The sequence below is a fragment of the Xanthomonas sp. BRIP62409 genome (assembly GCF_003992965.1).
Lineage (GTDB): Bacteria > Pseudomonadota > Gammaproteobacteria > Xanthomonadales > Xanthomonadaceae > Xanthomonas > Xanthomonas euroxanthea.
Window position 1 is genome coordinate 55,402 of record NZ_QEZJ01000012.1, and the last position, 113,269, is coordinate 168,670.

The following is a 113,269-nucleotide window of genomic DNA, read 5'->3' on the forward strand; positions in this document are numbered from 1 at the left end:
TTCCGGGCGGCTGATGTTCGTCAACCGGCGCGGCGGGCGGTTGTGCGTGTCCTGGCCGGAGGAGCTGGCGATGATGGCGTGGTTGGACCGGCTGCGCCTGCATCGCGACGACGATGCGTTCTACGGCGCGATGCAGGACGTGGTCGATACGCTGGAGCGGCCGTACAGCCTGGAGGCTTAACCCCCGCAGGCGATGAACGCGCGTGGGCAAGCGCCACCGCAACGATGCAGCTAGGATGTTGGCTTGACACGCAAACCTTGGGCGGTCACGAGTAAAGTGCGAACGGTGTCACACTTAACAAACGAGCGAAACGCCTACCATGCGGTGGCGGAATTTGGGGCCGCGTCTGCTGTTTCTCGTTTGAATATTTTCACGCCTGCAGGGGCGGGGAGCCTTTGCGCATGACTTTTCAGCCCAGTCCGTCGGGACATCCGGGCCGTGACCAACGCTTGCTCGAACAGGCGCACGCCGTGTTCGTGCCCCCACTCGCGCAGGTGTTCGCAGCTGCCGTCGCACACTTTGACGATGTGCTGTTCGATCGCGCCGAGTCCGCCGGCGCATCGCAGCTGCTGTTTCTCGATGGCATGCGCGAGTTGCGCCGCAAGCGCGACGAGGTGACCACGCAGTTCCGCCAGCAGCTGGACGACGGCTGGCAGGCGCTGCTGCTGGGCGAGCCCTTGTCGGCCGAGGTGGTCCTGGCAGGGGACATCGGCACCGGCCCGCTGAGCCTGGTGCCCGAACACGTGCTCGAATCGCGGCTGGCGGTGCGCAATCTGGCCACCGTGCTGCTGCGCGACTTCAAGCAGGTGCTGGCGCGGGTGGACCGCCGCCTGGGCTGGATTGCCGGCGGCCTGGAGCTGGTGGCCGATACCAATCCGCTGGGTCCGGAACATCTGGGCGTGGCGATCCACGAAGCCTTCGCCACCTGCGACCTGGCGCCGGAAGTGCGCCTGGTGCTGATCAAGCTGTGCGAGCGCGACCTGGCCGAGTCGATCGGCAAGTTGTATGCGCGTCTGGACGAGACGCTGGCCAAGGCCGGCGTCATGCCGGAAATCTCCCAGCCCAAGCGCCCGCCGCCGCGCGCGCAGCCCCGGGGCGAGACGCCCGAAGAGCGCGCCCAGGCCGAGGCCCAGGGCGCTGCTGCGCAGATGGGCGGCGACGATCTCAATGACCAGTACGCACCGGCCTGGGCCAACCGTTTTCTGGACCGCTGGGCGCATAGCCGCGGCCGCATGCAGGCTGCCGCCCAGCGTGGCCAGGCCGACGGCGGCGGTGCGGGCGGCATGGACGGTGGCGAGGCCGATCATCCCGGCGGGAGCCAGGGCATGCTGCTGGAGGCGCTGCACGAACTGCTGCAGCAGACCCGCAGCGTGCGCGACAACGCCGCCTCTGCCGCCTCGGTGGCGGTGGGCCAGCAACGCCCGCTGAGCCAGCGCGAAATGATGTCGGTGCTGTCGTTGCTGCAGGCCACGCCGAGCGCGACGCTGCAGGCGGCCATCGGCGACGACACCGAATCGCTGGCCCAACGGCTGAAGAACGAAGTGCTGTCCAGCGCCACCCGGCTGGGCGTGGATCCGGCCACCGCGCGCCTGGACCCGATGGACGAGGATGCGATCGATCTGGTCGGCATGCTGTTCGACGTAATGCTGGACGAACGCGACCTGGAAAACCGCTCGCGCGAAATGATCGGCCGCCTGGTGGTGCCCTTCGTCAAGGTCGCGCTGCTGGACCGCAAGATGTTCGTGCAGAAGACCCATCCCGCGCGGCGCCTGCTCAACTCGCTGGCCGAGGCCTGCGAAGGCAACAACGGCGACAGCGCCGCCGAGCGCGTGCTGATGGGCAAGGTCGAGGAAATCGTCGACCGCCTGGTGGCCGAGTTCAACGAGAACCTGGCGATCTTCATGACCCTGGAAGAGGAATTCCGCGATTTCCTGTCCCAGCACCGGCGCCGGGTGGAGATCGCCGAGCGCCGCGCCACCGAAACTCAGCGTGGCCAGGAAAAGCTCGAGCTGGCGCGCAGCCGCGCGCTGTCGGAACTGGAACAGCGCACCCAGGCCGGCACGCCGCTGCCCAGGGCGGTGGAGGATTTCCTGCGTCAGCCGTGGCTGCACCACCTGACCATGGCGATCCTGCGCGACGGCGACGAAGGTCCCGGCACCCTCGAGGCCCTCGCCCTGGCCGACGGCGTGCTCGAAGAACTGGCCGAGGCACGTCGCCACATCGTCGGCAAGCCGTGGCTGCAGGTCTGGCAGCCGGCCCTGCATCGCGTGTTCGCCAGCATCGGCCTGCACGGTGATGCGGTGGTGGTGGCGATCAGCGCGCTGCACGACACCCTGCAGGCGATCGCCGAAGCGCGTCCGGAGCTGGAAAAGGCCTTGCCGGAGCTGCCGCAGGTCAATCTGCCGCCGCCGGCTGCCGAAAGCGTCAGCGTGGTGCTTGGCGCCGAAGCGGTGGCGCAGAGCATCGACAGCGCCGATGCCGAGCGTTTTCGCGCGATGGATATCGGCACCTGGCTGGATTTCGTCGACAAGGACGGCAAGGTGCAGGCAGGCAAGCTGTCGTGGGTGAGTCCGATCTCGCAGCGGCTGCTGTTCGTCAATCGCCGCGGCGTGCGCTTCTGCGTCGCCTCGCCGGAGGAACTGGCGGTGATGGTGCGCCTGGGCCGGCTACGCGAACACATCAACGATGGCGCGTTCGACAGCGCGATGCAGGGCGTGATCGATCGGCTGGATCCGCTGCATAACAGCACGGTGCACTGAGCGGCAGTCACCGCGTTGCCGCGTCGTGGTTGATCAGCACAGGGCCGTACGATTGCGATGCAGCGCACCGCAACCGGCGCAAGCGAGGCTTCGTCCAGCATGTGTGCCGGGGGCATCGCACCACCGCAGCACGCGCCTGCGGCACAACGCGCGTGCAGTTACCGCGCTGCCGGGCCGATGAACGCCAGCGCCCGCGCCATTACCGAAGCGTGATCGACCAGGCGGTTATGGCCCAGGCCCTCGGTACTGAACAGCTGCGCGCCCGGCCACAATGCGGCAAAGCGTGCGCCTTCCTCCCACGGCGTCTCGCGGTCGCGGCGGTCATGGATGACCAGCGCCGGGCGATCGAACTGTGGCAGGTGCAGGCTCGCGTCGAGATCGGCAAAACGCAGGCCGGTGAGCTGGCACAGCCAGTTTTCGAATGGCGCAAACGCGGCGGGTGCGATCCCCGAGGCACGAAACTGGCGGTGCGCACTGGCACTGGGTTCGACCAGTGGCGCGATCAGCACGTAGCGCTCGGGCCGCCATGCGGGGTCGTTGGCAAACACCGCCGCTGCCGCGCCGATCGAGTGCCCGATGAAGGCGGCAGGGCGGCCGAAACGGCTGCCGATCTGGCGCAGGACCTGCACGAAATGCGGCATGTTGCTGATCTGTCCGCCGCTCAGGCCATGCGCGGCCTGATCGAACGCCAGCACCGCGTAGCCGAGTGCGCGCAGCTGCGGCACCCATGCAGCAAAACGCAGCCCGTAACTGGACCAGCCATGCGACAGCAGCACATACGGCTGCTGGCTCAGCTCGCCCCACTGGTACACCGCAATGTCGAACCCGTCGATGTGCAGCGTCTTGCGTTGCACGTCGGTCAAGGTTGCCGCGAGGGCGGCCGCCTGCTGCCGCCCTGCACGCGCAGGTGTCACGAAACGGCGCGCCAGATAGCGCCCGGTCGGGCCAGGGGCCAGGCGGCTGGCGCCGGCCAGCACACCGCGAAGCAGCCGGAGACGCAGTTTGGCGATGGACGCGCTCATGGGAAGGATCCTTGTGGAGGAGGAAGCGCTGTATCTTGCTGGTGACAAGATGGGCGAGTCTGCAGTTGGATCTTGTCATCGTCAAGATGATCTGCTCCACTGGAATCCCGAAAAACGAAGCCTCCATGTCGCGCACCGATGCGTCTGCTGCCTATCATCACGGCGACCTGCCGGCCACGTTGCGGCGCGCCGGCTGGGAGCTGCTGAGCAAATCCGGCGTGCGTGGGTTGAGCTTGCGCGAATGCGCGCGGCGCGCCGGCGTCTCGCACGCGGCTCCGGCGCATCACTTCGGTTCGCTGGACGGATTGCTCGCGGAGCTGGCGGCCGACGGCTACGAACGCATGCTCGCCTGCATTTGTGCCGCCCAGCAGGAACTGGCCGACCCCTTGCTCGGCTGTGGCCTGGGGTATGTGCGGTTTGCGCTGGACTACCCGCAGCAGTTTCGGCTGATGCTGGGGCTGGAGGTGAGCCCGCGCAGCCTGCCGCGGCTCGTGCAGGCCAGCGATGCGGCGATGGCGAGCCTGCGCGAGACAGTGCGGACGCAGTGGATCGCCCGTCACGGCCATGCCCCGGCCACGGACGTGCTGCAGCAACGCACGCTGCTGGCCTGGAGCGCGGTGCATGGCTATGCCTCGCTTGCGATCGACCGCAAGCACACGGCCTTGCTGGCCTTCGCACCGGAGGTGGTGTTTGCGCCGTTGCTGCACGCCGTGCTCGAACCCTGAAACACGGGCCGGACCTGCGCGGGCATGGCCTGGCTGGCCGCTTGCCGGTCCGCACGCCCGGCGACGGTGCGTGGCTCTGCTAGCATCGCCGCCACTGGAGCGCGAGACCGGAGCAACCCATGGCTGTGCAGGTGCTGGTGCTGAAAGAACGGGCGGCCGGCGAGCGCCGCGTGGCGGCAACGCCGGAAACGATCAGGAAACTGGTCGCGCTTGGCGCCAGCGTGTGGATCGAGCCGGACGCCGGACGCGCCAGCAGCATGGACGATGCGGCCTACCAACAGGCCGGCGCGCAACTGGCCGGGGCACACACACTGGGACAGGCCGACGTGGTGCTGTGCGTGCAGGGACCGCCGATCGATGTCCTGCTGCGGTGCAAGCCGCACACGGTGCTGATCGGCATGCTTTCGCCCGATGCCGACCCTGCCCGCGCGCAGGCCTTTTCAGAGCATGAATTGATCGCATTCCCGCTGGAGCGGCTGCCGCGCACCACGCGTGCGCAATCGATGGACGTCTTGAGTTCGCAGGCCGGCATGGCGGGCTACAAGGCGATGCTGATCGCCGCACAGCTGGCGCCACGCTTCTTTCCGATGCTGACCACGGCCGCCGGCACCATGCGCCCGTGCAAGGTGCTGGTGATCGGTGCGGGCGTGGCCGGGCTGCAGGCGATCGCCACTGCCAAACGGCTGGGCGCGCAGGTCGAAGGCTTCGATGTGCGCCCGGAAACGCGCGAACAGATCGCCTCGCTGGGCGCGCGCTTCCTGGATCTTGGCGTGAGCGCGGCCGGCGAGGGCGGTTATGCGCGCCAGCTCACCGACGACGAACGCGCCGAACAGCAACGCCGTCTTGCCGACCATCTCAAGGGCGTGGACGTGGTGGTCTGCACCGCCGCCGTGCCCGGCCGGCCGGCGCCAAAGATCCTGAGCATGCAGATGCTGCACGGCATGCGGGCCGGTAGCGTGATCGTCGATCTGGCCGCGGAGACCGGTGGCAATTGCGCCGCCACCCGGCCGGGCGAAACGTATGAGCTCGACGGCGTGGTGATCGCCGGCCCGCTCGATCTGGCCAGCCAGGGCGCGGTGCACGCCAGCGAGATGTTCGCGCGCAACGTCTACGCCTTCGCCGCATTGCTGATCAAGGATGGCGCGCTGTCGTTCGATTGGGACGACGAACTGCTGGCCAAGACACGCTGGTCGGCGACAGCGACTGCATAGCTCCGCCGCGTCCATGCGCCTTGCGCATTGGCGTTTCCGGGTAGGAGCGCGCTGGCGCGCGATGGAGCGTTACCGATGAAGCTCCATCGCGCGCCAACGCGCTCCTACAGTGGCCGCACGCACGTCCACCTGGGACCGGGATGCACCCGTGCGATGGCGTGCTGCGCTCGCCGCGGCGACGCTGCCGTCAATCGTCGGTTGGCGGATGCTCGCGCAACCAGGTGCTGCGCTCGGCCGGGCTCATCTTCTGCCAGCGTTGCTGCAGCTCGTTGCGTTGTTGCTGGTTGAGCGTGCGCATGCGGTCGAACAAGGCCTTGGCCTCGCGACGCTGCTCGGGGCTCATGTTGCGGAAGCGGTCCATGCCGGCCTTGGCCTGCTTGCGCTGCTCCGGGGTCATGTCCAGCCAGCGGCGCGCGTGGCGATACATGCGCGGACGTTCTTCCGGCACATCGTTCCAGCGCTCGCGCAGCGCATCGATCAGCACCTGACGCTGTTGCGGGGTGAGCTTGTCCCACTCGGGCATCGGCGTCTCTGCCGCGCGCGGTTCGGGTCCTCGCGGTCCGGGGCCATCCGGCGGTGGCGGTCCCGGCGGTCCGGGGGAATGGGCCTGGGCCAGCAAGGAGGCGCAGGGCGCCGCGCACAGCAGCAGGGTCAACAACAGGCGGGTGGTGCGGGTCATCATGCTTATTCCATGGCCAGGGCGGTGTCGGATCCCAGCCAGACGTACAGGTCCGGATTCTGGGTCAGCATGTCGTCGGTATCGGTGGTGGTGCCGGCCATTGCCTGGGTCGGGGTGGAGGCAGGCGAGGTGGGCTCGCCCGGACGCAGTTGCAGGCCGATGCCGACCGCCAGCAGCCCCGAACACGCGGTCGCCAGCAACCAGTAACCGCGTCGGGCACGCGTGGGAGCGGCCGCATGACGGGCCTGGCGCAGGCGCGCCAGGGTCTGCGGCGGCAGGCTGGTGAGGGCGGTGGCATGCAGCTGGCGCAATTGCGCATCCAGCTTGGCCGGGTCGTGGGAGCGATTCACAGGAAATCCTCGAACTGTGTTTGCAACGCGTCGCGCGCACGCGACAGGTGGGTTTTGACCGAGCCTTCCGAGCAGCCCATCGCCTTGGCGGTGGTGGCCACGTCCAGGTCTTCCAGCACCCGCAGCGTGAACGCTTCGCGCTGGCGCGCCGGCAGGCTGCGCAAGGCCTCGACCAGCCGTTGGTAGGCCTGTTGATGCTGCTGTTCGTCCACCGGCCCGGTGCCGGGGGCGGCCCAGTCGATGGTGCCTTCGTCGTCGGCGCGCTCGGCCGGTGCCCAGAACTTCAGGCGGAAGCTGCGCCGCCGCTGCAGGTCGATGATGCGGGTGCGCAGGATGCTCCAGAACAGCGGCGTCCATTCGGCGGCCGGGCGCTCGCGGTAGCCTAGCAGCTTCACCATGGCGTCCTGCACCGCGTCCAGCGCATCCTCGCGGTGACGCAGGCCGGCCTCGGCAAAGCGGAACGCACGCGGGCCGATGCCGGCCAGGAAGGCGTCCAGCGAAACCGGCGCGGTGGCGGCCGGTGCGGCAGGTTGCGGATCGAAAGGGGTTCCCACCAGCACAGCGTAGCTTCCGCGGAGACGATACGACGTCAACGGGCGAGTGCCGATTCGGTTGACACGCGCCCAGGCACGCATGGCGTGGGTATGATCGGCGGGCCACACCGGCCAGTGGAGCGAACGACGATGAGCGACGGATTCGTAGCGCTGTACATCTTCATGCTGGCGGCCATCGCCGGCCACGTGATCATCTCGCGGGTGCCGGTGATCCTGCATACCCCGCTGATGTCCGGCTCCAACTTCATCCATGGCATCGTGCTGATCGGCGCGATGGTGGTGCTCGGGCATGCCGACACCACGCTGGAAAAGGCGCTGGGATTTGTCGCGGTGATGCTGGGTGCGGGCAATGCGGCCGGCGGTTACGTGGTGACCGAGCGGATGCTGGACATGTTCAGGTCCAGCAGGAAGCCGCCGGGCGGGGACGCGCCATGAACGTCTCCACCGCCGCGTTGCTGGCGTGGCTGGTGAAGTCCAGCTATCTGGTCGCGGCGACCTTGTTCCTGCTCGGGCTGCAGCGCATGGCCTCGCCGCTGACCGCGCGCAGCGGCATCCGCTGGGCCGGGCTGGGCATGCTGATCGCCACGGTGGCGACGTTCTTCCTGCCCGAACTGCATAACGTGCCGCTGATCCTGGCCGCGCTGGCGATCGGCACCGGGGTGGCGTGGTGGTCGGCCAGGAAGGTCGCCATCACCGACATGCCGCAGATGGTGGCCTTGTACAACGGCATGGGCGGCGGCTCGGCGGCGGCGATCGGGGCAGTGGAGTTGCTGCGCTTTGCCTTCTTCGCCAACCGCGATACCACCCACTGGAGCGCACAGGCCATCGCCGACCTGGCGGCGCGGCGGCCGGATACCACCACCGTGGTGCTGGCGGTGGTGGGCTCGGCGATTGGCGCGGTGTCGCTGTCCGGCTCGATCGTGGCCTGGGCCAAGCTGGATGGCCGGCTCGACCGCCGGGTGACATTTCCGGGCCAGCAGGCGGTCAATCTGCTGGTGGCACTGGCGGTGCTGGTGCTCGGCATCTGGGCGGCCAGCAGTCTGCAGCCACTGGCGATCGTCGCCTTCTTCGTGGTGGCGCTGGCGCTGGGCGTGCTGATGACGCTGCCGATCGGCGGCGCCGACATGCCGGTGGTGATCTCGCTGTACAACGCCTTCACCGGCCTGGCGGTGGCGTTCGAGGGCTACGTGCTGGGCAATGAGGCGCTGATCATCGCCGGCATGATGGTCGGCGCGGCCGGCATCCTGCTGACCCGCTTGATGGCCAAGGCGATGAACCGGCCGATCAGCGGCGTGCTGTTTTCCAACTTCGGTGGCGGCGGCCAGGCGCAGGAGATCGGCGGTGCGCAGAAGCCGATCGAGGCCGGCGACGTGGCGGCGATGATGGCGTTCGCCGAGCGGGTGGTGATCGTGCCCGGCTACGGCATGGCGGTGGCGCAGGCGCAGCACAAGATCTGGGAGCTGGCGCAGCGGTTGATCGCGCGCGGGGTCAAGGTGAAGTTCGCGATCCACCCGGTCGCCGGGCGCATGCCCGGGCACATGAACGTGCTGCTGGCCGAAGCCGGCGTGCCCTACGACCTGATCGCCGACATGGACGATATCAACCCCGAGTTCGCCAGCACCGATGTGTCGCTGGTGATCGGCGCCAACGACGTGGTCAACCCGGTGGCCAGGACCGACCCGGCCAGTCCGATCTATGGCATGCCGATCCTGGACGTGGTCAATTCGAGGAACACGGTGGTGATCAAGCGCGGCAAGGGCACCGGCTTTGCCGGCATCGAAAACGCGCTGTTCTACGCCGACAACACCCGCATGCTGTACGGCGATGGCGCGGAAGCGGCCGGCGCGCTGGTCAGCGAGCTGAAGGCGCTGGACGGGGGCGGGCACTGAGGCCTCATGCGACGGATCAGGTGGATGCGTCTGTGACGTCATGCGTGGAAGCGGCGCCGTCCTCAGCACCTGGGCCCGTGTAGCGGAGCTGCAGGACAGCCGGGCCAAGTCGATCTCTTCGCCGTGTCTAGCCAGTCCCGAGCAGGACGCGGAGCTTTCAGAAAAACACCGGGCTTTCGAGTCGCAGCGGTGTTTTTTGCAGATAGTCAAAAGCCTGGCTAGTCGAGGGCGCGGCGCCCTCACCGCTTGCGGGACACGCCGTGAACACATCCATGGGGGGCTCGGTGGCGGCATCCATGCCGTCATACGGGTCCCGCAACCGGCAAGAGCACACCGCACCAGACAGTTGGCCGGCCCTTGTTTGAAAGCTGTCTGTAGTGCGGTGTGCACTAGACGTGCAACCGATGCTTCACGATCGAACTGGACGCATCCAGCACCGCTCTTGCCATGCACGCCGACCATCTCGACTGGTCCTTGCCCGCTCACCGTCGCGGGACCCTGAGCGGCATGGATGCCGCGCCGGAGCCTACAAGGACGTACTTGCGGCGTGTCCCGCGATGGTGGGCGGGCAAGGGCCCTGCAGCCAAGCTAAAGCGCCCTGCAGCCAAGTCGCACAGTTCTCCAGGCATCGCTGCGTCAGCGCAACAAAGCGCATAGCACCCAGTAGCAGTAGCGTTACCCGAAGCTGGGCGGCCGCCGCTTCAACGCATCTGTGCGCCGGCGATTGCAATAAACGCGCTTGGCTCAGCGCGCCGTCCACCACGCCAGGACCAGTGCGGCGGCATAGCACAGCAGGTCGAAACCGTTGTTGGCCAGCTGCAGCAGGGTCCAGGCCAGCCCGGTGCCCATCTTCTGCGCCGAGGTCCACGGGTCCAGGCCCAGTGCGCCACCCAGGTGCGCCGAGGCGATACCCCAGTTGGCACCGACGATGATCAGCGCGGTCGCCGCGACCGCAACGCCGGTGCGCAGCGGGCCGGCGCCCAGCGTGCCCAGGCGCAGCATCCAGACGATTTCCAGGGCCGTCAGTACCGCCATCCAGCCTGCCTGGTTGCCGGCGGCAAGCGCGATCAGCATCCAGGCGATCAGGGCGGTGACGCATCCCAGCAGCAGGAGCGGGGGCCAGAGCCAGTGGGCGGTTCTGGCGGACGCGGTGGTGGGCGGCATTGGAGCTCCTGACAGTGCGCACATGATAAGGCGCGCGACGTGCTTTGCGCGGTGATGGACGCGCCGATGGAATGCAGCGTCGTCGCTGGCTCCATCCGGCAACCGGCAGCGGCCTTGCCGTGGTCGGCTAGAATGGCGGACTTGCGCGCACCCGCCGCGGCCCCATATCCAGCCCATGTATTCCCGTAGCAGCGAACCCGTCCAGTTCGAACGCGATTGCGATGCCGTCATGGTGCCGCAGGGCGATTCGGTGACCCTGCCCGCAGGCAGTTACGGCTATATCACCCAGGCGCTGGGTGGCAGCTATACCGTCTTTGTCGAAGGCAACCTGTTCCGCATTGCCGGCAAGGATGGCGATGCGATCGGCAAGGAGGCCCCGCCGGGGCTGGAACTGCCCGCCGATGCCAGCGACGAAGAGGTGGAGGCGCTGGTGTGGCAGCAGCTGCGCACCTGCTTCGACCCGGAGATCCCGTTCAACATCGTCGACCTGGGCCTGGTCTACGAGGCGGTGGTCAGCCATCGCGAGGAAGACGATCAGCGCCGGGTGGACGTCAAGATGACCCTCACCGCCCCCGGTTGCGGCATGGGCGAGATCCTGGTCGACGACGTGCGCAGCAAGGTGGAAATGATCCCGACCATTGCCGAAGCCGACGTCGAGCTGGTCTTCGACCCGCCGTGGGGCCGGCATATGATGTCCGAAGCAGCCCGTCTCGAGACCGGCATGCTCTGATCATCAGGCGCCATGTCCAAGAGGTGGCGCCGCGTCCTTTCGCCCGCCATACAGGAATCTTCCGGTGTCCGTGTCCTTCGCTTCCACCCGTTCCCCGTCGCCGCGCAGTGCCGACGAGCTGTCCGTGATCCTGGCCGCGCCCGGCTTCGGGCTGCATTTCACCGACCATATGGTCGCCATTTCCTGGACCAACGAGCTCGGTTGGCATGACGCGCAGGTGCGCGCCTATGGCCCGCTGCAGCTGGATCCGGCCGCCTCGGTGCTGCATTACGGCCAGGAGATCTTCGAAGGCATCAAGGCCTACCGGCATGCCGACGGTTCGATCTGGACCTTCCGCCCGCAGGCCAATGGCGAGCGCCTGCAGCGCTCGGCGCGCCGGCTGGCGTTGCCGGAACTGCCGGTCGACCTGTTTGTCGAATCGCTGCGCCAGCTGGTGGCGGTGGATGCCGGTTGGGTCCCGTCGGCCCCGGAAACCAGCCTGTATTTCCGTCCGTTCATGATCGCCGACGAGGCGTTCCTGGGCGTGCGTGCCGCCCACAAGGCCTCTTACTACGTCATCGCAAGCCCCGCCGGTCCGTATTTCGCCAAGGGCGTGGCGCCGGTGTCGATCTGGTTGTCCACCGAATACGCACGTGCGGCCAAGGGCGGCACCGGTGCGGCCAAGTGCGGGGGCAACTACGCCGCCTCGCTGCTGCCGCAGCAGAAGGCCTATGCACAGGGCTGCTCGCAGGTGCTGTTCCTGGACCCGGTCGAAGGCAGGTACATCGAAGAGCTGGGCGGCATGAACGTGTTCCTGGTCTACAAGGACGGCACGCTGGTGACGCCGGAATTGTCCGGCAGCATCCTGGAAGGCATCACCCGCGACAGCATCCTGCAACTGGCCCGCGACCGCGGCATGCAGGTGATCGAGCGCAAGGTCGCCATCGACGAGTGGAAGCAGGGCGTGGCGTCGGGCGAGATCACCGAGGTGTTCGCCTGCGGCACCGCCGCCGTGGTCACCCCGATCGGCGAGCTGAAGGGCGATGGCTTTGCGGTCGGCGATCTGTCCGCCCCGGCTGGCGAGGTGACCATGTCGCTGCGCCAGGAGCTGACCGATATCCAATATGGGCGCGTCCCGGATCGTCATGGTTGGCTGGTGCGTCTGTCCTGAGCCAACACATCGCGTCAAAAAAGGCCTCTGCGCAGTCGCGCAGGGGCCTTTTTTTTGGGCGCAGCGCAGCAGGGGCGTGGCTATGCATGTCCGAACATGTCTTCAACTGACTGAACGGTGCCGTACGGTGTCACAAATCTGATATTTGATTTGTAGAAAGTGCGAACTTCTTATTGTCCAGTCTGGTTGTAGTGCGGTAGGTTCGCTGAACGGATCGATAACAGGGGGTCGATCCGGGACCTCGGTGCTGACCTATGGAAGGCGGCACCGGCTACCACCGCCACGGCGGTGCTCTTTGATCTAGAAGGGAATTCGATGTCGAACGAGTCTTTCCGCAAGTGCCCCCGCGCACTCACCATCCTGAGCGCGGCTGCGCTGACCTCGTTGTTGCTGGCGACCCCGGCCTTTGCCGGTGAGGTCTATCTGGATGGCCTGGCCACTGCCCAGACCCACCAGAAATTCATCGTGACCTACAAGGACGGCAGCACCGCGCTGGCCAGTGCCACCGCGTTGAGCACGTCGCTGCGCACCGCCGCGCGCGCTGTTCCGGCCAAGGCCGGCAAGGCGCTGGGCCTGAACTCGGTGCGCCGCCTGGCGCTGGGACCGGAGCTGGTCAGGACCGACCGCGCACTCGACCGCGCCGAAGCCGAAACCCTGATGCGCCAGCTGGCATCCGACCCCAACGTGCAGAGCGTGGAAGTGGACCAGATCCTGCACGCCACGCTGACCCCGAACGACACCCGCCTGTCCGAGCAGTGGGCCTTCGGCACCACCAACGCCGGCCTCAATATCCGCCCGGCCTGGGACAAGGCCACCGGCGCCAATGTGGTGGTGGCCGTGATCGATACCGGCATCACCACCCATGCCGATCTCAACGCCAACATCCTGCCGGGCTACGACTTCATCAGCGATGCCACCACCGCGCGCGACGGCAATGGACGCGACAGCAATCCCGCCGACGAAGGCGACTGGTACGCCGCCAACGAGTGCGGCACCGGCATTCCCGCCGCCACTTCCAGCTGGCATGGCACCCATGTGGCCGGCACGGTGGCCGCGGTGACCAACAACACCACCGGCGTGGCGGGCACTGCCTACAACGCCAAGGTGGTGCCGGTGCGCGTGCTCGGCAAGTGCGGCGGTTCGCTGTCGGATATCGCCGACGCCATCGTCTGGTCGTCCGGCGGCAGCGTCAGCGGCGTGCCGGCCAATGCCAACCCGGCCGAAGTGATCAACATGTCGCTGGGCGGCGGCGGCACCTGCTCGGCCACCATGCAGAACGCGATCAGCGGTGCGGTCTCGCGCGGCACTACGGTGGTGGTGGCGGCGGGCAACGATTCCGTCAACGTGTCCGGTTCGCTGCCGGCCAACTGCGCCAACGTGATCGCAGTGGCAGCCACCACCTCGGCCGGCGCCAAGGCCAGCTATTCCAACTTCGGCACCGGGATCGACGTGTCGGCGCCGGGCTCGGCGATCCTGTCCACGCTCAACAGCGGCACCACCACGCCGGGCAGCGCCAGCTACGCCTCCTACAACGGCACCTCGATGGCGGCGCCGCACGTGGCCGGCGTGGTGGCGCTGGTGCAGTCGGTCGCGCCGAGTGCACTCACGCCGGCCGCCGTGGAAACCCTGTTGAAGAACACCGCGCGTGCGCTGCCGGGCGCCTGCTCGGGCGGCTGCGGTGCCGGCATCGTCAATGCCGATGCGGCGGTCACCGCCGCCATCAGTGGCAGCAACGGTGGCGGCGGTGGCGGCACCGGCAACACCCTGACCAACGGCACGCCGGTCACCGGACTGGGTGCGGCCACGGGTGCGGAACTGAACTACACCATCGCGGTGCCGGCCGGTAGCGGCACGCTGACCGTGGCGATCAGCGGCGGCAGCGGCGACGCAGACCTGTACGTGCGTGCCGGCAGTGCGCCGACCGACACCACCTACACCTGCCGCCCGTACCGCAGCGGCAATGCCGAGACCTGCAGCATCAGCGCGCCGTCGGGCACGTACTACGTGCGGGTCAAGGCGTACAGCACGTTCTCCGGCGTGACCTTGCGCGCCAGCTACTGAGGCACGTCGGCACTGCCTGGCCATGGCCAGGCAGTGCCGATTCGCTGCCGCAGAGCGGCTTTACCCCATCAGCGACGTGTCGCCCACGTCTGCCGCATCGGCAGGCGCCGGTGATGTGTTGCCGCTCGACCGGAATGGACATCGGTCAGTCGTCTCGCCGGGCGCACGCGCCCGTGCACTGCCCGACCCGATCCGCAGCACGCGGGGACGGTTCGGCCATCTCGCCGCACCTGCGGCACCCTCTCAAATAAGGAACGATCGATGTCCAATGTGTCGCAACGTCGTGCGCCCACGCGCGCGCTGGTGGTCCTGGGTGTGTCCGCGCTGACCTCGCTGCTGGCGGTGCCGGCGTTTGCCGGTCAGGTCAATCTTTCCGGCCTGGATTCGCAGCCCACCCTGGATCGCTTCATCGTCAAGTACAGGGACGGTTCCAGCGCCGCGGTGAGCCCGACCTCGATGCGTGCATCGCTCAGGTCGGTCGCCACCGCCGTGCCCGCACGCGCCGGCCGTGCGCTGGGCCTGAATCACGTGCGTCGCACCGCGCTGGGCTCGGAAGTGCTCAAGACCGACCGCGGCCTGGACCGCGCCGAGGCCGAGACGCTGATGCGCCGGATCGCCGCCGACCCGAGCGTGGAGTACGTGGAAGTCGACCAGATCATGTACCCGACGCTGACCCCCAACGACACCCGTCTGTCCGAGCAGTGGGGCTTCGGCACCACCGCCTCGAGCATCAACGTGCGTCCGGCCTGGGATACGGCCACTGGCACCGGCGTGGTGGTGGCGGTGATCGACACCGGCATCACCAGCCACCCGGACCTCAATGCCAACGTGCTGCCGGGCTACGACTTCATCAGCGACGCGGCACGCGCGCGCGACAACAACGGTCGCGACAGCAATCCGGCCGACCAGGGCGACTGGCGCGCTGCCAACCAATGCGGCTCCGGCGTGGCAGCGGCCAACTCCAGCTGGCATGGCACCCACGTGGCCGGCACCATCGCCGCGGTCACCAACAACAGCACCGGCGTGGCCGGCACCGCGTTCAATGCGCGCATCGTGCCGGTGCGTGCGCTGGGCCTGTGCGGCGGCACCACCTCCGACATCGCCGATGCGATCGTCTGGGCGTCCGGCGGTACCGTGTCCGGGGTGCCGGCCAACGCCAACCCGGCCGAGGTGATCAACATGTCGCTGGGCGGCAACGGCACCTGCTCCAGCACCTACCAGAACGCCATCAACGGCGCGGTGTCGCGCGGCACCACGGTGGTGGTGGCGGCCGGCAACAGCAATGCCAACGTGGCCAACTTCACCCCGGCCAGCTGCGCCAACGTGATCTCGGTGGCGTCGATCACCTCGGCAGGGGCGCGTTCGAGCTTCTCCAACTTCGGCAGCACCATCGACATCTCCGGCCCCGGCTCGGCGATCCTGTCCACGCTCAACAGCGGCACCACCACCCCGGGCAGCGCCAGCTACGCTTCCTACAACGGCACCTCGATGGCGGCCCCGCACGTGGCCGGCGTGGTGGCGCTGGTGCAGTCGGCGGCGAGCCGTCCGTTGACCCCGGCGGCGGTGGAAACCCTGTTGAAGAACACCGCCCGTCCGCTGCCGGGCGCCTGCTCGGGTGGCTGCGGTGCCGGCATCGTCAACGCGGCCGGTGCCGTCAGCCAGACCCCGTAAGCCACGCGCGGTGCCAGCGGCCGGACCGTTGGCACCGCGTCGGTCTGCGTGATGCAGTGTGGCTGCAGCACGCTTGGTCTCCCCATTGCCCCGCCAAAACGCGGGGCAATGGCGTTTTTGGGGTGTACGGGGAGGGCCGGTCGGCGCAGTTCCGGTCGTCGCCGGCATCTGCCCTTCAAGCGGCCGCCTTAACGAACCCCATGGTTCGCCACGTATGGCCGGCGATCCCGGCTCAGGTCCGCTCGTACCGGGTCGATAGCGTGGGCAGGTGGGCAGCGACGCCAGTCGGCGCGCCTCACCACGATGCGAAGCGGCACACCTGTGCCCGCGTTTGCACCACGACATCTTGGGGAGGGGTCGATCCATGCACCATCTATCATTCAAAGGGTTACGCCATGTCGCGCTGGCCTGTGCACTGCTGTGCGGCACTGCGCCCGCGTTCGCCGGCGATGTCAGCCTGCAGGGGCTGGGGTCGGCGTCGGCCCATCAGCGTTTCATCGTCAGCTACAAGGACAGCAGCGCTGGCAACCGTGGCGGGCGTCTGAGCGGCTCGCTGCGCGAGATCGCCCGCGCAGTGCCGGCGCGGCGCGGGCGCGCGCTCGGCCTGTCGTCGTCGCGCTGGCTGGGCGTCGGGCCGCAACTGCTGGTGGCCGACCGTGCGCTGGACCGGGTGGATGCGGAAACGCTGATGCGGCGTCTGGCGGCCGACCCGTCGGTCAAGCGCGTGGAAGTGGACATGCTGATGCGTCCGATGCTGGTGCCGAATGACACCCGCCTGTCCGAGCAATGGGCGCTGGGCACCACGACCGCCGGCATCAACGTGCGGCCGGCCTGGGACAAGGCGACCGGCAAGGGCGCGGTGGTGGCCGTGATCGATACCGGCGTCACCACGCATCCGGAGCTGTCGGCCAATGTGCTGGCCGGCTACGACTTCATCAGCGACGCCTTCATCGCCCGCGACGGCAACGCACGCGACACCAGCGCCGCCGATGTGGGCGACTGGGCCGCGGCCAACGACTGCGGCAGCGGCGCCAGCGCGTCCAGCTCCAGCTGGCATGGCACCCATGTGGCCGGCATCGTCGCGGCCGCCGCCAACAATGGCGCCGGCACGGCAGGCGTGGCATTCAATGCCAAGGTGCTGCCGGTGCGCGTACTGGGCCGTTGCGGCGGCTATCTGTCCGATATCGCCGATGCGATCGTGTGGGCCTCCGGCGGCACGGTGTCCGGTGTGCCGGCCAATCCGACCCCGGCCAAGGTGATCAACCTGTCGCTGGGTGGCATCGGCACCTGTTCGACCACCTTGAGCAATGCGATCGCCAGCGCGGTATCACGCGGCACCAGCGTGGTGGTGGCCGCCGGCAACAGCAATGTCGATGTCTCCAACAGCGTGCCGGCCAATTGCCCGAACGTGATCGCGGTGGCCGCGACCACGTCGTCCGGGGCCAAGGCCAGTTTTTCCAACTTCGGCAAGGGCGTGGATATCGCCGCTCCCGGCCAGGCGATTCTGTCCACGCTCAACAGCGGCACCACCGCGGCGGGCAATCCCAGTTACGCGGTCTACAGCGGCACCTCGATGGCGGCGCCGCACGTGGCCGGCGTGGTGGCGTTGATGCAGTCGGTGGCGCTCAATCCGCTCAGTGCGGCCAGCGTCGAAGCCATGCTCAAGAGCACTGCGCGTGCATTGCCGGTGGCATGTCCGCAGGGGTGCGGGGCAGGGCTGGTCAATGCCGATGGTGCGGTGGCTGCGGTGATCGCCTCGACCACCCTGACCAGCAATGCAGCGCGCAGCGGCCTGGCCGCGGCGACCGGTGGTTCGCTGTATTACCAGGTCAATGTGCCCGCGGGCACGCGCAGCCTGCGGGTGGCGCTCAGCGGAGGCAGCGGCAATGCCGATCTGTCGCTGCGCGCCGGCGCATTGCCCAGCGATACCGCCTATGGCTGCCGTACCGCGGTGGTGGGCAACGCCGACAGCTGCACGCTGACCGCGCCTGCGGCAGGGGTGTATTACGTGCGGCTCAAGGCCACGCTGGCATTTTCGGCGGTCACGCTGGTGGCCACGTACTGAACGTGCGCGCGGCCCTGCGCCGGTGGGTGCAGGGCTGCGCCCGGCCTATGCGCGTGATCGCGCGTCGGGCACGTGGCACCGGCGCACCACTCACGTTTCCTGGCACGTGCGTGATCGCTGCCGCAAGCAGGAGGCACTTTTTGCATGTCCCAGGTGCTGGCCGGCGCCAGCCGACATACACGCGGCACGGGGATCGCCGCGTCTAGTCGCAGACACTGCAGGGCCGCGCCTGCAATGCGGCGACGATGCCGTCGCCCGGCAATGCCAGCAGCAAACCGCGTTGCCCGGCGTTGATCCACAGCGACGGGGCATCCAGTGCGCTGGCTTCGATCAGCACCGGCGCCTGGCGTTGTTGCCCGAGCGGGCTGATGCCGCCGACCTTGTATCCGGTGCGACGCTCGGCATCGGCCACCTCCATCATGCGCGCGGACTTGCCGTGGCAGGCACTGGCCAGTTTCTTCAACGACACCCGGCGATCGCACGGGATCACCACGCATACGGCCTGGTCGTCGACCCAGGCCATCAGTGTCTTCAGCACCGTGTGGGGCGCCAGCCCCAGGGCGGTTGCCGCCTGCACGCCCTTGGCGTCCGCATCGGCCTGGTATACGTAGGGGTGCAACACATAGGCCACGCCGGCGGCATCCAGGGCACTGGTCGCGCGGGTGGCCTTGCTCATGGCGTCAGAGCGACTCGAAGCGGTTGGCGGCGACGTTCTTGCGCACCGTTTCCGGATTCCAGATGCGCCCGTTCATGGCGATGTACACGCCGGCCGGCAGCGACTGCACCGCGCCGACCGCGCAGCCGATATTGAACTCGGCATCCGAGCCGCGGAAGCGCGCCGGATTGAGCGCGCCGGTCATCACGATGGTCTTGTCGGCGATCGACTGCAGCACCTTGCCGGTTTCCACCATCGAATCGGTGCCGTGGGTGATCAGCACGTGGCGCGTCGGCTGGGCGGCGATGGTGGCGCGCACCAGTTCGCGGTCGGCATCGGTGATGTGCAGCGAATCCTTGCGGATGATCGGGATCACCGAGAAGCGGAAGGTCACGCCCAGTTCCTTGAGGATCTGGCCGATCTGCGGGTCGCCGATCTGGTAGTCCGATTTGTCGTCGAAGTAGATCTTGTCGATCGTGCCACCGGTGGTGACGATCAGGAGGTCTTCCATTGCTGCCGGTCCTTCAAACGGGCGCGGTGCAGGCCGCGCGAGGGCCGTCATGATACGACCCCGGCGCGTGCGCTGCCCAAGCCGGGTCAACGCGGAGGGCGAGGGCGGCCGAAGCGCGCCGCCATCCCGGGGCCACCCACCAGTGCCACCACGAGCAGGGCCAGCAGCACTTCCAGCCACGCCAGTGCACGCGCCTGCGGCTGGCTCCAGGCGGCCATCACGCCGTGACTGAACCAGCCCAGCGCGAACACGCCGGCCCAGAAACGCGCGCGCGCGCTGCGCAGCGCCAGCGCGGCCATCAGCGCCGGCGGCAGTGCAAACACCAGCAGCGCCGCGGCGCGGTGGCGGTCGTCGTGAAACCAGGTCACGAACAACACCGTCAGCGCGATCAGCGCGGCGGTCAGCAACCAGTGCGTGGCGCGCAGGCTCACGGGCTGGCCAGGCGCCGGGCGATGTCGGCCACCCGCCGGCCCAGCGCACGCGCCAGCACGGCTTCGTCCTCGCTCGGTTGCGGGTCGCCGCCGGCGCCGGAGACATGGCTGGCGCCATAGGGCGTGCCGCCGCTGGTGGTGTGGCTGAGTGCCGGCTCGGTGAACGGGATGCCGACGATCAGGCAGCCGTGGTGCAGCAGCGGCAGGTGCATCGACAGCAAGGTGGATTCCTGGCCGCCGTGCATCGCGGCGGTGGAGGTGAACACGCCTGCCGGCTTGCCGGCCAGGGTGCCGCTGGCCCATTCGGCGCCCAGGCTATCGAGGAAATGCTTCATCGGCGCGGCCATGTTGCCGAAGCGGGTCGGGCTGCCCAGCAGCAGCCCGCTGCACTCGGCCAGATCGGCCTTGTCCACATACGGCGCGCCCTCGTCCGGCACCGGCGGGGCGCTGGCCTGGGTCACTGCCGCCACCGGCGGTACCGTGCGCAGCCGCGCGCTCATGCCGGGCACTTCGCCGATGCCGCGCGCGATCTGCCGCGCCAGCCGCGCCACCGAACCGCCACGGCTGTAATACAGCACCAGAATCTCCGCCATCGCGCATCCACCGCCTGTGTAAGTTGCCGCAGTATCGGCCAAGCCACCACCTCGCTGCACGCTGCGGCTGCGGCAAGGCCGCGATGACGGCGCATCGGGTACCCTTGCGCGATGTCGCGTGTGAACAAACTCCACCAATGGAAGGAACGGCTGCGCGACCGCGCGCGGACCGTGAGCTTCGGGCGCTTCCTGTGGCGCCGCTTTCTCGATGACCGCCTGTTCCAGGCCGCCGCCTCGCTCGCCTACACCACGGTGTTCGCGCTGGTGCCGCTGGCGATCGTGGTGTTCGGCGTGTTGTCGGCGTTTCCGGCCTTCAACGAATGGAAGGACGCGCTGACCGACTTCATCTTCAACAACTTCGTGCCCGGCGCGGCGCGTTCGGTGCAGAACTACCTCAACCGTTCGCTGGAAGATCTGGGCAAGTTCACCGTGGCCGGCATGGTCGCGCTGGTGGCCTCGCTGCTGATCACCCTGCACAGCATCGAGCAGACCTTCAACAGCATCTGGCGGGTGGCCGCCGCACGGCCGAAGGTGACCCGCTTCCTGATCTACTGGACGGTGCTGACCCTGGGCACGATGCTGGCGGCGGCTTCGATGGCGATGGCCGCCTATGTGTTCGCATTGCCGCTGTTCCGCACCACCGAAGGCCAGTGGCTGGCCGAATTCGCCTGGCGGCTGGCGCCGATGGCGGTGGAGTTCGTCTGCATCGTGCTGATCTACCGCGTGGTGCCGCAGCATGCGGTGCGCCTGCGGCACGCGCTGCCGGGCGCATTGCTGGCAGTGATCCTGATGGAGATCGTCAAATGGGGCTTCGGCTTCTATCTGGGCAACTTCCAGACCTATCAGCGCATCTACGGCGCACTGTCGGCGCTGCCGATCCTGCTGCTGTGGATCTATCTGAGTTGGGTGTCGGTGCTGCTGGGCGCTTCGCTGGCCTCGTCGATGTCCGCGTTTCGCTACCAGCCCGAAGCGATGCGGTTGCCGCCGGGCTTTGAGATCTATGGCCTGCTGCGTTTGCTTGGTCGTTTCCGCCAGGCACGCATCCATGGCAACGGGCTGGACGAAGACCGCATCCTGGCGCTGGAGCCGATGCTCACCGACACGCTGATGCAGGAGTTGCTGTGCGAACTCAAACGCATCCGCCTGCTGCGCCGCGACGAGCGCGGCCAATGGCTGCTGGCGCGCGACCTGGACGTGGTGCCGCTGGCCGAACTCTACGAAAACTGCCAGCTGCGCGTGCCGATCGAAGACCGCCCCCTGCCGTGCCGCGACGATGCCTACGGCCAGGCTGCGTCCGCTGCGCTGGAACAACTGCGTCAACCCTTGCGCAGCGTGCTGGCGCAACCGGTCGGCGACCTCTACACCCACCTTCCCGGAGACCCCTCATGACCGTGCGCCTCGTGCGCGGCGCCTGTGCGCTGCTGTTGCCGCTGTTGCTGCTGACCGCCTGCAAGCCCGCCAGCGAGGGCGCGCCCGCTGAGGGCGGTGCAGCGCCTGCGCCCACCGCGCAGACGCCGCAAACCCCTGCCGCCCCTGCCGACCCGGCAGGCGCGACCGACTCCTCGGTGGTGCAGCAGACCGCCGAGATGCCCAAGCTGTCGCTGCCGACCGTGACCGGCGAGGCCTACGACCTGGCCGCGCATCGCGGCAAGTGGGTGGTGGTCAATTTCTGGGCCACCTGGTGCGCGCCGTGCCTGAAGGAGATGCCCGAGCTGTCGGCGCTGCACACCATGCGCGACACCATCGAAGTGGTGGGCCTGGCCTATGAAGACATCAGCAGCGCCGACATGCAGGCGTTCCTGAAGGACCACCCGGTGTCGTACCCGATCGCCGTCCTCGACCCCTACCAGCCGCCCCAGGACTTCGCCACGCCACGCGGATTGCCGATGACGTATCTGATCAGTCCGGACGGCAAGGTCGCCAAGCAGTTCCTCGGCCCGGTCACCGCACGCGACATCGAAACGGCGGTCGGCATCACCGGCAAGGCCGGTTGATGCAGGCGGCGCGCTTTATCGTCACCGGCGTGGTGCAGGGTGTGTGGTTCCGTGCGTCTACCCGCGAGCGCGCGGTTGCGCTGGGCCTGCGTGGACACGCGCGCAACCTGCCCGACGGCAGTGTGGAGGTGGTCGCCGCCGGGACCGACGCCGCCCTGGATGCGCTGGAGACCTGGTTATGGCAAGGCCCGCCGGCGGCCCGGGTCGCGGCGGTGACACGCATGCCCTGCGCGCAGCCGCCGACTGAAGAATGTGTAACTGGCTGAGTCGCTGCCGCCGGCGCAGGCCAACAGACTTGCGATGCGTCGCCGATAACCTTGTCAGCGCGATCAGGCGCGCAGGGGAACTATATGGCCGCTCCATCTCAAGATCACACCGACGGGCACGAACCGCCTGCCCACCATCGCAACCGCCGCCTGGCGCAGCTTGCGCCATGGCTGTACCTGGGGGTCGTGGCGGGCAGCGGCTGGTTGTTGTTCCTGCAGCCGCAGACCCGTGTGCTGCAGCCTGGGCAGGCGGCCACCAGCTGGCTGCTGGCCTGGATCTTCGGCGGCATCGCGATCGGTGCGGTGCTGTGGAGCCTGAAACTTGCTCGTCGCGGCCTGGGCCCGTCCGCAGCTGGCTATCCGCTGTCGGCGCGTCTGCCCGATTCCTGGGCAGATGCCTATGCTGCCCTGTTGCGCCCGGCCACCGCCGCGCCGATGACCGCGTCCAGGCCCGATCCTGCCGGCACCCAGCGCGGCGCAGCCTGGCACCGTTTCGGCGGCGGCATGCTCAGCGTGGAAAATTTCGATCCCAATGACGCCACCCGTGCGCCCTGGGACAACCTCGATGCCCAGGCCTGCATCGCGCGTCTGGACGATGTCCGTCCGGCCTGGCAGAACGCCACCGCCAACCGCGCACTGCAACAGGAGCGTCGCTACTGGCTGGATGTGGTGCTGTCGCTGCTCGACCATGGCGTGATGCGGCCGCTGCAGGACGGCTACCTGCCCGACACCGCCACGCTGCGCACCGAACGTTTCCTGCTCGGCGCCGATGCCGGCCCGGTCGTCCTGGCCGAGGTGCCTGCACTGTTCGCCCGCCGCCTGGCGCTGGCGATCGAAAGCCTGCCGGCCCCGCAACGCGAAGCCGCCGGCGTCCAATGGCGTCTGCTGCAGCAATTGCACGGCCTGGTTGCCGAAAGCCGCATGCTGGACGAGCGCTCGCAGGTCATCCAGGTGCTGGCGTGGAATCCGGACGTGGACCTGGATCAGGTCGAAGTGGCCTACATCCTGGCCGCCGAGTACCGCCAGGGCATGCGCGACTGGTTGCGCCGCGCTGCGCTGGTGCGTCTGCCCGACAGCGCGCTGCGCCTGGACGAAGTGCTGCTATCGTCCTGCAGCCCGCTCGGTCCGCAGGCCGACGATGTGGATTACATCGAAGCGATGCGCCCGCTGCACCGCGGGTTCATGCAGCTGTTCAGTCAGCGCCTGAGCCAGCTGGTCTTGCAGGCCGAACAGGCCGAACGCCAGTCCGGCCTGTATCCCCTGCCGCGCGCCACGGCCAGCGACGAGATCTCTCAGGACTGGCCGGCGTAATCGTCGATCGGTTCCAGCACTCCGTAACGTTCCTTGTGCGGCTTGCCATCCAGCGGTGGCAGTTGCAACGTGTCATCGGGCACCGCGATGTCCGGGAGCCGATCCAGCAGGTTGCGGATCAGACTCAGTCGGCCCCGCTTCTGGTCGTTGAAATCCACCAGCGTCCACGGCGCGTCCGGCGTATGTGTCACCTCGAGCATGCGCTCGCGCGCGGCGGTGTAGTCCTCGTACTTGCTGCGTGACTGCAGGTCCACCGGCGACAACTTCCAGCCCTTGAGCGGATCTTCCTGGCGTTCGGCAAAGCGCTGTTCCTGCTCGGCCTGATCCACGCACAGCCAGTACTTGAACAGCAGGATGCCGTCGTCGACCAGCAGTTGTTCAAAACGCGGCGCCTGATCGAGGAACGCTTCGTACTGGGCGTCGGTGCAATAGCCCATCACCCGTTCCACGCCGGCGCGGTTGTACCAGCTGCGATCCATCAGCACCAACTCGCCCGCCGCCGGCAGGTGCGCCACATAGCGCTGGAAATACCATTGCGTGCTTTCGCGGTCGTTGGGTGTCGGCAATGCCACCACCCGGCACTGGCGCGGGTTCAGATGGCTGGCGATGGCCTGGATCACGCCGCCCTTGCCGGCGGTGTCGCGGCCTTCCACCAGCACCAGCGCGCGCTGGTTGGTGTGGCGCAGCCAGCGGGCCATGTTGACCAGTTCCAGCTGCAGCGGTGCCAACAGCTTCTTGTAGGCCTTGCGTTTCAGGTGCGACATGCGCGTTCCGACAGCGATGAAGCGCGCAGGCTATTCGCCCAGGCGTGGACGCAGTGTCGCCAGATTGCAGGGCTTGGTACGTGCATCCAGCTGCGCACGCACGATCTTTTCCCAGGCCGTACGGCAGGCCGAGGTGGAGCCGGGCAGGCAGAACACGAAGCTGTGGTTGGCCAGCCCCGCAAACGCGCGCGACTGCAGCGAAGAGGTGCCGATTTCGTCGACGCTGACCGCGCGGAACAATTCGCCGAAACCGGGCATGGTCTTGTCCAGCAATGGCGTGATTGCCTCCGGCGTGCTGTCACGGCCGGTAAAGCCGGTGCCGCCGGTGATCAGGATGCCGTCGACCTGCGCATCGGCGATCCACGCGGAGACGATCGCGCGCATGCGGTAACGGTCGTCCGGACACAGGGCGCGCTCGTGCAGCACGTGACCATCGTGAGTCAGGGCATCGACCAGATAGTCGCCGGAGCGATCATCGGCCAGCGTGCGGCTGTCGGACACCGTCAGCACGCACAGGTGCAAGGGAATGAAGTCGAGATTGGAAGGCATGCCCCAAGCCTAGCGAGCCGGGACGCGCGGGTACAGCACCACGGCGTGAAGCCGCAAAACCCAGCTGCTGGCTTCGGTCAGGGCGGCAGCGCGGCCGGGGATCGGCTCCTCGGCTCGGCACATCCCTCTGTGCAGCTCTCCGCCAATCCCCGGCCACGCTGCCGCTCTGCACGTTGTTTCCATGACCTGAAAAGGTCTCGAAGAAATTCAATGACGCTTTTAAGCACCTCTCCGCAGGGGCGAGGAGGCACAGCTGGGCGCGCGTGCCTTGGAGCGCCCGCGCCGCAAGCGCGGGCCGGGGCACGGAGCGGGGGCGGGTTGGGGTACAGCAGAAGACAGCCATCTACCTTGGAAAGGCAAGCAGGCCGCTAGTTACCTGGCCAACCATGTTGGCGCGCGAGTGCTTGCATCAGGTCGGCGAACCCGTCGGCAAACCCATCCATATCGAACACGCCCGACGCTCGCCGACGCTCCGCCACCCGCGCACGCAACGCACTCAACGCGGCTGGATCACTCGCCAACGCCACCGCCTTGGCCACAAACGCGGCGTCGTCGGCCACATTCATCTCATCCAGCCCCAGGTGATGATTCAGGCTGCCGGCCACGCGCGCGGCAAACGTCTCGCCGGGCGTCGTCAGCACCGGGCAACCCGCCCATAACGCATCCGAGGCGGTGGTGTGCGCGTTGTACGGATGCGTATCCAGGAACAGGTCGGCATGCCGGTAGCGCGCCAGATACTGCGCATGCGGCAGCTTCGGCATGAACACCAGGCGCTGCGCATCCACGCCTTGCGCCTGCGCCACCGCACGCAGGCGCGCGTCGGCCTCGCCCGGCCCGGACAACAGCCACAGCACGCTTCCCGGCACCGCGCGCAACACCGCCAGCATGCGCGCCATGCTGCGTGGATTGAGCTTGTAGCTATTGTTGAAGCAGCACAGCACCACGCCATGCTCGGGCAAGCCGCACTGCGCCCGCGATGGTGGTTCGGCGACCACGCGCGAGGTATCCGACGGCTGGAACGCACCGTTCAGGCGCAGCACGCGCTCGCGATAGAACGGCTCCAGCGACGGCGGCAGCGCAAATGCATCGCCCAGCACGTAGTCCATCCACGGCGCGCCCGATGTGCCCGGGTAGGCCAACCAGTTCAGCTGCACCGGCGCCGGCCGCAGCGCGAACACTTCCGGGCGCCCGCCGCCACCCCAGCCGCGCAGGTCGAACAGCAGATCGATGCCCTGGTCGCGGATGTGCTGCGCGGTGGCCGGGTGCCCGAGCGTGGTGACATCGTGCAGCGTGGTGGCGTGCGCCAGGCGCGTGCGGATCGCGCTGCGGTCGTCGTGGCTGGTGGCGAACAGATGCAGTTGCAGCGCCGGCTGCCGGCGCTTCAGCGCTTCGAACAACGCCACCGTCAGCAAGCCGGTGGGGTGCGCGCCAAACCCATTGGAAACGAAGCCTAGCCGCAGCGCACCCCGGCTGCGCACGGCAGTCGGCGCCAGCGGGCGCAGCATCGCGGCGACGGCCTGCGCGCGTGTCCGTGCACACGCCAGCTGTTCGGCTGCGCTGGCGTCCTCGCTCAGGAAGGCGAACGGTTCCACCGCCGCAGCGCCCTGCGCCACGGCATTGCGCACCTGCGCAGCAAGTGCATCCAGCGCGCGCCAATCGCACAGGCGGCGTCGCCAGTTGAGCAATTGCGCAGTGATGTACGGCTCGTCGGGCAGCAACTGATGCGCACGCGTGTACGCGGCCGCCGCAGCTTCGGCCTGGCTCGCATCTTCCAACGCATGCCCAAGCCATAACGCGATGCCCGGATGCTGCGGCACCAGGTCCGATGCCTGCTGCAGCAACGCTGCCGCCTCGGCATGCCGTTGCTGCGTCCAGCGCACCCGGCCAAGCCGGGCCACGGCTTCCGGGTGGCCCGGCTGCAGCGCGAGTGCGCGTTGCACCGCGGCCTCGCCCGCAACGATCGCGCCCATGCCGAGTTCGGCATCGGCCAGCATCAGCCAGGCGACGAAATCGCCCGGCTGGCGCCGCACCGCCTCGCGCAGCTGCAGCAGCTCGCGCGGGACCTGCGCACTCACGGGCTGTCGCTCAACCGTGCCAGTTCGTCGGCCTGATGCTCGTGGAGCAGGCGTGCGATCAGCGCATCCAGATCGCCTTCGATGATGTTGGGCAGGTCGTACAGCGTCAGGCCTTCCACGCGGTGGTCGGTGATGCGTCCCTGCGGGAAGCTGTAGGTGCGGATGCGCTGGCTGCGGTCACCACTGCCGACCTGCAACTTGCGCGTCTGCGCTTCGGCGGCGGCCGCCTTGCTGCGTTCGGCTTCCACCAATTGCGCCTTCAGCCGCTTCATCGCCTTGTCGCGGTTGGCGTGCTGGCTGCGCTCGGTCTGGCATTCCACCACCACGCCGCTGGGTACGTGGGTGATGCGGATCGCCGACTCGGTCTTGTTGACGTGCTGGCCGCCGGCCCCGGAGGAGCGGAAGGTGTCCACTTTCAGGTCGGCCGGGTTGATCACGATCTCTTCCACGTCGTCGGCTTCGGGAATGATCGCCACCGTGGCCGCCGAGGTGTGGATGCGGCCCTGTGATTCGGTCGCCGGCACGCGCTGCACACGGTGGGTGCCGGATTCGAACTTCAACCGCGAATACGCGCCGCGTCCGACCACCCGTGCCACCACCTCCTTGTAGCCGCCGTGCTCGCCGGGGCTGTCGGACTCGATCTCCACCTTCCAGCCCTGGCGCTCGGCATAGCGCGCATACATGCGAAACAGGTCGCCAGCAAAGATCGCCGCCTCGTCGCCACCGGTGCCGGCGCGCACTTCCAGGAACAGGTTGCCGTCGTCGCGCGGGTCGCGCGGCACCAGCAGCAACGCCAGTTGCGCATCCAGTTCTTCCAGGCGCGCCTGGGCGGCGGCGATCTCCTCCTCGGCCAGTTCGCGCATTTCCGGATCGTTGCGCATCGCTTCGGCCGCGCTCAGGTCGGCCTTGGCACGCGCCTCGTCTTCCAGGGCCACGGCCACCGGCTCCAGCTGCGACAGTTCGCGCGACAGCGTGCGGAACCTGTCGTTGTTGCTGACCACATCGGGGTCGGAGAGCAGGTGCTGCAGTTCTTCGCGGCGCTCGGCCAGCGCTTCGAGCTTACGGCGCAGGGTCGGCGTCATCGGTCCTCGCGATCGGGGTAGTGACAGGGGGATGTTGGTAACCGGGCTTTTCCGGGAACAGCCGGTCGGCCGCGCTGGTCAATTCCAGGTCGTTGTTGAGCGCAGCATCGCGCAGCGCGGCGGTGGGCGGATGCAGCAGCCGATTGGTCAGCGCGTGCGCCAGCTGTTCCAGCACCTCGTCGGCCGGCTTGCCGTTGTGCAATTGCTGGCGCGCCTTGGCCAGCAGCTCGTCACGGGTGCTGTCGCCGAACGCGCGCAAGCGCTTGAGCGGCGCCTGGCGCGCATTGGCCTGCACCGTTTCGACATAGCGTGCCACCTGCAGGTCGATGATGGCCTCGGCCTGGTCGGCGGCTTCCCGGCGGCCACGGCGGTTGTCTTCCACCGCGCGTTCCAGGTCGTCCACGGTGTACAGGTAGGCATCGCCCAGCTCGGCCACCGAGGCTTCGATATCGCGCGGCACCGCCAGGTCGAACAGCAGCATCGGCTTGCGTTTGCGCGCGCGCAGCGCCTGGTCCACCTGCGCGCGCGTGACGATCGGCTCGCGCGCGGCGGTGGCCGAGAACACCACGTCGGCCTCGGCCAGGTGGCGGTCCAGATCGGTCAGCGGCAGTGCGTAGCCGCCGTGCTGGCTGGCCAGCGCCTGCGCATGGGCGAGCGTGCGATTGGCGATCAACAGGCGGCGCACGCGGCCTTCGCTCAGATGCTTGGCGGCCAGCTCGATGGTTTCGCCTGCGCCGATCAACAGCACGGTGGATTCGTTGAGCCGTGCGAAGGATTCCTGTGCCAGCCGCACCGCGGTGGAGGCCACCGACACCGGGTTGGCGCCAACGCGGGTATCGGTCCGTGCCCGCTTGGCCACCGAGAAGGTCTGCTGGAACAAGCGGTCCAGTCCGCTTCCCAGCGCGCCGTGCGCACGCGCCACTGCCCAGGCATCCTTCACCTGGCCCAGGATCTGCGGCTCGCCCAGCACCATCGAGTCCAGCCCGGTGGCGACGCGGAACAGGTGGCGTACCGCCTGCTCCTCCTGATGCTGATACAGATAGCCGCTCAAGCCAGGGGCGTGGGTTTCCAGCCAGCTCACCAGGCTGTGCGGGTCGTCGGCCATCGCATACAGCTCGGTGCGGTTGCAGGTGGACAGCAACGCGGCCTCGCGCACCTGCGGCAACGCGCGCAGGGATTCGAGCGCGCGCGGCAACGCGTCACCTGCGAACGCCGCGCGTTCGCGCAGGTCCACAGGTGCGGTCTGGTGATTCAGTCCGAGCACCCACAACGTCATTGTTCAGTTGCTTGCGATAAGCTGGCGGCCATTCAGGGCCCCATTTTACGGCCCGGTTGCCCCCGATGCCTGTACCGATTCGCATCCTGTGTGTTCTTCTGCTGGTCGCAGTCTCCACCAGTGCCACCGCAGTACCCAAGAAAGCACCGCCCGCGCCGCCGCCCAAGGGCGTCGGCACCACCTCGCTGGAGCCGGTGCTCGCCGGCGAATTCGCCTTGCAGGCCGGGCAGCTGGACGAGGCCGCCCGCGCCTATCTGGACGCTGCCAAGGCCGAGGCCGGCGACGCCGGGCTGGCCGAGCGCGCTGCCCGCATCGCCATGCTGGCCAACGACGACCCGCGTGCGATCGAGGCCCTGGCGTTGTGGCGTGCCCGCGCACCCTCGTCGATGTCCATGCGCAGTACCGAAGCCTCGCTGGCCTTGCGCCGCAACGACTTGCGGACCGCCCGCCGCGATCTGCTCGGCCTGCTCAAGGAATCCGACCCGCGCGGCTGGCGCTTCGCCCTGATCGCCCTGGCCAATGGCGGACGCGAGCCGGAAGCCTCGGCCGACGTGCTCGAGGACCTGGTCAAGGCCGGCGCCATTCCCAACCAGATCGAAGCCTGGCAGGAGTTCGGCCGGCTCGCCCTGCGCATGGAGCGCCCGGCGCTGGCCAAGCGCATCGTCGACGAAGTGGTGCGCCGTTTCCCCGAGGAGCCGCGCGTGGCCTTGTTGCACGCCACCCAGCTGCAGCAGGAAGGCAAGAACGAGGAGGCGCTGGCGCTGCTGAAGACTGTCGAGCCGCAGGCGGTCAAGGATTCCGAGCTGCGTGGCGCGCTGGCCTTTGCCTACGATGCCATGGGGCAGACCGAAGCCGCCGCGCGGGTGCTGTCGACCGGGCCGCAGGACACCCAGACCTACGGGCTGCGCGCCTCCATGCTGGCCAAGGAAAAGGATCGCACTGCGCTGGAGGCGCTGTACGGCGAGCTCAAGAGCAATGCCGCCAAGCCAGACCCGGACCGCCGCCTGCTGCTCGGCAAGATCGCCGAATTCCTCAAGCGCTACGACGAGGCGGTGGAGTGGTATCGCGGCGTACCCGGCGGCCCGCAGCTGAGCGAAGCGCGTCTGCGCGCCGCCAGTGCGCTGTACGAGTTGGGCCGCAAGCCCGAGGCGCTGGCCGAGGTCCGCGCCTTGCAGAGCGATGCCACTGCCGACGACGACGCACGTCGCGACGCCTATGTGCTCGAGGCCGAGCTGCACCAGCGCGCCGGCGACGCACCGGGCGAACTGGATGCCTTCGAGCGCGGCCTAGCCGCCTATCCGGACGACGGAGCCTTGCTGTACGCCCGCGGCCTGGCCTGGGAGCGCCGCGACGATGTCGCACGTGCCGAGGCGGACCTGCGCAAGATCCTGGTCGCCGAGCCGGAAAACGTGGCGGCGCTGAATGCGTTGGGCTACACCCTGGCCGACCGCACCACCCGCTACAAGGAAGCGCTGGCGTTGATCGACCGCGCCCGCACCGCCGACCCGGACAACCCGGCCATCGTCGACAGCTACGGCTGGGTGCTGTACCGCATGGGCCGCGCCAAGGAGGCCCTGGTGCAGCTGCGCCGTGCCTGGGCCCTGGTCAAGGACCCGGAAATCGCCGCGCATGTGGGCGAGGTGCTGTGGGTCAGCGGCAAGCAGGACGAAGCGCGGCGCTACTTCGATGAAGCGCGGCGTCTGGACCCGGACAACCGCGCGCTGCAACGCGCCGTGGAAAAATTCGGCCTATGAGCAAGGCGATCCGAACACTGGCCCTGAGCGGGCTGGTGCTGGTCGGGCTGTCGGCCTGCGTCAGCGTGCCGCGCGGGCAGGGCAGTGGCGCGGCCGTGGTGGAGCAGGTGTCCGAGCGCGAGCGCCAGGCCGAAGCTGCGCGCCAGGCCTGGCTGCAGGCGCATCCAAATTGGTCGTTCCAGGGCCGGGTGGCGATCAGCAAGGGCAGTCAGGGCGGGAGCGGCCGCATCGACTGGCAGCAGGACGGTGCGCAATACCGCGTGCAGCTCAGCGCGCCGGTGACCAGGCAGAGCTGGGTGCTCACCGGCGACACCACCACTGGTGCCGGACGCCTGGAAGGACTGGAGGGTGGCCCGCGCAGCGGCCCCGATGCCGAGCAGGTACTGCTGAAAGCGACCGGCTGGACCATCCCGGTCAACCAGATGCCGGACTGGGTCCGTGCGCTGCGCATCGCCGACGCGGGCGCCGAACGCGTGGACCTGGATGCAGCCGGTCGGCCGCGGACCGTACAGCAGGATGGCTGGACGATCGATTTCCTCGCCTGGGCGCCGGCCGGCGAAGGCCAGCCCGAGCTGCCGCAGCGCATCGAAGCCCGCAACGGCGAGGCCAAGGTGCGCCTGCTGGTCGACCACTGGGCGGTGTCTCCTTGATGCCTGCGGCGCAAGCGGGCTGGTCGGCGTGGCCTGCGCCGGCCAAGCTCAACCTGTTCCTGCGGATCGTCGGGCGCCGCGCCGATGGTTACCACCTGCTGCAGACCGTGTTCCGGCTGCTGGGCTGGGGGGACACCATTCATCTTCGCCTGCGCGATGACGGGCTGATCCGGCGTCTCGGCGACAGCCTGCCCGGCGTGGCGGAAGACGATGACCTGGTGATCCGTGCCGCGCGCCTGCTGCAGTCCAGCGCGGGCACGCAGGCCGGTGCCGACATCCGGGTCGACAAGCGCATCCCCGCCGGCGGCGGTTTCGGGGGTGGCTCGTCGGATGCCGCCACCGTACTGGTCGCGCTGAACGCCTTGTGGGGCCTGGGTTTGCCGGTCGATACGCTGGCCGGGCTGGGATTGCGGCTGGGCGCCGACGTGCCGGTGTTCGTGCGCGGGCACAATGCCTGGGCCGAGGGCGTCGGTGAGCAACTGACGCCGATCAGCCTCCCGGCAGCGTCCTATGTGCTGGTCGATCCGGGAATCCACGTGCCCACCCCGGCCTTATTTCAGTCACGGGAATTGACGCGGGATGCTGCGCCCGTGAAAATAGCGGACTTCGCTTCGGGTTCTCTGCTCGGCAATGCGTTCGAGCCGGTCCTGCGGCGCCGTGAACCCGCCATCGAGGCAGTGTTCCAGGCGCTGTCCAGGATCGGGACGCCGCGTTTGACCGGGTCAGGGAGCGGGTGTTTCGTCGAATTCGCCACGCGCGCTGCTGCAGAGCAGGCCATGGCGCAGTTGCCGGGCAGCCTGAGGGCGTGGGTCGTGGAAGGTGCAGCGCACTCGCCACTGCTCGACGCACTGGACGCGAGACAAGTTTGATGCAGGGGCGTCGCCAAGAGGCCCAAGGCACCAGGTTTTGATCCTGGCATTCGTAGGTTCGAATCCTACCGCCCCTGCCAATATGCAGATCCCTCTGCAACAGTCGTATATGCAGATCCTTCTGCAACAGCCCGCACCTCCATGTGCGGGGATTCAAGGAAAGCCCGGCATTTGGTCGGTTTGTCCAGCTCAACCATCGCCCGCACGCTCTTCGCCGCCGCCCGAGAGACCTCATGCAAGACCAACGTAATCTGCTGGTGTTCTCCGGCAATGCCAACAAGCCGCTTGCCCTGAGCATCTGCAAGGAGCTCGGTGTTCGCATGGGCAAGGCGCTGGTCACGCGCTTTTCCGATGGCGAGGTGCAGGTCGAAATCGAGGAAAGCGTGCGCCGGCAGGAAGTGTTCGTGATCCAGCCGACCTGCGCGCCAAGTGCGGAAAACCTGATGGAGCTGCTGGTGCTGATCGACGCGCTCAAGCGCGCCAGCGCCGCATCGGTGACTGCGGTCATCCCGTACTTCGGCTACTCGCGTCAGGACCGCCGCATGCGTTCCTCGCGCGTGCCGATCACCGCCAAGGTTGCCGCCAAGATGATCTGCGCGATGGAGGCCGACCGCGTGCTGACGGTCGATCTGCACGCCGACCAGATCCAGGGCTTCTTCGACGTGCCGGTGGACAACGTCTACGCCTCGCCGCTGCTGCTGGCCGACATCTGGCGCGCCTACGGCACCGACAACCTGATCGTGGTGTCGCCGGACGTGGGTGGCGTGGTGCGTGCGCGCGCCGTCGCCAAGCGCCTGGACGATGCGGATCTGGCCATCATCGACAAGCGTCGTCCGCGCGCCAATGTGGCCACGGTGATGAACATCATCGGCGACGTGCAGGGCAAGACCTGCGTGCTGGTCGACGACCTGGTCGATACCGCCGGTACCCTGTGCGCAGCCGCCGCAGCGCTGAAGCAGCGCGGCGCGCTCAAGGTCGTGGCCTACATCACCCACCCGGTGCTGTCCGGCCCGGCGGTGGACAACATCAACAATTCGCAGCTCGACGAGCTGGTGGTCACCGACACGATTCCGCTGACCGAAGCTGCGCGCACCTGCGCCAAGATTCGTCAGCTGAGCGTGGCCGAACTGCTGGCCGAGACCATTCGCCGCATCGCCTTCGGCGAATCGGTGAGTTCGCTCTACGTCGACTGAACCCCATTCGGTGCCCGCAGTGTGCGGGTGCCGGTACCACGTCTCTCCTGGTCGCGGGTGAGACGCTTCATCGCCGCGAGGCGGTATTCCAATCTAGGTAGTGAAACAACATGGCAAAGACTCACGAAATCAAGGTCGAGCGCCGCGCAGACGAGGGGAAGGGTGCGAGCCGCCGCCTGCGTCACGCTGGCGTCATTCCGGCCATCGTCTACGGTGGCGAACTCGAGCCGGTCAGCATCCAGCTCAACCACGAGCAGATCTGGCTTGCCCAGCAGAACGAGTGGTTCTACTCGTCGATCCTGGACCTGAACCTCAATGGCGACGTGCAGCAGGTGCTGCTGCGTGACATGCAGCGCCATCCGTTCAAGCAGCTGATCATGCACATCGACTTCCAGCGCGTCAGCGCCAACGAGAAGCTCAGTGCCGCTGTGCCGCTGCACTTCGTCAACGAGGCAACCTCGCCGGCCGGCAAGTCCAGCGAAGTGGTCGTCACCCACGAGCTCAACGAAGTCCAGGTGGTCTGCCTGCCGAAGGACCTGCCGGAGTTCATCGAGGTCGACCTCGGTGCCCTGGAAGTGGGCAACGTGATCCACTTGTCCGAGATCAAGCTGCCGGCCGGCGTGGAAATTCCGGAGCTGAAGCTGGGCAAGGAGCACGACGTGGCAGTGGTTGCTGCCAAGCACGTGCGGGTCGAGGAAGAAGACGCTGCCGGTGAAGAAGGCAGCGACGGCGCCGAGACCAAGTAAGCCGTTGGCCGATCCTTCGCACTGCGTAGGATCGGCCGCGGTCGCTGGCATGTCTGCACTCCGCCTGATTGTCGGACTCGGAAATCCCGGTCCGGAACACGCGCAAACCCGGCACAACGCCGGGTTTCGTTTCGTCGATGCCCTTGTCCAGCGCCATGGCGCGCGTTGGGGGCTGGATGCCAAGTTGTTCGGCGAGACCGCCAAGGTCGAGATCGCCGGCCAGCCGGTCTGGCTGCTCAAGCCGGCCACCTTCATGAATCTCAGCGGCAAATCGATCACCGCCGCGTTGCGGTTCTGGAAGATCGAGCCGGAGCAGTTGCTCGTTGCACACGACGAACTGGATCTTGCGCCGGGCATCGCACGGCTCAAGTTCGATGGCGGCCACGGTGGCCAGAACGGCCTGCGCGATACCATCCGCCTGCTGGGGCACGGCAAATTCCACCGCCTGCGGGTCGGTATCGGCCATCCCGGCCACAAGGACCGCGTGGTGCCCTGGGTGCTGGGACGGGCAGGGCGCGACGACGACGCGGCAATCGGGACTGCAGTGGACGCCGCCATCGACGTGCTGCCGCTGGCAATGCAAGGTAATTTCAACGAGGCGATGAAGCGCCTGCATACGGAAAAATAGAGAATGGGGAATCGGGAATGGGAGGAGCGCTGCTCTTGCCATTCTCGATTCCCGATTCTCCATTCACTGGAAAACCCATGGGTATCAAATGCGGCATCGTCGGCCTGCCCAACGTCGGCAAGTCGACCCTGTTCAATGCGCTGACCAAGGCGGGCATCGCTGCGGCCAATTTCCCGTTCTGCACCATCGAGCCGAATGTCGGCATCGTGCCGGTGCCGGACCCGCGCCTCAATCAGCTGGCTGAGATCGTCAAGCCGCAGAAGTTGATTCCGACCGCGGTCGAGTTCGTCGACATCGCTGGCCTGGTGGCGGGCGCTGCAAGCGGCGAGGGGCTGGGCAACAAGTTCCTCGCGCACATCCGCGAGGTCGATGCGATCACCCACGTGGTGCGGTGCTTCGAAAACGACGACGTCATCCACGTCAACAACAAGGTCGACCCGATCGCCGATATCGAAACCATCGATACCGAGCTGGCGCTGGCCGACCTGGACAGCGTGGAAAAGGCACTGAACCGTGCCGAGCGCAGCGCCAAGGGCGGCGACAAGGACGCAGCGGCGCGCAAGCCGGTGCTGGCCAAGTTGCAGGCCGCGCTGGCCGACGGCAAGGCCGGGCGTGCAGCCGGTCTGGACGAGGATGAAAAGGCGCTGGTGCGCGACCTGTTCCTGCTGACGCTCAAGCCGGTGATGTACATCGCCAACGTGCTTGAGGACGGCTTCGAGAACAATCCGCACCTGGAGGCAGTGCGCAAGCATGCGTTGACCGAGGGTGCGGAAGTGGTGCCGGTCTCGGCAGCGATCGAAGAAGAGCTGTCGCAGCTCGACGACGAGGACCGCGACACCTTCCTGGCCGACCTGGGGTTGGACGAGCCGGGCCTGAATCGCGTCATCCGCGCCGCCTACAAGCTGCTCGGCCTGCAGACCTACTTCACTGCCGGCGTCAAGGAAGTGCGCGCGTGGACGGTCAAGGCTGGCTCGACCGCGCCGCAGGCCGCGGCGGTGATCCATACCGATTTCGAGAAGGGCTTCATCCGCGCCGAGACGATCGGCTTTGACGACTTCATCAAGCACCGCGGCGAAGCCGGTGCGCGCGATGCCGGGCGTCTGCGCCTGGAAGGCAAGGAATATCGCGTGCAGGAAGGCGACGTATTGCACTTCCGTTTCAACGTCTGATCCCGTGCGCGCGGCGCTGGTCGTCGCGCGCTTTCGGGAGTGGCGAAGAGTTCAAAATTTTTGTTGACACCGGGTGCGTCCCACAACAAAATAACGGGCTGCTTCACCCCGAACCGAATTCGCTTCATCGCGCACCGGTCCGGTAGTAAAAGCTGGAGGGATACCCAAGCGGCCAACGGGGGCAGACTGTAAATCTGCTGGCTTACGCCTTCGGTGGTTCGAATCCACCTCCCTCCACCAGTTTCACGTTGTGGCATGCAGTTCCCGGCGCGGGAGTAGTTCAACGGTAGAACCTCAGCCTTCCAAGCTGATGGTGCGGGTTCGATTCCCGTCTCCCGCTCCATTGAACGCAAATGCATGGCATAATGCAAAACTCGCTCACGTAGCTCAGTCGGTAGAGCACCTCCTTGGTAAGGAGGAGGTCGAAGGTTCGATTCCTTTCGTGAGCACCATTACTCAATCGTCTTCAACTCCAAACGATTACCGAGACACGCACCCATGGCAAAAGCTAAATTTGAGCGCACCAAGCCGCACGTGAACGTCGGCACCATCGGTCACGTCGACCATGGCAAGACCACGTTGACAGCCGCGCTGACCAAGATCGGTGCTGAGCGTTTCGGTGGCGAGTTCAAGGCGTACGACGCGATCGACGCGGCGCCGGAAGAGAAGGCGCGCGGCATCACGATTTCGACCGCACACGTCGAATACGAATCCCCGACCCGTCACTACGCGCACGTCGATTGCCCCGGCCACGCCGACTACGTCAAGAACATGATCACCGGTGCGGCGCAGATGGATGGCGCGATCCTGGTGTGTTCGGCCGCCGACGGCCCGATGCCGCAGACCCGCGAGCACATCCTGCTCTCGCGTCAGGTCGGTGTGCCGCACATCGTCGTGTTCCTGAACAAGGCTGACATGGTCGACGACGCCGAGCTGCTCGAGCTGGTCGAGATGGAAGTGCGCGAGCTGCTCAGCAAGTATGACTTCCCGGGCGATGACACGCCGATCATCCACGGTTCGGCGCGTCTGGCGCTGGACGGCGACCAGAGCGACATCGGTGTGCCGGCGATCCTGAAGCTGGTCGAGGCGCTGGATTCGTTCATTCCGGAGCCGACCCGCGACGTCGACCGTCCGTTCCTGATGCCGGTCGAAGACGTGTTCTCGATCTCCGGCCGCGGCACCGTGGTGACCGGTCGTATCGAACGCGGCATCATCAAGGTTGGCGACGAAATCGAAATCGTCGGTATCCGTGACACCCAGAAGACCACCGTCACCGGCGTGGAAATGTTCCGCAAGCTGCTGGACCAGGGTCAGGCGGGCGACAACGCCGGTCTGCTGCTGCGCGGCACCAAGCGTGACGACGTCGAGCGTGGCCAGGTGCTGTGCAAGCCGGGTTCGATCAAGCCGCATACCGAGTTCGAAGCCGAAGTCTACGTGCTGTCGAAGGACGAGGGTGGCCGTCATACCCCGTTCTTCAAGGGTTACCGTCCGCAGTTCTACTTCCGCACCACCGACATCACTGGCGCCTGCCAGCTGCCGGAAGGCGTGGAGATGGTGATGCCGGGCGACAACGTGAAGATGGTCGTGACCCTGATCAATCCGGTCGCGATGGACGAAGGTCTGCGCTTCGCCATCCGTGAAGGCGGTCGTACCGTCGGCGCCGGCGTGGTTGCCAAGATCGTCAAGTAAGTGCCTGCGTCCAGTCGCCTTGCGGCGGCTGGATTCAAACGAATGGCGGGCCGGCTAAACCGCGGTCCGCCTTCGTTGTCTTAGGGTTTGCGGTAAACGAGTACATACGCCAGTAGCTCAATTGGCAGAGCAGCGGTCTCCAAAACCGCAGGTTGGGGGTTCGAGTCCCTCCTGGCGTGCCACTCCTCTTTCCGGCCCAGCGATTCGGGTCAGATCGGTAACTAGAGCCGGATGAATAGCAAAATCGAGCCTTCCAAAAGCGCGTCTGCTGCCAGCGCCGATATCGTGAAATACGTCATCTCCGCGCTCCTGGTGGTCGCGGGGTTGTTTGTGTGGTTCTGGTTTTCTGCACCTGAGCGTGCCACGCAGTTTGGAGCCTGGACGCCGCAGTTGCGTGCGCTGGCTGTGATCGTGGGGTTGGTGGCCGGTGCGTTTGTGTTTCTGGGGACCGGCAAAGGCCGGGAAGCCCGTGAATTCATGTCCGAATCCAGGTTCGAGTTGCGCAAGGTGGTCTGGCCGACGCGCCAGGAAGCCATCCGCACGACCTGGGTCGTGATTGTTGTTGTGATCATTCTGAGTTTGCTGTTGGGCGGCTTCGACTTCGTCATCCAGAAGCTCACGCAGTGGTTCCTGGCTCGTTGAGGAGAATCAAGCAGTGAAGCGTTGGTATGTCGTTCACGCCTATTCAGGCTTCGAAAAATCCGTTGCGCAGGCATTGCGCGACCGTATCGCGCGCACCGAAATGGAAGATCGCTTCGGCGACGTCCTGGTGCCGACCGAAGAAGTCATCGAAATGCGCGCCGGCCAGAAGCGCCGGTCCGAGCGCAAGTTCTTCCCCGGCTACGTGCTGGTGCAGATCGAGACCCACGAAGAAGCCGGTATTCCGCGCATCGACAATGAAAGCTGGCACCTGGTGAAGGAAACTTCCAAGGTGATGGGCTTCATCGGCGGCACCGCCGACCGTCCGTTGCCGATCCGCGACGAAGAGGCGGATGCGATCCTGCAGCGTGTGCAGGATGGCGTCGAGAAGCCGCGTCCGAAGGTGCTGTTCGAGCCGGGTCAGATGGTGCGCGTCACCGACGGTCCGTTCAACGACTTCAACGGCGTCGTGGAAGAAGTCAATTACGAGAAGAGCCGGTTGCGGGTTGCCGTGCTCATCTTCGGTCGCTCCACGCCGGTCGAGCTCGAGTTCGGTCAGGTCGAGAAGGGCTGAGGCCGGTTGGGCGCTGTCTAGGCGCCCGCCTCGAATGCTGCTATAGTGCGCGGCTCGCTCACCTGGCGAACCGCCGGGAATCAATGGCTGCCGCATGGCAGCCATCTGCGTGTGGTCAGAAACGTGAAGCCGGGACACGTGATTTCCCGGTCCGATGGGGAGCCTGCAGTCAAGGCGCTAGCACCCGGAGAGTATCGAAATGGCAAAGAAGATAACTGCTTACATCAAGTTGCAGGTCAAGGCCGGTCAGGCCAATCCTGCGCCGCCGGTCGGCCCTGCACTGGGTCAGCGCGGTCTGAACATCATGGAGTTCTGCAAGGCGTTCAATGCAGCGACCTCCAAGCTGGAGCCGGGTCTGCCGACGCCGGTGGTGATCACCGCGTATTCCGACCGTACCTTCACCTTCATCACCAAGAGCACCCCGGCCAGCGTGCTGCTCAAGAAGGCCGCAGGCGTGACCTCCGGTTCCAAGCGCCCCAACACCGACAAGGTGGGCAAGGTGACGCGCAAGCAGCTGGAAGAGATCGCCAAGGTCAAGGAAGCCGATTTGACGGCGGCCGAGCTGGAAGCGGCAGTGCGCACGATTGCGGGTTCTGCCCGCAGCATGGGTTTGACGGTGGAGGGCTAAGACATGGCACAGAGCAAGCGCGTTAAGGCCATTGCGGCCGCTGTCGTTCCGGGCAAGACCTATGCCTTCGAAGACGCAATCAAGATCCTGAAGACCGTTGCCAAGGCCAAGTTCGTCGAGTCGATCGACGTTGCCGTGCGCCTGGGCGTGGACGCCAAGAAGTCCGACCAGCAGGTGCGCGGTTCGACCGTGCTGCCGGCCGGTACCGGCAAGAGCGTGCGCGTTGCGGTGTTCGCACCGGCCGGCGCCAAGGCTGACGAAGCCCTGGCCGCTGGTGCCGAGGCGGTGGGCATGGACGACCTGGCCGAGAAGATGCAGGCCGGCGACCTGAGCTACGACGTGGTCATCGCGACCCCGGACGCGATGCGCGTCGTCGGTAAGCTCGGCACCCTGCTGGGCCCGCGTGGCCTGATGCCGAACCCGAAGGTCGGCACCGTGTCGGCCAACCCGGGCGAAGCGGTCAAGAATGCCAAGTCGGGTCAGGTGCGTTACCGCACCGACAAGGCCGGCATCATCCACTGCACCATCGGCAAGGCCAGCTTCGATGACGAAGCGCTGAAGTCGAACCTGCAGGCACTGCTGGTCGATCTGATCAAGGCCAAGCCGGCCACCTCCAAGGGTACCTACCTGCAGAAGGTGTCGGTCAGCTCGACGATGGGTCCTGGCGTGACGGTCGACCAGTCGAGCCTTGCACTGAAGTGAGTTGAGGGGTCGGGCCTGTCATGGGCCTGACCCGTCGATGGAGTACAGCATTGTTTTTCCGGCCCGGGTCACCGTGTGCTGGGAGTCCGTTCCCTCCTTTGGGGTAACGGACATTTTGAAGGCGATCGCCGGCTTGTCCGGCGGTAGCCGTCAAAGACCGCAGGCGCGGTCAGCGCAGATCGACGACGGGCACGGATGCTCGCACTGGCAAGGAGTCGCCGTCGATGCAGCGGGATCGCTTAATCAGGTTCGCAAGAGCCGGCCGGCGTAGATGGTGTCGCCCTTCTGGAGCTTTCTGGTTTACGCGCGTCTGGGACATCCCGGATCGAGCCCACTCCAGGTCTAGAACGGCCACCAAAGGAACATCGGTCGATGTTCCCGGCTTCCAGGAAGGAGGCTGCCCTGGACCGCAACCGGCAGGAGCCGCGAGCGGAGTAGTTTGAAGCGGGGATTAGGGATTCGGCATTGGGGATTTGCAGGAGCGGCTTCATGGCTTTCGACGAATCACCAAGCACCAATCACCCATCCCGGCTTTAACGGAGGAGTGCAATGGCTCTCAATCTGTCTCAGAAGCAAGAAGTAGTCGCCGAGCTGGCAGACATCGCCGCCAAGGCTCACTCCTTGATCGCCGCCGAATACGCTGGCATCACGGTCTCCCAGATGACCGCGATGCGCAAGCAGGCCCGCGAAACCGGTGTGTTCTTGAAAGTTGTCAAGAACACTCTGGCTGCGCGCGCCGTTGAAGGTACCGAGTTCGCTGTCGTCGCTGACAAGCTGGTCGGTCCTTTGCTGTACGCGTTTTCGATGGAGGAGCCCGGCGCTGCCGGTCGCCTGATCAAGGAATTCGCCAAGGGCAACGACAAGTTGCAGGCCAAGGTCGTGTCCATCGGCGGGGAACTGTTCCCGGCTGGCCACGTCGACGTGTTGGCTTCGCTGCCGACCCGCGACCAGGCCCTGGCCATGCTGGCCCGCGTGCTGTCCGAACCGGCTGCCATGTTTGCCCGTGCCGTCAAGGCCGTGGGCGACAAGCAGGGTGGTGGCGACGAAGCCGCCGCGCCGGTCGCCGAGACTGCCGAAGCTTGATGTCCTAGCGTTCGCTAGAACCCCAATCCAGAAAATCATTTAAAGGTAATTACAATGTCCCTTACCAACGAACAGATCGTCGACGCCATCGCCGAGAAGTCCCTGATGGAAGTGATGGAGCTGGTCAAGGCCATCGAAGAGAAGTTCGGCGTCTCCGCCGCCGCTCCGGTCGCTGCTGCTGCAGCTGGCCCGGCCGCCGTGGTCGAAGAGCAGACCGAGTTCAACGTGGTGCTGACCAACTGTGGCGCCAACAAGGTCGGCGTCATCAAGGCCGTCCGCGCCGTGACCGGCCTGGGTCTGAAGGAAGCCAAGGACCTGACCGAAGCCGGTGGCATGCTGAAGGAAGGCGCTTCGAAGGACGAAGCCGAGAAGATCAAGAAGGAACTGACCGAAGCTGGCGCGACTGTCGAAATCAAGTAAGCAGTACCTTGCATCGCCAGCGTTTCATGGTGATGCACTGAAGGCTGGGAGCGTAAAGCTCCCGGCCTTTGGCCGTTGATGGAAGGCCGGGATTTGAGAGTCGGCATTCGGGATTCGAAGGCAATCTTCGCGTATTCCCAATCTCGTCATCCCCAATCCCTGCTTCACCGAGTTGGTAGTTGGAAGTAGCGGGAGAAGGCGTGCTGGTGCCGGCAATACCAGCGACTTCCAACTGACAATTTTGTTATTTCAGGGCCGCCGCGACGCGGCCCCCGCAGCCTAGGGTGAAGACTCATGACGTCTTATTCGTTCACCGAAAAAAAGCGTATCCGCAAGGACTTCGGCAAGCAGCGCTCGATTCTCGAAGTGCCGTTCCTGCTTGCGATCCAGGTGGATTCCTACCGCGAATTCCTGCAGGAAGACGTGGAGCCGACCAAGCGTAAGGACCTCGGTCTGCACGCGGCACTGAAGTCGGTGTTCCCGATTTCCAGCTACAGCGGCAACGCCGCGCTGGAATACGTCGGCTACAAGTTGGGTCAGCCGGTGTTTGACGAGCGTGAATGCCGTCAGCGCGGCATGAGCTATGGCGCGCCGCTGCGCGTGACCGTGCGTCTGGTGATCTACGACCGCGAGTCGTCGACCAAGGCCATCAAGTACGTGAAGGAGCAGGAGGTCTATCTTGGCGAAATCCCGCTGATGACCGACAACGGCACCTTCATCGTCAACGGCACCGAGCGCGTCATCGTCTCGCAGCTGCACCGCTCGCCGGGTGTGTTCTTCGACCACGACCGTGGCAAGACCCACAGCTCTGGCAAGCTGCTGTACAGCGCCCGCATCATTCCGTACCGCGGTTCCTGGCTGGACTTCGAGTTCGACCCGAAGGATGCGCTGTTCACCCGTATCGACCGTCGCCGCAAGCTGCCGGTGTCGATCCTGCTGCGTGCGCTTGGCTACAGCAACGAAGAGATGCTGGCCGAGTTCTTCGAGATCAACACCTTCCACATCAACCCGGACGAAGGCGTGCAGCTGGAGTTGGTGCCGGAGCGTCTGCGTGGTGAAACGCTGAACTTCGACCTGGCCGATGGCGACAAGGTCATCGTGGAAGCGGGCAAGCGCATCACCGCCCGTCACGTCAAGCAGCTCGAAGCCGCCGGCGTTGCCGCGCTGGCCGTGCCGGACGACTATCTGCTCACCCGCATCCTGTCGCACGACGTGGTCGATGGCTCGACCGGCGAACTGCTGGCCAATGCCAACGACGAGATCACCGAAGACCAGCTGGCGGCCTTCCGCAAGGCCGGCGTCGATGCGGTCGGCACCCTGTGGGTGAACGATCTGGACCGCGGTCCGTACCTGTCCAACACCCTTCGCATCGATCCGACCAAGACCCAGCTCGAAGCGCTGGTCGAGATCTACCGCATGATGCGCCCGGGCGAGCCGCCGACCAAGGAAGCCGCTCAGAACCTGTTCCACAACCTGTTCTTCACCTTCGAGCGTTACGACCTGTCCACGGTTGGCCGCATGAAGTTCAACCGTCGCGTCGGCCGCAAGGACGTGCTGGGCGAGTCGGTGCTGTACGACAAGAAGTACTTTGCCGAGCGCAACGACGAAGAATCCAAGCGCCTGGTCGCCGAGCACACCGACACCTCCGACATCCTGGAAGTGATCAAGGTGCTCACCGAGATCCGTAACGGTCGCGGCGTGGTCGATGACATCGATCACCTGGGCAACCGTCGCGTGCGTTCGGTCGGCGAAATGGCCGAGAACGTGTTCCGCGTGGGCCTGGTCCGCGTCGAGCGCGCGGTCAAGGAACGCCTGTCGATGGCTGAGTCCGAGGGTCTGACCCCGCAGGAACTGATCAACGCCAAGCCGGTGGCTGCGGCGATCAAGGAGTTCTTCGGCTCCTCGCAGCTGTCGCAGTTCATGGACCAGAACAACCCGCTGTCGGAAGTGACGCACAAGCGTCGCGTCTCCGCACTGGGCCCGGGCGGTTTGACCCGCGAGCGCGCCGGCTTCGAAGTGCGCGACGTGCATCCGACCCATTACGGCCGCGTCTGCACCATCGAAACTCCGGAAGGCCCGAACATCGGCCTGATCAACTCGCTGGCCGTGTTCGCCCGCACCAACCAGTACGGCTTCCTCGAGACGCCGTACCGCAAGGTGCTGGACGGCAAGGTCTCCGACGACGTCGAATACCTGTCGGCGATCGAAGAGAACGAGTACGTGATCGCCCAGGCGAACGCGCTGACCGATGCCAAGAACATGCTCACCGAGCAGTTCGTGCCGTGCCGGTTCCAGGGCGAGTCGCTGCTGAAGCCGCCGGCCGAAGTGCACTTCATGGACGTCTCGCCGATGCAGACCGTGTCGGTCGCCGCGGCGCTGGTGCCGTTCCTGGAGCACGATGACGCCAACCGCGCACTGATGGGCGCCAACATGCAGCGCCAGGCCGTGCCGACGCTGCGTTCGCAGAAGCCGCTGGTTGGTACCGGCATCGAGCGTGCGGTTGCGCGCGACTCGGGCGTGACCGTCAATGCCTTGCGTGGTGGCGTGATCGAGCAGATCGACGCGGCCCGCATCGTGGTCAAGGTCAACGAGGCGGAAATCGGCGGCGGCACCGATGCCGGCGTGGATATCTACAACCTGATCAAGTACACCCGCTCCAACCAGAACACCTGCATCAACCAGCGTCCGCTGGTGAACGTGGGTGACGTGATCGCGCGCGGCGACGTGCTGGCCGACGGCCCGTCCACCGACATCGGTGAACTGGCGCTGGGCCAGAACATGCTGATCGCGTTCATGCCGTGGAACGGCTACAACTTCGAAGACTCCATCCTGCTCTCCGAGCGCGTGGTGGAAGAGGATCGTTACACCACGATCCACATCGAGGAACTGACCTGCGTTGCACGCGACACCAAGCTGGGGCCGGAGGAAATTTCCGCCGACATCCCGAACGTGTCCGAGCAGGCGCTGAACCGTCTGGACGAGAGCGGCGTGGTGTACATCGGTGCGGAAGTGCGCGCCGGCGACATCATGGTCGGCAAGGTCACGCCGAAGGGCGAGAGCCAGCTGACCCCGGAAGAAAAGCTGCTGCGTGCGATCTTCGGTGAGAAGGCGTCCGACGTGAAGGACAGCTCGCTGCGCGTGCCCCCGGGCATGGACGGCACCGTCATCGACGTGCAGGTCTTCACCCGCGACGGCATCGAGAAGGACAAGCGTGCGCGTCAGATCGAAGAGTCCGAGATCAAGCGCGTCAAGAAGGATTTCGACGACCAGTTCCGCATCCTGGAAGCAGCCATCTACGCACGTCTGCGTTCGCAGATCGTGGGCAAGGTTGCCAACGGCGGTCCGAACCTGAAGAAGGGCGACAACGTCACCGACGCGTATCTGGACGGACTGAAGAAGTCCGATTGGTTCCAGCTGCGCATGAAGGACGAAGACGCCGCCGACGCCATCGAGCGCGCACAGAAACAGATCCAGGCGCACGAGAAGGAATTCGAGGCACGCTTTGCCGACAAGCGCGGCAAGATCACCCAGGGCGATGACCTCGCACCGGGCGTGCTGAAGATGGTCAAAGTGTTCCTGGCAGTGAAGCGCCGCATCCAGCCGGGCGACAAGATGGCAGGCCGCCACGGCAACAAGGGTGTGGTCTCCAATGTCGTGCCGGTCGAGGACATGCCGTACATGGCCACCGGCGAGCCGGTCGACATCGTGCTGAATCCGCTCGGCGTGCCGTCGCGTATGAACATCGGCCAGATTCTGGAAGTGCATCTGGGCTGGGCTGCCAAGGGCCTGGGTCGCAAGATCCAGCGCATGCTGGAAGCCCAGGCGGCGGTCAGCGAGCTGCGCAAGTTCCTGGACGACATCTACAACCACGACAGCGCGATCAATGCACAGCGCGTGGACCTGTCGCAGTTCAGCGATGAGGAATTGCTCAACCTGGGCAAGAACCTGATCGATGGCGTGCCGATGGCCACCCCGGTGTTCGACGGCGCCAGCGAAGCGGAAATCAAGCGCATGCTGGAACTGGCCGAGCTGCCGCAGAGCGGTCAGACCCAGCTGTACGACGGTCGTACCGGCGAAGCGTTCGATCGCAAGACCACGGTCGGCTACATGCACTACCTGAAGTTGAACCACCTGGTCGACGACAAGATGCATGCGCGCTCGACCGGTCCGTACTCGCTCGTCACCCAGCAGCCGCTGGGCGGCAAGGCGCAGTTCGGTGGTCAGCGCTTCGGTGAGATGGAAGTCTGGGCGCTGGAAGCCTACGGCGCGGCCTACACCCTGCAGGAAATGCTGACGGTGAAGTCCGACGACGTGCAGGGCCGCAACCAGATGTACAAGAACATCGTCGATGGTGAGCACGAGATGGTCGCGGGCATGCCGGAATCCTTCAACGTGTTGGTGAAGGAAATCCGCTCGCTGGCGATCAACATGGAACTGGAAGAGTGATCGCGCCGGATCCCGGTGCCGCAACGCGGTGCCGGGATCTGGAACGTAAGTCCCTCGGTTTCATCTCAGATACGAAATTCCTCCGACCCGGAGATATCAAATGAAAGACCTGCTCAACCTCTTCAATCAACAGCGCCAGACGCTGGATTTCGACGCGATCAAGATCGCGCTGGCATCGCCGGACCTGATCCGTTCGTGGTCCTACGGCGAAGTGAAGAAGCCCGAAACCATCAACTACCGGACCTTCAAGCCCGAGCGTGACGGCCTGTTCTGCGCCGCTATCTTCGGACCGATCAAGGACTACGAGTGCCTGTGCGGCAAGTACAAGCGCATGAAGCACCGCGGTGTGGTCTGCGAAAAGTGCGGCACCGAAGTCACCCTGGCCAAGGTGCGTCGCGAGCGCATGGGTCACATCGACCTGGCCTCGCCGGTCGCGCACATCTGGTTCCTCAAGTCGCTGCCCTCGCGCATCGGCCTGATGCTGGACATGACCCTGCGTGACATCGAGCGCGTGCTGTACTTCGAAGCCTACGTGGTCACCGAGCCGGGCCTGACCCCGCTCGAGCGCCGCCAGCTGCTGACCGAAGAGCAGTACCTGACCGCACGCCAGGAGTACAACGACGACTTCGACGCCGCCATGGGCGCCGAGGCCGTGTACGAATTGCTGCGCACGATCGACCTGCAGTCGGAAATGACCCGCCTGCGCGAGGAAATCGCCAGCACCGGTTCGGAAACCAAGCTCAAGCGCCTCACCAAGCGCATCAAGCTGATCGAAGCCTTCCTGGAATCGGGCAACCGTCCGGAGTGGATGGTCATGACCGTGCTGCCGGTGCTGCCGCCGGACTTGCGTCCGCTGGTGCCGCTGGATGGCGGCCGCTTCGCGACCTCGGATCTGAACGATCTGTACCGCCGCGTGATCAACCGCAACAACCGTCTGCGTCGTCTGCTCGAGCTCAATGCGCCGGACATCATCGTGCGCAACGAGAAGCGCATGCTGCAGGAATCGGTCGATGCGCTGCTGGACAACGGCCGTCGCGGCCGTGCCATCACCGGCACCAACAAGCGTCCGCTGAAGTCGCTGGCCGACATGATCAAAGGCAAGCAGGGCCGGTTCCGTCAGAACCTGCTCGGCAAGCGCGTGGACTACTCCGGTCGTTCGGTCATCACCGTCGGTCCGTACCTCAAGCTGCACCAGTGCGGCCTGCCGAAGAAGATGGCGCTGGAGCTGTTCAAGCCGTTCGTGTTCGCCAAGCTGCAGCGTCGCGGCCTGGCCACCACCATCAAGGCCGCCAAGAAGCTGGTCGAGCGCGAAGAAGCCGAAGTCTGGGACATCCTGGAAGAAGTGATCCGCGAGCATCCGGTGCTGCTGAACCGTGCGCCGACCCTGCACCGCCTGGGCATCCAGGCGTTCGAGCCGGTGTTGATCGAAGGCAAGGCCATCCAGCTGCATCCGCTGGTGTGTACTGCGTTCAACGCCGACTTCGACGGTGACCAGATGGCCGTCCACGTGCCGCTCTCGCTGGAAGCCCAGCTGGAAGCGCGTGCGCTGATGATGTCCACCAACAACATCCTGTCGCCGGCCAACGGCGAGCCGATCATCGTGCCGTCGCAGGACGTGGTGTTGGGCCTGTACTACATGAGCCGCGCCCTGGAGAACAAGAAGGGCGAAGGCATGGTGTTCGCCAACACCAGCGAAGTGAAGCGCGCCTACGACAACCGCGTGGTGGAACTGCACGCCAAGGTCAAGGTCCGCATCACCCAGGTGGACGTGGAAGCCGACGGCAAGCGCAGCAGCGGCACCTCGATCGTGGACACCACGGTCGGTCGTGCGCTGCTGAGCGAAATCCTGCCCGAAGGCCTGCCGTTCCAGCTGGCCAACACCGAGATGACCAAGAAGAACATCTCGCGTCTGATCAACTCCAGCTACCGTCTGCTGGGCTTGAAGGACACCGTCGTGTTCGCCGACAAGCTGATGTACACCGGCTATGCCTACGCAACCCGCGCAGGCGTGTCGATCGGCATCGACGACATGCTGATCCCGGACGAGAAGAAGGGCATCCTCACCGAGGCCGAAGCCGAAGTGCTGGAGATCCAGGAACAGTACCAGTCCGGTCTGGTCACCGCCGGCGAGCGCTACAACAAGGTCGTGGACATCTGGTCGCGCACCAGCGAGCGCATCGCCAAGGCGATGATGGACACCATCGGTACCGAGAAGGTCGAAAATGCCAAGGGCGAAACCATCGACCAGAAGTCGATGAACTCGCTGTACATCATGGCCGACTCCGGTGCGCGTGGTAGCCAGGCGCAGATCCGTCAGCTGGCCGGCATGCGCGGCCTGATGGCGCGTCCGGATGGCTCGATCATCGAGACGCCGATCAAGGCGAACTTCCGCGAAGGCCTGAACGTGCAGGAGTACTTCAACTCCACCCACGGTGCCCGTAAGGGTCTGGCCGATACCGCGCTCAAGACCGCGAACTCGGGGTATCTGACCCGTCGTCTGGTCGACGTGGCGCAGGACGTGGTGATCACCGAGGTCGATTGCGGCACCACCGAAGGGTTGATCATGACCCCGATCGTGGAAGGCGGCGACGTGGTGGAACCGTTGCGCGAGCGCGTGCTGGGCCGTGTGGTGGCCGAGGACGTGTACCTGCCGGGCAACGACGAAGAGCCGATCGTCACCCGCAACACGCTGCTGGACGAAGCCTGGGTTGCCAAGCTGGAAGACGCCAGCGTGCAGTCGGTGAAGGTGCGTTCGACCATCAGCTGCGAATCCTCGTTCGGCGTGTGCGCACGCTGCTACGGTCGCGATCTCGCCCGCGGTCACCAGGTCAACATCGGTGAGGCGGTCGGCGTCATTGCGGCGCAGTCGATCGGTGAGCCGGGTACCCAGCTGACCATGCGTACGTTCCACATCGGTGGTGCGGCATCGCGTGCGGCGGCGGTGGACAACATCACCGTCAAGACCACCGGCTCGGTGAAGTTCAACAACCTGAAGTCTGTGGCGCACGCCAGCGGCGCGCTGGTCGCTGTCTCGCGTTCGGGCGAACTGTCCGTGCTCGACGGCCATGGCCGCGAGCGCGAGCGTTACAAGCTGCCGTACGGTGCCACCATCACCGCCAAGGATGGTGATGCGGTCAAGGCCGGGCAGGGCGTGGCGAACTGGGATCCGCATAATCACCCGATCGTGTCGGAAGTGGCCGGTTTCATCCGCTTCATCGACTTCGTCGACGGCGTCACCGTCATCGAGAAGACCGACGAACTGACCGGTCTGGCCTCGCGCGAAATCACCGACCCGAAGCGTCGCGGTGCACATGCCAAGGAGCTGCGCCCGATCGTGCGCATCGTCGACGGCAAGGGCAATGACCTGACGATCCCGAATACGGATCTGCCGGCGCAGTACCTGTTGCCGCCGCGCTCCATCGTCAACCTGCAGGACGGCGCCGCCGTCGGCGTGGGCGACGTGGTCGCCAAGATCCCGCAGGAAGCGTCCAAGACCCGCGACATCACCGGTGGTCTGCCGCGCGTTGCCGACCTGTTCGAAGCGCGCAAGCCGAAGGATCCGGCGATCCTGGCCGAGCGCTCGGGCATCATCAGCTTCGGTAAGGACACCAAGGGCAAGCAGCGCCTGATCATCAAGGACACCGATGGGTCGGAACACGAAGAGCTGATTCCCAAGTACCGCCAGATCATCGTGTTCGAAGGCGAGCATGTGACCAAGGGCGAGACCGTGGTGGACGGCGAGCCGAGCCCGCAGGACATCCTGCGTCTGCTGGGTGTCGAGCCGCTGGCCGCGTATCTGGTCAAGGAAATCCAGGACGTGTATCGCCTGCAGGGCGTGAAGATCAACGACAAGCACATCGAGGTGATCACCCGCCAGATGCTGCGCAAGGTCGAGATCACCGACCAGGGCACCAGCAAGTTCCTCAACGGCGAGCAGGTCGAGCGCCAGCGCGTCATCGAGGAAAATGCCCGCCTGGTCAAGCGCAACGAGCTGCCGGCCAAGTACGATCCGGTGCTGCTGGGTATCACCAAGGCCTCGTTGGCCACCGAGTCGTTCATCTCGGCGGCCTCGTTCCAGGAGACCACCCGCGTGTTGACCGAGGCTGCCGTGCGCGGCACCCGCGACAACCTGCGCGGTCTGAAGGAAAACGTGATCGTGGGTCGTCTGATCCCGGCCGGTACCGGTCTGGCGTATCACGCCGGACGCCGCAAGTCGTCGGGTCTGACCGACTCGGAAATGGAAACGCTGTCGGGCAAGCCGACGGTTGCCGAACCGGTCGCAGCCGTGGCCGACGCTGGCGCGGACGAGGAGTAAGCGCTCCGACGGCGGTCGCAAGATCGCCGTAAGCCAAGCGAAAAGGAGGGCAGGAGGCCCTCCGTTTTCCGGCCTTTGGATGGGCCAGCAGGGTTAGATTTCCGTGAAGTTGACGGAGTTTCGTCCTGCCAGCTATACTTCCCTGTCTCGGCGGGCCGTTTTTCGGCCTGCCTTTGTTTTCGTGCAAGGCCGTCTCGGCCTCTCAATCAGAAGAATCAACTGATGACGACGATCAATCAGCTGGTCCGCAAGCCTCGGCAAGCGACCACCTACAAGAGTGCCTCTCCGGCACTGGACAAGTGTCCGCAGCGCCGTGGCGTCTGCACACGCGTCTATACCACTACCCCGAAGAAGCCGAACTCGGCCCTGCGTAAGGTTGCCAAGGTGCGCCTGACGAACCAGGAAGAGGTCATCAGCTACATCGGTGGTGAAGGCCACAACCTGCAGGAGCACTCCGTGGTCCTGATTCGCGGTGGCCGCGTCAAGGATCTTCCCGGTGTGCGTTATCACACCGTCCGTGGTTCGCTGGACGCCGCCGGCGTCGCAAAGCGCCGTCAAGGTCGTTCCAAGTACGGCGCCAAGCGCCCGAAGAGCTAAGGAAACACTCCAATGTCCCGTAAAGGTTCTACTCCGCAGCGCACCGTCCTGCCTGATCCAAAGCATGGCAGCGAAACCATTGCCCGCTTCATCAATATGGTGATGCAAAGTGGCAAGAAGTCGGTTGCTGAGAAAATTGTCTATGGCGCGATGGACGTCATTGGCGAAAAGAATCCGAATGCCGTCGAGCTGGTGCAGAAAGCACTGGACAACGTGGCCCCGGCTGTCGAAGTTAAATCGCGTCGCGTCGGTGGTGCTACCTATCAGGTGCCCGTCGAAGTGCGCTCCTCCCGTCGCATGGCGCTGGCAATGCGCTGGTTGATCGATTCCGCGCGCAAGCGTGGCGAGAACACCATGCCGCGCAAGCTGGCTGCAGAACTGTTGGACGCCTCGGAAAGCCGTGGCGGCGCGATCAAGAAGCGCGAAGAGACGCACCGTATGGCGGAGGCGAACAAGGCGTTCGCACATTACCGCTGGTGACCTCGTGGGCCTTGGTAACGGGGCCCTTCAGCACCATCTGAGTGCTGTTTGCGACGCCTTTGGCGTCGCATCCAATCCGAAGGCCGCCGAAAGGCGGCGTTCGGCCATCCGAAATCCAAGAAATTGAGAGGCTCCCCGTGGCCCGCACCACCCCTATCGAGCGTTACCGCAACTTCGGCATCATGGCCCACATCGATGCCGGCAAGACCACCACCTCCGAGCGCATCCTGTTCTACACCGGTGTCAGTCACAAGATCGGCGAAGTCCATGACGGCGCTGCAGTGATGGACTGGATGGAGCAGGAGCAGGAGCGTGGTATCACCATCACCTCCGCTGCAACCACTGCATTCTGGTCGGGCATGGACAAGTCCATGCCGCAGCACCGCTTCAACATCATCGATACCCCCGGGCACGTCGACTTCACCATCGAAGTGGAGCGCTCCTTGCGCGTGCTCGACGGTGCGGTGTTCGTGCTGTGCGCCGTTGGTGGCGTGCAGCCGCAGTCCGAGACCGTGTGGCGCCAGGCCAACAAGTATTCCGTGCCGCGCATGGCCTTCGTCAACAAGATGGACCGTACCGGTGCCAACTTCGACAAGGTCGTCGAGCAGTTGAAGGCCCGTCTGGGTGCCTACGCCGTGCCGATGCAGGTGCCGATCGGCGCCGAAGACGGCTTCGAGGGCGTGGTCGACCTGCTCAAGATGAAGGCGATCCATTGGGATACCGCATCGCAGGGCACCACCTTCGAATACCGCGACATCCCGGCCGACCTGGTCGAGATCGCGACCGAGGCGCGTTCGTTCATGGTCGAGGCGGCTGCCGAAGCCAGCGAAGACCTGATGGACAAGTACCTCAACGAGGGCGACCTGAGTGAAGAGGAGATCCTGGTGGGTCTGCGCGAGCGCACCCTGAAGGTCGAAATCGTGCCGGTGTTCTGCGGCTCGGCGTTCAAGAACAAGGGCGTGCAGGCCATGCTCGACGGCGTCGTGCACCTGCTGCCGTCGCCGGCCGACCGTCCGCCGGTCCAGGGTATCGACGAGGACGAGAAGGAAGACACCCGTCCTGCCACCGATACCGCGCCGTTCTCGGCGTTGGCGTTCAAGATCATGACCGACCCGTTCGTGGGCTCGCTGACGTTCTTCCGTGTCTACTCGGGCACGTTGAACTCCGGCGACCAGGTCTACAACCCGGTCAAGTCGAAGAAAGAGCGCGTGGGCCGCATCCTGCAGATGCACTCCAACAATCGCGAAGAGATCAAGGAAGTGCGCGCTGGTGACATCGCCGCTGCCGTGGGTCTGAAGGACGTCACCACCGGCGACACGCTGTGTGCGCAGGACAAGGTCATTACCCTGGAGCGCATGGTGTTCCCGGAGCCGGTGATCTCGATGGCGGTGGAGCCCAAGACCAAGTCGGACCAGGAAAAGATGGGCATGGCCCTGGGCCGTCTGGCGCAGGAAGATCCCTCGTTCCGCGTCAAGACCGACGAAGAATCTGGCCAGACCATCATCTCGGGCATGGGCGAGTTGCACCTGGACATCATCGTCGACCGTATGCGTCGCGAGTTCAATGTCGAGGCCAACGTCGGCAAACCGCAGGTGGCCTACCGCGAAACGATCCGCAAGTCCGACGTCAAGTCCGACTACAAGCACGCCAAGCAGTCCGGTGGTAAGGGTCAGTACGGTCACGTGGTGATCGAGCTGTCGCCGATGACCGAGGAAGATCGCAAGAGCGACAACGTCAAGGATGATTTCCTCTTCATCAACGACATCACCGGCGGCATCATCCCGAAGGAATTCATCCCCTCGGTCGAAAAGGGTCTGCGCGAGACGATCACCAGTGGTCCGATCGCCGGCTTCCCGGTGGTGGGTGTGAAGGTCAAGCTGGTGTTCGGCTCGTACCACGACGTCGACTCCTCGGAAATGGCGTTCAAGCTGGCCGCGTCGATGGCGTTCAAGCAGGGCTTTGCGAAAGCCAGCCCGGTGTTGCTGGAGCCGATCATGAAGGTCGAGATCGTCAGCCCGGAGGATTACCTGGGTGACGTGATGGGCGACGTGAGCCGCCGTCGTGGCGTGCTGCAGGGTCAGGACGACAGCCCGTCGGGCAAGATCATCAACGCGATGATTCCGCTGGGCGAGATGTTCGGTTATGCGACCTCGCTGCGCTCGATGAGCCAGGGCCGTGCGACGTTCTCGATGGAATTCGACCACTACGAAGAGGCACCGGCCAACATCGCCGACGCCGTCACCAAGAAGGGCTGAGTTCGCTCAGCCGCTTCTCACAAATTTTTCAATTAGAGGTAGTTAGTCATGGCAAAAGCTAAATTTGAGCGCACCAAGCCGCACGTGAACGTCGGCACCATCGGTCACGTCGACCATGGCAAGACCACGTTGACAGCCGCGCTGACCAAGATCGGTGCTGAGCGTTTCGGTGGCGAGTTCAAGGCGTACGACGCGATCGACGCGGCGCCGGAAGAGAAGGCGCGCGGCATCACGATTTCGACCGCACACGTCGAATACGAATCCCCGACCCGTCACTACGCGCACGTCGATTGCCCCGGCCACGCCGACTACGTCAAGAACATGATCACCGGTGCGGCGCAGATGGATGGCGCGATCCTGGTGTGTTCGGCCGCCGACGGCCCGATGCCGCAGACCCGCGAGCACATCCTGCTCTCGCGTCAGGTCGGTGTGCCGCACATCGTCGTGTTCCTGAACAAGGCTGACATGGTCGACGACGCCGAGCTGCTCGAGCTGGTCGAGATGGAAGTGCGCGAGCTGCTCAGCAAGTACGACTTCCCGGGCGATGACACGCCGATCATCCACGGTTCGGCGCGTCTGGCGCTGGACGGCGACCAGAGCGACATCGGTGTGCCGGCGATCCTGAAGCTGGTCGAGGCGCTGGATTCGTTCATTCCGGAGCCGACCCGCGACGTCGACCGTCCGTTCCTGATGCCGGTCGAAGACGTGTTCTCGATCTCCGGCCGCGGCACCGTGGTGACCGGTCGTATCGAACGCGGCATCATCAAGGTTGGCGACGAAATCGAAATCGTCGGTATCCGTGACACCCAGAAGACCACCGTCACCGGCGTGGAAATGTTCCGCAAGCTGCTGGACCAGGGTCAGGCGGGCGACAACGCCGGTCTGCTGCTGCGCGGCACCAAGCGTGACGACGTCGAGCGTGGCCAGGTGCTGTGCAAGCCGGGTTCGATCAAGCCGCATACCGAGTTCGAAGCCGAAGTCTACGTGCTGTCGAAGGACGAGGGTGGCCGTCATACCCCGTTCTTCAAGGGTTACCGTCCGCAGTTCTACTTCCGCACCACCGACATCACTGGCGCCTGCCAGCTGCCGGAAGGCGTGGAGATGGTGATGCCGGGCGACAACGTGAAGATGGTCGTGACCCTGATCAATCCGGTCGCGATGGACGAAGGTCTGCGCTTCGCCATCCGTGAAGGCGGTCGTACCGTCGGCGCCGGCGTGGTTGCCAAGATCGTCAAGTAAGTCCTGCAATCCGGCGGCTTCGGTCGCTGGATCCGCGCGAACAAGGGTCGGCGCAAGCTGGCCCTTTTTCGTGGGCCGCGTCGGAGGCGCGCGCGTGGCCGGCGTCTTTATCGGGTAGGGCGCTTGCGCATGTAAAAGTGCCCCGCTATAATGCGCGGCTCGGTGTCCCTGGGTAGGGCGCTGAGTTACAGCGAAAAGAACGGCAGGATGCCGCTCGTGTTCGCCAGACCGGGAAGGTCGCGTTGCATGGAGCACTCAACAACTCACCTGTTGTTGACCGTGCTCTTGTTGCGCATTATACTTTTCCGTCTGGGCGGGCCGGTTTACCGGTCTGCCTCAGTTTTTGGGCGGAGGAAATGCCCTCGTCAGCAGGATGCATGGCGATTTCATCTACGTCAGGAATATCGGGGCAGGTATCCCAGAGGCCTTGCCCGTCGCTCTTTTAACGAAGGAAGCTTCCGTCATGTCGGAACAAAAGATCCGGATTCGGTTGAAGGCGTTCGATCATCGTTTGATCGACCGTTCGGCCAGCGAGATCGTCGAAACGGCTAAGCGGACCGGCGCGCAAGTGCGTGGCCCGATCCCGTTGCCGACCAAGATCGAACGTTACACCATCCTCGTATCCCCGCATGCCGACAAGGATGCGCGTGACCAGTACGAAACCCGCACGCACAAGCGTGTGCTCGATATCGTCGACCCGAACGACAAGACCGTGGACGCGCTGATGAAGCTCGAACTCGCGGCTGGCGTCGACGTTCAGATCAAGTTGACCTGAGGACTACGACCATGACGAAGAAATATTCGTTGGGCTTCGTAGGCCGCAAGGCTGGTATGAGCCGCGTCTTCACCGAAGACGGTCGCTCGGTACCGGTCACGCTGATCGAAGCAACTCCAAACCGCATCGCGCAGATCAAGACCGTCGAAGCTGACGGCTACAGCGCCGTGCAGATTACCGTTGGTGCCCGTCGTGCCGCGCTGGTCAACAAGCCGGCTGCTGGCCACTTCGCCAAGGCGAAGGTGGAAGCGGGTCGCGGCCTGTGGGAATTCCGCGTTGAAGATGCCCAGCTCGGCGATTTCGCCGTCGGCGGCGTAATCAAGGCGGACATCTTCGAGGTCGGCCAGAAGGTCGACGTCCAGGGCGTCACCAAGGGTAAGGGTTTCCAGGGCACCATCAAGCGCTACAACTTCCGTATGGGCGATGCAACTCACGGTAACTCGCTGTCGCATCGCGCGCCGGGTTCGTTGGGTCAGCGCCAGACCCCGGGTCGCGTTTTCCCGGGCAAGAAGATGTCGGGCCACATGGGCGCCGTGCAGCAAAGCACGCAGAACCTGGAAGTGGTCAAGGTCGACGTCGAGCGTGGTCTGATTGCTATCCGCGGCGCCGTGCCTGGCGCAGCTGGTGGCGACGTGATCGTCCGTCCGGCGAGCAAGGCATAAGGAGAGATGACGATGGAACTCGTTATCACGGGTAGCAACAACAAGGTCTCGGTCTCCGATGCCGTGTTCGGTCGCGAATTCAGCGAAGATCTGGTTCACCAGGTCGTCGTCGCTTATCGCAATGCCGGTCGCGCTGGTACCAAGGCACAGAAGACGCGTTCGGAAGTTGCGGGCACGACCAAGAAGTCGAAGAAGCAGAAGGGCGGCGGTGCGCGTCATGGCGCGCTGACGGCTCCGATCTTCGTCGGCGGCGGCGTGACCTTCGCGGCCAAGCCGCGCAGCTTCGAACAGAAAGTCAACCGCAAGATGTACCGTGCGGCCATCTGCGCGATCTTCTCTGAGCTTAATCGCCAGGGTCGCCTGATGATCGTCGATGCGTTCGACGTCGAAACCACCAAGACCCAGGGTCTGATCGAGAAGCTGAAGGGACTGGATGTGGGCAAGCGCCCGCTGATCGTCACCGAGGAAGCCTCCGAGCACCTGTATCTGTCCGCCCGCAATCTGCCGTATGTGCAGGTGCGTGATGTGCAGGGTCTGGATCCGGTCGCTCTGGTCGGGGCCGATACGGTCGTGATCACCGCCGATGCGGTCAAGAAGGTCGAGGAGTGGCTGGCATGAGCAGCAACGAAAAAATCTTCAGCGTGCTGCGTGCTCCGCGAGTCTCCGAAAAGACCGCGCGCCTGCAGGAAATCTCCAACCAGTATGTCTTCGAAGTTTCGAACGAAGCCACCAAGGCCGATGTAAAGGCCGCGGTCGAGCAGCTGTTCGACGTCAAGGTCAAAGCGGTCAACGTGGTCAACGTCAAGGGCAAGAGCAAGTCCTTCCGTAACCGTGCTGGCAGCCGTGGCAATTGGCGCAAGGCGTACGTCCGCCTGGTTGATGGTCAGTCCATCGACGTAACGGCCAAGGCCTGAGGTCCATCCCATGCCATTGATGAAGTTCAAACCCACCTCTCCCGGCCGTCGTTCCGCCGTGCGCGTGGTTACTCCCGATCTGCACAAGGGCGCACCGCACGCGGCGCTGCTCGATTCGCAGAGCAAGTCCGGTGGTCGTAACCACCATGGCCGCATCACCGTGCGTCACGTCGGTGGTGGTCATAAGCAGCACTACCGCATCATCGACTTCAAGCGCAACAAGGAAGGTATTCCGGCGCGTGTGGAGCGGATCGAATACGATCCGAACCGTACCGCTCATATCGCCCTGCTGTGCTATGTCGACGGCGAGCGTCGCTACATCATCGCCCCCAAGGGCTTGAAGGCTGGCGATCAGGTCCTTGCCGGTGCCAACGCACCGATCAAGACCGGCAACACGCTGCCGCTGCGCAACATCCCGGTCGGTACGACGGTCCACGGTATCGAGCTGAAGCCGGGTAAGGGCGCTCAGATCGCACGTGCTGCCGGTGCAGCCGTCCAGCTGGTCGCTCGCGAAGGCATCTATGCCACGCTGCGTCTGCGCTCGGGCGAAATGCGCAAGGTGCCGGTCGAGTGCCGCGCCACCATCGGCGAAGTCGGCAACGACGAGCACAACCTCGAGAAGCTGGGCAAGGCTGGCGCCAAGCGCTGGCGCGGCGTTCGCCCGACCGTTCGCGGTGCGGCCATGAACCCGGTCGATCACCCGCATGGTGGTGGTGAGGCCAAGGCTGGCCAGGGTAATCCGCATCCGGTCACCCCGTGGGGTGTTCCGACCAAGGGTTACAAGACGCGCAAGAACAAGCGCACCCAGCAATTCATCGTCCGCGATCGTAGGGGCTAATCGACCATGGCACGTTCACTCAAGAAGGGCCCGTTCGTCGATCACCACCTTGCAAAGAAGGTGGAGTCCGCTGCGGGTAGCAAGAAGCCGATCAAGACCTGGTCGCGCCGTTCGATGATCCTGCCGGAAATGGTAGGCATCACCATCGCCGTGCATAACGGCAAGAACCACATTCCGGTGCTCGTCAACGAGAATATGGTCGGCCACAAGCTCGGCGAATTTGCCGTCACCCGGACCTTCAAGGGTCACGGTGGCGACAAGAAGTCGAGCAGGTAAGGGAGAGATGACGATGGAAGCGAAAGCAATCCTGCGCACCGCGCGCATCTCCCCGCAGAAGGCCCGCCTGGTCGCTGACCAGGTGCGTGGTTTGTCCGCCGAACGTGCGGTCAATCTGCTGAAGTTCTCGGATAAAAAGGCTGCGCACCTGATCAAGAAGGTTGTGGAGTCGGCGATTGCCAATGCCGAGAACAATCAGGGCGCGGATGTCGACGAGCTGAAGGTTAAGACCATCATGGTTGATGAAGGTCCGTCCCTGAAGCGTTTCATGGCGCGGGCGAAAGGCCGCGGTACCCGCATCCTCAAGCGCACCAGTCACATCACTGTGATTGTCGGCGCCGCCAAGTAAGCGGAAAGGAAAAGACCATGGGTCATAAAGTTCATCCGACTGGAATTCGCCTTGGCATCGCCAAGGACTGGAATTCCAAGTGGTACGCAAACAAGGCCGACTTCGCCGCCTACCTGGCAGCCGACCTGAAAGTGCGTGAAATGCTGCGCAAGAAGCTCGCGCAGGCAGGTATCAGCAAGATCTTGATCGAGCGCCCTGCCAAAACCGCCCGCGTGACCATTCACACCGCCCGCCCGGGCGTGGTGATCGGCAAGCGTGGCGAGGACATCGAAAAGCTGCGCAAGGAAGTGAGCGCGATGATGGGTGTTCCTGCCCACATCAACGTCACCGAAGTGCGCAAGCCGGAGCTGGATGCGCAGCTGGTCGCAGAGTCGATCGCGCAGCAGCTTGAGCGTCGCATCATGTTCCGCCGTGCAATGAAGCGCTCGGTCGGCAACGCGATGCGCCTGGGTGCCCTGGGCATCAAGGTCAACGTGGCTGGCCGCCTCAACGGTGCAGAAATCGCCCGTTCGGAGTGGTACCGCGAAGGCCGCGTGCCGCTGCACACGCTACGTGCCGACATTGATTACGGTTTTGCCGAGGCGTCCACGACGTACGGCATCATCGGCATCAAGGTCTGGATCTATAAGGGTGAGGTCTTCGACTTCTCCCAGGTTGGCCAGGAGAAGCAGGACGACAGCCCGCGCAACGATCGTAACGATCGCGGCGACCGTGGTGACCGTCCTTCGCGCCCGGCTCGTGAAGCGAGGTAACGGCAATGTTGCAACCCAAGCGAACCAAATACCGCAAGATGCACAAGGGCCGTAACGACGGCCTGGCATGGAGCGGAAACGCCGTCAGCTTCGGCGAGTACGGCCTCAAGGCAACCGCGCACGGTCAGCTGACCGCGCGTCAGATTGAAGCAGCACGTCGTACGATCAGCCGCCACGTCAAGAAGGGCGGCAAGATGTGGATCCGTGTGTTCCCCGACAAGCCGATCACCAAGAAGCCGATCGAAGTCCGCATGGGCTCCGGTAAGGGCAACGTGGAGTACTGGGTCGCGCAGATTCAGCCGGGCCGCATGATCTATGAAATCGAGGGGATTCCCGAAGATATCGCTCGTGAGGCGTTCCGCCTTGCCGCCGCGAAATTGTCGGTGACCACCACTTTCGTGACCCGGACGGTGCGCTGATGGATATCAAACAACTCCGCGAGAAGTCGGCTGACGAACTGAAGGCCCACCTGACCGATCTGCGTAAGGAGCAGTTCTCGCTCCGTATGCAGCAGGTCACCGGCCAGCTGCCGAAGACCCACGATACCCGCCGGGTGCGCCGCGAGATTGCTCGCGTCAAGTACCTGCTCGGCAGCACCAAGTAAGGACGGCCGCGATGAGCGACAACAACGAAAAGCAAACGCTGCGCACGGTCGAAGGCCGTGTCGTCAGCAACAAGATGGACAAGACGGTCACCGTGTTGGTGGAGCGCCAGGTCAAGCACCCGTTGTACGGTAAGTACATCAAGCGCTCGTCCAAGCTCCACGCACACGACGCCGACAATGCCTGCAACGAAGGCGACGTCGTGCGTGTGACCGAGATTGCTCCAATGTCCAAGACCAAGAACTGGCGGGTGGTCGAAATCGTCACCCGTTCGGCCGAATAAGGGAGATCTGAATCATGATCCAGATGCAGAGCTACCTCGATGTCGCCGACAATTCGGGTGCCAAGGAAGTGATGTGCATCAAGGTGCTGGGCGGCTCCAAGCGCCGCTACGCACACATTGGCGACATCATCAAGGTGACCGTCAAGGACGCCATTCCGCGTGGCAAGGTCAAGAAGGGCGAAGTCTACGACGCCGTCGTGGTGCGTACCCGCAAGGGTGTGCGCCGTCCCGACGGTTCGCTGATCCGCTTCGATGGCAACGCCGCTGTGCTGTTGAACAATAAGCAGGAGCCGATCGGGACCCGCATCTTCGGGCCGGTGACGCGCGAGCTGCGTTCCGAGAAGTTCATGAAGATCGTCTCGCTCGCTCCCGAAGTGCTGTGAGCGGAGGACATATACATGGCTAACCGTATCAAGAAGGGCGACCAGGTCGTCATCAACACCGGCAAGGACAAGGGTAAGCAGGGTGAAGTTGTGCGTGTGGACGGCGATCGCGTGATCGTCTCCAATGCCAACGTCATCAAGCGCCACACCAAGCCGAACCCGCAGGCGGGTGTCGCCGGCGGCGTGGTCGAGCGTGAAGCGTCGATCCATATCTCCAACGTCAATATCGTCAACCCGGCAACGGGCAAGGGCGAGCGCGTTGGCTTCAAGGTGCTGGAGGATGGACGCAAATTGCGTGTGTTCCGCTCCAGCGGTGAGGCGCTCGACGCCTGAGGAATGCGATCATGAACACTCGTCTCGAAAAGTTTTACAAGGAAAACGTGGTGCCGGCCCTGATGAAGGAATTCGGCTACACCAATCCGATGGAAGTGCCGAAGCTGGTCAAGGTCACGCTCAACATGGGCGTGGGCGAGGCGGCTACCAACAAGAAGATTCTGGAAAATGCGGTCGCCGACATGTCCAAGATCTCCGGCCAGAAGCCGGTGGTCACCAAGTCGCGCGTTTCGGTCGCATCGTTCAAGATTCGTGACGGTTGGCCGATCGGCTGCAAGACCACCTTGCGTCGCGCCAAGATGTACGAGTTTCTGGATCGTCTGATCAACATCTCGCTGCCGCGCGTGCGCGACTTCCGTGGTGTTTCCGGTCGCTCCTTTGACGGTCGTGGCAACTTCAACATGGGTGTGAAGGAACAGATCATCTTCCCGGAAATCGACTTCGACGCCGTCGACGCGATTCGCGGTATGGATATCGCCATCACCACCACCGCCAAGACGGATGCGGAAGCGAAGGCGCTGCTGGCAGCGTTCAAGTTCCCGTTCCGTAACTGACCGTCGAGGACATCCGAAATGGCAAAGACCTCCATGATCCACCGCGACATCAAGCGTGCAAAGCTGGCGAAGAAATTCGCCGGCAAGCGTGATGCGCTGAAGAAGATCCTCTCCAGTCAGGATGCGTCCTACGAAGAGAAGATCGATGCGTCGACCAAGTTGCAGAAGCTGCCGCGCGATTCGTCGCCGAGCCGCCACCGCAACCGTTGCGAGCTGTCCGGCCGTCCGCGCGGTGTCTACCGCAAGTTCGGTCTGGGTCGCAACATGCTGCGCAAGGCCACGATGAACGGTGACGTTCCGGGCCTGCGCAAGGCAAGCTGGTAACAGCATTGCCGGCCGTTTGCGGCCGGCTTGAACAGGATCGTTCTGTTCAACAGGGGAGTCCGACGCAAGTCGGGCTCTTTTGTCGTATACTTCCGCTTCTGTCTTGCCCGCGTGGGCGCGGCATGGCGTAAAGGGTCCTGGCCCATCCCCAGGAAAACACAAGATTTTCGCGAAAGCGGATATCGGTGCACTCAAAGGTACTCATATGAGCATGACTGATCCCATCGCCGACCTGCTGGTACGCATCAAGAATGCGGCCGCGGTTGGTAAGCAGACGGTGAAATTGCCGTCGTCCAAGATCAAGGTTGCGATCGCCCAGGTCCTGAAGGACGAGGGTTACATCACCGACCTGCGCGTGACAGCGACCGAGAACAACAAGTCGGAGCTGGAAATCGTGCTGAAGTATTTCGAAGGCCGTCCGGTCATCGAGACCCTGAAGCGTTTCTCGCGCTCGGGTCTGCGCCAGTACCGCGGCAAGACCGAGCTGCCCAAGGTCCTGGGTGGCCTGGGTATCGCCATCATCTCCACGTCGAAGGGCATCATGACCGATGCGCAGGCTCGCGAAGCCGGCGTTGGTGGTGAAGTCCTGTGCTTCGTGGCCTAAGGGAAGGAATCGATCATGTCCCGTGTAGCCAAGAAGCCTGTTTCCCTTCCGAAGGGTGTTGAACTCAACGTCCAGCCCGAGCTGGTCAGCGTCAAGGGCCCGAAGGGCACCCTGACCCTGCCGAAGCCGACTGGCGTCGAAATCGCCATCGACGGCGACGTTGCCACGCTGTCGGCCAATGACCCGTCGCAGATCGCCATCACCGGTACCGTGCGCGCCATCCTGGCCAACATGGTCAAGGGTGTGTCCGAAGGCTTCGAGCGCAAGCTCGAGCTGGTCGGCGTCGGTTACCGCGCCGCCATGCAGGGCAAGGATCTGAGCCTGGCGCTCGGTTTCTCGCATCCGCTGGTGTTCGTGGCGCCGGAAGGCATCACGCTGTCGACCCCGACCCAGACCGAGATCGTGGTCCAGGGCGCCGACAAGCAGCGCGTCGGCGAAGTCGCCGCCAAGATTCGCGGTTTCCGTCCGCCGGAGCCCTACAAGGGCAAGGGTGTGAAGTACGCCGGTGAAGTCATCATTCGCAAGGAAGCCAAGAAGGCGTAACGCAGGTCCCTCTGCTAGGAGCCCGGCCATCCATGGCCGGACTTTTCGATGCAAAAGCCTGCTTCCTTCAGCTTCCGTAGGATAAATATCATGAGCATCAACAAGAACATCGCCCGTCTGCGTCGCGCCAAGTCCACCCGTTCGCACATCCGTGAGCTGGGCGTCGCTCGCCTGTCGGTGCTGCGCACCGGCCAGCATCTGTATGCGCAGGTCTTCACCGCCGACGGTTCCAAGGTGATCGCCGCGGCGAACACCCTGCAGGCCGACGTCAAGGAAGGCCTGAAGAACGGCAAGAACAGCGATGCGGCCGTCAAGGTCGGCAAGCTGATCGCCGAGCGCGCCAAGGCTGCGGGCATCGAGAAGGTCGCGTTCGACCGCTCGGGCTACCGCTACCATGGCCGTATCAAGGCGCTGGCCGATGCAGCTCGCGAAGGCGGCCTGCAGTTCTAAGCACTGCTGCGGACGTGGCCACCGGTCACGTCCGCGATACCGCCGGCAGGGAGATGCCGGACCGTCCCGTTCTTTTGCAACGGAGCCGGGAACACCGCGTGACTTCACAACCATAAGCGGCTTCGAGCCGTACATACTCAATCAATCAAGGAATCAAGATGGCAGAAGAACGTGCACCGCGGGGTCGTGATCGCGACCGTAACCGCGAAGAGAAAGTCGACGATGGCATGATCGAAAAGCTGGTCGCGGTCAATCGCGTCAGCAAGACGGTCAAGGGCGGTCGTCAGTTCACCTTCACCGCGCTGACCGTGGTCGGCGATGGTCTGGGCAAGGTCGGTTTCGGTTACGGCAAGGCGCGCGAAGTGCCGGTCGCCATCCAGAAGTCGATGGAGCAGGCGCGCAAGAACCTGGCCACCGTCGATCTGAACAACGGTACCTTGTGGCATGCCGTCAAGTCCGGCCATGGCGCAGCACGCGTGTACATGCAGCCGGCCTCGGAAGGTACGGGCGTCATCGCCGGCGGCGCCATGCGCGCTGTGCTGGAAGCGGTTGGCGTCAAGAACGTGCTGGCCAAGGCGGTTGGTTCGCGTAACCCGATCAACCTGGTCCGTGCAACCCTGAAGGGTCTGTCGGAAGTGCAGTCGCCGGCGCGTGTTGCGGCCAAGCGCGGCAAGAAGGTGGAGGAGCTCAACCATGGCTAAGGACACCAACAAGACCGTGACGGTGCGCCTGGTGCGTGGCCTGCGTGGAACCCAGTCGCGTCACCGCCTGTCGGTGCGTGCGTTGGGCCTGAATAAGCTCAACGATGTGCGTGAACTGAAGGACAGCCCGCAGGTTCGCGGCCTGATCAACACCGTTCACTACCTCGTCAAGGTTGAGGACTAATCCCATGACTTTGCATCTCAATGACCTCAAGCCCGCCGACGGCGCCCGCACCGAGCGCACCCGCGTCGGCCGTGGCATCGGCTCCGGCCTTGGCAAGACCTGTGGCCGCGGCCACAAGGGTTCGTTCGCGCGCAAGGGCGGCGGCAAGATCAAGGCCGGCTTCGAAGGCGGCCAGACCCCGATGCAGCGCCGTCTGCCGAAGATCGGTTTCCGTTCCAAGATGGCGCGTGACAGTGCCGAAGTGTTGTCCTACCAGCTGGACAAGCTGGAAGCCGGTGAGATCGACTTTGCAGCGCTGCGTGCGGCCAATCTGGTCCCGAGCCGCGCCAAGAAGGCGAAGATCGTGCTGAAGGGTGAGCTGAGCAAGAAGTTCGTGCTGAAGGGCGTGGCTGCAAGTGCAGGCGCCAAGGCAGCAATCGAAGCTGCCGGCGGCAGCGTAGAGGAGTAATCGGCAGATGGCGCAGGCTGGCATTGGTAACCTCGGTGGCGGGCTCGGCAAGTTCACGGAACTTCGCCAGCGGCTGCTGTTCGTCCTCGGGGCATTGATCGTCTATCGCATCGGCTGCTATGTGCCGGTGCCTGGCGTGAATCCCGATGCCATGCTTTCGTTGATGCAGGCGCAGGGCGGCGGCATCGTGGACATGTTCAACATGTTCTCGGGCGGCGCCCTGCACCGTTTCAGTATTTTTGCGTTGAACGTGATGCCGTACATCTCGGCATCGATCGTGATCCAGTTGGCCACGCACATCTTTCCCGCCCTCAAGGCGATGCAGAAGGAAGGCGAATCCGGCCGACGCAAGATCACCCAGTATTCGCGCATCGGTGCGGTGCTTCTGGCAGTGGTGCAGGGCGGTAGTATCGCGCTGGCACTGCAGAATCAGACCGCGCCCGGTGGTGCTCCGGTGGTGTATGCGCCGGGCATGGGCTTCGTGCTCACCGCAGTGATCGCGCTGACCGCCGGCACCATCTTCCTGATGTGGGTGGGCGAGCAGGTCACCGAGCGTGGCATCGGCAACGGCGTGTCGCTGATCATCTTCGCCGGCATCGTGGCAGGCCTTCCGTCGGCGGCGATCCAGACCGTCGAGGCCTTCCGCGAAGGCAATCTAAGCTTCATTTCACTGCTGCTGATCGTCATCACCATTCTGGCCTTCACGCTGTTTGTGGTGTTCGTCGAACGCGGGCAGCGACGTATCACGGTCAACTACGCGCGTCGCCAGGGCGGTCGCAATGCGTACATGAACCAGACATCGTTCCTGCCGCTGAAGCTCAATATGGCAGGCGTGATTCCGCCGATCTTCGCCTCCAGCATCCTCGCCTTCCCGGCGACGCTGTCGATGTGGTCCGGTCAGGCGGCGTCCGGCAGCGGCGTGGGCTCCTGGCTGCAGAAGATCGCCAATGCGCTCGGGCCGGGCGAGCCGGTGCACATGCTGGTGTTTGCGGCACTGATCATCGGCTTTGCGTTCTTCTACACCGCGCTGGTGTTCAACTCGCAGGAAACCGCTGACAACCTCAAGAAGTCGGGCGCGCTGATTCCGGGCATCCGCCCTGGCAAGGCGACGGCGGATTATGTGGACGGCGTGCTGACACGTCTGACCGCAGCGGGTTCGTTGTATCTGGTGATCGTCTGCCTGCTGCCGGAAATCATGCGTACGCAGCTGGGCACCTCGTTCCACTTCGGTGGTACGTCGTTGCTGATCGCCGTGGTGGTGGTGATGGACTTCATTGCGCAGATCCAGGCGCATCTGATGTCGCATCAGTACGAGAGCCTGCTGAAGAAGGCCAACCTCAAGGGTGGCTCGCGCGGCGGTCTGGCGCGCAGTTAAGTCTCGCGGGCGGTTAGGTGGTACACTAGATCTTCATTGCGTGAAGACGGCCTGGTTCCCGGGCCATGATCTTCCGATCAGAAGGGCGGCTCGCGCGACGTCTCGCGCGCGGGTGTGACGAGGTGGTCCTGTGCGGGAGTAGTACAGGCGATTCGGAGCAGTTTTCTGGATCAACATCGTCCGGCGCCGGAGCGAGGGCACACTCCCCACGCCGGGTCCATGGAACTTTTGGTTCCACGGGCTTCAAAGCAATCCGAGGCCTTGCTACAATTCCGAGTTTACTTTTGATCCATCCTGCCGGATGGCGCCTGGGCGCTGTCGGGCCATCACTCAGTTGGAGAATCGCGTCATGGCGCGTATTGCAGGCGTCAACCTGCCAGCCCAGAAGCACGTCTGGGTCGGGTTGCAAAGCATCTACGGCATCGGCCGTACCCGTTCGAAGAAGCTCTGCGAATCCGCAGGCGTTACCTCGACCACGAAGATTCGTGATCTGTCCGAACCCGAAATCGAGCGCCTGCGCGCCGAAGTCGGCAAGTATGTCGTCGAAGGCGACCTGCGCCGCGAAATCGGTATCGCGATCAAGCGACTGATGGACCTGGGCTGCTATCGCGGTCTGCGTCATCGCCGTGGTCTCCCGCTGCGTGGTCAGCGCACCCGTACCAACGCCCGCACCCGTAAGGGTCCGCGCAAGGCGATCAGGAAGTAAGGGATAGATCATGGCAAAGCCAGCAGAAAAGAAAACGAAGAAGAAGATCAAGCGCGTCATCACTGATGGCGTCGCCCACGTCCACGCTTCGTTCAACAACACCATCGTCACCATCACCGATCGCCAGGGCAATGCGCTGTCGTGGGCTACGTCCGGCGGCGCCGGCTTCCGTGGTTCGCGCAAGTCGACCCCGTTCGCTGCTCAGGTTGCCGCCGAAAAGGCTGGCCGCGCTGCGCTCGATTACGGCGTGAAGTCGCTGGAAGTACGTATCAAGGGTCCGGGTCCGGGCCGTGAGTCGGCCGTGCGTTCGTTGAACAACGTGGGCTACAAGATCACCAACATCATCGACGTGACGCCAATCCCGCACAACGGGTGCCGTCCGCCGAAGAAGCGTCGCGTCTAAAGGGAGCGATAAGAAATGGCTCGTTATATCGGTCCTACCTGTAAGCTCGCCCGCCGCGAAGGCGCCGATCTTTCCCTCAAGAGCCCGGCGCGTGCGCTGGACTCCAAGTGCAAGCTTGAGCAGAAGCCCGGCCAACACGGCGCGGCTCGCAAAGGCAAGCTCTCCGACTACGCTACCCAGCTGCGTGAAAAGCAGAAGGTCAAGCGCATCTACGGGTTGCTGGAGCGTCAGTTCCGCAACTACTACAAGAAGGCCTCGACCAAGAAGGGCAACACCGGCGAGAACCTGCTGCAGTTGCTGGAAACCCGTCTGGACAACGTCTGCTACCGCATGGGCTTTGCCGTTACCCGTCCGGCCGCGCGCCAGCTGGTGTCGCACCGTGGCGTGCTGGTCAATGGCAAGTCGGTGAATCTGGCGTCGTACCAGATCAAGGCTGGCGATGCGATCACGCTGTCGGAAAAGGCACAGAAGCAGCTCCGCGTGCAGGAAGCCCTGACCGTGGCTGAGCAGCACGACATGACGCCGTCGTGGGTCGAAGTCGATTCGAAGAAGTTCAGCGGCGTGTTCAAGGCCGTTCCGGATCGCGCTGACCTGCCTTCGGATATCAACGAAGCGCTGATCGTCGAGTTGTATTCGAAGTAATTCACATTGGAGAGCCTCCGGCACCGCCGGAGGTTCGCAGGAGACCCCGCAACATGACGGTTACCGCCAACCAGGTTCTGCGCCCCCGTGGTCCGCAGATCGAACGTCTTACCGACAATCGCGCAAAGGTCGTGATCGAGCCCTTGGAGCGCGGTTACGGGCACACGCTGGGCAATGCCCTGCGTCGTGTGCTGTTGTCGTCGATCCCGGGTTTTGCGATCACCGAGGTCGAGATCGACGGCGTGCTGCACGAGTACACCACGGTCGAAGGGCTGCAGGAAGACGTGCTTGACGTCCTGCTCAACCTGAAAGACGTGGCGATTCGTATGCATAGTGGCGACAGCGCGACGCTGTCGTTGTCCAAGCAGGGTCCGGGTACGGTCACTGCGGCCGACATCAGGACCGATCACAACGTCGAGATCATCAACGGCGACCATGTGATCTGCCACCTGACCAAGGACACGGCGCTGAACATGCGCCTGAAGATCGAGCGTGGTTTCGGCTATCAGCCGGCTGCTGCGCGTCGTCGTCCGGACGAAGAGACCCGCACCATCGGTCGTCTGATGCTGGATGCGTCGTTCTCGCCGGTGCGTCGCGTTGCCTATGCCGTGGAAGCTGCGCGCGTTGAACAGCGCACCGACCTCGACAAGCTGGTGATCGATATCGAGACCAACGGCACCATCGATGCCGAGGAAGCCGTGCGCACCGCCGCCGACATCCTCAGCGATCAGCTGTCGGTGTTCGGCGATTTCACCCACCGCGATCGCGGTGCGGCCAAGCCGGCTGCCAGCGGCGTGGATCCGGTGCTGCTGCGCCCGATCGACGACCTCGAGCTGACCGTGCGTTCGGCCAACTGCCTGAAGGCCGAGAGCATCTACTACATCGGCGATCTGATCCAGAAGACCGAAGTGGAACTGCTCAAGACCCCGAATCTTGGCAAGAAGTCGCTGACCGAAATCAAGGAAGTGCTGGCACAGCGCGGCCTTGCACTGGGCATGAAGCTGGAGAACTGGCCGCCGGCCGGTGTCGCCCAGCACGGCATGCTTGGTTAATGCATCATCCGCATGGGCGTCTTCGGGCGCCCATGCTGTTTTTACATCGACGGGCCAAAGCCCGCGGTGACATCCGGTCAAAGGACGGCCGGCTCGGACCAACCGCAGTCCATTCAACAGCGCCAGGATGGCGACAACGTCTCTCAAAGCAGTCTCAACATTCCTTAGGAAATCACACTCATGCGTCACCAGAAATCTGGCCGTAAGTTCAATCGCACCAGCGCGCACCGCGAAGCCATGTTCCGCAATATGGCCGCCTCGCTGTTCAAGCACGAGCTGATCAAGACCACCTTGCCGAAGGCCAAGGAACTGCGTCGCGTCGCCGAGCCGCTGATCACCATCGGCAAAGTCGATGGCGTTGCCAACCGTCGTCTGGCGTTTGCCCGCCTGCGCGACAAGGAAGCGGTGGGCAAGCTGTTCGTCGAACTGGGCCCGCGTTATGCGACCCGTCCCGGCGGCTACCTGCGCATCCTGAAGGCCGGCTTCCGTGCCGGTGACAATGCGCCGATGGCCTATGTCGAGCTGGTCGACCGTCCGGTCGTCGCCGAGGAAGTGGCCGAGTAATCGGTTCGCCATTCGCAAGGATCTTGAAAAGCCCGGCTAGCGCCGGGCTTTTTCATTGCAGGCCCCCGAGCCGGGCCTGTCGCCTTGGCGTCGATGTCACAGCCGCAATGCAGTGCAGCGACTTGCAGGGTTCAACCATCGCCAAGCGGCCTGCTGCGACGGTGGCTGCGTCAGGGCTGCATCGCCAACATGCAGGGTGGCGCGTGGCGGGCGATAGGCATGGCTGGACGGGACTTCGCGCCGCAACCTGCCCGATGCAGGCATCCGTGGTCACCGCGGCGGCGATGGCTGATAATCGGACATTCGATCCTAGGCAAGCGGTAGCGATGAATCCATTTCGTTGGGGTTTCCGGGCGCAGTTTTTGCTGGGCTTTCTTGGATGCGCAGGATTGCTTGCCTATGCGATCTATGTGCAGCTGCATCTTGGTCTGGAGCCATGCCCGCTCTGCATCTTCCAGCGGATCGCCTTTGCGGCGCTGGCGGTGTTGTTTCTGCTGGGCGCGTTGCATGGGCCGCGCGCCGCGGGCACGCGTAAGGTCTATGGCGTGCTGAGTTTCCTGGCTGCCGGTGTGGGCATGGGCATCGCGGCGCGGCATGTCTGGGTGCAGATCCGGCCCAAGGACATGATGTCGTCGTGCGGGCCGCCGTTGAGCTTCCTGAGCGAGACGATGGGGCCGTTCGAAGTGTTCCGCACGGTACTGACCGGCACCGGCGACTGCGGCAACATCGATTGGCGCTTCCTGGGCCTGAGCATGCCGATGTGGAGCATGCTCTGGTTCGTGGGCCTGGCACTGTGGGCGCTGTATGCCGGGTTCAGGCAGCGTGGTCCGCGCAAACTGTTCTGATCGTTCCGTTCCGGCACTGGCCGGCGCCCACGCTTTCTGGAGTTCACGATGTCCGCTTCCCCTCATTCGTCCGTCAACCAGGCAGACCAGTGGTCGCCGCAGAGTTGGCGGCAGCGGCCGGCGCTGCAGATGCCGGTGTACCCGGATGCCGTTGCGTTGGAGCACACCCTGGGTGAATTGCGGCAGTTGCCGCCGCTGGTGACCTCCTGGGAAATCTTCGCGCTCAAGCGCCAGCTGGCCGAGGCGCAGGAGGGCAAGCGCTTCCTGCTGCAGGGCGGAGATTGCGCCGAAAATTTCAGCGATTGCGAATCGGGCACGATTTCCAACCGCCTGAAGGTGCTGCTGCAAATGAGCCTGGTGCTGGTGCACGGCCTGCACCTGCCGGTGGTACGGGTCGGGCGCTTTGCCGGGCAGTACGCCAAGCCGCGCTCGGCCGATACCGAAACCCGCGATGGGGTGACCTTGCCGAGCTACCGCGGCGATGTGATCAACGCACCCGCCTTCACCGAAGCGGCACGCGTGCCGGATCCGCAGCGCATGATCACCGCGCATTCGCGCTCGGCGATGACGATGAATTTCGTGCGGGCCCTGATCGACGGCGGCTTTGCCGACCTGCACCATCCCGAATACTGGAATCTGGACTGGGTGGGCTATTCGCCGCTGGCTGCGGACTACCAGAAGATGGTGGCGTCGATCGGCGATGCGGTGCGCTTCATGGAAACCCTGTCCGGCGCGGAGGTCTACAACCTCAATCGCATCGACTTCTACACCTCGCACGAGGCGTTGCTGCTGCCGTACGAGGAGGGCCTGACCCGCCAGGTGCCGCGTCAGTGGGGCTGGTTCAACCTGAGCACGCATTACCCGTGGATCGGCATGCGCACCGCCGCGCTGGATGGCGCGCATGTGGAATATCTGCGTGGGGTACGCAACCCGATTGCGATCAAGGTGGGGCCGTCGGTGCAGCCGGATCAGCTGCTGCGTCTGATCGATGTGCTCAATCCGGAAGACGAACCTGGCCGCCTCAGCTTCATCCACCGCATGGGGGCGGCGCAGATCGCCGAAAAGTTGCCGCCGCTGCTGGAGGCGGTCAGGCGCGACGGGCGTCGGGTGTTGTGGGTGTGCGATGCGATGCACGGCAATACCGAAAGTACCGGCAATGGCTACAAGACACGGCGTTTCGACAATATCCGCAGCGAGGTCGAGTTGTCGTTCGATCTGCACGCGGCAGCCGGGACGCGGCTGGGCGGGGTGCATCTGGAACTCACCGGCGAAGATGTCACCGAATGTACCGGTGGCGCGCGCGAGTTGACCGAGCGCGATCTGGAACGCGCCTACCGTTCCAGCGTGGATCCACGCCTGAACTACGAGCAGTCGCTGGAAATCGCAATGGCAATCGTGCGCAAGCAACAGCAGGTGGCAGCGCAGCCGCTGGGCGGGTGAGGCCGCCGTGCGCATGACGTGATACTCATGCCGCGTGCGGCATGCTGTTGCAGCCATCCCTCTTTCCCCCCACAGGAGGAACGGTTTGACTGCCGATTGGAACGTCATCCGCGAATACGCAATCCCGCTTGGTGCCTCGCTGCTGGCGGGCATCGTCACCTGGTCGCTGATGCTGTGGCTGTTTCGCCGCATGCAGGGCCGCGACTACCGCCGCGCACGCATCATCCGCGTGGTCACGCTGCCGGCTGCCTTCATCCTGCCGCTGCTGTTTCTGGGCATCGCCACCGAAGCGACGCCACTGGCCGGCAAGACGCTGGCAGCGGTACAGCATCTGCTGCACGTCGGCATCGTCGGTTGCGTGACCTGGTTGTTCGTGCGTGCGGTCGCCGCTGGCGAGATGGCGATCCTGCGCAGCAATCCGATCGAGGTGTCCGACAACCTCACCGCCCGGCGCATCCAGACCCAGACACGCGTGCTGAGCCGGGTGGTGATGGGCGCGGTGATCCTGCTCGGCATCTCGGTGGTGCTGCTTGGCTTCGAACAGGTGCGCCAGATCGGCAAGACGCTGCTGGCCTCGGCCGGCATCATCGGGCTGGTGGCCGGTATCGCGGCCAAGCCGGTGTTCGGCAACCTGATCGCCGGCCTGCAGATCGCCCTGACCCAGCCGATCCGGCTGGACGATGTGGTGATCGTGGAAGGCGAATGGGGCCGCATCGAGGAGATCGGCAGCTCGTACGTGGTGGTGCGGATCTGGGACGAGCGACGGATGGTGGTGCCGCTCACCTGGTTCATCGAAAACCCGTTCCAGAACTGGACACGCAGCAGCGCCGACCTGCTCGGCACCGCATTCCTGTGGCTGGACTACCGCACCCCGATCGCGGCGGTGCGTGCCGAGCTGGAGCGCATCTGCAAGAGCGAGCCGCTCTGGGATGGGCGGGTCTGCGTGACCCAGGTGACCGAAACCAGCGAGAGCACGATCCAGGTGCGTCTGCTGGTGAGTGCGCGCAATTCCGGCGATGCGTTCGACCTGCGCTGCATCAGCCGCGAGCGCATGATCGACTTCCTGACCCGCGAGCACCCGTACGCCTTGCCGCGAATCCGTGCCGAAATCGCCGCGCAGGAAAAGCCGCCCCTGCGCGCGGCCGCGCCGATCGCCCCGGAGAGCGTGCGCTCGCCCGGTGCCGAAGACGGCGAGCCTGCGACTACGGTGTAGCTGCAGGCGGTGCTGCGGGTGACGCGCCTGGTGCCGCCGGCGCATAGCTGGGCGCGAACCGCGCCTTGCTGCGCTGCTCGTACGCGTAGGCCAGTTCGATCAGGCGTGGCTCGCTCCAGGCGCTGCCCATGAACAACAGGCCCAGCGGCAGGCCCTGGGTCTGGCCCATCGGCACGCTCAGGCTGGGATAACCGGCCACCGCGGCCGCACCGTAGCCGGCACCGGGAAAGGTGTCGCCCTTGACCAGGTCGGTGACCCAGGCGGCACCGGTGGTGGGCACGATCAGCGCATCCAGGCGATCGGCCTGCAATGCGGCATCGATGCCTTCCGGCCCGGCCAGCCGTCTGGCCGTGGCGCGGGCGGTGAGATACGCGGCATCGTCGAGCCCGGGCGCGGCCTGTGCCTGCTCGAACAGTTCCTGGCCGAAGTAAGGCATCTCGCGCTGCGCGTGGCTGCGGTTGAAGGCGATCACCTGCTCCAGGCTCGACACCGGGGCGGCGCGGCTGCGCAGATACGCGTTCAGGCCGGCCTTGAACTCGACCAGCAAGACCGTCTGTTCGGCAGCATCCCACTGGCCATCGGTCGCCAGGCGGGTTTCGATCACGGTGGCGCCGGCCGCGCGCAGGGTCTGCACGGCGCGGTCCAAGGCGGCGGCGATCGCGGGATCCTCGCGCAGAGGATTGCGCAGCAGGCCCAGGCGCGCCCCGCGCAGGCCATCGGGCTTGAGGTGTGCCAGGTAGTTCGGGGTGGGCGCAGGCGCAGTGCGCGTGGCCGGATCCTGCGGGTCGGGCGCGGCGATCGCCTGCAGCACGGCGGCAGCATCGGCGACGCTGCGCGTCATCGGGCCGGCGGTGTCCTGGCTGGCCGAGATCGGAATGATGCCATCGCGGCTGACCAGGCCCACGGTCGGCTTGAGCCCGACCAGACCGTTCACCGAGGCCGGGCAGGTGATGCTGCCGTCGGTCTCGGTGCCGATACCGACGGTGGCCAGGCTGGCGGCGATCGCCGCGCCGGTGCCGGCGCTGGAGCCGCAGGGGTTGCGATCCAGCGCGTAAGGGTTGCGGGTCAGACCACCGCGTGCACTCCAGCCGGAACTCGACTTGGTGGAGCGGAAATTGGCCCATTCGCTCAGATTGGTCTTGCCCAGGATCACTGCGCCGGCCGTGCGCAGGCGTTGCACCACAAAGGCGTCGCGGCCTGGCCTGAAATCGGCAAGCGCCAGCGAACCGGCGCTGTTGACCATCGGCAGCGCATCGATGTTGTCCTTGAGCAACACCGGAATGCCGTGCAGGGGCCCGCGCACATGGCCGGCGCGGCGTTCGGCGTCCAGTGCGCGTGCGTCGGCTTCGGCTTGCGGGTTGAGTTCGATCACCGCATTGAGGGTGGGGCCGGCGCGATCGATGGTCGCCACGCGGCGCAGGTACGCGCGGGTCAGATCCAGGCTGCTGGTCTCGCCGGACGCCATGCGTGCCTGCAGGCCAACGACGTCGGCATCGCTCAGAGCGTCTTGCCTGGCAGCGGCTGCATGGGCATCGGCAGGCGCCAGGCCGTCATCGGCATGCGCACAGCCGCACAGCGCCAGCAGTAGCGCGAAGGACAAGGTGGTGGATCGCATGGGTGGTCTTCCCCGGAGGACTGTTTGCAGGCTAACGGCGCTGCGTCGGGGTGACAACGTGTATGAGGTGCCCGCAGACGGGCAGGGTGCGTCAGTGCCGCCGGCGCTTGATCAGGTCGCGTGCCAGCACGCCGACCACGATCAGATTGATTGCCAGCACGCCCCAGGCGGTCCAGCCGGGATGGCGGACGATGGCGTAGATATCGAAAGGCAGATAGATGGCCGCCGACAGGCAGCCCAGCAGCGACGCCCAGGCCTTGGCACGCCACAGACCCCAGGCTTCCACGACGTGCAGCAGGCCGTAGGCCAGCATTGCGGCTGCGGCCAGATGGACGGCGTCGGGACTGATGGTCTTGAGCAACGACGGCAGTGCGCCGTGGTCGGGATCCAGATTGAAGCGGCGGATCAGCGTGCTGACCGCGTTCTGCAGCGGGAGCGGGCCCAGAATTTCCAGGCCCGTCGCCGCCAACAGCGCAAGCGCCCCCTTGACCGTCTCCAGCAAGGCGATCACATGCAGTCCCGGATGCGCGCGCGGATCCGGGCTGTAGGGCGTGTTGCGCACGATGATGGACCAGTCGTGCTTAGCCGGAACGGCCAGCGCGCTTGCGATCGCTTTCGGTGAGGAACTTCTTGCGCAGGCGAATTTCCTTCGGAGTGACTTCGACCAGCTCGTCGTCCTCGATGAAGTCCAGCGCCTGTTCCAGCGTGTACTTGATCGCCGGGGTCAGCTTGATCGCATCGTCCTTGCCCGAGGCGCGCATGTTGGTCAGCGGCTTGGTCTTGATCGCGTTGACGGTCAGATCGTTGTCCTTGGAGTGGATACCGATCAGCTGACCTTCGTACACGTTGTCGCCTTCTGCAGCGAACAGACGGCCACGCTCTTCCAACGGCCCCAGCGCATAGGCAGGGGTGGCGCCGGCGGCATTGGCGATCATCACGCCGTTCTGGCGCTTGGCGATGGCGCCCTGTTCCTTCGGGCCGTAATGGTCAAACACGTGGAACAGCAGGCCCGAGCCCTGGGTCAGGGTGCGGAACTCGTTCTGGAAGCCGATCAGGCCACGCGCCGGGATCATGTAATCCAGGCGCACGCGGCCCTTGCCGTCCGGCTCCATGTTCTTCAGCTGGCCCTTGCGGGTGCCCAGCTTTTCCATCACGCCGCCCTGGTGCTGTTCTTCAATGTCCACCACCAGCTGTTCGATCGGCTCCATCTGCTTGCCGTCGATCTCCTTGATGATCACTTCCGGACGCGACACGGCCAGCTCGTAGCCTTCACGACGCATGTTCTCGATCAGCACCGACAGATGCAGCTCGCCACGGCCGGAGACCAGGAACTTGTCGGCGTCGGAGCCTTCCTCGACCTTCAGTGCCACGTTGTGCACCTTCTCGCGGTCCAGACGGTCGCGCAGCTGGCGGCTGGTCAGGAACTTGCCGCCGGACAGGTCCTTGTTGCCGGCGAACGGCGAGTTGTTGACCTGGAAGGTCATCGAGATGGTGGGCTCGTCCACGGTCAGCGCCGGCAGCGCTTCCGGCGCGTCGAGCGCACACACGGTGTCGGAAATGGTCAGCTCGGCCACGCCGGAGATGGCGACGATGTCGCCGGCCTCGGCGGTGTCCTGCTCGATGCGCTCCAGGCCCAAAAAGCCCAGCACCTGCAGCACCTTGCCCTGGCGCTTCTTGCCTTCACGGTCGATCACGCTGACCGGCATGTTCTTCTTCAGCACGCCGCGCTGGATACGGCCGATGCCGATCACGCCGACGAAGTTGTTGTAGTCCAGCTGGCTGATGCGCATCTGGAACGGGCCGTCCGGATCCACGTCCGGTGCCGACACGTGCTGCATGATCGCTTCGTACAGCGGGGTCATGTCGCCGTCGCGCACGCTCGAATCCAGGCTGGCGTAGCCGTTCAGGGCCGAGGTGTAGACGATCGGGAAGTCCAGCTGCTCATCGGTGGCGCCGAGCTTGTCGAACAGGTCGAACACCTGGTCGATCACCCAGTCCGGGCGTGCGCCGGGACGGTCGATCTTGTTGACCACCACGATCGGCTTGAAGCCCATCGCAAACGCCTTCTGGGTCACGAAGCGGGTCTGCGGCATCGGGCCGTCCATCGCGTCGACCAGGATCAGCACCGAGTCCACCATCGACAGCACGCGCTCGACCTCGCCACCGAAGTCGGCGTGTCCCGGGGTGTCGACGATGTTGATGCGGTTGCCGTTCCAGGTGATGGCCGTGTTCTTGGCCAGGATCGTGATGCCACGCTCCTTTTCCTGGTCGTTGCTGTCCATCACGCGCTCAGCCAGCACGGTGCGCTCGGACAGGGTGCCGGACTGCTTCAGCAGGCAGTCGACGAGGGTGGTCTTGCCATGGTCGACGTGCGCGACGATGGCGATATTGCGGAGTTTTTCGATAGACATGCGGAAAGGGCCCCTGTCTGGCGCCAGTCTTGAGATGAGGTAAGCCCGACATTATAGCGGTTTCGTTGCCGTGCCGTTGCGTTCGGCCGTCGAGCGGTCCAAAACGCCCATTCAGCTTGCCGTGAGACCCCCGACGATGGTCCAACCTGCACGGTCGCCTGCACGGCCAGGTGTATTCTAATGAGCTGTCATACACCCTGAAACCTGCAAGGATTTCCATGTCCCTGATCGCCCATTTCGACACCACCCGCGGCCCGATCGTGGTCGAGCTGTTCGCCGACAAGGCCCCGCTGACCGTCGCCAATTTCGTCAACCTGGTCCAGCGCGGCTTCTACGACGGCCTGAGCTTCCACCGCGTCATCGCCGACTTCATGATCCAGGGCGGCTGCCCGGAAGGTTCCGGCCGCGGCGGCCCGGGCTACCGGTTCGAGGATGAAGCCAACAACGGCGTCGGCCACGAGCGCGGCGTGCTGTCCATGGCCAATGCCGGCCCCAACACCAACGGCAGCCAGTTCTTCATCACCCACACCGCCACCCCGTGGCTGGACGGCAAGCACACCGTGTTCGGCAAGGTCACCCAGGGCCTGGACGTGGTCGATGCCGTCGCCCAGGGCGATGTGATCAACAAGGTGACGATCGAAGGCGATACCGACGCCGTGCTGGCCGCCAAGGCCGACCGCGTCGCGGAGTGGAACAAGATCCTCGCCGCTTGATGGCTTTTCCCGAACGGCCGCCGTGTGCGGCCGTTCGTCTGTCACTGCGCGCCGCCAGGCCTCGCGCCACGCCAGCGTGCACCTCCACCCATGTTTTTTAGCAGAGGAAACTCCCCATGAAAGCACCTGTTCGTGTTGCCGTGACCGGCGCTGCCGGCCAGATCGGCTATGCCCTGCTGTTCCGCATCGCCTCCGGCGAAATGCTGGGCAAGGATCAGCCGGTGATCCTGCAATTGCTGGAACTGTCCAATGAAAAGGCCCAGGCCGCGCTCAAGGGCGTGATCATGGAGCTGGAAGACTGTGCATTCCCGTTGCTGGCCGGCGTGGTCGGCACCGACGACGCCGAAGTGGCGTTCAAGGACATCGATGTCGCCCTGCTGGTCGGTGCGCGCCCGCGCGGCCCGGGCATGGAGCGCAAGGACCTGCTGCTGGAGAACGCCAAGATCTTCACCGCGCAGGGCGCGGCGTTGAACAAGGTGGCCAAGCGTGACGTCAAGGTGCTGGTGGTCGGCAACCCCGCCAACACCAATGCCTACATCGCAATGAAGTCGGCGCCGGATCTGAACCCGAAGAACTTCACCGCCATGCTGCGTCTGGACCACAACCGTGCGCTCAGCCAGCTGTCGCAGAAGCTCGGCAAGCCGGTCGGCGGCATCGAGAAGCTGGTGGTGTGGGGCAACCACAGCCCGACCATGTATCCGGACTACCGTTTCGCCACCGCCGATGGTGCGTCCATCGGTGATGCGATCAACGACCAGGAATGGAATGCGTCCACCTTCATTCCGACCGTGGGCAAGCGCGGCGCGGCGATCATCGAAGCGCGCGGCCTGTCCTCGGCAGCGTCGGCCGCCAATGCCGCCATCGATCACGTGCGTGACTGGGTGCTGGGCAGCAATGGCAAGTGGGTGACGATGGGCGTGCCGTCCGACGGCTCCTACGGCATTCCGGAAGGCGTGATCTTCGGCTTCCCGGTCACCACCGAAAACGGCGAGTACACCCTGGTCAAGGATCTGCCGATCGACGACTTCAGCCAGAAGTACATCGACAAGACCCTGGCCGAGCTGGAAGAAGAGCGCAGCGGCGTGTCGCATCTGCTGGGCTGAGTTTCCCGGCTTGGCAGTACATGAAGAACGCCGGGCACTGCCCGGCGTTTTTTTATGCGTCGCTTCCGTGATGCGTTGCGTTCCATGCGCTGGTCGGTGGCGCGGGAAGCGCGCCATCACGCCCATCGATCCTGCAAGGCCGATGCGATTCGCGTTGCCGCCGCATCGATCACATCACGCGGCGCGCTCGGCTCAGGCCAGGCCTTCGGCCTTTAGCGCGGCCTGCACATCGGCATCGTCGAGCATGCGCTGCACGAAGGCAGCCACGGCGCTCAGCCCGCTCAGGTCCACGCCCGCCTTCTGCGCCCATCGCAGCGTCACGAACAGATACGCATCGGCGCCGGTGTGGGTGTCGCCGGCCAGCCAGTTGCGCCCCTGCAGATGCGCGTCGACACGTTCGTACAGGGCGCGCAGCTTGTTGCGTGCGTCGTCATGGCTGCGCGCAATCAGCGCCTCGTCCTGCAGATAGGCAGTGCTGCCGAAAATCGGCTTGAAGGTCGGATGCACATCGGCATTGGCGAAGGCGATCCAGCGATTGATTTCCGCACGGCTGCGCGCGCTGCCATCGCCGGACAGCCCGGTGAGCGGTGCGACGTCGGCGATGTAGTTCAGGATGGCCGCGTTCTGCGTCAGCGCCCAGTCGTCGACGACCAGCAACGGCACCGCACCGGCTGGATTGAGGCGCAGATACCCGGGCGACTTCATCGTGGCGGCGTCGACCACTTCCAGCTCGAAGGGCAGCCCCGACCAGCGCAGCACGATGTGATCTGCCAGCGAACACGCGCCCGGCTTGGTGTACAGCTTCATGAGAATTCCCGCACAAAGACGAAGACGCAAGCTTAGCGGCAACGCGTGAGTGCGTGGGTGACGTCAGGATGCGGTGCGCGGACGCAGCTTCTGCACGCGATAGAACGTGTGGTCGCCGATGGTGGCCACCTGGTATGCATTGCGCCAGCTCGGGCTGGCGATCGCGCTTGCGGCAAAGTGGCTGGCGCCCGGCACGATTTCCTTGCGCTGACCCACCGGTAGCGCCCAGTTGCGCTCTGCAGCCAGTGCCACATGCAGCGCCTTGTTCCAGGCATCGTCATTTTTCAGCTGCGTTCCCGGCGCCACGATGGTGGGCGCGAACTGCTTGCGCGCGGTGACCACCTGGCACATCGAATCGCCCCACAAACCGCTGTCCAGGCGACGCAACGCAACTTCGGCGACGGCTTGCTGGCCGCGCAAGGTCTGATCACGCGCTTCCAGGTACACGGTGGTGCTCAAGCACAACGAATCTGCAGCTGGCTGCGGCAACAACTGCGACAGCCAAAGTATCCAAACCAGTTTCATAGAACTCCTTGCTCCGTATGGGCCGATCCGCAGAGCATCCAAGGTGGATGCACCAGTACAGAGGGCTTGGCGTCATGGGGAGGCGGCCTGCCACGGGTCGCCCGGTCTCCGGCGAGAGAAGGATCTACCGGAGGTGCCCACCAAATGCGGTGGGTCAAAAAGTTGGCGCAAGGTAGGCGTCGATCACAGAATCGCGGCTGAATAGGCGGGGTTGACGCGTGTGAGTGCTTGCTACATCTACCGCTTGGCTCGAGCACGACAGCGCGCTGCATCCGTCGTGTGCGTCGCATCGTGGTGGCGACAGCGGAGGTGGAAATCAACATCGGCGCAATGCGCATGCGGTGTTGCGCGTCTGCGTGTTGTTTGCAACACGCAACGCCTCATGCGCAGGCTACGCATGCAGTGCCATCGGCATGGTGCGCTACACATCATCGTCACTGATGACTGTGCTTGTACGCCGGCGTCTTGCCGCAGCAGCAGTGGGACATCCACATGCGAACGCAGGGTGCAGGAAAGAACTGTCAGTGCGGGATGTCGTGCTGCCGGGATCATGCATCGTGCGCTTGCTCATGCAGCGTACAACCCTGTGTTGCAGTCGCTAGGGCCAGAGAAGGCGGTAGCGTGTTCGATGCGAATTGATGGGGGTGGGTATCCGCGACGCGTCATGACAGCTATTGCTGTCGCATCGCATCCCCAGGTCGCTCGCCACGCCTGCACCTGCATCACGCAAGGATGCGCTGCAGTGGCAGCACTCAGATATGCCGCCGAAATCGCCAGACCCCGTCGCACGATTTCTTGACGGTGGCAGCGGCGCATCGTCGTTGACGACATTGCGACTGCCGTGCGCTTACTGCCGCCTTGCGTACGCGCACTGTTTATTTCCAGAAGAACTAGGCACGTTGAACCACGCGCATCAAGTTCGACTTGATGAAAAAAAAGAACCTACAGAACCTACAGAACCTGCAAGCGTGCAGACGTGCGTGGCGATCGCCGAAGCACGTGATTGCGGTCGGCACAGCATCTTGCGCGTAAGCGTTACGTTATTGTGGCCTGATCGGGATTTCATGCCTGACTTGTTGGCAGCGCTGTTGCAACAGGTCTGCGTTTTTCAGACATCGCCCACGCGCTGCCGATCCAGGCGATCAGCATGCATGACAGGCCGCAGAGTATCGGCCCCAGGGCCATCGCCCACGCCAGCTGCGCAGCGTGCCCATGCGGATAGCCGGAGACGTTCAGCAGCAGTCCGATCACGCCACTGCCGGCCGCCAGTGCGAGTTGGGCCGTCGCAGTGAGTGCGGCACATGCGCGGGCCTGCCGTGCGGGGCCATGGCGCGAGGCGAGTTCTGCGTGGCGTGCCCAGACCCACTGCCCGGCGCTTCCCGCCGCCACACCCATGCCGAAGGCCAGGCCGGCATCCAGCACGCAGTGTCGAGCCATGGTGATGGCAAAGATCAATCCCAGCCCGGACAGTGCAACTCCACTCAGGCCCAATCGACGCAGCGCCACGGTCGGCCAACGCGCTGCCAAGGGCTGTATGCAGACGCTGCCCAACGCGTACGCAATCAACACCGCGCTGCCCCATCCGGCCGAGCCGATACGCGATTGCGCCAGATACGGCGCCAATTTAGTGAACGTCGGCAACGCCAACGCCAGTGCTGCGATGACCGCCACGGGCAGCAACTGATTGCGCTGCCACTCCGACGTGGCTGGCGGTAACGGAGCGGCGGCAACTGCGTGCGCGTAAGGCTGCAGCGTGTTGCGTAACCACCATGCCGACAGCAGTGCGATGCTGCTGACCAGCGCGACGACCATCAACGCAGTCGATGCGCCGGCATGTGCGCCGGCCTTCAGCACCAGGCCGATCGCTGCGCTGACCGATAGCGCGGCCAGCCCGCTGCCGATCAGGCGCAGCGCACTGACGCCGCGCGCACCGCGCCAGGGCCAGTGGCCCAACCCCAACAAGGTGTTCTGTGCGACGTCGCCGATCGCATAGGCCGCGCGGAAGGGCAGGCTGAGCAGCAACACGCTGATCAGCCTGGCACCGGCAGGAAGCGCTGGCGTCACGAACACCAGTGCCAGGGCGAGGGCTGCCAACGCAATGCCACGCCATTGCGAACGCCCGGCCCAGGCCAGGCTGGCGCCGGCACTCCAGCGTCGCGCGGCGACCATGCCCATCACTGCACTGATCACCAATCCACCGGCGACCGACACGCCAGCCGCCACCGCGCTCAATCCAACGTATTCGGTCAACGCAAAAATCAGCAGCAACTCGCCGGTGTACCACAGCAGGCTTTTGCCGAAATGCGCCGCAACATAGGCCCGCAATGCTGCCGGCGGCAGCATGTGGGGCGGTGCAGTCAGGGTGGAGCGCATCACCGGTTTATAGCCGAGCTGCACGACAGGAAAAAGAATCTACCGGTGCCGCGCCAATCGGTGGCGCCTGTACCGTCTGGCGCGATCGCCAACGGCGTCGGAGTCCACACTGATCCGGCGCATCGGACTTCGCTAGAGAACCCTGCGGCGGCATCTGACGCGCAGACCGGTCATCGCCCTGCCGCTGCCACCCGCAGCGGTGACGGTGCGCCCATCCGGCGCACACCCGCGCTCGGACACGTGTTCGAGTGGCGCCGTGAGCAGGCCGCCGTGGCTTTCAGCGCGCTGCCAAGCGCGCGTTACAAGGTCGCCGCCAAGCGGCAGGCCTGATTGATCGCACGCTTGGCATCCAGTTCGGCGGCAACATCCGCGCCGCCGATCAGATGCGGTTGCCGGCCATCCGCCTGCAGCGCGGCAAGCAGGTCGCGGCGCGGTTCCTGCCCGGCGCAGATCACCACCGTGCCGACATCGAGCAGTTGCTCGTTACCTTCCACGCGGATCCGCAGGCCGGCGTCGTCCACACCCAGATACTCCACACCGCCGAGCATCTTGACGCCCTTGGCCTTGAGCGTGGCACGGTGGATCCAGCCGGTGGTCTTGCCCAGGCGCGCGCCGGGTTTGCCGGGGCTGCGCTGCAGCAGCCAGACCTGGCGGGCGGGGGGCTCGGGCTGCGGCCTGGCCAATGCGCCGGGGGTCTCGAAGCTGGGGTCCACGCCCCATTCGGCCATCCAGCGCGCCGGGTCCAGCGACGGCGATTGCCCTGTGTGCACGAGAAATTCGCCCACATCGAAGCCGATCCCGCCGGCCCCGATGATCGCGACTTTCTCGGCAGCCACATGACGGCCCAGCACCACGTCCAGATAGCTCACGACCATCGGGTGATCGGCGCCGGGGAAATCCACCTTGCGCGGCTCGATGCCGGTGGCCAGCACGATCTCGTCGAAGTCCTTCAGATCGGCCGCTTGCACGCGGGTATTCAGATGCAACTGCACCCCGGTCGCGTCGATGCGGTGACCGAAGTAGCGCAGTGTCTCGGTGAATTCTTCCTTGCCCGGGATGCGCCTGGCGACGTTGAATTGCCCACCGATTGCATCGCCTGCATCGAACAGGGTGACGCGGTGGCCGCGCTCGGCCGCCACCGTGGCGCAGGCCAGACCGGCCGGGCCGGCACCGACCACCGCAATGCGCTTGGGGTCAGGGGTCGGTGCGTAGATCAGTTCGGTTTCGTGCGCTGCGCGTGGGTTGACCAGGCAACTCGCCAGCTTGTTGTCGAACACATGATCCAGGCAGGCCTGGTTGCAGGCGATGCAGGTATTGATGGCCTGCGACTGGCCGGCGCGGGCCTTGTTGGCCCACTGCGGATCGGCCAGCAGCGGGCGCGCCAGCGACACCATGTCGGCCGCGCCGTCGGCGAGGATGCGTTCAGCCACCTCCGGCATGTTGATGCGGTTGGTCGCCACCACCGGGATGTGCAAGTGCGGCCTGAGCTTGGCGGTCACGCCGGCAAACGCCGCACGTGGGACCGACGTGGCAATGGTCGGAATGCGTGCCTCGTGCCAGCCGATGCCGGAATTGATGATGGTCGCGCCTGCCGCTTCGATCGCCTGCGCCTGGGTCAGGATGTCCTGCCACTGGTTGCCGCCGTCGACCAGGTCCACCAGCGACAGCCGGTAGATGATGATGAAGTCCGGCCCGCAGGCGTCGCGGATGCGTTGCACGATCTCCACCGCAAAGCGCATGCGTTTCACCGCATCGCCACCCCAGGCATCGCTGCGCTGGTTGGTGCGCGCGGCGGTGAATTCGTTGATCAGGTAGCCTTCCGATCCCATCACCTCCACGCCGTCGTAGCCGGCGTCGCGCGCCAGCCGCGCCGCACGCGCGTAGGCTGCGATCTGCCGATCCACCGCACGTGCCGAGAGCGCGCGTGGAGTGAACGGGTTGATCGGCGCCTTGAGCCGGGACGGGGCCACCGACAGCGGGTGATAGGCGTAGCGGCCTGCATGCAGCAGCTGCAGGCAGATCTTGGCGCCGTGTGCATGCACCGCCTGGGTGACCTGACGATGCGGGCGCACCTCCCACGGCCATGACAGCTTGCCGCCGAACGGCTTGAGCCAGCCCACCACGTTCGGCGAAAACCCGCCGGTGACGATCAACCCGACACCGCCGGCAGCACGCTCGGCGAAATACGCGGCCAATTTGGGGAAATCGCGCGCACGGTCTTCCAGGCCGGTGTGCATCGAGCCCATCAGGACGCGGTTGCGCAGTTGCGTGAAGCCCAGGTCGAGCGGTGTGAACAGGTGCGGATAGGGCGAGACGGACGGGCCGGTGGCGGGCGACATGGTGTGGATACGCTGGCGTACGGAGTGCGCACGATGCCGGCAAACGGGCGTGGCGGCAAGTCCCGACGCGCACAGCGGGTGCAGTTGGCCGCCTGGGGCAGGGGCAGGACAGGGCGGGTGGCGTCCGCAGCAGGCCGCGTACCCGTTGGCAGCGCGGCACGTCCCTGGTGCGATCCCGCTTGCTGGATGAGACCGTCTGGGAGACCTGGCGGTCGATCCGGCTTGCCGGCTTCCCGATCAACGGCCCCTGATCGCAGCCGCATCCGACGCGTCACGCGGGTCGCCGTGGCCGCAATGGCGACTCTCTATAGACTAAGGCCGATCCATCTGCGCGTTGCTGCGGAACAGATTGCCTTGCGCGCACTGCGACTCACATAGCTGCGATTGCGCAGATGCCACAGCTGCAACGCTGCCTGCGATCCGGATGCCGGTCCCGCATTGCTGCTGATTCACGTGCGCGCGCCGTGGTCCTGCCGCGTTCTAATGTGCAAGCCAACCGGCCCGTGCACCACGCAACAGCCGAACTCAAGCGCGCAGGCGATCACCAACCCGCCAGCACCAGCTTGCCGATCGTGCTGCCGCTTTCCAGGCGCCGATGTGCCTCGCGCAAGTGCTGCGCATTGATCGGCGACAGCGTTTCGGTGTGGGTGGTACGCAACTCGCCCGCATCGATCAGGCTGGCGGCGCGGTTGAGGATGCGGTGTTGCTCGACCATGTCCTCGGTTGCGTAGCGGGCGCGGGTGAACATCAGTTCCCAGTGGATGCCGATGCACTTGGCCTTGTAGGGATCGCCGATCGACAGCGGGCCGCGCGGCTCCACGATCAGGCCCACATGCCCCTGCGGCGCCAGGATCTCGCCCAGCTGCTGCCAGTAGCGATCGGTGTCGGCCAGGTTGAGGGCGGCGTCCACGCTCTGCATTCCCAGCGCCTGCAACTGCGGTAGCAGCGGCTGGTGATGGTCGATCACATGCTGGGCGCCCATCTGCCGGACCCATTCGATGGTCTCCGGCCGCGAGGCCGTGGCGATCACGCTGAAGCCGGCATGCCGCGCCAGCTGGATTGCGATCGAGCCCACGCCGCCCGCGCCACCGATGATCAGCAGGTGCTTGCCGCGATTGCGGGCGCCGTCGAAAGAGAACGGCATGCGCTGGAACAGCAGCTCCCATGCGGTCAAGGTGGTCAGCGGCAGGGCCGCGGCCTGGGCGAAGCTGAGCGAGGTGGGCTTGCAGCCGGCGATGCGCGCATCGACCAGCTGATATTGCGCATTGCTGCCCGGTCGCCCGATGTCGCCCGCGTAATACACCTCGTCGCCGACTGCGAACGCGGTGACATCGGGGCCCACCGCTTCGACGACGCCAGCCGCGTCGTAGCCCAGGATCTTCGGCGCATCCAGTGTCTGCGGCTTGGGCGCGCGCACCTTGGTGTCGACCGGATTGACCGAGATCGCCTCGACACGCACCAATAAGTCATACCCCGACGGGGCTGACGGGGCTGGAAGTTCCATGTCAAGCAATGCGGCGGGATCGTCAATCGGCAGGTGACGGGTGATGACGACAGCTTTCATCGGGTCGCTCCAGGTGGGGAGTTCAGGGTGCGTTGTGTCGCCGTCGCGCCGCAACCACCGACCCCACAATTCAGCTCGGACGGGGCCTGGCGTTCACCAATGTAGTTGACGCATCAGTGCGCAGCGGGCCGGAAGGCTGGATCCGCCAACGTATTCAACTGGCTTAATTGGGCTGCGGTTCATGCAGCCGGGATGTGCAAACTGCGTGCGCGGTCCTTCCCTTCATGAAACTGTATACGTAGTATTGAAAGGGATCGCCGGCCCTGGTGATTGCTTTCACATGTTATATGACCGTTAACGCGATCTTCACTGAAGCCGGCTTAATCTGCGCCCCGATGGCTCTGGATGTGACGAGCATCTTTACCAAGAACAACGCCTCTATCGGTTTTATCTCCCAAAGAAGGAGCTGTATACACATGAACAAGAAAATTCTCACTGCCGCGTTGCTCGGCGGTCTGGCGGTTGCCCAGGCTGCTTCCGCGCAGGAGTTCGATGACCGTTGGTACCTGACCGGTAGCGCTGGCTTCAACTTCCAGGACAGCGATCGTCTGACCAATGACGCCCCGTTCGTCACCCTGGGTCTGGGCAAGTTTGTTAGCCCGAACTGGTCGATCGACGGCGAGCTGAACTATCAGAACCCGAACTTCGATGCCAACCAGGACCAGAACTGGAGCCAGTACGGCATCTCGTTCGACCTGCGTCGCCACTTCATCCAGGAAGGCCGCGGCTGGAACCCCTACCTGCTGTTCGGTCTGGGCTACCAGCGTTCGGAAGAAGAGTTCGACGCCACCCCGAACCCGGTTTCGCCGGGCCAGCAGAAGGACGGCAACTTTGCCGCCAAGGCTGGTGTCGGTCTGCAGACCACCTTCGACAAGCGCGTCGCCGTGCGTGCCGAGTTGGCCTACCGCGCTGACTTCAACGACCAGAGCGTTGCTGCTCCGCAGGAAGACTGGTTCGGCGACGTGCTGGCTTCGGTCGGCGTCGTGATCCCGCTGGGACCGGCTCCGTCGACCGCTCCGCCGCCGGCTCCGGCTCCGGTTGCACCGAGCTGCGCAGACCTGGATGACGACGGTGACGGCGTCAACAACTGCGACGACAAGTGCCCGGCTTCGCAGCCTGGCCAGACCATCGGTCCGGACGGTTGCCCGGTGCCTGTGTCGATCGACCTGAAGGGCGTGAACTTCGACTTCAACAAGTCGACCCTGCGTCCGGACGCCGTCTCGATCCTGAGCGAAGCGACCGAGATCCTGAAGCGTTACCCCGACCTGAAGGTCGAGGTTGCCGGTCACACCGACTCGAAGGGTACCGACGCGTACAACCAGAAGCTGTCCGAGCGTCGTGCGACCACCGTGTACGACTACCTGACCAAGAACGGCGTCGATGCGTCGCGTCTGGTTGGTCCGATCGGCTACGGCGAGAGCCGTCCGATTGCTCCGAACGCCAACCCGGATGGTTCCGACAATCCGGAAGGCCGTGCGAAGAACCGTCGTACCGAGCTGAACGTCCAGAACTAATTGGACCGCTAGCTGTTGCATACAAAACCCGGCCTTGCGCCGGGTTTTGTCTTTGTGGGAACCGGAAATCTGTACCCGGACAGTGCAAATCCTGTCTGCGTTGCCATCCAGGCACGCTTCCGGTTGAAACAGCGTTCATCGCTGCCTACACTCGCCGCGTCAACACCACACTCATATTGGAAGAACCCGATGCTGCGTACCGCTACGGCTGGATTGCTCTGTCTCGCCCTGATTCCCGCCGCCTACGCCGCTCCGAACTGTGCCGGCAGCACGGTGTCCCAGCCGCTGCCGTTGCCCGCCACCGTCATTGCGCCGGCGGCCGCCGAGTTCTACACCCGTAGCGTGCAGCTGGGCATGCCCACTGGCGTGCTGGCACAGCCTTACACCACCGAGCAGTCGGTGGACCGCGTGTTGCTGCGTCTGCGCGTGGAAGGCTGCCAGGACCTGGCCAAGGTCATTCCGCCCGGCGGCACCGTCAATCCGAACGATCCGGCCGCCTACAAGGCCACCACCGCATTCGACAACACGCCGTGGCGCTTTGACATGAGCCAGAACGGCAAGCGCATGACCGCCGAAGAATTCGACGCCTGGATGAAGGCGCGCGGCGTGCGCGTGGTCAAGGCGCGTCCGGTGGCTGCGCCGGCGCCGGCTGCTGCGGCAACCGCAACGCCCGCGGCCGACGCCAAGTCGGTCGAAAACAAGTAAGCAGCGCGGTCGGGACGGCATGACCCGGCGGCCTGCGCCGGCGACGTCCCGGCAGCGCACGCGTGGTCCGGCGGGCGCGTCGCGCGCCGCCGGCATGACCACGGCGACCAGCGCGCCGCGCCACGGGCTGGCGCGCGTGCTGTCCAAACTGGGCGTGTGTTCGCGTACCGAAGCGGCGCGCTGGATCGCTGCAGGGCGGGTCAGCGTGGCGGCACGCGTGGTGCACGATCCCGAATATCCGGTCCGTGCCGACCAGCAGTCCAGCATCCGCATCGACGGACACCCGTTGGCCGGCCCGGCGCGGTGCTACCTGATGCTCAACAAGCCGCGCGGCGTGGTCACCACTGTGCGCGACGAGCAGGGCAGGGACACGGTGTATCGCTGCTTCGATGGCGCCGGTTTGCCATGGATCGCCCCGGTCGGGCGATTGGACAAGGCCAGCGAAGGCCTGCTGCTCTTCAGCAACGACCCGCAATGGGCAGCGGCCGTGACCGACCCGGCGACCGGGCCGGACAAGACCTATCACGTGCAGATCGATTGCCGCCCGAGCGCTGCGCAACTGGCGCAGCTGCAGGCCGGCGTGGTCGATCCCGACCCGGACGGCGAGGGCGTGCTGCTGCGCGCCAGGCGGGTCGGCGTGCTGCGCGAGGGTGAGCGCAATGCGTGGCTAGAGATCGTGCTGGACGAAGGCCGCAATCGGCAGATACGCCGCTTGCTGGCGGCGGTGGAGATCGGCGTGCTGCGGCTGGTGCGGGTGGCGATCGGCTCGCTGGCGATGGGCGAGTTGGGTAAGGGGGCGTGGCGGATGCTCAGTCCGGAGGAAGTCAGCGCGCTGACGGCGGCTCCCGCCAACGCACCAGGCGCGCGCTGAGCAAGGCGCTGACCACCTCCACGGCGCGGGCGTCGCCGGCACCGTTGGCGTCGTGGCGACGGCCCTTGGCGTGGTTGCAGCCGGCACAGGCCAGGGCGAGATTACGCGCTGCATTGGCATCGTCGTCGACCAGCGCGCACAGCGCTGCCGCCGCGCGACGGCCAAACCAGGCCTGCGGGACCACGTGTTCCAGCGTGGTGTGCCCGAGCGGTTCGCCATCGGCGCGCAGCTGCAGGCGCCGACGGCAATGCAGGCAACGGGTTTCCCAGTTGCCGTCCAGCAGCTGCGCCTGGGTATCGGTCTGCGCCGCCAGCAGTAGCCGTTGGCGCAGTACCGTGCGCATCAGTCCTTGATGACGTCGAGTTCGCGGCCGATCTTGATGAACGCGTCGATCGCCTGATCCAGCTGCGCGCGGGTATGCGCGGCACTGATCTGGGTGCGGATGCGCGCCTGCCCCTTGGGCACCACCGGGAAGAAGAAGCCGATTGCGTAGATGCCTTCTTCCAGCAGGCGCTCGGCGAACTTCTGCGCCAGCGGTGCGTCGTAGAGCATCACCGGGCTGATCGGATGCACGCCGGGCTTGAGGTCGAAGCCGGCGGCGGTCATGCGCTCGCGGAAATAGCGGGTGTTGTCGACCAGTTGCGTGCGCAGCTCGCCGGCGGCTTCCAGCATCTCGAAGGCCTTGATGCCGGCGGCCACCACATGCGGCGGCAGCGAGTTGGAGAACAGATACGGGCGCGAGCGCTGGCGCAGCAGTTCGATGACTTCGCGCCTGGCGGTGGTGAAGCCGCCCAACGCACCACCCATCGCCTTGCCCAGCGTGCCGGTGATGATGTCGATCCGGTCCAGCACGCCCTTGACCTCGGCCGAGCCGCGGCCGGTGGCGCCAAGAAAGCCGGTGGCATGGCATTCGTCGATATGCACCAGCGCGTTGTATTTGCGGGCGAGGGCGGTGATCTCGTCGAGCGGGGCGATGAAGCCGTCCATCGAGAACACGCCGTCGCTGGTGATCAGCTTGGTCTTGCAGCCAGCCGCATCGGCGGCCTGCAGCTGTGCTTCCAGATCGGCCATGTCGCAATTGGCGTAGCGGAAGCGCTTGGCCTTGCACAGGCGTACGCCGTCGATGATGGAGGCGTGGTTGAGCGCATCGGAGATGATCGCGTCCGCTTCGCCGAGCAGCGGTTCGAACAGGCCACCGTTGGCATCGAAACAGGCGGCGTAGAGGATGGTGTCCTCGGTACCGAAAAAGTCGGCGATGGTGCGCTCGAGCTGCTTGTGCAGATCCTGGGTGCCGCAGATGAAGCGCACCGAGGCCATGCCGAAACCGTGCGTGTCCAGCGCGTCCTTGGCGGCCTGGATGATGTCCGGGTGGTCGGCCAGACCCAGATAGTTGTTGGCGCAGAAGTTGAGTACGCTGCGGCCATCGGCCAGGGTGATCCGGGCCGACTGCGGGCCGGTGATGATGCGCTCGGACTTGAACAAGCCCTGGGCCTGGATGGTGTCCAGTTCGGCGGCGTAATGGGCGGTCAGCGCGGCGGGAGCGTTGGTCATGGCGATCGCAGTGGCAAGAGACGCATGATTTTAACGATCACGGTGGCATACCACTACGTCATGCAAAATCGGCATAAGGCGCGGCCTTGATGTCATTTCACCGCCTGCGTGCCGCTGCGCAGCATGGCATGCTTGCTGTTCAGCTGCGCCCCAACGGTTTGGAGATTGCTGTGACCCACCCCCGCTTCCGTCTTGTATCGACCGTGTTGTGCAGCCTGCTGGTCCTGGCCGGCCACGCAGGCGCGCGCGACATCGGCTTGCTCAATGTCAGTTACGACCCCACCCGCGAGTTCTACCGCGACTACAACAGCGCCTTTGCCGCGCAGTGGAAGCAGCAGCATCCGCAGGACACCGTCACGGTGGAGACCTCGCACGGCGGCTCCGGTAAACAGGCGCGCGCGGTGATCGATGGCATCGAAGCCGACGTGGTGACGCTGGCACTGGCTTACGACGTCGATGCGATCGCCGAAAAGGCCAAGCTGATCGACAGCGACTGGGAAAAGCGCCTGCCCGACAACAGCGCGCCGTACACCTCGACGATCGTGTTCCTGGTGCGCAAGGGCAACCCGAAGAACATCCACGATTGGCCGGACCTGCTGCGCTCGGGCGTGGCGGTGGTGACTCCCAACCCCAAGACCTCCGGCGGCGCGCGCTGGAACTACCTGGCTGCCTGGGCCTACGCCGACCACATCTTCAAGGGCGACCGCGAGCGCATCATGCGCTACATGCAGGCGTTGTTCCGCAACGTCCCGGTGCTCGATACCGGCGCGCGCGGCGCCACCACCACGTTCGTGCAGCGTGGCATCGGCGATGTGCTGCTGGCCTGGGAAAACGAGGCGCTGCTGGCGCGCGAGGAGCTGGGCAAGGACAAGTTCGAGATCGTGGTGCCGAAGCTGTCGATCCTGGCCGAGCCGTCGGTGGCGCTGGTCGACAAGAACGTCGACAAGCACGGCACCCGCGATGTGGCCGAGGCGTATCTGCGCTACCTGTATGCGCCGGAAGGGCAGAAGCTGGCGGCCAAGCATTTCTATCGTCCACGCCACCCGGAATTTGCCGACCCTGCCGATCTGGCACGGTTCCCGGACATCAAGCTGGTGACCATCCAGGACGCGTTCGGGTCGTGGGACAAGGCGCAGCAGGAACACTTCGCCGACGGTGGCGTGTTCGACCAGATCCAGGCAAAAAAGTAGGCGATGCAGATGTCGGTTGCACCCCACCCAGCGCCGGCACCGCGCCGACGCGTCATGCCCGGGCTGGGCTTGAGTCTTGGAATCACGCTGACCTGGCTGGGACTGATCGTGCTGATCCCGCTGCTGGGCATCTTCATCAAGACCAGCGGATTGGGCTGGGACGGCCTGTGGCGGGTGTGGAGCGAGCCGCGCGTGCTGTCGGCGTTGCGGGTGAGCTTCGGCACCGCGTTCGCGGCCGGTGCCTTCAATGCGGTGATGGGCACCTGGGTGGCCTGGGTGTTCGTGCGCTACAACTTTCCGGGCAAGCGCCTGTTCGATGCGGTGATCGACCTGCCGTTTGCGTTGCCGACCGCGGTGGCCGGCATCGCGCTGACCGCCTTGTACGGCGGCAACGGCTGGGTCGGGCGCTGGCTGGAAGCGGTCGGCATCAAGGTGGCCTACACCCAGCTGGGCATCGTGCTGGCACTGGTGTTCGTGGGGTTGCCGTTCGTGGTGCGGGTGGTGCAGCCGGTGCTGGCCGAGAGCGAGCGCGAACTGGAAGCGGCCGCCGCCACGTTGGGCGCATCGCGCTGGCAGACCGTGTGGCGGGTGGTGCTGCCGGGGCTCTGGCCGGCGGTCCTGACCGGGTTCGCGCTGGCATTCGCGCGCGGCGTGGGTGAGTACGGTTCGGTGATCTTCATCGCCGGCAACCTGCCCAATTCGACCGAGATCGCGCCGCTGCTGATCACCATCCGGCTGGAGGAATTCGACTACGCCGGCGCCACCGCCATTGCCGCGGCGATGCTGCTGCTGTCGTTCGTGATCCTGCTGGTGGTCAATACGCTGCAGGCACGCCTGCTGCGCTATCAACGGAGGACTGCATGAACGATGCTGTCTCGCCGCTGCCCGCCATGGTGCAGACCCGCCAGATGACCGAACAGGCGCGCCGGATCACCGACTCGGCCACCAACGAGCCGCGCTGGGTGCAGTGGCTGATGATTGTGGGTGCGCTGCTGTTCCTGCTGGCGTTTCTGCTGCTGCCGCTGGTGCTGGTGTTCGCCGAGGCGCTGCGCGGCGGCTGGGAGACCTTCCTGCGTGCGATCGTCGACCCGGATGCGCTGTCGGCAATCAAGCTCACCCTGATCGTCACTGCCATCGTGCTGCCGCTGAACCTGGTGTTCGGCGTGGCGGCAGCGTGGGCTGTCAGCAAGCACCAGTTCCCCGGCAAGCGCTTGCTGATCAGCCTGATCGACCTGCCGTTTTCGGTATCGCCGGTGGTGGCCGGCCTGATCTTCGTGCTGATCTTCGGCCGCAGCGGCTGGGCATGGCCGTTGATCGACGAAGGCTGGCGGCTGCAGCTGCCGTTTTTTGGCGAGCTGCTGATCCAGTTGCCGCGCATCGTGTTTGCGTTGCCCGGCATCGTGCTGGCGACGACGTTTGTCACTTTCCCGTTCATCGCGCGCGAGCTGATGCCGCTGATGGAGCAGCAGGGCAGCGATGAGGAGCTGGCAGCACTGAGCCTGGGCGCGAATGGTTGGCAGATGTTCTGGCGGGTGACCCTGCCCAACATCCGCTGGGGCCTGATGTATGGCGTGTTGCTGTGCGCGGCGCGCGCGATGGGCGAGTTCGGTGCGGTGTCGGTGGTGTCCGGGCATATCCGCGGGCGCACCAACACGCTGCCCCTGCACGTGGAAATCCTCTACAACGAATACGCCTACAGCGCCGCGTTTGCGTGTGCCTCGTTGCTGGCACTGACCGCGCTGCTGACGCTGGCACTGAAGACGTACCTGGAATGGCGGCACGGCGATTCGCTCGCCGCCAACCACCGACATTGAGGTGAACATGGGCATCCGCATCCACCGCCTGCGCAAGCAGTTCGATACGTTCACCGCGCTGGACGACATCACCCTGGACGTGCGTCAGGGCGAGTTGCTGGCCTTGCTGGGGCCGTCCGGTTCGGGCAAGACCACCCTGCTGCGGATCATGGCCGGGCTGGAGCATGCCGATGGCGGGCAGGTGCTGTTCGGCGACGAAGACGCCACCCGCATGAGCGTGCAGTCGCGCCGGGTCGGCTTCGTGTTCCAGCACTACGCGCTGTTCAAGCATATGGACGTGTTCGAGAACATTGCCTTCGGCCTGCGGGTGCGGCGCGGCAACGAGCGCTGGGCCGAAGCGCGTATCCGCGCACGGGTGGAGGAGCTGCTGGCGCTGGTGCAGTTGCAGGGCTTGGAGCAGCGCTATCCCACCCAGCTGTCCGGTGGCCAGCGGCAGCGTGTGGCCTTGGCGCGCGCATTGGCGATCGAGCCGCGCGTACTGTTGCTGGACGAGCCGTTCGGTGCGCTGGATGCGCAGGTGCGCCGCGATCTGCGCCGCTGGCTGCGCGAACTGCACGAGCGGACCGGCCTGACCACGGTGTTCGTCACCCATGACCAGGAAGAAGCGCTGGAGCTGGCCGACCGGGTGGCGATCCTCAACCGTGGCCGTATCGAGCAGCTCGACACGCCGGCGATGATCTACGACAAGCCGGCTTCGCCGTTCGTGTATTCGTTCGTGGGGGCGGTGAACCGTATTCCCGGCGTGCTGGCGCAAGGCCAGATCCAGGTTGCCGGGCATGCCTTGCCGGCAGCCAATGCCGCGCTGGCGGCCGGCCCGGTCGAGGTTTACGTGCGGCCGGAAGATCTGGTGCCGGACGACGCTGGCTGGCCGGCCACGGTGGCCTGGTCGCAGCGCAGCGGGGCGCGTCTGCGGCTGCGCGCCACGCTGGAGCCGGCAGGCAACGAGGTGGAAGTGGAGCTGCCGGCATCGGCGGGCAGCTTCCAGCCTGGGCAGCAGCTGCGGCTGGCAGCGCGGCATTACGGTGTGTTTCCGGTCTGATTTGGGCCGGGATTCGGGATTCGGGATTCGGGATTGGAATTGGGAATTGGGAATTGGGAATTGGGAATTGGGAATTCGCAAAAGCGAAGCGAATCCCTGCTAATACCCAATCTCCAATCTCCACTCCCGGCCCATCAAGATTCCGCGCGGGCGGTCGATGAGACAGAACGCTGACCGGCGTCATCTGCTCTCAAGCTTGTGCGCCAGGTCAAGCGAGCGCGACTTGTCTGTTGCGCTGCAATGACGGTTGGACTAAGAAGTCATGGCAGTCCCGCCTTGCGCAATCCGACCGCCCATCGTTCCAGGAGATGTCCATGAAGCCGTCCTCGCTCGCGTGTTGTCTGTCGTTGCTGCTGCTCGGTGTGGTGCCGTTGGCACAGGCGCAGGACGAACAAGCCCCCGCTTCTCCCTTCAGCGGCACCTTTGCGGTGACCAGCGACTATCTGTTCCGCGGTATTTCGCAGACCAATGAAGAGCCCGCCTTTCAGGCCGGACTCACCTATAAGACGCCGTTCGGCCTGTACATCGGCACCTGGACGTCCAACGTCGACTACGGTGCCGGCGATCCGGATTGGGAAGTGGATGGCTTTGTCGGCTACAACACCGATCTGGGCACCAACTTCAATTTCGATGTAATGGTCAATCGCTACCAGTATCTGGGAGCGGGCGCGTCCAATTACGCCGAGCTGATCACCAAGACCACGTTCCTGAAAACCTATAGCCTCACCGTTGCCTACACCAACGATCTCTACGGCACCAAGACCGATGGCTACTACTACGCGCTGGATGCCAACTGGTCACTGCCCTACGACTTCACCTTCGGCGCGCATGCGGGGCACAGTGTCTATACCTCGTCGCTGAGTCAGGTGGATCACGACTACAACGACTTCGGCGTGAATGTCGGCAAGGCCTTCGGTCCGCTGGGCCTGAGCGTTGGCTACTACGACACCAGCGAGGCGGCGGAATTCGGCTTCGGTCGGCAGAATTCGCAGAACCATCTGGTCGCGACTGCCACGGTCACCTGGCCGTGATGCCGTGATGGTAATCGCTTGAACAGCGGCTCTAACGACTCGGCCGTGCAGTGGTAGTGGTGAGGCGGTAACAAGAGTTGATGCCCGGGTTCTTCAGTGTCTAAATTTGAAGGACACCGAGGCTCAAATCTCGTTTGTTTTGTTTTTGAGTGATGCATCGTGCGGATAGATCACTTGCGGAGCGACTGATCTGCTGCCTGGCTGCAGGGCCCTTGCCCGCCCACCCTCGCAGGACACGCCGCAAGTACGTCCTTATAGGCTCTTACGCGGCATCCATGCCGCGTAAGGTCCCGCGACGGTGAGCGGGCAAGGACCAGTCGAGATGGTCGGTGTGCACGGTAGGAGCAGTGCTCGGTGCGCGCTGTTCGACAATGGTGTGCAGGCTCAACATCCAATGTAGGTTGGGCGAAGCGTTTTCTTATGCGGTCACAGACTATTTCTCTGGTGCGGTGTCCTTGCCGGTTGCGGAACCCTTGGCGGCATGGATGGATGCCGCCAAGGCGCCTGCAGGGATGGATTCACCGCGTGTCCCGCGAGCGGTAAAGGCGCCGCGCCCTCAACCAGTGAGTTTGCCTGCTGCGTAGCCAGTGCTCTGAAGATGGACATGCAAAAGGCGCCTTGCGGCGCCTTTTGCGTTGAAGCGTATTGGCCGATCAGTTCCAGCTCAACACGACCTTGCCGGCCTTGCCTTCTTCCATCAGGTCGAAGCCCTTCTGGAAGTCGTCGATCGGCAATTGGTGGGTCAGTACCTTGTGCAGCGGGAAACCCGACAGCACCAGTTGCGTCATCTTGTACCAGGTCTCGTACATCTTGCGGCCGTAGATGCCCTGCACGGTGAGGCCCTTGAAGATGATCTTGTCCCAGTCGCAACCGGCGCCGCGCGGCATGATGCCGAGCATGGCGATCTTGCCGCCGTGGTACATGCAGTCGAGCATGTCGTTGAAGGCGCGCGGGTTGCCGCTCATTTCCAGGCCCACGTCGAAGCCTTCCATGTGCAGGTCGGCCATGACGTCCTTGAGCGAGGTCTTGGACACGTTGACCACGCGCGTGGCGCCCATGTCGGCCGCCAGCTTGAGGCGGAAGTCGTTGACGTCGGTGACCACCACGTTGCGCGCACCAATGTGCTTGCAGATGCCGGCGGCAATGATGCCGATCGGGCCGGCGCCGGTGATCAGCACGTCCTCGCCGATCACGTCGAACTCCAGCGCACAGTGCGCGGCGTTGCCGTAAGGGTCGAAGAACGCGGCCAGCTCCGAGGGAATCTGGTCGGGGATCGGCCACAGGTTGCTGGCCGGCATCACCATGTACTCGGCGAAGGCGCCGTTGACGTTGACGCCGATGCCGACCGTGTTGGGGCACAGGTGCGGGCGGCCGCCACGGCAGTTGCGGCAATGGCCGCAGACGATGTGGCCTTCGGCCGACACGCGCTGGCCGACCTGGTAGCCGGTCACCGCCGAACCGAGCTCGGCCACGCGGCCGACGAACTCATGGCCGATGGTCAGGCCGGGGGTGATGGTGCGCTGGCTCCACTCGTCCCACAGGTAGATATGCAGGTCGGTGCCGCAGATCGCGGTCTTTTCCAGCTTGATCAGCACCTCGTTGGGGCCGGGGCTGGGGATGGCGACCTGTTCCAGCCAGATGCCCTTGTTTGCTTCGCGCTTGACCAGCGCCTTCATCGTCTGCGCCATCTGGCGGGACCTGCTGAGTGAAAGTAAGGCGGCGATTATATGCGGCGCGCGGTGAGTGCATGTGGCGGTGCAACAGCAATGGTCCCCGTGCGGTCGGGGGCGGCGGTGGCGCTGGGTTGGTTGGCAGACAGCATGTGTTTGTTGCGGGACGGTTGCCCCCATCCGCCCTTCGGGCCCCTTCCCCCGCAAGCGGGGGAAGGGCGGGAAGTCGAGAAACAGGGAACGCAACAAACAGGAAATTCGAGAAGCGGGGAATTCGAGAAGCAGGGAGGCAACAAGTAAGGAATTCGAGGCGCAGGGAAGCCAGCAAGCACGTAAGTCAACAAGCAGGCAAGTTGCAGTGCAGGAAGGGCCACCGCAGCGGGCCGATGCGATCGACGCCTTGCGTGAATGCGTCGGTGTCCATGCAGGGAGGGCAGACACGCAGGGAAGGCAGAAAGGAAAAGCGGGGAAGACAGAAGAGAATTAGGAAAAACAAGGAAAAGCTGGGGAGACAACAAGCAGATGAGGCCGAGATACGGAGCGGCCAAGCAGGCGTGAAGGCGTGAAGGCCCGGAAAAGAAACTTGCCGACCTGCTCGAGGTATCGGGGAGTGTCGGCATGCCTTCTCCCGCATGCGGGAGAAGGTGGCGCATAGCGCCGGATGAGGGCGCCTTAGGTGGTGCAAAGCTGCTTAGAACTTCACATCCAGGCTCATGAAGTACTGCCGCGGTGCGCCGACCACCATGGTCTGGTTGTAGCCATCCGGATCGGAGGCCACGTAGCCGTTGGTGCCGGTGCTGGCGAAATAGCGCTTGTCGGTGAGGTTGGTGATGTTGAGCGCCAACGCCACATCGGCCACCCCGCCCACGCGACCGAAGTCGTAACGCGCGCCCGCATTGAACAGCCAGTACGAAGGCACCTGCGAATCGTTGAGGAAGGTGATGTAGCGCTTGTCGACGTACTTGCCGTCCAGATCCAGGCGCAGGTTGCCGAGCTGGTAACTCGCGCTGGAGGAGAACATCAACGCGGGGATGCCGACCACGTCCTTGCCGGAGGTGGCGACCACGCCGTTGTTGAGGTAATCGTCCTGGTAGCGCGAGCGATTCCACGACAGCGAATTCAACCAGCTCAGGCCTTCCATCGGACGCCACATCAAGGCCAGATCCGCACCTGCGCTATGCACGGCACCCACATTGCTCAGGATCGCCGCGCAGGTCTGCACCGCGCTACATGGCGAGGTGGTCAACAAGCGGTTGGAGAACTTGGTGAAGTAGGCGTCGGCCGACAGCTGGAACTGCGCATCCTGCACGCGGTAACCCACCTGCACGGTCTGCGATTCTTCCGGCTCCAGCGTGGAGCTGCTGCGGTCGAACGCCGCCTGCGAGGTGCCGAACGGGGTGAAGCCGAATGCGGCGATGTTCTTGCTATAGGAGGCGTAGATGTCCTGGCGCTCGTCCAGCTTGTAGTTCACGCCAACCTGCGGCAGGAAATTGTCTTCGGCGCGGATGCGGCCCTGTGCCAGCGCGGTGGTCGGCACCAGGGACTGCGCACGCGTGGTGGTGCTGAGCGCCTTTGCACCGTAGTTGATGGTCAGGCGGTCGTCGAGCAGGCGCACGCTGTCCTGCAGGTACAGCATGCGGGTCTGGGTGGTGTAGCGCTGCAGGAAATCGCGGCGGAACGGCGTCTGCACTTCGTACACGTTGTACAGCGAGGTATAGCCCTCGTTGCCGAGCGCGAAGTAGTTGCGCTGCTGCGTGGTACGTGCGTTTTCCGCCCACAGGCCCACTTCCAGATCGTGGTTGCCCCACGACCATTTCAATGCGCTGGTGCCGCCGTAACGATCCAGGCCGTAGTCGGTGGTGCGCATCGACAGCGGAACCTGCGCAGACGTCGGCACATAGGGCGTCACCCACTGACCTTCACCACGGTTGGCATGGTAGTAGCCGGTGGCATCCAGGGTGGCGCCGCCGAACACGAACGTGCCCGACAGCCCGGCCAGGTTGTCGCGGCGCAGGCCGCCACCCGCGTAGTAGCTGGCATCGAGCCAGCTGTAATCGTCGGGCAGCCCGGCCAGCGATTGCGGATAGCCGTTGGCCACGCCGCTGGTGGCGCCGGTGTTCTGATACGCACGCGCCATCTGCACGGCGGTGGCCCAATCCGGCTGCAGGTAGTCGTAGTCCCAGCCCAGTGCGCGCTGGCTGGTCAACGACAGGTCCATGTAGTCGTATTCCTTGCGCCGCGAGGTATCCACGAACAGGCTCAGACGGTTGCCGTCGCCCCACTGGTAGACGGTCTTGAGGTTGGCCTGCTCGGACTGCTGGTCGCCGAAGCCCTTCCATTTGTCGGTGCTGGCATTGGCATATGACAGGTACGCCGACAAGCCGTTGCGATCGCCGGTGTCGCCGCGCACGAAGGTGCGGCGCGTGGCATCGCTGCCGACCGTCTGCACCAGGCGCAGGCCCGGCGTGCTCTGCGGGTCGGCCGAGTAGAACTGCATGGTGCCGCCAAGGTTGGTGTTGGACGCAGTGCCCAGCGCACCGGCGCCTTGCGCGATTTCCACCGAGCCGAGGTTTTCCGAAATGATGGCGCGGGTGATGTGCAGGCCGTTGGTGACGCCGTAGCTCATGTTGCCGAGCGGAATGCCATCGAGCGTGTAACCCAGCCGGCTCTGATCGAAGCCGTGCAGGGTGACCTGCGTGGACCACTCGTAGGTGCCAAACGGATCGGCCGACTGGAACTGCACGCCCGGCAGTTTTTCCACTGCCTTGAAGGCGCTGCTGCCCGGGGTCAGCTGCTCGATGTCCTGCCGGCTGATGCGCTGGACCTGGCGGGTGCTGCCTTGCGACACCACGTTGATCGCATCCAGTTGGGTGGCGTTGGTGGCAGCATCGGCCACGCTGGCCGGGGCATCGGCTACCGGCGCATCTGCACCGGCAACCGGATCGGCCGCCAGTGTGGCAGCAGAGGCGATGGCGGGGAGCAGCGCGGCCAGGGCAAGCGCCAGCGGAGTGACACGAAAACGGCGAGCGGAAGTCATGGGGGAATCCTGTTCGAGCACGGCTGAGGGCAACGCACGGTGCAGGACCGGCGTTTCGCGACGCAGGGTGTCAACGACGTATGAAACATTGATGACGGTGGCTGTCGCAAAACTGTCGTGCTTGCCCGCTATACGTGTCGTACCCAGCCGCACTGCGCGGCGATGTACATGTATTTCTTGCAGGTCCAGTAGCCATGACGTCCTCCCCCTCGCGCCGCGATTTCCTCAAGCGCGTCGCCGCGCTGACTGCCGCCGGCGCCTTGCCGTCCTCGATCGGCCGCGCACTCGCGCTGCCGGCCAACTCGCGCACCGGCACGCTGCGCGACATCGAACACGTGGTGATCCTGATGCAGGAAAACCGCTCCTTCGATCATTACTTCGGTGCGCTGCGCGGCGTGCGCGGCTTCGGCGATCCGCGTCCGTTGCAGCTGCGCGACGGTCACCCGGTATGGAGCCAGCCGGCCGCCGATGGTCGTCGCCTGCTGCCGTTTGCTTTCGATTCGCAAAGCACCTGCGCGCCGTTGATCAAGAGCCTGGATCATTCGTGGAAAGCCGGCCACGGGCAGGACCCGGCGCGCTGGGCCGAGTACGACGCCTGGGTGCCGTACAAGGGCGAATTGACGATGGGATATTTCCAGCGTCACGACATCCCGTACTACCACGCACTGGCCGATGCGTTCACCATTTGCGATGGCTATTTCTGTTCATTGCACGGGCCGACCAATCCCAATCGCATGTATCTGTTCACCGGCACCAGCGGCCCGAGCGTGGGCAATCTCGGCGCGCAGGCGGTGACCAATGCCGACGATGGCAACTGGACCGCCGACATGGCGCGCGACAAGCCCGGTTATGCGGCGATGGACTGGACCACCTATGCGCAGCGCCTGCAGGCCGCAGGCGTGGACTGGCGCGTGTACCAGGAGTACGACAACTTCGGCTGCAACTCGCTGGCGTATTTTTCGCACTACCGCGATCTGCACCCGAGCGACGAACGCTATCGACGTGCACGTGCCTGCGTACCCGGGTCCACTGCAGACAATGCCGCCACCACGCAGGCCGATCATCTGATCGCCGCAATCGCCGCCGACGTGCAGGCCGATCGCTTGCCGCAGGTGTCCTGGATCGTGCCGCCCACCGCGTACTGCGAGCATCCGGAAGCGCCGCCGGCCTACGGCGAATCGCTGGTGGCGCGCCTGATCGACGCGCTCACCGCCAACCCGCAGGTGTGGGCGAAGACCGCGTTGATCATCAACTACGACGAGAACGACGGCTTCTTCGATCACGTGCCCGCAGCGCTGCCGGCGTTGGATGCGCGCATGGGGCGCAGCAATGTCGATACGCGCGGGGAGGTCTACGAAGGTGTGCCGATGGGGCTGGGCATCCGCGTGCCGATGCTGGTGATCTCGCCCTGGACGCGTGGCGGCTGGGTCAATTCGCAGGTGTTCGATCACACCTCGGTGCTGCGCTTGCTGGAACGCCGCTTCGGTGTGGCCGAACCCAACATCAGCCCGTGGCGTCGCGCGGTCAGTGGCGATCTGACCAGCGTGTTCGATTTCCGCAAGCCGGACGATTCGGCACTGCGCGCATTGCCGTCGGTCGACGACTACCGCGCGCGCACCGCCGCGGTGCGCAACAAGCCGCTACCGGTGCCGCCGGCCAAGGCCGGCATGCCGCGGCAGGAGCCGGGACAACGTCCGGCGCGCGCGTTGCCGTATGCCTTGCAGGTGCATGCGCGCGAGCAGGGCGACGGCGGCGTGCAGCTGCAGTTCGTCAACAGCGGCGCTGCGGCAGCCGCGTTCAACGTCTACACCAGCGCTGCGAGTGGGGGCCCGTGGTACTACACCGTATTGCCCGGCACCCGCCTCGACGATGTGCCGGTCGGCGCTGCGCACAACGGTACCTATGCGCTGAGCGTGCATGGACCCAATGGCTTCCTGCGCGAATTCGCCGGCGACCTCGCTGCGGCCGGGACGCAATCGGCTGCGCCATGGTTGGAGGCGCGGCAGGACGGCGAGGCGCTGGTGCTGGACATCGGCAATGCCGGGCAGCAGCCGTGCACGCTGCAACTGCGCGCGCTGGACTACGCAGACCCGACCGCGCGCTCGCTGCACCTGGCTGCAGGTCAGCGCCAGACCGTGCGTCTGGCGCTTGCTGCCAGTGATCACTGGTACGACCTGGTGCTGGAACAACCGGGCGCGGCATTCCGCCGCCGCCTGGCCGGGCATCTGGAAACCGGCAGGCCCAGCCGCAGCGATCCGGCATTCGGGCGCGCCTGAGCCGGCGCCGGGGGCGCACCGGTGATGGACGCGCAGGGGAGGCGGGTTGTTCTGGCCTCGACGGCAACCGAGCGTCGGTGGGCTGCAACGGGCTCTTCGATCCGGCGATGACCCGCACGGTCGCCGTGGATAGCCGGTATTTGCGCTGGGTCATGCCGGAGTCGCCCGGCATCGCAGCTGTTGCCGGAATTCGGCGTGTGCCGACGCGGGCGGCCGGCGCCGCAGCGGGAGGGGTTATCATGCGCTCCCGTTTCGCTGCGGCGAGCCGGCCCCTTCCCCAAGGAATCCCTCGCGCATGCGCATCCTGCTTGCCCGTCACGGCGAGACGCCGTGGAACGCCGAAGGCCGTTACCAGGGCCAGATCGATATCCCGCTGTCGCCGGTCGGCGAAGGCCAGGCCGCCGCCCTCGGCGCGCGTCTGCAATCGTTGGAGATCACCCGCGCGGTGGCATCGCCGCTGTCGCGTGCGCAGGCCACCGCCAGGCTGGCGCTGGGCAGCAACCGCGAAAGCCTGCTGCAGACCGATGCAGACCTGCAGGAAATCGCCCACGGCGAATGGGAAGGCCTGCTGGCCAGCGAGATCAACGACAAGGATCCGGCACGTCTGCGCGCCTGGCGCGACGAGCCCGATACCGTGCTGATGCCCGGCGGCGAGTCCCTGCGGCAGGTGCTGGACCGCAGCTGGCGCGGCCTGGCGCGCGCGGCCGAAGGCCTGGGCGCGGCCGACACCTTGCTGGTGGTCGCGCACGATGCGGTCAACCGCGTGATCCTGTGCAAGATCCTGGGCCTGCCGCTGTCCCGGCTGTGGACCTTCCGCCAGGCGCCGACCACGCTCAACCTGCTCGAAGGCGAGGACGTGGATCACCTGGAAGTGGTGCGCCTGAACGACTGCGCGCACCACACGCCGTTCTTTGGCGAAGCCAAGCATCGGGCGCTGTAAGGCAACGCCCGGCAAGGATGCAGGATCGCGCTGTGGTGCGTCATCGCCGGACCATCGCCAACTGGCCCAAGGTGCTTCGGTGCGCTGTCTTGGGCAGTGTGTGCGGCCTGTTGGCGCTAGCGGTGTTTTCCGACTTCATTCCCGCACCGTTTCTTTCTGGTCGGAACTGGGTAGCGCCGATGGTGCTGCTGGGAGGCGCATTGACGGTGCTGATCTTTGCGCCGGCCTATCGCATCGGCGGATGGAAGGCGGTCTTCGGTACGCAGCCGCTGAACACGGTTCTGGCGATCTGCCTGGCGCCGCCGCTGTTGGGATTTCTGTGCTGGCTCGTACTGGCTCTAGGGGCGCCGTGGGTGTACACGCGTATGGCCGGTGTCGATTTCAAGGAAACGCATGTGATGCAGGTCGAGTACTTTCAAAGCGGGCGTTCGTGCAAATACCGATTGCGTGGCGGGCCGCTGGAAAATCGGTTTCCCGGCCATCTGTGCGTCAGCGAGGCGCTCTATCGTCGGCATCTCGATCAGCAGGTGACCGTGGTGTTGACCGGTCAGCGCTCGCTGTTGGGAATGCGGGTTGCAGCGATCGAAGACGCCCGGTGATCGGGACGTCCGACACAGACAATTGGAGTCGGCAACGACAGGCGCATGCGCCTGGGCAAGATGGCGTCGTTTGTCCGACTACGTGAGGGCCTGAAAATTCGCGATAATGCGGTTCTTCCTGCGCAGTCCCCGCCGTGAACGCAACCGACTCCCTCTCCGACTGGCTCGTCTATATCGAGCAGCAGCATCCAAGCACCATTGCCATGGGCCTGGAGCGCGTGCGCGAGGTGGCGGCACGTCTGCAGCTTGCCGCGCCTGCCAGGCACGTCATCGTGGTCGGCGGCACCAATGGCAAGGGGTCCACCGTGGCCTTCATCGAGGCGATCGGGCGCGCCGCCGGCTGGAAGGTGGGCAGCTACACCTCGCCGCATCTGCTGCGCTACAACGAGCGTGTGCGCATCGATGGCGTCGATGCGAGCGATGCCGCGCTGGTCGAGGCATTTGCAGCGGTCGAGGCAGTGCGCGGCGACACCACGCTGACCTATTTCGAATACGGCACGCTGGCGGCGCTGTGGCTGCTGCAGCGCTCTGCGCTGGACCTGGCGGTGCTGGAAATCGGCCTGGGCGGGCGCCTGGATGCAGTCAATATCGTCGACTCGGATGTGGCGGTGATCACCACCGTGGATATCGACCATACCGATTGGCTGGGCGAAGACCGCGAAGCGATCGGCGCCGAGAAGGCCGGCATCATCCGCGCCTGGAAGCCGGTGGTGCTGGGCGAAATCGACCCGCCATCGAGCGTATTGCGGCGTGCCTACCAGCTGGGCGCCAACGCGATCCGCGCCGGCAGCGATTACTTCTTCGAGCCGATCGAGGCGCAGCATCCGGAAGCGCCGCAGTGGCGCTGGCGCGATGTCGCGGTGACGCTGGAACTACCGATGCCGGCCCTGCACGCGCCGGTGCAGCTGGCCAATGCGGCCGCGGCAATTGCCGCGCTGCAGGCCTTGCCGGAAGCGCTGCCCGATGCCGCGTGGGCGCAGGGAATTTCCAGCGCGCAGGTGGTCGGGCGATTGCAGCGCTGTGACGTCGATGGCGTGCAGGTGCTGCTGGACGTCGGCCACAACCCGCAGGCCGCGCGCGCGCTGGCCGATGCACTGGGCGCGCAGGCGCACACGGGCAGCACGCATGCCATCTACGCGGCACTGGCGGACAAGGACGTGCTAGGCGTGGTGGAGGCGGTGGCCACGCAGGTCGACCACTGGACCCTGGCCGGGCTGGACGGCGCGCGTGGGCAGTCGGCGCAGGCCTTGCAGGCCCGTCTGCAGGGCAGTGCGGCAGCGCAGGCGGTATGTCACGGCGACGTGGCGGGCGCATTGGGCGCAGTGCTGGCGCAGGCCGCCCCCGGTGATCGGGTGCTGGTGTTCGGCTCGTTTCATACCGTTGCCGACGCGCTAAACGCACTTCGTTCAGTCCACCCGGGGCGGTAGCCCGGCTGCGGCCTTATAATCGCCGCGGCACCCCGCCACGCCGCCTTTCGTCTCTCTACGTGGATACTGCTCTGAAACAGCGACTGATTGGCGCCATCGTCCTGGTGGCGCTCGCCGTGATCTTCCTGCCGATGCTGGTCAAGGGCCCTGCGCCGTCGAGCGGCGTGGCCGACGTGCCGCTGGAGGCACCTGCCGCACCGGCCAATGGCGAGTTCGAGACCCGCGAATTGCCGCTGGTCACCCCGGGCGATGCGCCGGCCGGTGGCGCGCTGGGCATGCGCGGTGCCGCCACCGCGCCGGCCGCGGTGCAGGACAACCCGGACGCAGCCGATCTGGCCAACCCGGCCAGTACGCCATCGGCCCCCGAGGTGGCGGCCGGCAACTACGCGGTCAACTTCGGTGCCTACGCCACCAGCGCCGATGCCGATGCGGTACTGGCGCGGCTCAAGCAGGCGCAGCTGCCCGGCTTCAGCGAAAAGACCCAGATCAACGGCCGCCCGGCTTGGCGCGTGCGCGTGGGGCCGTATGTCGATCAGGCCCAGGCCGAAGCGGCGCGCCTGCAGGCGGTGAAAGTGCGCAGCGATGTCAACGCCCAGGTGGTGACGCTGGATGCCAACGCCGCCGCGCCGGCGCCGGCAGCCAGCACGCCGGCGCCCGCAACGGCCGCCAAGCCGAACAGCAGCGCGGCCGCCGCCGGCACGACCGCCCCGACCAAGACCGAAAGCCTGCCGCCGGAGCCGGCCAAGCCGGTGACCGCCGCGCCCAAGCCGGCCGAAGCGCCCAAGCCTGCCCCGGCCAAGCCGGAGGTGGCGAAAACGGAGCCGGCCAAGCCCGAGCCCGCCAAGCCGGTCGTCGCGGCGCCCGCCGCGCCGGCAGCGCCTGCAGCCAGCTCGGTCGGCTTTGCGGTGCAGCTGGGCGCCTTCGGGCGCGCCGAAGACGCCGACGCCTTGCGCGACCGCGTGCGCGCCGCCGGCTTCAGCGCCTTCGTCGAACAGGTGCGCACCGACAAGGGCGCGCTCAACCGCGTGCGCGTCGGCCCGGTCGCCAATCGCGGCGATGCCGAACAGCTGCGCGCGCAGGTGGCGGCCAAGGTCGGCATTTCCGGCATGGTGCGTCCGCATCCGTAAGCCACTGCGCCGCCATCGGGCGGGCGCGGTCAGTGCCGAGGATCGGCAGTCGGGTGGTTCGCTGCGTGGTGCGGCTCGTCCGCAGCATGCCGGGTCACCGTTTCGGGTGGTATCGCCGGCGGCGAGCGGATTCCTGATCGCCTCACACCCATGGAGGGGAGCGCAATGAACACCGAGCCAGGTTGGACCAGCGGCGTGCGCGCCGCGCGGAGAAGTGGGCAATGATCGACATGGTGCTGGGCGTCATCATCCTGGTATCGGCGCTGCTGGGCCTGCTGCGCGGGTTTGTCGCCATCGTGGTGGGCACGCTGTCGTGGTTGCTGGCCGGCTGGGCGACGTTCCAGTTCGGCGGCCCGGCCGCGCGCTGGATCGCCGATGGCAAGCATCCGTCGGCCACCGAGTCGTTCGGCGGCTACGCGATGGTGTTCGTCGGCGTGCTGATCACCGTGGCGGTGATCGGCATGGTGATCCGCGCCGGCGTGGATGCGGTGCGCCTGGGCGGGATGGACCGCATGCTCGGCTTCGGCCTGGGCCTGGTGCGCGGCGGCTTTCTGGCCAGCGTGCTGGTGCTGCTGATGAGCTTCACGCCGCTGCCGCGCGAGCCGGCCTGGCGCCAGTCGATGCTGATGCCGATGCTGTCGCCGGGCGCGAGCTGGATGCGGGCGCAACTGCCGGCCTGGCGGATGCCGTCGATGGACATGCCATCGATGGAACTCGGCAACCTGCCAACGGAGTTGGGGAAGTTGCCCTCGGCAGGCGATAATACGGACCTGGGCAAGGCGCTGTCCGGGTCCGGTCTGAGTGACACCATCACGCGTGCGCTTGGACAACCCGGCAAAGCTGCCAGCGACGGACGCAATCCGGCGCAGGCGATGCCGGCCAATATCGATCCGGCGCAGGTTCGCGGCGGAGAAAGCGACCCGGCTCGGGTCGAGCCCCAAGGCCAGGCACGGCCCCCTTCACAGTAACGGCGCAAGCCGTAGCGGAGAACGCGCACCATGTGTGGCATCGTCGGTATTGTCGGCAACCAGAACGTCGCCGGGCAGCTGTATGACGGCCTGACCGTCCTGCAGCATCGTGGGCAGGACGCCGCAGGCATCGCCACCGCAGACGGCACGCGCCTGCGCGTGCAAAAGGCCAACGGGCTGGTGCGCGATGTCTTCGACGAAAAGAAGATGGCGGTGCTGGAAGGCCGTGTCGGCATCGCGCATTGCCGCTATCCGACCGCAGGCTCGGAAGGCATGGACGAGGCGCAGCCGTTCTACGTCAACTCGCCCTACGGCATCGCGCTGGCGCACAACGGCAACCTGATCAACACCGAGGCCTTGCGCCAGCAGGTGTTCGAGGCCGACCGCCGCAACATCAACACCGATTCGGACAGCGAAGTGCTGCTGAACGTGTTCGCCTACGAGCTGGACGCGCAGCGCATGCTCACCCCCGAGGCGGCGATCCGCGCGGTGGCCGGCGTGCACCGCCGCTGCAAGGGCGGCTATGCGGTGGTCAGCGTGGTGCTGGGCCTGGGACTGGTGGCCTTCCGCGACCCGCACGGCATCCGTCCGCTGGTGCTGGGCAAGCGCGAGCACGCCGAAGGCACCGAATACATCGTCTCCTCCGAATCGGCTGCCCTGGACATCCTCGGCTACCAGCGCGTGCGCGACCTGCGCCCCGGCGAGGCGATGGTGATCACCGCGCGCGGCGAGCTGTTTTCGGAAGTCTGCGCCGCGCCGACCGTCAACGCGCCGTGCATCTTCGAGTATGTGTACTTCGCGCGCCCGGATTCGATGATCGACAACATCTCGGTGCACAAGGCGCGCATGCGCATGGGCCTGAAGCTGGGCGAGAAGATCCTGCGCCTGCGCCCGGATCACGATATCGACACCATCATTCCGATTCCGGACACCTCGCGCGATGTGGCGCTGGAGATGTCCAACGTGCTCGGGGTGAAGTACCGCGAGGGCTTCGTCAAGAATCGCTACGTGGGCCGGACCTTCATCATGCCGGGGCAGGGCGAGCGGCAGAAATCGGTGCGTCGCAAGCTCAATCCGATCCACCTGGAATTCCGCAACCGCGTGGTGCTGCTGGTCGACGATTCGATCGTGCGCGGCACCACCAGCCGGCAGATCGTGCAGATGGCGCGCGACGCCGGTGCACGCAAGGTGTATCTGGCCTCTGCCGCGCCGCCCGTGCGTTACCCCAATATCTACGGCATCGACATGCCGGCGGCCGAAGAACTGATCGCGCATGGCCGCAGCGAGCTGGAAATCCAGGAATTCCTCGGCTGCGATTGGCTGATCTACCAGGATCTGGAAGACCTGGAAGTGGCGGTGCGCGAAGGCAACCCGGACATCCAGCAGTTCGATTCCTCGTGCTTCAACGGCGAATACATCACCGGCATCGAGCCGGGCTATTTCGAACGCATCCAGCAGCTGCGCTCGGACGATGCCAAGAAGCGTCGCCGCGCGTAAGGGTCTGCGCTAGCGCTGCAGGCCGGCGCTCCCCAGGCATGGCATGGCGTCCCTGTGCCATGCCGACCGGCTGCGTGGTGATCGCGTCAGCTGGCTGCAGCCGGGCGCGACATGGCGTGCGCTGCGGTGGTGCGGCAGTGTCGCCAGCCGCTGTGGATGTGCGCAGACCGAACATGCGATGGCGGCGTCGGGGTAGCGATCGCCGCTGCAGCGTGAAGCGCCAACTGCCGGTGTTGTCGGCCCTGCGGTTTATCGCAAAGACGGAGTGATGGACACGATGGATCTTCTGCAAGCCGCACATGCCTGCCTGCAGGCGGCCGATCCGCTGGAGAAGGTCGCATTGACGCAGCGGCATGCGGCCGCGTTCCGCGCCGGCACCTTGCCGCTGCCATCGCCGCAGGCAGCGCCACCGCAGCCGATCCGCATGCCGGGCCGGCCTGCCAGGCCGGTGCTGGTGCATCCGCGGCAGGTGCCGCGGCGTGGGCTGGGCAGCCTGGAAGGGCGCGCCGCCTTTATCCACGCCATCGCGCATATCGAGCTCAACGCCATCGATCTGGCCTGGGATGCGGTGTATCGCTTCCGTGGGCTGCCGGAGGCGTTCTATGCCGACTGGGTTGGTGTGGCCGATGACGAATCGCGCCACTTCATGCTGCTGCGCGCGCGGTTGCACGCACATGACCACGACTACGGCGACTTCGCTGCGCACAACGGCCTGTGGGAAATGTGCGAGAAAACCGCACGCGACGGCCTGGCGCGCATGGCGCTGGTGCCGCGCGTGCTGGAAGCGCGCGGGCTGGATGTGACGCCGGCGATGATCGTCAAACTGCGTTCGCTCGGCGATACCGCCACTGCCGAGGTGCTGGACACCATCCTGCGCGAGGAAGTGGCGCACGTGGCGGCCGGCTCGCGCTGGTACCGCTGGTATTGCGCGCAGGCCGGCATCGAGCCGCGCGCGCGCTTCAAGGCGCTGCTGCATGAGTACGCCGGCGGTTACCTGCACGGGCCGTTCAATCTGCAGGCGCGGCTGCTTGCCGGCTTCGACGAGGACGAACTGGCCGATCTGGTGGAGCAGGCCGGCTGAGCAGCCGGTGGTGGGAGGCGTGGGCCGTAGTTGCACGCTTGCTCGAGCGCCGTAGGCGGGCAGATCGAATCGGCCAGTACCGTTGCCGCGCTGCTGAAACGTGCCCGCCGTGTCGTGCATGCAGCACCGGGCGCACTGCGTGCGGAACGCGCGCAACGCGCCGCATCAGTGCGTGCCGCCACCGGTCGCCCCCGGCAGTCACGCGGACTCGATGTCGCCGGATGCCGCAGGCGACGTGCGTCGCAATGCGCCTTCGACTGCCGGACTGTGCGCTGGGTCCTTCCATGCAGCCGCCGGAATCGCATCCATTCAACGGCAGACATCACAAAAACGTAATTTTCTTTTGTAACAACTTGCAATCCGTACGGCACGGCGCGCCTTAATGGCGTCCCGGGGGCAGGGGCCCGGTGTTTCACATCCGTTACTTCCATGTCTAAGGAGAGAGAGACGATGAAGTCGAAGTCGATGTGCACCACGGTGGGTCTGATTGCCATGTGTCTGGCCGGTTCGGCCGCCGCTGCCGGCAAGCCGCTGTATCAATCCGGCCCGGCGTTGAGCCGAAGTGCGGCCGCCACCGCCACTGCCGAGCCCTCGTTGCAGCGCCTGCTCAGCGCACCGTCCACAGCCAACGCGCAGGTGGTCCAGCTCGACGCCGATGCGGTGACCGCCTCGGAGAAGCTGCTGGAGCTGCAGTTGGACGGGCAGACCATCACCGCCACCCAGGCCAAGGTCGATGCCCTGGAAGGCGGCGATAGCGTGTGGTACGGCAATCTCGGCCCGCGCGCCGGGACCCGTGCCCGTACGCTGTCGGGGGTGGATCCGCTGAACTCGGCCATCCTGGTGCGCAGCGGCGATACTGTCACCGGCACCATCCGTTACGCCGGCAAGCTGTATCGGCTGCGTCCGCTCGCCGATGGCCGCCACGTCCTGGTGCAGGTGGAGGAAAGCCGCTTGCCGCAGGAGCACCCGGCCGAATACAGCCTGCTGCCGAAGATCGAGATGCCCAGCGACGGGCGCGTCACCGCAGCCGCCGCATCGTCGGGCAGCCCGGCGACCATCCGCGTGCTGGTGGTGGCGACCAATCAGGCGGTGACCGCCTACGGCGGCAACATGCAGTCGCTGGTGCAACTGGCAGTGGCCGAGGCCAACCAGGGCTACATCAACAGCAATGTCGGCATCACCCTGCAACTGGCGCGTTACGAGACCACCAGCTACAGCGAAACCGGCAATTTCACCACCGACCTGCAGCGCTTCCGCGTGACCAACGATGGTTACATGGACAGCATCCACACCAGCCGCAACACCTACACCGCCGATGTGGGCGTGATCGTGTTGAACAACAGCAGCTACTGCGGCCTGGCATCGGGGATCGGCTCTACCGCCGCGACCGCGTTCGCCTCGGTGTACTGGGATTGCGCCACCGGCTATTACAGCTTCGCGCATGAAATCGGCCATCTGCAGAGCGCCCGTCATGACGCCACCAACGACCCGAGCACCTCGCCGTACGCGTACGGACACGGTTATCGCTATGGCAACAGCTGGCGCACCATCATGGCCTACGACTGCAGCAGCGGCTGCCCGCGCCTGAACTACTGGTCCAACCCCAACATCAGCTACAACGGCGTGCCGATGGGCAATGCCAGCACCGCCGAC

Annotated in this window: 109 protein-coding genes, 5 tRNA genes and 2 pseudogenes (2 of these 116 running past the window's edge); 90 read left to right on the forward strand and 26 right to left on the reverse strand. The window is 65.3% G+C overall.

Annotation, left to right across the window (positions count from 1 at the left end; genetic code table 11):
• A pseudogene (locus tag EO170_RS02565) lies at positions 1–181 on the forward strand (DUF1631 domain-containing protein) (it extends 2,071 nt beyond the left edge of the window).
• A 221-nt stretch (positions 182–402) separates the two neighbouring features.
• Positions 403–2,760, forward strand: a complete 2,358-nt coding sequence (locus EO170_RS02570; RefSeq protein ID WP_104585065.1) for a DUF1631 domain-containing protein — start codon at positions 403–405, stop codon at positions 2,758–2,760.
• Positions 2,761–2,918: 158 nt separating this feature from the next.
• Here EO170_RS02570 and EO170_RS02575 read toward each other — a convergent pair whose 3' ends face one another.
• Positions 2,919–3,782 carry an alpha/beta hydrolase gene (locus tag EO170_RS02575; protein ID WP_126942319.1) on the reverse strand — a complete coding sequence of 288 codons (864 nt, stop codon included), beginning with the start codon at positions 3,780–3,782 and terminating at the stop codon, positions 2,919–2,921.
• Between the two features lie 125 nt (positions 3,783–3,907).
• On the opposite strand from EO170_RS02575, the gene EO170_RS02580 reads away from it, so the two are divergent.
• A complete protein-coding gene (locus EO170_RS02580; RefSeq protein WP_126942322.1) occupies positions 3,908–4,507 on the forward strand; it encodes a TetR/AcrR family transcriptional regulator in 600 nt (199 codons plus the stop codon).
• A 119-nt stretch (positions 4,508–4,626) separates the two neighbouring features.
• A complete protein-coding gene (locus EO170_RS02585) occupies positions 4,627–5,718 on the forward strand; it encodes an NAD(P) transhydrogenase subunit alpha (RefSeq protein ID WP_126942325.1) in 1,092 nt (363 codons plus the stop codon).
• Between the two features lie 187 nt (positions 5,719–5,905).
• On the opposite strand, the gene EO170_RS02590 is transcribed toward EO170_RS02585, so the two are convergent.
• From EO170_RS02590 to EO170_RS02600, 3 genes are read right to left on the reverse strand one after another with little or no spacing between them, the layout of a single operon-like run.
• Entirely contained in the window at positions 5,906–6,397 is a 492-nt protein-coding gene (locus EO170_RS02590) for a DUF3106 domain-containing protein (protein WP_126942469.1), read from the reverse strand.
• A gap of 5 nt (positions 6,398–6,402) precedes the next feature.
• A complete protein-coding gene (locus EO170_RS02595; protein WP_126942328.1) occupies positions 6,403–6,747 on the reverse strand; it encodes a hypothetical protein in 345 nt (114 codons plus the stop codon).
• Complete coding sequence (locus tag EO170_RS02600; protein WP_126942332.1) at positions 6,744–7,307, reverse strand: RNA polymerase sigma factor; 564 nt, start codon at positions 7,305–7,307, stop codon at positions 6,744–6,746. Before EO170_RS02600 ends, EO170_RS02595 begins: the two co-directional genes overlap by 4 nt.
• A 123-nt stretch (positions 7,308–7,430) precedes the next feature.
• Here EO170_RS02600 and EO170_RS02605 point away from each other — a divergent pair, with 123 nt between their 5' ends.
• A complete protein-coding gene (locus EO170_RS02605; RefSeq protein ID WP_119129683.1) occupies positions 7,431–7,736 on the forward strand; it encodes an NAD(P) transhydrogenase subunit alpha in 306 nt (101 codons plus the stop codon).
• Entirely contained in the window at positions 7,733–9,190 is a 1,458-nt protein-coding gene (locus EO170_RS02610; protein WP_104585078.1) for an NAD(P)(+) transhydrogenase (Re/Si-specific) subunit beta, read from the forward strand. The genes EO170_RS02605 and EO170_RS02610 overlap by 4 nt, the downstream gene beginning before the upstream one ends.
• A 744-nt stretch (positions 9,191–9,934) precedes the next feature.
• On the opposite strand, the gene EO170_RS02620 is transcribed toward EO170_RS02610, so the two are convergent.
• A complete protein-coding gene (locus tag EO170_RS02620) occupies positions 9,935–10,354 on the reverse strand; it encodes a hypothetical protein (protein WP_126942338.1) in 420 nt (139 codons plus the stop codon).
• Positions 10,355–10,529: 175 nt separating this feature from the next.
• Between EO170_RS02620 and sufT the strand changes: the two genes are divergently transcribed.
• The 5 genes from sufT (at position 10,530) to EO170_RS02645 (ending at position 18,031) form a co-directional block, all read left to right on the forward strand.
• Positions 10,530–11,084, forward strand: a complete 555-nt coding sequence (gene sufT / locus EO170_RS02625; protein WP_016900709.1) for a putative Fe-S cluster assembly protein SufT — start codon at positions 10,530–10,532, stop codon at positions 11,082–11,084.
• Between the two features lie 64 nt (positions 11,085–11,148).
• Complete coding sequence (locus EO170_RS02630; protein ID WP_104582243.1) at positions 11,149–12,234, forward strand: branched-chain amino acid aminotransferase; 1,086 nt, start codon at positions 11,149–11,151, stop codon at positions 12,232–12,234.
• A 315-nt stretch (positions 12,235–12,549) separates the two neighbouring features.
• Positions 12,550–14,295: a S8 family peptidase gene (locus tag EO170_RS02635; RefSeq protein WP_126942341.1), complete on the forward strand. Its 1,746-nt coding sequence runs from the start codon at positions 12,550–12,552 to the stop codon at positions 14,293–14,295.
• 261 nt (positions 14,296–14,556) lie between these two features.
• A complete protein-coding gene (locus EO170_RS02640) occupies positions 14,557–15,966 on the forward strand; it encodes a S8 family peptidase (protein ID WP_164740885.1) in 1,410 nt (469 codons plus the stop codon).
• Between the two features lie 364 nt (positions 15,967–16,330).
• Entirely contained in the window at positions 16,331–18,031 is a 1,701-nt protein-coding gene (locus EO170_RS02645; protein WP_126942344.1) for a S8 family peptidase, read from the forward strand.
• 202 nt (positions 18,032–18,233) lie between these two features.
• Here the strand turns inward: EO170_RS02645 and ybaK are convergent, their stop codons facing one another.
• The 4 genes from ybaK to wrbA form a co-directional block, all read right to left on the reverse strand.
• Positions 18,234–18,707: a Cys-tRNA(Pro) deacylase gene (gene ybaK, locus EO170_RS02650; RefSeq protein WP_126942347.1), complete on the reverse strand. Its 474-nt coding sequence runs from the start codon at positions 18,705–18,707 to the stop codon at positions 18,234–18,236.
• A gap of 4 nt (positions 18,708–18,711) precedes the next feature.
• Positions 18,712–19,197, reverse strand: a complete 486-nt coding sequence (locus EO170_RS02655) for an asparaginase domain-containing protein (RefSeq protein ID WP_126942350.1) — start codon at positions 19,195–19,197, stop codon at positions 18,712–18,714.
• A gap of 86 nt (positions 19,198–19,283) precedes the next feature.
• The gene (locus tag EO170_RS02660) at positions 19,284–19,628 is read right to left on the reverse strand and encodes a DUF2069 domain-containing protein (protein WP_115676234.1); all 345 of its coding nucleotides are present in this window, start codon (positions 19,626–19,628) and stop codon (positions 19,284–19,286) included.
• Positions 19,625–20,221 carry an NAD(P)H:quinone oxidoreductase gene (gene wrbA, locus EO170_RS02665; RefSeq protein WP_115676235.1) on the reverse strand — a complete coding sequence of 199 codons (597 nt, stop codon included), beginning with the start codon at positions 20,219–20,221 and terminating at the stop codon, positions 19,625–19,627. The genes EO170_RS02660 and wrbA overlap by 4 nt, the downstream gene beginning before the upstream one ends.
• 111 nt (positions 20,222–20,332) lie before the next feature.
• Between wrbA and EO170_RS02670 the strand changes: the two genes are divergently transcribed.
• From EO170_RS02670 to EO170_RS02685, 4 genes are all read left to right on the forward strand, one after another.
• On the forward strand, positions 20,333–21,610 hold the full coding sequence (locus EO170_RS02670) for a YihY family inner membrane protein (protein ID WP_104582248.1): 1,278 nt from the start codon (positions 20,333–20,335) through the stop codon (positions 21,608–21,610).
• Positions 21,607–22,215 carry a TlpA disulfide reductase family protein gene (locus EO170_RS02675; protein WP_126942353.1) on the forward strand — a complete coding sequence of 203 codons (609 nt, stop codon included), beginning with the start codon at positions 21,607–21,609 and terminating at the stop codon, positions 22,213–22,215. The genes EO170_RS02670 and EO170_RS02675 overlap by 4 nt, the downstream gene beginning before the upstream one ends.
• Entirely contained in the window at positions 22,215–22,481 is a 267-nt protein-coding gene (locus EO170_RS02680) for an acylphosphatase (RefSeq protein ID WP_126942356.1), read from the forward strand. Before EO170_RS02675 ends, EO170_RS02680 begins: the two co-directional genes overlap by 1 nt.
• Before the next feature lie 84 nt (positions 22,482–22,565).
• The gene (locus EO170_RS02685; RefSeq protein WP_119129693.1) at positions 22,566–23,792 is read left to right on the forward strand and encodes a hypothetical protein; all 1,227 of its coding nucleotides are present in this window, start codon (positions 22,566–22,568) and stop codon (positions 23,790–23,792) included.
• On the opposite strand, the gene ppk2 is transcribed toward EO170_RS02685, so the two are convergent.
• The 5 genes from ppk2 to hemA all read right to left on the reverse strand — a co-directional run bounded on the left by ppk2 (position 23,774) and on the right by hemA (position 29,538).
• The gene (ppk2, locus tag EO170_RS02690; protein WP_104582252.1) at positions 23,774–24,556 is read right to left on the reverse strand and encodes a polyphosphate kinase 2; all 783 of its coding nucleotides are present in this window, start codon (positions 24,554–24,556) and stop codon (positions 23,774–23,776) included. The two genes, EO170_RS02685 and ppk2, sit on opposite strands and share 19 nt — an antisense overlap.
• A gap of 30 nt (positions 24,557–24,586) precedes the next feature.
• Positions 24,587–25,105: a molybdenum cofactor biosynthesis protein B gene (gene moaB / locus EO170_RS02695; RefSeq protein WP_039530503.1), complete on the reverse strand. Its 519-nt coding sequence runs from the start codon at positions 25,103–25,105 to the stop codon at positions 24,587–24,589.
• Positions 25,106–25,473: 368 nt separating this feature from the next.
• The gene (locus tag EO170_RS02705; RefSeq protein ID WP_126942359.1) at positions 25,474–27,180 is read right to left on the reverse strand and encodes a tetratricopeptide repeat protein; all 1,707 of its coding nucleotides are present in this window, start codon (positions 27,178–27,180) and stop codon (positions 25,474–25,476) included.
• Positions 27,177–28,262: a peptide chain release factor 1 gene (gene prfA / locus EO170_RS02710; protein WP_104582254.1), complete on the reverse strand. Its 1,086-nt coding sequence runs from the start codon at positions 28,260–28,262 to the stop codon at positions 27,177–27,179. The genes EO170_RS02705 and prfA overlap by 4 nt, the downstream gene beginning before the upstream one ends.
• The gene (gene hemA, locus EO170_RS02715; RefSeq protein WP_104582255.1) at positions 28,240–29,538 is read right to left on the reverse strand and encodes a glutamyl-tRNA reductase; all 1,299 of its coding nucleotides are present in this window, start codon (positions 29,536–29,538) and stop codon (positions 28,240–28,242) included. Before hemA ends, prfA begins: the two co-directional genes overlap by 23 nt.
• Before the next feature lie 65 nt (positions 29,539–29,603).
• On the opposite strand from hemA, the gene EO170_RS02720 reads away from it, so the two are divergent.
• From EO170_RS02720 to EO170_RS02990, 55 genes are all read left to right on the forward strand, one after another.
• Positions 29,604–31,292 carry a tetratricopeptide repeat protein gene (locus EO170_RS02720; protein WP_119129696.1) on the forward strand — a complete coding sequence of 563 codons (1,689 nt, stop codon included), beginning with the start codon at positions 29,604–29,606 and terminating at the stop codon, positions 31,290–31,292.
• Positions 31,289–31,942, forward strand: a complete 654-nt coding sequence (gene lolB / locus EO170_RS02725; protein WP_126942362.1) for a lipoprotein insertase outer membrane protein LolB — start codon at positions 31,289–31,291, stop codon at positions 31,940–31,942. The genes EO170_RS02720 and lolB overlap by 4 nt, the downstream gene beginning before the upstream one ends.
• Complete coding sequence (gene ispE / locus EO170_RS02730) at positions 31,924–32,811, forward strand: 4-(cytidine 5'-diphospho)-2-C-methyl-D-erythritol kinase (protein WP_126942472.1); 888 nt, start codon at positions 31,924–31,926, stop codon at positions 32,809–32,811. The genes lolB and ispE overlap by 19 nt, the downstream gene beginning before the upstream one ends.
• A gap of 3 nt (positions 32,812–32,814) precedes the next feature.
• Positions 32,815–32,891, forward strand: a tRNA-Gln gene (locus tag EO170_RS02735).
• Positions 32,892–33,044: 153 nt separating this feature from the next.
• Complete coding sequence (locus tag EO170_RS02740) at positions 33,045–34,004, forward strand: ribose-phosphate diphosphokinase (RefSeq protein WP_104582258.1); 960 nt, start codon at positions 33,045–33,047, stop codon at positions 34,002–34,004.
• Between the two features lie 110 nt (positions 34,005–34,114).
• Positions 34,115–34,750: a 50S ribosomal protein L25/general stress protein Ctc gene (locus EO170_RS02745; protein ID WP_104582259.1), complete on the forward strand. Its 636-nt coding sequence runs from the start codon at positions 34,115–34,117 to the stop codon at positions 34,748–34,750.
• A 49-nt stretch (positions 34,751–34,799) separates the two neighbouring features.
• The gene (pth, locus tag EO170_RS02750) at positions 34,800–35,378 is read left to right on the forward strand and encodes an aminoacyl-tRNA hydrolase (protein ID WP_126942365.1); all 579 of its coding nucleotides are present in this window, start codon (positions 34,800–34,802) and stop codon (positions 35,376–35,378) included.
• A 77-nt stretch (positions 35,379–35,455) separates the two neighbouring features.
• Positions 35,456–36,547, forward strand: a complete 1,092-nt coding sequence (ychF, locus tag EO170_RS02755; protein WP_104582261.1) for a redox-regulated ATPase YchF — start codon at positions 35,456–35,458, stop codon at positions 36,545–36,547.
• Positions 36,548–36,701: 154 nt separating this feature from the next.
• Positions 36,702–36,787, forward strand: a tRNA-Tyr gene (locus EO170_RS02760).
• 29 nt (positions 36,788–36,816) lie between these two features.
• A tRNA-Gly gene (locus EO170_RS02765) sits at positions 36,817–36,890 on the forward strand.
• A gap of 33 nt (positions 36,891–36,923) precedes the next feature.
• Positions 36,924–36,999: transfer RNA gene (locus tag EO170_RS02770), tRNA-Thr, on the forward strand.
• Between the two features lie 46 nt (positions 37,000–37,045).
• Positions 37,046–38,236 carry an elongation factor Tu gene (gene tuf, locus EO170_RS02775; RefSeq protein ID WP_104582262.1) on the forward strand — a complete coding sequence of 397 codons (1,191 nt, stop codon included), beginning with the start codon at positions 37,046–37,048 and terminating at the stop codon, positions 38,234–38,236.
• A gap of 106 nt (positions 38,237–38,342) precedes the next feature.
• Positions 38,343–38,418 (forward strand) — tRNA-Trp (locus EO170_RS02780).
• A 49-nt stretch (positions 38,419–38,467) separates the two neighbouring features.
• Positions 38,468–38,878, forward strand: a complete 411-nt coding sequence (secE, locus tag EO170_RS02785) for a preprotein translocase subunit SecE (RefSeq protein WP_126942368.1) — start codon at positions 38,468–38,470, stop codon at positions 38,876–38,878.
• Between the two features lie 13 nt (positions 38,879–38,891).
• On the forward strand, positions 38,892–39,449 hold the full coding sequence (gene nusG / locus EO170_RS02790) for a transcription termination/antitermination protein NusG (protein ID WP_016900683.1): 558 nt from the start codon (positions 38,892–38,894) through the stop codon (positions 39,447–39,449).
• 199 nt (positions 39,450–39,648) lie between these two features.
• Positions 39,649–40,077 carry a 50S ribosomal protein L11 gene (gene rplK, locus EO170_RS02795; RefSeq protein ID WP_016900682.1) on the forward strand — a complete coding sequence of 143 codons (429 nt, stop codon included), beginning with the start codon at positions 39,649–39,651 and terminating at the stop codon, positions 40,075–40,077.
• A gap of 3 nt (positions 40,078–40,080) precedes the next feature.
• Complete coding sequence (rplA, locus tag EO170_RS02800; protein ID WP_104582263.1) at positions 40,081–40,779, forward strand: 50S ribosomal protein L1; 699 nt, start codon at positions 40,081–40,083, stop codon at positions 40,777–40,779.
• Between the two features lie 549 nt (positions 40,780–41,328).
• Entirely contained in the window at positions 41,329–41,862 is a 534-nt protein-coding gene (gene rplJ, locus EO170_RS02805) for a 50S ribosomal protein L10 (RefSeq protein WP_104582264.1), read from the forward strand.
• 54 nt (positions 41,863–41,916) lie between these two features.
• A complete protein-coding gene (rplL, locus tag EO170_RS02810; protein ID WP_008574194.1) occupies positions 41,917–42,282 on the forward strand; it encodes a 50S ribosomal protein L7/L12 in 366 nt (121 codons plus the stop codon).
• Positions 42,283–42,576: 294 nt separating this feature from the next.
• The gene (gene rpoB, locus EO170_RS02815; protein ID WP_104535790.1) at positions 42,577–46,728 is read left to right on the forward strand and encodes a DNA-directed RNA polymerase subunit beta; all 4,152 of its coding nucleotides are present in this window, start codon (positions 42,577–42,579) and stop codon (positions 46,726–46,728) included.
• A 100-nt stretch (positions 46,729–46,828) separates the two neighbouring features.
• The gene (rpoC, locus tag EO170_RS02820; RefSeq protein WP_104582265.1) at positions 46,829–51,043 is read left to right on the forward strand and encodes a DNA-directed RNA polymerase subunit beta'; all 4,215 of its coding nucleotides are present in this window, start codon (positions 46,829–46,831) and stop codon (positions 51,041–51,043) included.
• A 222-nt stretch (positions 51,044–51,265) separates the two neighbouring features.
• Positions 51,266–51,640, forward strand: coding sequence for a 30S ribosomal protein S12 (gene rpsL, locus EO170_RS02825; RefSeq protein WP_002811712.1), 375 nt, complete (start codon positions 51,266–51,268; stop codon positions 51,638–51,640).
• 12 nt (positions 51,641–51,652) lie between these two features.
• Complete coding sequence (gene rpsG / locus EO170_RS02830; protein ID WP_005993356.1) at positions 51,653–52,120, forward strand: 30S ribosomal protein S7; 468 nt, start codon at positions 51,653–51,655, stop codon at positions 52,118–52,120.
• A gap of 137 nt (positions 52,121–52,257) precedes the next feature.
• A complete protein-coding gene (gene fusA / locus EO170_RS02835; protein WP_046345811.1) occupies positions 52,258–54,375 on the forward strand; it encodes an elongation factor G in 2,118 nt (705 codons plus the stop codon).
• Between the two features lie 48 nt (positions 54,376–54,423).
• Positions 54,424–55,614 carry an elongation factor Tu gene (gene tuf, locus EO170_RS02840; RefSeq protein WP_104582262.1) on the forward strand — a complete coding sequence of 397 codons (1,191 nt, stop codon included), beginning with the start codon at positions 54,424–54,426 and terminating at the stop codon, positions 55,612–55,614.
• Between the two features lie 463 nt (positions 55,615–56,077).
• The gene (rpsJ, locus tag EO170_RS02845; RefSeq protein WP_003486723.1) at positions 56,078–56,389 is read left to right on the forward strand and encodes a 30S ribosomal protein S10; all 312 of its coding nucleotides are present in this window, start codon (positions 56,078–56,080) and stop codon (positions 56,387–56,389) included.
• An 11-nt stretch (positions 56,390–56,400) separates the two neighbouring features.
• Positions 56,401–57,051 carry a 50S ribosomal protein L3 gene (rplC, locus tag EO170_RS02850; RefSeq protein WP_126942371.1) on the forward strand — a complete coding sequence of 217 codons (651 nt, stop codon included), beginning with the start codon at positions 56,401–56,403 and terminating at the stop codon, positions 57,049–57,051.
• A gap of 12 nt (positions 57,052–57,063) precedes the next feature.
• A complete protein-coding gene (gene rplD, locus EO170_RS02855; protein WP_016900669.1) occupies positions 57,064–57,669 on the forward strand; it encodes a 50S ribosomal protein L4 in 606 nt (201 codons plus the stop codon).
• Positions 57,666–57,965, forward strand: a complete 300-nt coding sequence (rplW, locus tag EO170_RS02860) for a 50S ribosomal protein L23 (protein WP_002811694.1) — start codon at positions 57,666–57,668, stop codon at positions 57,963–57,965. Before rplD ends, rplW begins: the two co-directional genes overlap by 4 nt.
• Before the next feature lie 10 nt (positions 57,966–57,975).
• Complete coding sequence (rplB, locus tag EO170_RS02865) at positions 57,976–58,803, forward strand: 50S ribosomal protein L2 (RefSeq protein WP_126942373.1); 828 nt, start codon at positions 57,976–57,978, stop codon at positions 58,801–58,803.
• Positions 58,804–58,809: 6 nt separating this feature from the next.
• On the forward strand, positions 58,810–59,079 hold the full coding sequence (gene rpsS, locus EO170_RS02870; RefSeq protein ID WP_005993369.1) for a 30S ribosomal protein S19: 270 nt from the start codon (positions 58,810–58,812) through the stop codon (positions 59,077–59,079).
• A gap of 13 nt (positions 59,080–59,092) precedes the next feature.
• Positions 59,093–59,428 carry a 50S ribosomal protein L22 gene (rplV, locus tag EO170_RS02875; protein WP_002811686.1) on the forward strand — a complete coding sequence of 112 codons (336 nt, stop codon included), beginning with the start codon at positions 59,093–59,095 and terminating at the stop codon, positions 59,426–59,428.
• A 17-nt stretch (positions 59,429–59,445) separates the two neighbouring features.
• Complete coding sequence (gene rpsC, locus EO170_RS02880; protein WP_102252623.1) at positions 59,446–60,180, forward strand: 30S ribosomal protein S3; 735 nt, start codon at positions 59,446–59,448, stop codon at positions 60,178–60,180.
• Between the two features lie 5 nt (positions 60,181–60,185).
• Complete coding sequence (gene rplP / locus EO170_RS02885; protein WP_011036127.1) at positions 60,186–60,599, forward strand: 50S ribosomal protein L16; 414 nt, start codon at positions 60,186–60,188, stop codon at positions 60,597–60,599.
• The gene (gene rpmC / locus EO170_RS02890) at positions 60,599–60,784 is read left to right on the forward strand and encodes a 50S ribosomal protein L29 (protein ID WP_006450638.1); all 186 of its coding nucleotides are present in this window, start codon (positions 60,599–60,601) and stop codon (positions 60,782–60,784) included. Before rplP ends, rpmC begins: the two co-directional genes overlap by 1 nt.
• A gap of 11 nt (positions 60,785–60,795) precedes the next feature.
• Positions 60,796–61,065: a 30S ribosomal protein S17 gene (gene rpsQ, locus EO170_RS02895; RefSeq protein ID WP_102252624.1), complete on the forward strand. Its 270-nt coding sequence runs from the start codon at positions 60,796–60,798 to the stop codon at positions 61,063–61,065.
• Positions 61,066–61,079: 14 nt separating this feature from the next.
• Positions 61,080–61,448 (forward strand): 50S ribosomal protein L14, encoded by a 369-nt coding sequence (gene rplN, locus EO170_RS02900; protein ID WP_003486699.1) that lies wholly within the window; start codon positions 61,080–61,082, stop codon positions 61,446–61,448.
• Between the two features lie 15 nt (positions 61,449–61,463).
• On the forward strand, positions 61,464–61,781 hold the full coding sequence (gene rplX / locus EO170_RS02905; protein ID WP_003486696.1) for a 50S ribosomal protein L24: 318 nt from the start codon (positions 61,464–61,466) through the stop codon (positions 61,779–61,781).
• Positions 61,782–61,792: 11 nt separating this feature from the next.
• Positions 61,793–62,335, forward strand: coding sequence for a 50S ribosomal protein L5 (gene rplE, locus EO170_RS02910; protein WP_010371090.1), 543 nt, complete (start codon positions 61,793–61,795; stop codon positions 62,333–62,335).
• 18 nt (positions 62,336–62,353) lie between these two features.
• Positions 62,354–62,659 carry a 30S ribosomal protein S14 gene (gene rpsN, locus EO170_RS02915; protein ID WP_005917137.1) on the forward strand — a complete coding sequence of 102 codons (306 nt, stop codon included), beginning with the start codon at positions 62,354–62,356 and terminating at the stop codon, positions 62,657–62,659.
• 205 nt (positions 62,660–62,864) lie between these two features.
• A complete protein-coding gene (gene rpsH, locus EO170_RS02920) occupies positions 62,865–63,263 on the forward strand; it encodes a 30S ribosomal protein S8 (RefSeq protein WP_010371096.1) in 399 nt (132 codons plus the stop codon).
• 15 nt (positions 63,264–63,278) lie between these two features.
• The gene (gene rplF / locus EO170_RS02925; RefSeq protein WP_104608441.1) at positions 63,279–63,806 is read left to right on the forward strand and encodes a 50S ribosomal protein L6; all 528 of its coding nucleotides are present in this window, start codon (positions 63,279–63,281) and stop codon (positions 63,804–63,806) included.
• Between the two features lie 90 nt (positions 63,807–63,896).
• A complete protein-coding gene (gene rplR, locus EO170_RS02930) occupies positions 63,897–64,256 on the forward strand; it encodes a 50S ribosomal protein L18 (RefSeq protein ID WP_016900655.1) in 360 nt (119 codons plus the stop codon).
• Between the two features lie 158 nt (positions 64,257–64,414).
• Positions 64,415–64,957, forward strand: a complete 543-nt coding sequence (rpsE, locus tag EO170_RS02935) for a 30S ribosomal protein S5 (protein ID WP_003486682.1) — start codon at positions 64,415–64,417, stop codon at positions 64,955–64,957.
• On the forward strand, positions 64,950–65,141 hold the full coding sequence (rpmD, locus tag EO170_RS02940; RefSeq protein WP_104582267.1) for a 50S ribosomal protein L30: 192 nt from the start codon (positions 64,950–64,952) through the stop codon (positions 65,139–65,141). The genes rpsE and rpmD overlap by 8 nt, the downstream gene beginning before the upstream one ends.
• 4 nt (positions 65,142–65,145) lie before the next feature.
• Complete coding sequence (gene rplO, locus EO170_RS02945; RefSeq protein ID WP_016900650.1) at positions 65,146–65,589, forward strand: 50S ribosomal protein L15; 444 nt, start codon at positions 65,146–65,148, stop codon at positions 65,587–65,589.
• A gap of 7 nt (positions 65,590–65,596) precedes the next feature.
• On the forward strand, positions 65,597–66,964 hold the full coding sequence (gene secY / locus EO170_RS02950; protein WP_016900648.1) for a preprotein translocase subunit SecY: 1,368 nt from the start codon (positions 65,597–65,599) through the stop codon (positions 66,962–66,964).
• A gap of 349 nt (positions 66,965–67,313) precedes the next feature.
• Positions 67,314–67,670 carry a 30S ribosomal protein S13 gene (gene rpsM / locus EO170_RS02955; RefSeq protein WP_003486672.1) on the forward strand — a complete coding sequence of 119 codons (357 nt, stop codon included), beginning with the start codon at positions 67,314–67,316 and terminating at the stop codon, positions 67,668–67,670.
• A gap of 10 nt (positions 67,671–67,680) precedes the next feature.
• A complete protein-coding gene (gene rpsK / locus EO170_RS02960) occupies positions 67,681–68,073 on the forward strand; it encodes a 30S ribosomal protein S11 (RefSeq protein WP_003486671.1) in 393 nt (130 codons plus the stop codon).
• Positions 68,074–68,088: 15 nt separating this feature from the next.
• Positions 68,089–68,715: a 30S ribosomal protein S4 gene (rpsD, locus tag EO170_RS02965; protein WP_002811641.1), complete on the forward strand. Its 627-nt coding sequence runs from the start codon at positions 68,089–68,091 to the stop codon at positions 68,713–68,715.
• A gap of 53 nt (positions 68,716–68,768) precedes the next feature.
• Complete coding sequence (gene rpoA, locus EO170_RS02970) at positions 68,769–69,767, forward strand: DNA-directed RNA polymerase subunit alpha (RefSeq protein WP_002811635.1); 999 nt, start codon at positions 68,769–68,771, stop codon at positions 69,765–69,767.
• Between the two features lie 180 nt (positions 69,768–69,947).
• Positions 69,948–70,331 (forward strand): 50S ribosomal protein L17, encoded by a 384-nt coding sequence (gene rplQ / locus EO170_RS02975; protein ID WP_003486665.1) that lies wholly within the window; start codon positions 69,948–69,950, stop codon positions 70,329–70,331.
• Positions 70,332–70,657: 326 nt separating this feature from the next.
• Positions 70,658–71,176: a disulfide bond formation protein B gene (locus EO170_RS02980; RefSeq protein ID WP_115676249.1), complete on the forward strand. Its 519-nt coding sequence runs from the start codon at positions 70,658–70,660 to the stop codon at positions 71,174–71,176.
• Positions 71,177–71,224: 48 nt separating this feature from the next.
• Complete coding sequence (locus EO170_RS02985) at positions 71,225–72,616, forward strand: 3-deoxy-7-phosphoheptulonate synthase class II (protein WP_104582269.1); 1,392 nt, start codon at positions 71,225–71,227, stop codon at positions 72,614–72,616.
• 85 nt (positions 72,617–72,701) lie between these two features.
• Entirely contained in the window at positions 72,702–73,829 is a 1,128-nt protein-coding gene (locus tag EO170_RS02990) for a mechanosensitive ion channel family protein (protein ID WP_104582270.1), read from the forward strand.
• Here the strand turns inward: EO170_RS02990 and EO170_RS02995 are convergent.
• From EO170_RS02995 to typA, 3 genes are all read right to left on the reverse strand, one after another.
• The gene (locus tag EO170_RS02995) at positions 73,819–75,429 is read right to left on the reverse strand and encodes an amidase (protein ID WP_206513972.1); all 1,611 of its coding nucleotides are present in this window, start codon (positions 75,427–75,429) and stop codon (positions 73,819–73,821) included. The genes EO170_RS02990 and EO170_RS02995 overlap by 11 nt on opposite strands.
• 106 nt (positions 75,430–75,535) lie before the next feature.
• Positions 75,536–75,955, reverse strand: coding sequence for a DUF2127 domain-containing protein (locus EO170_RS03000; RefSeq protein ID WP_180708129.1), 420 nt, complete (start codon positions 75,953–75,955; stop codon positions 75,536–75,538).
• A gap of 70 nt (positions 75,956–76,025) precedes the next feature.
• Positions 76,026–77,855 carry a translational GTPase TypA gene (gene typA / locus EO170_RS03005; protein ID WP_104560414.1) on the reverse strand — a complete coding sequence of 610 codons (1,830 nt, stop codon included), beginning with the start codon at positions 77,853–77,855 and terminating at the stop codon, positions 76,026–76,028.
• Positions 77,856–78,073: 218 nt separating this feature from the next.
• Between typA and EO170_RS03010 the strand changes: the two genes are divergently transcribed.
• Both EO170_RS03010 and EO170_RS03015 read left to right on the forward strand, forming a co-directional pair.
• On the forward strand, positions 78,074–78,568 hold the full coding sequence (locus tag EO170_RS03010) for a peptidylprolyl isomerase (protein ID WP_016904578.1): 495 nt from the start codon (positions 78,074–78,076) through the stop codon (positions 78,566–78,568).
• Between the two features lie 116 nt (positions 78,569–78,684).
• The gene (locus EO170_RS03015; protein WP_104582273.1) at positions 78,685–79,671 is read left to right on the forward strand and encodes a malate dehydrogenase; all 987 of its coding nucleotides are present in this window, start codon (positions 78,685–78,687) and stop codon (positions 79,669–79,671) included.
• 192 nt (positions 79,672–79,863) lie between these two features.
• On the opposite strand, the gene EO170_RS03020 is transcribed toward EO170_RS03015, so the two are convergent.
• The 5 genes from EO170_RS03020 to EO170_RS03040 form a co-directional block, all read right to left on the reverse strand.
• On the reverse strand, positions 79,864–80,478 hold the full coding sequence (locus tag EO170_RS03020; protein WP_119130814.1) for a glutathione binding-like protein: 615 nt from the start codon (positions 80,476–80,478) through the stop codon (positions 79,864–79,866).
• A gap of 63 nt (positions 80,479–80,541) precedes the next feature.
• Positions 80,542–81,003, reverse strand: coding sequence for a cell wall hydrolase (locus EO170_RS03025; protein WP_104582275.1), 462 nt, complete (start codon positions 81,001–81,003; stop codon positions 80,542–80,544).
• A gap of 1,062 nt (positions 81,004–82,065) precedes the next feature.
• Positions 82,066–83,364 carry an MFS transporter gene (locus tag EO170_RS03030; protein WP_241239381.1) on the reverse strand — a complete coding sequence of 433 codons (1,299 nt, stop codon included), beginning with the start codon at positions 83,362–83,364 and terminating at the stop codon, positions 82,066–82,068.
• Between the two features lie 311 nt (positions 83,365–83,675).
• Positions 83,676–85,715, reverse strand: coding sequence for an NADPH-dependent 2,4-dienoyl-CoA reductase (locus tag EO170_RS03035; RefSeq protein WP_126942379.1), 2,040 nt, complete (start codon positions 85,713–85,715; stop codon positions 83,676–83,678).
• A 541-nt stretch (positions 85,716–86,256) separates the two neighbouring features.
• Positions 86,257–87,279: a zinc-binding alcohol dehydrogenase family protein gene (locus EO170_RS03040; RefSeq protein ID WP_126942382.1), complete on the reverse strand. Its 1,023-nt coding sequence runs from the start codon at positions 87,277–87,279 to the stop codon at positions 86,257–86,259.
• Between the two features lie 416 nt (positions 87,280–87,695).
• Here EO170_RS03040 and EO170_RS03050 point away from each other — a divergent pair, with 416 nt between their 5' ends.
• The 3 genes from EO170_RS03050 to EO170_RS03060 all read left to right on the forward strand — a co-directional run bounded on the left by EO170_RS03050 (position 87,696) and on the right by EO170_RS03060 (position 90,369).
• Positions 87,696–88,793, forward strand: a complete 1,098-nt coding sequence (locus EO170_RS03050) for an OmpA family protein (protein ID WP_104532906.1) — start codon at positions 87,696–87,698, stop codon at positions 88,791–88,793.
• A 189-nt stretch (positions 88,794–88,982) separates the two neighbouring features.
• Positions 88,983–89,498, forward strand: a complete 516-nt coding sequence (locus EO170_RS03055; protein ID WP_024938551.1) for a hypothetical protein — start codon at positions 88,983–88,985, stop codon at positions 89,496–89,498.
• Positions 89,499–89,517: 19 nt separating this feature from the next.
• Positions 89,518–90,369, forward strand: a complete 852-nt coding sequence (locus EO170_RS03060) for a pseudouridine synthase (RefSeq protein ID WP_126942385.1) — start codon at positions 89,518–89,520, stop codon at positions 90,367–90,369.
• On the opposite strand, the gene EO170_RS03065 is transcribed toward EO170_RS03060, so the two are convergent.
• Together EO170_RS03065 and kbl are read right to left on the reverse strand one after the other, a co-directional pair.
• Positions 90,323–90,712, reverse strand: a complete 390-nt coding sequence (locus EO170_RS03065) for an HNH endonuclease (RefSeq protein ID WP_119130819.1) — start codon at positions 90,710–90,712, stop codon at positions 90,323–90,325. The genes EO170_RS03060 and EO170_RS03065 overlap by 47 nt on opposite strands.
• Positions 90,712–91,920 (reverse strand): glycine C-acetyltransferase, encoded by a 1,209-nt coding sequence (kbl, locus tag EO170_RS03070; protein ID WP_119129704.1) that lies wholly within the window; start codon positions 91,918–91,920, stop codon positions 90,712–90,714. Before kbl ends, EO170_RS03065 begins: the two co-directional genes overlap by 1 nt.
• 89 nt (positions 91,921–92,009) lie before the next feature.
• Here kbl and EO170_RS03075 point away from each other — a divergent pair, with 89 nt between their 5' ends.
• The 5 genes from EO170_RS03075 to EO170_RS03095 all read left to right on the forward strand — a co-directional run bounded on the left by EO170_RS03075 (position 92,010) and on the right by EO170_RS03095 (position 96,994).
• Positions 92,010–93,110 (forward strand): sulfate ABC transporter substrate-binding protein, encoded by a 1,101-nt coding sequence (locus tag EO170_RS03075; RefSeq protein ID WP_164740887.1) that lies wholly within the window; start codon positions 92,010–92,012, stop codon positions 93,108–93,110.
• A 3-nt stretch (positions 93,111–93,113) separates the two neighbouring features.
• A complete protein-coding gene (cysT, locus tag EO170_RS03080) occupies positions 93,114–93,974 on the forward strand; it encodes a sulfate ABC transporter permease subunit CysT (RefSeq protein ID WP_119129705.1) in 861 nt (286 codons plus the stop codon).
• A complete protein-coding gene (cysW, locus tag EO170_RS03085; protein WP_126942391.1) occupies positions 93,971–94,924 on the forward strand; it encodes a sulfate ABC transporter permease subunit CysW in 954 nt (317 codons plus the stop codon). The genes cysT and cysW overlap by 4 nt, the downstream gene beginning before the upstream one ends.
• Positions 94,925–94,931: 7 nt before the next feature.
• Positions 94,932–95,963 (forward strand): sulfate/molybdate ABC transporter ATP-binding protein, encoded by a 1,032-nt coding sequence (locus EO170_RS03090; RefSeq protein WP_016902217.1) that lies wholly within the window; start codon positions 94,932–94,934, stop codon positions 95,961–95,963.
• Positions 95,964–96,277: 314 nt separating this feature from the next.
• Positions 96,278–96,994: a TorF family putative porin gene (locus tag EO170_RS03095; RefSeq protein WP_024938543.1), complete on the forward strand. Its 717-nt coding sequence runs from the start codon at positions 96,278–96,280 to the stop codon at positions 96,992–96,994.
• A 653-nt stretch (positions 96,995–97,647) separates the two neighbouring features.
• Here the strand turns inward: EO170_RS03095 and tdh are convergent.
• Both tdh and EO170_RS03105 read right to left on the reverse strand, forming a co-directional pair.
• On the reverse strand, positions 97,648–98,682 hold the full coding sequence (gene tdh / locus EO170_RS03100; RefSeq protein WP_206513970.1) for an L-threonine 3-dehydrogenase: 1,035 nt from the start codon (positions 98,680–98,682) through the stop codon (positions 97,648–97,650).
• A 673-nt stretch (positions 98,683–99,355) separates the two neighbouring features.
• Entirely contained in the window at positions 99,356–101,701 is a 2,346-nt protein-coding gene (locus tag EO170_RS03105) for a TonB-dependent receptor (RefSeq protein ID WP_126942394.1), read from the reverse strand.
• Between the two features lie 194 nt (positions 101,702–101,895).
• Between EO170_RS03105 and EO170_RS03110 the strand changes: the two genes are divergently transcribed.
• From EO170_RS03110 to EO170_RS03150, 10 genes and pseudogenes are all read left to right on the forward strand, one after another.
• Complete coding sequence (locus tag EO170_RS03110; protein WP_126942397.1) at positions 101,896–103,977, forward strand: phospholipase C, phosphocholine-specific; 2,082 nt, start codon at positions 101,896–101,898, stop codon at positions 103,975–103,977.
• Positions 103,978–103,989: 12 nt separating this feature from the next.
• A pseudogene (locus EO170_RS21425) lies at positions 103,990–104,138 on the forward strand (S46 family peptidase); the annotation flags it as partial.
• Between the two features lie 134 nt (positions 104,139–104,272).
• A complete protein-coding gene (locus EO170_RS03115) occupies positions 104,273–104,917 on the forward strand; it encodes a histidine phosphatase family protein (RefSeq protein ID WP_016902223.1) in 645 nt (214 codons plus the stop codon).
• Between the two features lie 89 nt (positions 104,918–105,006).
• Entirely contained in the window at positions 105,007–105,516 is a 510-nt protein-coding gene (locus tag EO170_RS03120) for a hypothetical protein (protein ID WP_104582288.1), read from the forward strand.
• A gap of 134 nt (positions 105,517–105,650) precedes the next feature.
• Complete coding sequence (gene folC / locus EO170_RS03125; RefSeq protein WP_126942400.1) at positions 105,651–106,943, forward strand: bifunctional tetrahydrofolate synthase/dihydrofolate synthase; 1,293 nt, start codon at positions 105,651–105,653, stop codon at positions 106,941–106,943.
• A 59-nt stretch (positions 106,944–107,002) separates the two neighbouring features.
• Positions 107,003–108,070, forward strand: a complete 1,068-nt coding sequence (locus EO170_RS03130; protein ID WP_126942403.1) for an SPOR domain-containing protein — start codon at positions 107,003–107,005, stop codon at positions 108,068–108,070.
• Positions 108,071–108,291: 221 nt separating this feature from the next.
• Positions 108,292–109,038, forward strand: coding sequence for a CvpA family protein (locus tag EO170_RS03135; RefSeq protein WP_126942406.1), 747 nt, complete (start codon positions 108,292–108,294; stop codon positions 109,036–109,038).
• 30 nt (positions 109,039–109,068) lie between these two features.
• A complete protein-coding gene (gene purF, locus EO170_RS03140) occupies positions 109,069–110,535 on the forward strand; it encodes an amidophosphoribosyltransferase (RefSeq protein WP_104582292.1) in 1,467 nt (488 codons plus the stop codon).
• Positions 110,536–110,803: 268 nt separating this feature from the next.
• Positions 110,804–111,616 carry a ferritin-like domain-containing protein gene (locus tag EO170_RS03145; protein ID WP_206513971.1) on the forward strand — a complete coding sequence of 271 codons (813 nt, stop codon included), beginning with the start codon at positions 110,804–110,806 and terminating at the stop codon, positions 111,614–111,616.
• Between the two features lie 450 nt (positions 111,617–112,066).
• Positions 112,067–113,269, forward strand: partial view of a zinc-dependent metalloprotease gene (locus EO170_RS03150; RefSeq protein WP_126942412.1) — the 5' portion only. The gene runs 51 nt beyond the window's last position; 1,203 of the gene's 1,254 nt are visible here — the first part of the coding sequence; the start codon lies at positions 112,067–112,069; the stop codon falls past the right edge of the window.

Excerpts from the sequence above, each read along its gene's own strand:
- EO170_RS02570 (WP_104585065.1), top strand. The coding sequence starts at position 403 with ATGACTTTTCAGCCCAGTCCGTCGGGACATCCGGGCCGTGACCAACGC.
- EO170_RS02575 (WP_126942319.1), bottom strand. The coding sequence starts at position 3,782 with ATGAGCGCGTCCATCGCCAAACTGCGTCTCCGGCTGCTTCGCGGTGTG.
- EO170_RS02580 (WP_126942322.1), top strand. The coding sequence starts at position 3,908 with ATGTCGCGCACCGATGCGTCTGCTGCCTATCATCACGGCGACCTGCCG.
- EO170_RS02585 (WP_126942325.1), top strand. The coding sequence starts at position 4,627 with ATGGCTGTGCAGGTGCTGGTGCTGAAAGAACGGGCGGCCGGCGAGCGC.
- EO170_RS02590 (WP_126942469.1), bottom strand. The coding sequence starts at position 6,397 with ATGACCCGCACCACCCGCCTGTTGTTGACCCTGCTGCTGTGCGCGGCG.
- EO170_RS02605 (WP_119129683.1), top strand. The coding sequence starts at position 7,431 with ATGAGCGACGGATTCGTAGCGCTGTACATCTTCATGCTGGCGGCCATC.
- EO170_RS02610 (WP_104585078.1), top strand. The coding sequence starts at position 7,733 with ATGAACGTCTCCACCGCCGCGTTGCTGGCGTGGCTGGTGAAGTCCAGC.
- EO170_RS02620 (WP_126942338.1), bottom strand. The coding sequence starts at position 10,354 with ATGCCGCCCACCACCGCGTCCGCCAGAACCGCCCACTGGCTCTGGCCC.
- sufT (WP_016900709.1), top strand. The coding sequence starts at position 10,530 with ATGTATTCCCGTAGCAGCGAACCCGTCCAGTTCGAACGCGATTGCGAT.
- EO170_RS02635 (WP_126942341.1), top strand. The coding sequence starts at position 12,550 with ATGTCGAACGAGTCTTTCCGCAAGTGCCCCCGCGCACTCACCATCCTG.
- EO170_RS02640 (WP_164740885.1), top strand. The coding sequence starts at position 14,557 with ATGTCCAATGTGTCGCAACGTCGTGCGCCCACGCGCGCGCTGGTGGTC.
- EO170_RS02645 (WP_126942344.1), top strand. The coding sequence starts at position 16,331 with ATGCACCATCTATCATTCAAAGGGTTACGCCATGTCGCGCTGGCCTGT.
- ybaK (WP_126942347.1), bottom strand. The coding sequence starts at position 18,707 with ATGAGCAAGGCCACCCGCGCGACCAGTGCCCTGGATGCCGCCGGCGTG.
- EO170_RS02655 (WP_126942350.1), bottom strand. The coding sequence starts at position 19,197 with ATGGAAGACCTCCTGATCGTCACCACCGGTGGCACGATCGACAAGATC.
- wrbA (WP_115676235.1), bottom strand. The coding sequence starts at position 20,221 with ATGGCGGAGATTCTGGTGCTGTATTACAGCCGTGGCGGTTCGGTGGCG.
- EO170_RS02670 (WP_104582248.1), top strand. The coding sequence starts at position 20,333 with ATGTCGCGTGTGAACAAACTCCACCAATGGAAGGAACGGCTGCGCGAC.
- EO170_RS02675 (WP_126942353.1), top strand. The coding sequence starts at position 21,607 with ATGACCGTGCGCCTCGTGCGCGGCGCCTGTGCGCTGCTGTTGCCGCTG.
- EO170_RS02680 (WP_126942356.1), top strand. The coding sequence starts at position 22,215 with ATGCAGGCGGCGCGCTTTATCGTCACCGGCGTGGTGCAGGGTGTGTGG.
- EO170_RS02685 (WP_119129693.1), top strand. The coding sequence starts at position 22,566 with ATGGCCGCTCCATCTCAAGATCACACCGACGGGCACGAACCGCCTGCC.
- ppk2 (WP_104582252.1), bottom strand. The coding sequence starts at position 24,556 with ATGTCGCACCTGAAACGCAAGGCCTACAAGAAGCTGTTGGCACCGCTG.
- moaB (WP_039530503.1), bottom strand. The coding sequence starts at position 25,105 with ATGCCTTCCAATCTCGACTTCATTCCCTTGCACCTGTGCGTGCTGACG.
- prfA (WP_104582254.1), bottom strand. The coding sequence starts at position 28,262 with ATGACGCCGACCCTGCGCCGTAAGCTCGAAGCGCTGGCCGAGCGCCGC.
- hemA (WP_104582255.1), bottom strand. The coding sequence starts at position 29,538 with ATGACGTTGTGGGTGCTCGGACTGAATCACCAGACCGCACCTGTGGAC.
- EO170_RS02720 (WP_119129696.1), top strand. The coding sequence starts at position 29,604 with ATGCCTGTACCGATTCGCATCCTGTGTGTTCTTCTGCTGGTCGCAGTC.
- lolB (WP_126942362.1), top strand. The coding sequence starts at position 31,289 with ATGAGCAAGGCGATCCGAACACTGGCCCTGAGCGGGCTGGTGCTGGTC.
- EO170_RS02740 (WP_104582258.1), top strand. The coding sequence starts at position 33,045 with ATGCAAGACCAACGTAATCTGCTGGTGTTCTCCGGCAATGCCAACAAG.
- EO170_RS02745 (WP_104582259.1), top strand. The coding sequence starts at position 34,115 with ATGGCAAAGACTCACGAAATCAAGGTCGAGCGCCGCGCAGACGAGGGG.
- pth (WP_126942365.1), top strand. The coding sequence starts at position 34,800 with ATGTCTGCACTCCGCCTGATTGTCGGACTCGGAAATCCCGGTCCGGAA.
- ychF (WP_104582261.1), top strand. The coding sequence starts at position 35,456 with ATGGGTATCAAATGCGGCATCGTCGGCCTGCCCAACGTCGGCAAGTCG.
- tuf (WP_104582262.1), top strand. The coding sequence starts at position 37,046 with ATGGCAAAAGCTAAATTTGAGCGCACCAAGCCGCACGTGAACGTCGGC.
- secE (WP_126942368.1), top strand. The coding sequence starts at position 38,468 with ATGAATAGCAAAATCGAGCCTTCCAAAAGCGCGTCTGCTGCCAGCGCC.
- rplK (WP_016900682.1), top strand. The coding sequence starts at position 39,649 with ATGGCAAAGAAGATAACTGCTTACATCAAGTTGCAGGTCAAGGCCGGT.
- rplA (WP_104582263.1), top strand. The coding sequence starts at position 40,081 with ATGGCACAGAGCAAGCGCGTTAAGGCCATTGCGGCCGCTGTCGTTCCG.
- rplJ (WP_104582264.1), top strand. The coding sequence starts at position 41,329 with ATGGCTCTCAATCTGTCTCAGAAGCAAGAAGTAGTCGCCGAGCTGGCA.
- rplL (WP_008574194.1), top strand. The coding sequence starts at position 41,917 with ATGTCCCTTACCAACGAACAGATCGTCGACGCCATCGCCGAGAAGTCC.
- rpoB (WP_104535790.1), top strand. The coding sequence starts at position 42,577 with ATGACGTCTTATTCGTTCACCGAAAAAAAGCGTATCCGCAAGGACTTC.
- rpoC (WP_104582265.1), top strand. The coding sequence starts at position 46,829 with ATGAAAGACCTGCTCAACCTCTTCAATCAACAGCGCCAGACGCTGGAT.
- rpsL (WP_002811712.1), top strand. The coding sequence starts at position 51,266 with ATGACGACGATCAATCAGCTGGTCCGCAAGCCTCGGCAAGCGACCACC.
- rpsG (WP_005993356.1), top strand. The coding sequence starts at position 51,653 with ATGTCCCGTAAAGGTTCTACTCCGCAGCGCACCGTCCTGCCTGATCCA.
- tuf (WP_104582262.1), top strand. The coding sequence starts at position 54,424 with ATGGCAAAAGCTAAATTTGAGCGCACCAAGCCGCACGTGAACGTCGGC.
- rpsJ (WP_003486723.1), top strand. The coding sequence starts at position 56,078 with ATGTCGGAACAAAAGATCCGGATTCGGTTGAAGGCGTTCGATCATCGT.
- rplC (WP_126942371.1), top strand. The coding sequence starts at position 56,401 with ATGACGAAGAAATATTCGTTGGGCTTCGTAGGCCGCAAGGCTGGTATG.
- rplD (WP_016900669.1), top strand. The coding sequence starts at position 57,064 with ATGGAACTCGTTATCACGGGTAGCAACAACAAGGTCTCGGTCTCCGAT.
- rplW (WP_002811694.1), top strand. The coding sequence starts at position 57,666 with ATGAGCAGCAACGAAAAAATCTTCAGCGTGCTGCGTGCTCCGCGAGTC.
- rplB (WP_126942373.1), top strand. The coding sequence starts at position 57,976 with ATGCCATTGATGAAGTTCAAACCCACCTCTCCCGGCCGTCGTTCCGCC.
- rpsS (WP_005993369.1), top strand. The coding sequence starts at position 58,810 with ATGGCACGTTCACTCAAGAAGGGCCCGTTCGTCGATCACCACCTTGCA.
- rplV (WP_002811686.1), top strand. The coding sequence starts at position 59,093 with ATGGAAGCGAAAGCAATCCTGCGCACCGCGCGCATCTCCCCGCAGAAG.
- rpsC (WP_102252623.1), top strand. The coding sequence starts at position 59,446 with ATGGGTCATAAAGTTCATCCGACTGGAATTCGCCTTGGCATCGCCAAG.
- rplP (WP_011036127.1), top strand. The coding sequence starts at position 60,186 with ATGTTGCAACCCAAGCGAACCAAATACCGCAAGATGCACAAGGGCCGT.
- rpmC (WP_006450638.1), top strand. The coding sequence starts at position 60,599 with ATGGATATCAAACAACTCCGCGAGAAGTCGGCTGACGAACTGAAGGCC.
- rpsQ (WP_102252624.1), top strand. The coding sequence starts at position 60,796 with ATGAGCGACAACAACGAAAAGCAAACGCTGCGCACGGTCGAAGGCCGT.
- rplN (WP_003486699.1), top strand. The coding sequence starts at position 61,080 with ATGATCCAGATGCAGAGCTACCTCGATGTCGCCGACAATTCGGGTGCC.
- rplX (WP_003486696.1), top strand. The coding sequence starts at position 61,464 with ATGGCTAACCGTATCAAGAAGGGCGACCAGGTCGTCATCAACACCGGC.
- rplE (WP_010371090.1), top strand. The coding sequence starts at position 61,793 with ATGAACACTCGTCTCGAAAAGTTTTACAAGGAAAACGTGGTGCCGGCC.
- rpsN (WP_005917137.1), top strand. The coding sequence starts at position 62,354 with ATGGCAAAGACCTCCATGATCCACCGCGACATCAAGCGTGCAAAGCTG.
- rpsH (WP_010371096.1), top strand. The coding sequence starts at position 62,865 with ATGAGCATGACTGATCCCATCGCCGACCTGCTGGTACGCATCAAGAAT.
- rplF (WP_104608441.1), top strand. The coding sequence starts at position 63,279 with ATGTCCCGTGTAGCCAAGAAGCCTGTTTCCCTTCCGAAGGGTGTTGAA.
- rplR (WP_016900655.1), top strand. The coding sequence starts at position 63,897 with ATGAGCATCAACAAGAACATCGCCCGTCTGCGTCGCGCCAAGTCCACC.
- rpsE (WP_003486682.1), top strand. The coding sequence starts at position 64,415 with ATGGCAGAAGAACGTGCACCGCGGGGTCGTGATCGCGACCGTAACCGC.
- rpmD (WP_104582267.1), top strand. The coding sequence starts at position 64,950 with ATGGCTAAGGACACCAACAAGACCGTGACGGTGCGCCTGGTGCGTGGC.
- rplO (WP_016900650.1), top strand. The coding sequence starts at position 65,146 with ATGACTTTGCATCTCAATGACCTCAAGCCCGCCGACGGCGCCCGCACC.
- secY (WP_016900648.1), top strand. The coding sequence starts at position 65,597 with ATGGCGCAGGCTGGCATTGGTAACCTCGGTGGCGGGCTCGGCAAGTTC.
- rpsM (WP_003486672.1), top strand. The coding sequence starts at position 67,314 with ATGGCGCGTATTGCAGGCGTCAACCTGCCAGCCCAGAAGCACGTCTGG.
- rpsK (WP_003486671.1), top strand. The coding sequence starts at position 67,681 with ATGGCAAAGCCAGCAGAAAAGAAAACGAAGAAGAAGATCAAGCGCGTC.
- rpsD (WP_002811641.1), top strand. The coding sequence starts at position 68,089 with ATGGCTCGTTATATCGGTCCTACCTGTAAGCTCGCCCGCCGCGAAGGC.
- rpoA (WP_002811635.1), top strand. The coding sequence starts at position 68,769 with ATGACGGTTACCGCCAACCAGGTTCTGCGCCCCCGTGGTCCGCAGATC.
- rplQ (WP_003486665.1), top strand. The coding sequence starts at position 69,948 with ATGCGTCACCAGAAATCTGGCCGTAAGTTCAATCGCACCAGCGCGCAC.
- EO170_RS02980 (WP_115676249.1), top strand. The coding sequence starts at position 70,658 with ATGAATCCATTTCGTTGGGGTTTCCGGGCGCAGTTTTTGCTGGGCTTT.
- EO170_RS02985 (WP_104582269.1), top strand. The coding sequence starts at position 71,225 with ATGTCCGCTTCCCCTCATTCGTCCGTCAACCAGGCAGACCAGTGGTCG.
- typA (WP_104560414.1), bottom strand. The coding sequence starts at position 77,855 with ATGTCTATCGAAAAACTCCGCAATATCGCCATCGTCGCGCACGTCGAC.
- EO170_RS03010 (WP_016904578.1), top strand. The coding sequence starts at position 78,074 with ATGTCCCTGATCGCCCATTTCGACACCACCCGCGGCCCGATCGTGGTC.
- EO170_RS03015 (WP_104582273.1), top strand. The coding sequence starts at position 78,685 with ATGAAAGCACCTGTTCGTGTTGCCGTGACCGGCGCTGCCGGCCAGATC.
- EO170_RS03020 (WP_119130814.1), bottom strand. The coding sequence starts at position 80,478 with ATGAAGCTGTACACCAAGCCGGGCGCGTGTTCGCTGGCAGATCACATC.
- EO170_RS03025 (WP_104582275.1), bottom strand. The coding sequence starts at position 81,003 with ATGAAACTGGTTTGGATACTTTGGCTGTCGCAGTTGTTGCCGCAGCCA.
- EO170_RS03035 (WP_126942379.1), bottom strand. The coding sequence starts at position 85,715 with ATGTCGCCCGCCACCGGCCCGTCCGTCTCGCCCTATCCGCACCTGTTC.
- EO170_RS03040 (WP_126942382.1), bottom strand. The coding sequence starts at position 87,279 with ATGAAAGCTGTCGTCATCACCCGTCACCTGCCGATTGACGATCCCGCC.
- EO170_RS03050 (WP_104532906.1), top strand. The coding sequence starts at position 87,696 with ATGAACAAGAAAATTCTCACTGCCGCGTTGCTCGGCGGTCTGGCGGTT.
- EO170_RS03055 (WP_024938551.1), top strand. The coding sequence starts at position 88,983 with ATGCTGCGTACCGCTACGGCTGGATTGCTCTGTCTCGCCCTGATTCCC.
- EO170_RS03060 (WP_126942385.1), top strand. The coding sequence starts at position 89,518 with ATGACCCGGCGGCCTGCGCCGGCGACGTCCCGGCAGCGCACGCGTGGT.
- EO170_RS03065 (WP_119130819.1), bottom strand. The coding sequence starts at position 90,712 with ATGCGCACGGTACTGCGCCAACGGCTACTGCTGGCGGCGCAGACCGAT.
- kbl (WP_119129704.1), bottom strand. The coding sequence starts at position 91,920 with ATGACCAACGCTCCCGCCGCGCTGACCGCCCATTACGCCGCCGAACTG.
- EO170_RS03075 (WP_164740887.1), top strand. The coding sequence starts at position 92,010 with ATGTCATTTCACCGCCTGCGTGCCGCTGCGCAGCATGGCATGCTTGCT.
- cysT (WP_119129705.1), top strand. The coding sequence starts at position 93,114 with ATGCAGATGTCGGTTGCACCCCACCCAGCGCCGGCACCGCGCCGACGC.
- cysW (WP_126942391.1), top strand. The coding sequence starts at position 93,971 with ATGAACGATGCTGTCTCGCCGCTGCCCGCCATGGTGCAGACCCGCCAG.
- EO170_RS03090 (WP_016902217.1), top strand. The coding sequence starts at position 94,932 with ATGGGCATCCGCATCCACCGCCTGCGCAAGCAGTTCGATACGTTCACC.
- EO170_RS03095 (WP_024938543.1), top strand. The coding sequence starts at position 96,278 with ATGAAGCCGTCCTCGCTCGCGTGTTGTCTGTCGTTGCTGCTGCTCGGT.
- tdh (WP_206513970.1), bottom strand. The coding sequence starts at position 98,682 with ATGGCGCAGACGATGAAGGCGCTGGTCAAGCGCGAAGCAAACAAGGGC.
- EO170_RS03105 (WP_126942394.1), bottom strand. The coding sequence starts at position 101,701 with ATGACTTCCGCTCGCCGTTTTCGTGTCACTCCGCTGGCGCTTGCCCTG.
- EO170_RS03110 (WP_126942397.1), top strand. The coding sequence starts at position 101,896 with ATGACGTCCTCCCCCTCGCGCCGCGATTTCCTCAAGCGCGTCGCCGCG.
- EO170_RS03115 (WP_016902223.1), top strand. The coding sequence starts at position 104,273 with ATGCGCATCCTGCTTGCCCGTCACGGCGAGACGCCGTGGAACGCCGAA.
- EO170_RS03135 (WP_126942406.1), top strand. The coding sequence starts at position 108,292 with ATGATCGACATGGTGCTGGGCGTCATCATCCTGGTATCGGCGCTGCTG.
- purF (WP_104582292.1), top strand. The coding sequence starts at position 109,069 with ATGTGTGGCATCGTCGGTATTGTCGGCAACCAGAACGTCGCCGGGCAG.
- EO170_RS03145 (WP_206513971.1), top strand. The coding sequence starts at position 110,804 with ATGGACACGATGGATCTTCTGCAAGCCGCACATGCCTGCCTGCAGGCG.